We start from the raw sequence: 115,343 nt of genomic DNA, 5'->3' as shown, positions 1-115,343 counted from the left end.
ATTGGCGATTATACGATACCCATTACACCGAGCGTTATATGGGGAATCCTGAAACCAATAAACAAGGTTATGATGCCAGCAGTATTTTGCCATACGTCAATAATTATCAGTCAGGTCTGTTGATGTACCACGGTATGGCGGATGATAACGTGTTGTTTGAAAACAGCACGCGAGTATACAAAGCATTGCAAGATGAAGGTAAATTATTCCAGATGATGGATTACCCTGGGTCTAAGCATTCAATGCGCGGCGAGAAAGTGCGTAATCACTTATATAAATCGTTAGCTGCTTTTTTAGATCAGCAATTGAAATAACGTCTATAACCTGAGTTTGGGATAATAAACGCCTTTTAAACAGTCTGTTGCCCTGCTAATTGCGTTGAATCGACTTACAATAGGCTCGCTATTGACGCGTCAATTTGCCTTGTTAGCATAACAAATGACAAGCTTGAAAGTGAGGCGGGGTAACATGTTGATTTTAAATAGCATAAGTTCATCACTTATCCCGAGCTCAGGTTATATAGTTAAAAGCAGGCATAAAAAAACCAGGTGATTAACCTGGTTTTTTATTGAGTAGCCTTAAAGTATTAACCTTCTAAGTCACCACAAAAACGGTAGCCTTCACCGTGAATAGTCGCGATGATTTCAGGCGTATCAGCTAAGCTTTCAAAATGCTTACGGATACGACGGATAGTTACGTCAACAGTACGGTCATGCGGCTTTAACTCACGGCCAGTCATTTTTAATAATAAATCAGCACGAGTTAAAATTTTACCTGGGTTTTCAACAAAGTGAAGCATCGCACGGAATTCACTGCGTGGAAGCTTATAAGACTCACCTTGTGGGTTCACTAAAGAACGGCTGTTAATTTCTAAGCTCCAGCCATTAAAACGGTAATATTCAACCGAGCCTTTTTCTTCGCTTTCAGCAACAGCACTGTTCACGCGAGTTAATAAGTTGCGAGCACGAATAGTTAATTCGCGTGGATTGAAAGGCTTAGTGATGTAGTCATCCGCGCCGATTTCAAGACCAAGAATTTTATCAACTTCGTTATCGCGACCGGTTAAGAAAATAAGTCCGATGTTATTAATTTCGCGTAATTCGCGAGCAAGTAATAAACCATTTTTACCCGGCAAGTTAATGTCCATAACCACTAGGTTAATCTTATTGTCTTGCATGGCTTTGTGCATTTCAGCGCCGTCATTGGCTTCGGTAACGACATATCCTTCAGCTTCAAAAATACTGCGTAATGTATTACGGGTTACTGCTTCGTCTTCAACAATCAGAATGTGCGGGTTTTGCATGATATTTACCTAATTTTATAAAATTCGATTCTAGCGCTAGGCTAGTAAGTTGTAATCGCGCATTAATTAACGCTGATACTCCAGTATTTTTATGGTGTTTATCTATGTCTGCCCTGAATAAAACACTCTTATAAACTCGTAAGATGTAACGTTATGTAAGGTTACTGAGTTGTCTTGCGTATATTAACGCTCATTACGCAATGCAATATGCTGCTGCATAATGAGTAAAATTTTTGCCAAAAGGCTTACTACTATGAATACGTTTTATCGAGATAGTTCCATATGTTGCAAACTTATTTATACGTATTACTGTTTAGCCCTTTGCTTTATCAAATGTAGAACATAAAACGTTGAGGTGTAAACTAAGTACACAAAATTGCGATTTATTACCAATAATTGCGTTTTAAACGCCTGCGCTCGATACATTTAGCCAAGCGATGTTATTGGTTTCACAGTAGTGCTTTAACAGCAGGTAACGTTATTGTACTCGTTTTAGGCATTTGTTAACAAATTAAATGTTAAAAAATTAATATAACCGTCAAGCATATGAAAGATTGTTATATTCAAGTTTATAATAATTAAGGGAAAATAAATATTGTACTTGTGACTGACATAACAAACCTTTAAGAATTTATAAGGTTTTGCTAAACTAATTTTGGTTTCACTGACGAATTAATATTATGGAAAATGTTATAGATACACTGTGGCCTAACTATCAAACCACTCATTTTTTGTTCACTCAACGTCTTTCACATGATTTCCCGTTTGCTATTATTACTGCCCACAATCCCAGTGGTTCATTACTCTCTCCAAGCCAAAATCGTTTACTTGATCGTCAGCTCCAATTCAAAATTCAACAATACAATAGCCCCTACCGAGCATTAATTGGTGCTGCACCTGATTTGTCGCACATGGAAAAAAGCTGGGCTATTTTTATTGATAAAGAACAGGCGCTTGAGTTAGGTAGAGAGTTTAATCAGCATGCCATTTACTATGTCAGTCAAGGGATCTTATCACTTATTGCCTGCATCGATCCGCAGATGCCTGAAGTGGATATGGGAGCCTTTAATCAGCGTTTACGTTTAGTTAATGAATTACCTGATATTGGTGCACACCTTTAATGACTTAGTTATTAAGTTCATGAAATTATGGTTTATTTTTTTTGAACCTTTATTTGAGACAATAAAGTTATATTGTCTCTTTATTTTGTCATTTAAAGCGTTCTAAGCCATAAAGATGGATATTTTGCATCATTATGAACAATTTAAAATGATGCTTTTGAGATGGTTGATATGAGTATCGTTGATAGTCATATGCTGCTCAAAGATGAATTAAATTAAAATAGCGTATTTTTACAACGATTGTTGATTGACTTGTTAGTAGGTTTGTTGCTATTTTCCAAGTCCCTCCTTAGGGAGGCACAGAAGAGGAGCGTTAACTAGGTAGTAAGTTTGAGGATGCCAATCTGACGACAACTTATGATGGAGATTAGCGCCGAGGTATCAAATTGTGTGGCACACATTGATATCGGTCGTTTAGGCTGAATCCTAACGATTGTCACCTGTTTTTTGGTGGAGAGCTTCTGGTGATGATTGCTGTTTCCCTTCTTTAAGGGTGCGTTATCTTAGCACCAGGCTCTTCGAACGTAGTGTGTTCGGAGTGTATACCATGTTAGTAAATCATATCTTGTTTTGTCGTCTTCCGTTAACCGCGGAGGCATTCGTATGAGCCCTGTTTCTCATGACATTCGTCCCGAGTTAGTCGTCGCCAAATTTGGCGGTACCTCTGTTGCTGATTATGCATCAATGAGCCGTTGTGCTGACATTGTGTTAGCCAACCCTGCTACCCGTCTAGTCGTTGTCAGCGCGTCAAGTGGCGTGACCAATTTGCTTGTCGAGCTAACTCAAGCGAATGTGAATGATGAGCGCCGTTTAGCATTGTTAAAGCAAATTGCGCAAATTCAATATGCCATTCTAGATGAATTAGGTCGCCCACAGGATGTGGCCGCGAGCATCGATAAAATTTTGAGCCGAATGTCGGTATTAAGTGAATCGTTAGAGCTTGATCGCAGTAAAGCGATTATGGATGAGTTGCTATCAACCGGTGAGCAATGTTCATCTATTTTATTTTCTGCGGTTATTCGTGAGAAAGGCACAGCATCCGATCATTTTGATGTGCGCCAAGTGCTTCGTACCGATAGTCATTTTGGTCGTGCAGAGCCTCATATTGAAGCCATCGCATCATTGTCTGGTGACTTGTTAAAGCCGTTGCTGGCAAATTATGTAATTGTGACTCAAGGTTTTATTGGTGCAGATCAAGATGGGCGCACAACGACTTTAGGCCGTGGTGGTAGTGATTATTCTGCAGCGTTATTAGCCGAAGCGCTTTGCGCAACCGCTGTTGAAATTTGGACAGATGTTGCAGGGATTTATACTACAGATCCAAGATTGGCACCTAATGCGCGTCCAATTGCTGAAATCAGTTTTAACGAAGCAGCAGAAATGGCAACCTTTGGCGCTAAAGTGTTGCATCCTGCGACTATTTTACCCGCGGTAAGACAAAAGATTCAGGTGTTTGTTGGGTCGAGTAAAGCGCCTGAAATGGGTGGAACATGGATCCGTCATCAAGTTGAAGACACCCCCGTTTTTCGCGCAGTGGCATTACGTCGCGACCAAACATTATTAAACCTACATAGTTTGCAAATGCTACATGCACAGGGTTTTTTGGCTGAAACTTTTGCAACACTTGCACGCCATAAAATCTCGGTAGATTTAATTACAACCTCAGAAGTTAACGTATCTTTAACCTTAGATAAAACCGGTTCAGACTCCAGCGGCCAAGGTTTATTGAGCGAGCCATTATTGCAAGAGCTATCACAACATTGTCGTGTTCGTGTTGAGGATAATTTAGCGCTTATCGCCATTATAGGTAATCGCATCGCATCTACAGCAGGTATTTGTAGTCGGGTTTTTAAAGTGCTTGAAAACCACAACGTGCGGATGATTTGCCAGGGTGCCAGCCCACATAATTTATGTGTATTAGTATCTGAGTCTGAAGCGGCGCAAGTGGTTAATGCTTTGCATCAAAATCTGTTTGAGTCGTAATTGATGAGCCAGGTAAAACAGTCGAATATTCAAGTTGGAGAGCTTGCCACAGGGCAAGCTCTCACCATACCACTTTATGATTTTATAGGCTCTAACGCGTCTGCGCCTAGCGTGTACATTCAGGCCAATGTACACGGCGCAGAAGTGCAAGGTAACGCAGTGATTTATCAACTGATGACCTTACTTGAAGGCTATGACGTACTAGGAAACATCAAGCTGGCACCTCTGGCTAATCCGTTGGGCATTAATCAAAAAAGTGGTGAGTTTACTTTAGGTCGATTTGATCCTATCACTGGGGTGAATTGGAATCGTGAATACTTTGACCATAAAGTGGATTTAACCGCTTGGTATGCAAAGCACCAACACTTAAGTAATGCCGCGTTATTTGATGCTTATCGAGAGATGTTGGTTGAGTCGTGCCAAGCAAGGTTGACGCTGCCTTTTGGGATTACCACTGGCCACAGGCTTGCGGTAAGCTTGCAGTCTATGGCGCATCAGGCGGATATTGTGTTGGATTTACATACTGGGCCTAAGTCTTGCAAACATTTATATTGTCCTGAATATGATATTGACGCAGCAAGGTTTTTCTCTATTCCCTACACTTTGGTTATTCCCAATAGTTTTGGTGGTGCGATGGATGAAGCTGCATTTTGTCCATGGTGGCAGTTAACTGATTTTGCGGCTCAACAAGGACGTGACTTTGAGGTACCCGTCTCTGCGTTTACGTTAGAACTGGCTAGCCAAGAGCGTATTGATTTAGCTGATGCACTGGATGACGCCAATGGTATTTTGGCGTATTTAAGTCATCGTGGCGTGGTCCGTGAAAAAGTAGAGCCTGCTAATATGGCGCGCTTTGGTTGTTACTTAAAAGACTACAAGAAGTTTCACGCACCTAAAGCGGGGCTAATTGAATATTGTGCCGCTGTGGGACAACCGCTTATTGCCGGTGAGCCGTTAGTGAATATTTTACGCATGGATTTATATGGTACAGATGATGCACATCAAGTGATTAGTTTGCCTATGGATTGCGTACCTATTTTGCATTTTGCTTCAGCATCTGTTCATCAAGGCACTGAGCTGTATAAAGTGATGACTAATGTGTTTACTTTATAATTATGGATTCACCCATAAAAACGCCTGCTTTTGCAGGCGTTTTTTTATGTGTGACTGAATGCAGATGACTTCTACTAGTTAAATATCACTAGGAAAATATCAAAAACTAACTGCCAAGGATTTGCAGCGGAATAGATAGCATGTCATCACCAGAACTTGCAAAGTACCAAATAATACCCACTAAACTTGCTACCGTTAACAGATACCACACGGTTGAAAATATTTGCCCATAACGGTCGAGGGGTAATAAGTGGCTTTGATGTCTGCCACGCCACTCAAATACAATTTCAACACTACCGATTAACAGTAAAAAGCCTAATAGAGCAAGGCCTAGGCTATAACTGATAAATACCCCCGCAGCGGCACCTAAAATACACGCTATTAGGCCGACCATGCTGTTCATCGAAAAGCTGATACTCTTTAGAATATGGCCGCCATCGAGTGGCAAAATCGGCAATAAATTAAATAAGTTAAGTAGGGCGTTAAAGCTTGCAAGCCCAGCAAAAAATACATTACCGGTAATCCAGTACAGACCTAAACTAATGATGGATAATATCAGTCCAAATGTCGGCCCCATAATAGAGATATACACATCTTGCCAGCGAGTGTTAATTCGTTCGTCGCTGAGGGCAAGCCCTCCGACAAAAGGAATCAGATAAATGCCTTTTGTTTTCATGCCAAAGTGTTTCATTGCACGAATATGGCCGTATTCGTGAAACACTAAACAACCGATAAGTGCTAATGCAAACTCTAGTGAGAACAGCCAAGAGTATGCCGCCACACTGGCACCCGCAAACAACACTTTAATCACTTTAGCGCTTTTAAGGAGTTTAAATCCTAAAGAGGCTAAGCCGACGATACTGATTTTTTGCGTTTTAGCGACAGGGACTTCTGGCGTTTGTTTTTCAATGTCAGTGACACTGCGTTTGCCTTGAGTGATTTGTTCTTCATCAACCAGCAAGCAATAGTCAAGCTGGAACGGTTGCCAGTTGACGTCTATCTCTAGGCGCACAGGAATCGCTTTAGTGTGAGTGGCAATATTATCATTGAGACTGCCATTTTGTTCATCAGCCGGGTTTGCGGGTTGAGCAAATTGTTGGGTAAGTTCAAACGAGTGAATGTGAAAAGCTTGATCGCTCGCGTTAGCTGACTTTTGTGATACCAGTTGATTGTCCCAATATAACTGCTGCCAACCTGCAATAGACCCTTCTAGGCGCAAACGTTTACCAAGACATTCAATATTAAGTAATTCCATTAAGGATTCTCAGAGCTTATAGACGGTGAGTATGCGGGCATTTTGCCAGAGCGTTGTTTGATGCTCAATGGGCAAGGGGATTTTATTGTCTAATAAAGCTGTTCTAATTGAGCAACAGTAGCAATGCCTTGCTCAATTGTGGTGAAAACGATTTTTGAGCTGCAACAATGTCCCTGAAATTGACCAAATTGACGCACTAAAGGCAACATTTGCAATATATTTATGGGTTGAGGTTGCTTAACAAGGTTTGGCAGTTGTGCCACATTTGTGTCGATTGACGTGTGTTCAGCGAGTGGCTTTTCGATAAGATAAACGTGGCCGCTGCTGTCTATTAATGCGTCTTGTAAACAAACGGTATATTGGTTGGCGCAAATAAAACTTAGCCAATCTTGATGATTAGCTAAGTACATGAGCTCATCATCTTGATCGAACTTTAAAATAGCTGGCCAATGTATTTGCTGCATAAGTTGTCGGTCTCATTAATGAGTGTTGTTCAGGTTAGCGGTTACTGTAATCGAACGACACTTCTTGATTAACGTTTTTGACTACACATGGACCATGTTCGCGATGAGTACGATTAAATGCAGTGCCTATATGGATTTCGACGTTAGTAAAAATGTGCTTTTCCGCTTTAATAAAGTAATTGTCAAAATAGCCCTCAACTTCGCTTTGGTGTTGAGTGAACTCCACTTCTTCTTTAATACGTTCCGCAGCCATTTGATTTTTTTGGTCGAGCATCATCTTAACCTGCTCAATCATACCAGCATCATTTTGCCATTCAGTTTTTGGTGGTAATTTACGTAAGCGAGCTTCGAGTTCTAAACCTGCGACAACCATGCCTTTGATACTATCGTCTAAGTCTTTAAGTTGCTGCTTTAATTCCCCTTGATGCATCGCGCAGAATAGTTCTGTTTTAGTCCCTGCCGTCGCGCCAAAAGCAATGGCTCTAATGCCTTTTGCCGCTGTGGCGGTGCCACCAACTATATCGCCGCGTCTTGACTGAGCATCGCTTACCGTAATGCTATCGCCAGAAGTGGTATGGCTATGAAGTAATTGTTTGGTAATTAAAATACTCCCTTGAGCTTCAAGGCGGGAATATTGCACAAATTGAGCACAAATTTGTCCTTGTGCTTTGATGCTAGTACTGAGTTCCTGGTCTTTAATTAAACGACCAATGACGCCTTTACTAATAATCACATCACCATGTGCTTCAATACTGGCAGAATCAACAAAACCCATGACAGTCACATCGCCACTGGCTTTGACTTCCATTCCTTCGTGCACGTCACCGGTAATAAGGATACTGCCTTTAAAATTAACGTGCCCAAAACGTACGTCAACATCTTTAATTTGCAACATGTCGTCTACTTGCATGCCTTTGCGGTTTTCAACAGGTTGTCCTGACAAGGTTGCAATCAGCTTATTAGGATCTTTAGGGTGTAAACTAGTGCCTGTACCTGGCTCCATCGGTTTATCTTTGCCGGGGACTTGTTGCAGTATATCTCCGTGAACATTAAAACCGGGTGTACCAAGCGTTGCTGGAACTTTTACCATTAATAGGTCATTGGGTTTTACGGTAATTAACGCCCCTAAATTGCGCATATCAACTGAGCCGTCTTCACGCTCTTGGGGTTGTAATAAGCGCTCGCGCGCTAACGCGACCTTTCTGGTGATGACTGCATTTTCACCATTTATTGCCGCTTTTCCACAAGCAATGACTCCCTCACAACTTTCACCTGGTGGTAAAATTGATAAGCGTTGCATTAATGCCATGATTTTTGGCTTGCTCAAACCCATTTTAATTTTTTTACTTTTCAGCATATTAAGGATATCTGGGAGCGCCATATCCTTACCGCCCCATGCCGAGGTGATCTTCATGCTGGCCTGCATTTTATCGTCGCTAACGGTTATGTTGACAGAGCCGTCTTTACGTTCGGCGATTGCAAAAAATAACTCATGATCGCCAGGCTTTTGACCACATAATGCGTTGACTTCAGTCATGGCTTTATTAATTGCAGATTCAATGGGAAATAACATGGCAAAGCTGGGCTGGGTTAGTAAAGTGTGAATATCTTCTGCCGACACTGGCCCATGAGTATTGGGAACTACGCGGAGTTCTGCTTTTGATTTGTCTGCGCTTAGCGCTATTACTGAGGGCTCTAACATAACATCCTTTGTTTTTATTTTTATTTGGTATTAAAACGAAGGCAATAGAATAGCAGTGAAAATGTTCTAAAAATGTGCGTCATTTTGCCTTTGAATCAATTTAGCTGATATTGAAGTCCATTTCCAGCAGTAACCCCGCATTAACGCTGATGAAAATACAGCTTATACTTATTATTTTCAGCTAATACATTCACATTTCCAAAATAGGTAGCAATTGTATCTGAATATGGCAAGTGCCGATTAGCAACTATTTGCCAAATGCCTTTAGGCGCTAAGCTGCTGGCGCTATGTTTAACAAATTGAGTGGCGATGTCGGTCGTACTGGTTAACCCATCATGAAATGGTGGGTTAGATATGATGCCATTAAACTGGCCATTGATTTGATTAAACCCATCAGATGGGTATATATTTGCCTGCATATTGTTTGCTGCAAGAGTGAGCCGGCAAGACTCGAGCGCCATTGCATTTATATCAATACATTCAATAGATAACTGCGGGTTTGCTTTAAGTAATGCCGCGCTTATTACCCCAGCACCACAGCCAAAGTCTAACACTCTACCTTGTAGATTCTCGGGCAAATGTGACAGTAATAATTCTGTGCCTTGATCAAGTCGTTTCTCACTAAATACGCCAACTAGATTACAAATTTGCAGTTGCCCTTGCGGCGTGTCGAGAGCGTATTGGCTAAACCAATCATTCAATAATAATGGCGGTGCAACTCTTGTTAAATAACACGTATAGAGTAAACAGTGGCGTGCATTATCTTGCTTTATTGGCGTTGAAAAATAGTCAGGGGTTAATTTAGCGATAGACTTAATTCCCCCTTTGTTTTCGCCCACAATCACCAGTAAACCGTCTATTACTAAATGCTGGGCAGCTAGTTGCAGCAAGTAACCCATCAATGGCTTGGCTTTAGGGAAGTAGATAATCACACTGTCGTACTTTTCTGTTAGCAAGTCATCGGGAAGTTGGTGGCCAAAGTAACACTGCAGAGTATTATTGGCGTAAGGACGCAGTGTTTGATGGTGATTAAAATCGAATGCTAATGCGGTGACATTGCTCGCAGACTCTAGGCATTGGCTCGCAAAAGTATCTGCTTCATAATTAAGTATTAATACTTTATGTTGCTGAAATAGTTCACTGTTGCGAATTAATGCTTGAGACGGATTTGTTAGCACTTGAATTACTCATGGTAGAGATTAAATGATTAACAGCCTTTTACTGATATCGTAAAAGGCTGTTTCGAACGGTTATGGTTTAGTTACTGACTCGGGTAATAAACTAAACACTTTATTGGCTATGTCTATGTTGTCTTGATGACCACCAAAAAGTCTTGCTCCTGGGCCTGCTGAAAACACTTGTACGTCAACGGCTGTATGCCCGCCGCTTGTCCAGCCTGTGTTTGAGCGCACATCGATTAATTTACGTAATGCAATTGTGAGTGGTTCGTTGCCTTGCATGCGTGCATTTTCTAGTGCGGTATATTCCGCGTCCGAAGGGGTAAAACCAATCAAGCTGGCAATAACCTCTTGCCATTGTTCATCAGCGATCGCTCGAGTGGCGATGTCATCTGGGCTGGCATTAACGTTATGCAGTACTACTGGGTTCCATTCGTATTTATCATTAGCCCCAACAGATAACCCACCGGTATTATGGTCGGCTGTAATCACCACTAATGTATCTTTACTTTCACGAACAAACTGCTCAACAACTTCGATGGCAGCTGCAAACTCGTCCATTTCACCCATTGCGGTTGCAATGTCGTTACTGTGGCCAGCCCAATCGATTAAGCTTCCTTCAACTAATAACACAAACCCCTGCTGGTTTTGCGACAATAAATCGATAGCTTTTTGGGTCATTTTACTGAGTTTATGGCCCTGCTTGTCATTAATAGCCCAAGGTAATTGCACATCAGCAAATAATCCTAATACCTTTGGTGTTGTAATCGTTTCAAGTTGTGAAAACTCAGTTATGTGCTGGTAACCTTTGTCTGTAAATTGCGTCAATAATGAAGGCGGGAAGTATTGTTGACCTCCGCCTAAAATGACATCGGCATCCGTGTTTATATATGCCTGCGCTATGTCTATGTAGTTATTTCTGCTCTCATTGTGCGCTAAAAATGCAGCCGGTGTTGCATGGTTAACTTGAGAGGTAACCGCAACGCCAGTGGCTAAGCCAAGGGCTTTGGCTTTTTCCATTAATGTGGGTAATGGACGTTTTTCAACATCGACGCTGATTGCACCATTGTAGCTTTTAAAGCCTGTCGATAATGCGGTTGCCGAGGCTGCGGAGTCGGTAACGTAACCACTGACAGATGCTGGGTAGGTGCTCGACATGCCCACGAGTAGGCGATCAAAAACAGTCTGTTCGATCTCTTCTGTTTCTGGGTTATCGTTATAATAACGGTAAGCTGTGGTGTAAGCAGGGCCCATACCATCACCAATCATGATGATAATGTTTTTGGGTCTAGCGGGTCCTGCTGTGGGTACGTTGCTATTTGCTGATCCCGAAACTGCTGCAGGACTTATCATTTCATCATTAGCCATTACGCTTGGCGCACAAAGGTATGGTATCAACAATAAGCAGCTAATTGAGCGTTTACACGTCGCTAAAAAATCCATGATTAGTCCTAATGTGTTAAGAGTTTATACGCGCTTCAATAGCATCCATTAACATGCCAGTAATATCGACATCAAATGCTGCTTCAATTTCTTTTATGCACGTTGGGCTGGTCACGTTAATTTCTGTGAGTTTGTCGCCAATAACGTCTAAACCAACAAAAATCAGGCCGCGTTTTTTGAGTTCAGGGCCGATTGCGCGGGCAATTTTCCAGTCACTTTCAGATAATGGTTGTGCAACCCCACTGCCACCTGCAGCCAAATTACCGCGAGTTTCGCCTTTCATCGGGATACGGGCTAAAGCGAAGGGTACAGGCTCACCATCTACCACTAAAATGCGTTTGTCACCTTGGGTGATTTCTGGAATAAATGCCTGAGCCATAGCGTATTGCTGACCATAACTGGTTAAGGTTTCAATAATCACCCCAACGTTTGGATCGTCTTTTTTCACGCGGAAAATAGACGTGCCGCCCATACCGTCTAATGGCTTAAGAATAATGTCCTGTTTGAGTTGATGAAATGCACGGATCCTTTTAGCATCGCGGGTGACAATGGTTTCTGGGGTAAATTCTGAAAACCATGCAGTGAACAGTTTTTCGTTTGCATCGCGTAAACTCTGTGGCTTGTTAACGATTAATACGCCTTCTTCTTCTGCGCGCTCTAGCATATAAGTGGCATAAATAAATTCGGTATCAAACGGCGGATCTTTACGCATCAACACAACATCAAGGTCAGCTAATGGCGTGTCTACAGCTTCACCTAAAGTAAACCAGTCATTTGCGTCTTGCTTAACCGATAATGGACGCATATTTGCCATGGCTTTGCCGTTAACCATAGCTAAATCGTGCATTTCCATATAAAACAATTGATAACCACGTGACTGTGCGGCTAACAACATCGCAAAACTTGAGTCTTTTTTGATGTTAATGTCGCTGATTGGGTCCATTACAATGCCGAGCTTAATCATGGATATTTCCTTACTATATGGGGAGATAATATCAACTGAGTATTAGCCAATATCGCCAAATTTAACTTGTAGTGCGGTAATTGCTGTTAGCGATGCCGTTTCGGTGCGAAGCACTCTTGGGCCAAGCAAAATATCAGTAAAATGATGGGTTTCTGTCATTGCGATTTCTTCATCTGACAAACCACCCTCAGGGCCAATTAACAGTCTAACTTTGTGATTATCAGCATTTAATTGCAAGCCATTTATACCGTGAGACGCTCTAGGATGTAAATTGAGTTTTACCGCACTGGTTTGTTCTTCACACCATTGAGCTAATGTCATTGCCGGACGGACAAGAGGCACTACACTTCTGCCAGACTGTTCACAGGCACTGATGACAATCTTTTGCCACTGTTGCAGCTTTTTCTCTAAACGTTCACCGTTGAGTTTGACGCCACAGCGATCTGAAAATAGAGGCGTAATTGTTGTCACGCCAAGCTCTACCGACTTTTGCACGGTGAATTCCATGCGATCGCCACGAGAAATAACTTGGCCTAAATGTAAGTCTAACGGTGATTCACTATTATTTGCCGTATTACTTAAGACCGTAACAGTAATTGATTTCTTACTAACATCGGTAATTTCAGCTAAATAGTCATTACCGTCGCCATTAAATAAACTGATGTTATCACCATTCCCCATACGCAATACGCGACCAATATGGGCGACACCGTCGTCATCTAATTGAACGGTTTGCCCTTGCTGTAGATTGTCTATGGGCTGGTAAATGCGTGGAACTCTCATCAGTGGCAACCTTATATAATTAGTAGCTCAAATAATAGTTAGATATTAAATTAACGGATCAAGCCGTTATTTTGGCATTGTTTGAATACAAAATCATTATGATTACCTTGGCGAGCAGCGATTAAGCTATCACGTAGGCATTCTGTTGCCGTAACTGGCTGCATTTTGTCCCATGCATTAAACAGTTTTTTCTGACTACTACTGATTTGCAAGCCATATGTTTGTTGCATATAAAGATAAGTGCGTGCAATTGAGCCGCGTGCTCGTGCAGGCGGTTGCACTTTACGACCTTTAAAGTCGACAATCATTGCACATTGACCATATTGATCAGGTTTTCCATTCCAATCACTGAAACGATAATTACTGCGGTCGCCGTTTACCTCGCCGATGGCCGGCACTAGATTATGTAAATCGGCTTCCATTTTTTTAAATTGGTCATTGTTCTTACCACAATTTTTACGACCGCCATCTTGCCAGCATTGTAGTTGGTGGCCAAATTCCCATGCAGGAACAACATGCTCCCATTCAATTCTATTTGCGCGGATAATCTGCTTACGAACTTGATAGCCGCAACTTGGGTGATCTGCTTGCCAAAGTTTACCGCTAATAGTGATATCGCAGCCGCAATAGAAGGTACTGAGCGGCAGTTGCTGATAGATTTTTTTTGCAATTGTTTTAGCTTGTCTAAAGCTACTAGGGTGCTCAGCAGCATTGATATTTGTTGAAAAAATGCCGCATAAAAGCGACACCCCGAAAAACCAAGAGTGATAATAAGATAAGCGCAAAATAAACCCTAAAAAGTAAACTGAAAATACAATGTTCGCGGAGTTAATCCGTCATTTTGCGCAGATGGTAAGGCATAGGATGCGATGACGCAATTGATAATATTTTATGGGGTTATGAGACTGAGTTGTGTCAGATACGTTGAAGTGTTTGCTTGCAGCGACGACAGCGATATTGTGTCTGTCCACGTTGCACTCTGTTATGGCGTCTTATTGATAACGTGGTGTTGCCACAACCGCAAAAATAGTCGAACTGTTGTCCACTGACAGATTGGACATTCAGTTGGTGGGTGGTTTTTGGCGGTACTTTAAAGGTGGCCGTCATTATGCTTTGCCATTCTTTACCATGGGGTTTTACGCGGCCAAAAAGTTGATAGCACAATAAATGGCTTATTTCGTGTGGCACGACTTCACTCAAAAAAACGTGTGGGTTTTCTGTCAATAGTACTGGGTTAAAGCGTAATCGGTTTGTTTGTAAGTGGGCGGTGCCCGCGCTTTTTCCTCGCAAAGAAAACTGTACTACAGGGCGAGGGAATACTCGTTTAAAATAGTTTTCTGCAAGCTGATAATCGCTTTCAACTTTGGCTAATATTTGCAGCTGTAAAGCAGACTTTGCATGGCTTGCACTAAAGTCTGCTGTGCGCTGGTTTGAGGCGGAGCTGACGCTTGCTTTATCCAGAGTGGTTCGAGCTCGTAATGCAAGATTAAATATATTTTTAAGCATGTTCTCATTTCAAAGCTTGAGCCGTTTTGTTGCTCAAGCTATCACGCATTCGCTATTAACGGTTACTGTTATAAAGACGTTGCAGCAGCAGTTATCATTGCTTTGATTTGCTCAACAATCTCGTCTTCAATTTGGGCATCATAGCCCTTTACTCGTGGAGTATGAATGTGACCCACAGGCAAGTTCAAGTTAAATTGATCGCGCAATAAAATACTGCGATATGATATTTCATTCGATAAATATCCGCCACCAGAACCTTCTACTGAAATTTCATTTTGTAATTCTGCTAAGGATGCCGCTGAAAATTGACCTCGAGATATAGTTCTAATTTGGTGGTTATCGTTAACTGACCAACGGCCTTTAACTGCTTGCATCAATTCAACAGGTAATGAAAACTGCACAAATTCAGGCCCATTTAATTTACCATCATTTGACGTGCCGCCATTAAATAGTGGTGCTTTAGGATTGCGATGGCTAGCGCCTGTTAATACGTTTAGATTATCTGGAGCATCAGCACTTCGGTTACGGCCTGGAAAACGCTCAATGTCAAAGTTGTCGCGGCCCATACTAATGGTAAATAACATATCTAAACTATTTTTACGGTAAAACGGGGTCAGTAAGGATTCGATAATACCGTTATCAAAATCGCTGAACCTAACGGGTATCATGACCGTTTCAATTTGTGCCATTTTGCCATTAACGTTAAAACGATAACCGTCTAAGGCCAGTGCCGCTAATCCCGATGGGTTACTTTGGCCAATATTGCGGTCTAAAAAAAATGGATCGAATCCAGTAACCAAAATATTAATGTGAGTATTAGGATCGAATTCAATATCACTAAATCCACGCGATGACTTCTCAACCGCGTTGACTAAAATTTCGCGTTGCCAATCAACGATGTTAAACCCAGCCTTATCTTGCTTAAGCGTGTTGCGCATACCTAAGCGGCTCCAGTACAAAGATCGGTCGTCATTATGGCCTGATTGTACATCACGCACAGCTTGTTGCCATAAACGATGACCCTGTTGGGCGGCCATTTCTGTGACTGATAGTTCGTCGGTAGCTTGCTGTAATTTGACCTCAAGTGTCTCGTTAATGGCCTGGTAGCGGTTTACCACTTGCGGCAGCGTTTGACCCGCTTTAGATACCCGCATCTCTTCAATGTTTTTTGGCAGTTGGCCTGCAATGGCGGTATTAGACAAAGTGAGTAATGCCAACGAACTTAATACATATAAGGGGTTGCACTTAATCATTACGATTCCTTAAGGACTCTACATGGCCTTATTTGGGGATAATTAACTATTACAGAGGCTAAATAACAGTTGTAGCATAGTAATGGTGTTGATTTAACAACAATGAAGTTATTAACGTGAATAGTGAGAGTATTTCATTATCTTGTTATCAGTTACGGTCAAAAAATCGTTATTGTTGAGCATTGTTCTTATCTGCATTGTTAATTATTAACATACCCACTGCACTGTCAACGAAATATTATCCCATCATAGAATGCAACGATTCTTGGCTGGTATAACGTTTAGTGAAAAAGTCTAAAAAGGCACTAATGTTACTGGCGAGTTGTCGCCGACTTGAATACACCCCGTACACTTTAAACGACTCCATTGGCCATTCTTGTAAAATAGGTACCAGGCTGCCAGAGGCTAACTCTTGCTTACAACTGGTGTTCGATAACATCGCAATGCCATAATCATCGAGTGCTAATCGCTTTACCATACTGGCACTGTTTACCCGCACTTTACGTTTAAACGTGGCCATCATTTTTCGATTGCCTTTGCCAAGTGGCCAAATGGGGGCAGATAATGTCGTGCCAAGGAGTATGCCATTATGTTGAGCAAGCTCTTGCGGCGTTGCCGGGCTGTTATGTTTTTTAATGTAGCCTGGACTGGCAACAAGAATAGGTTGGCGTTCAAATAATAATCTGGCTACTAAATCGGATGACTGTAATGGACCATATTTAATTGCAATGTCGTAACCTTCACCCACTAAGCCGACATCGTTATCGGTAAACTGAATATCGAGTTCAATGTTGGGATAAAGTCGCATAAAGCTCGAGCATAAATGACCAATCACATCTTGTGAAAATGACACAGGAATAGCGATGCGTAATGATCCTGAAATATCCGTATGGGTATTCTCAATAATCGCTTTGGCCGCTTCAATCTCGTGACTAATCGAATCACAATGCTGAAAAAAAAGTGCACCAACTTGAGTTAGGCTTAAATTTCGGGTGTCGCGTTGCAACAAACGCACACCAAGTTGCTCTTCTAATTGGGCCACTTTACGACTTATTGTTGATTTAGGTTGTCCGATGTCTCGTGCTGCTTGGGAGAACCCTTTGGCTCTTACTACCGCTGCAAACAGCATCATACCGTTCAAATCGGGCATTTTAGTCTCACTGTCTCATTTATGGAACAAAGCGTCCAAGGTAGTTTATATGGTAATTTACCTACTAACAAAGTTATATTTACGAGCTATAAAAAATTTCAGAGGCTATATAAGCAGAGGATCTAAGGATGACCAGCAAAAAGCAGCCCGCTAACAAGACTCAAGCACTATCGGCTGACCCACTTTTTTTACAAGCTGAACACTTGGCTAAAGACTTTTCATTATTTCCTGCTCATAACAAGCAGAGTTTATCTGAGGAAGTGAAAGGACTATTAAATGAAGACGCAATTCAAGCTAATTTAAAAAGCTTAGCGTCTTTAGATGTTGACGGTTACGTGACGAAAGTAATCCAACCAACACTTGATAAAAACCGCCCTGGGGCGAAACGAATGATCGCAGACTTAAAAGGCAAAATCATTGCCGAAAGTCACGCGGGTCCGTTTTACCGTGCAGAAGTGGAACTTAACTTTGGTACTCGTACTCGCCGAATTGGTTTTATCGCTCAAGAGCGGACAACTGCCAATGGCGCGTGGATGCCTGAACATCACCTAGCAGCGTGTAAAGCGATTCGTCATTTTGCTCAGTTATCGATGCCTATTGTGTACTTAATTGATACACCGGGTGCTGATGCTGGTGAAATAGCTAACAGCCAAAACCAGGCGCATTCTATTTCTAAAGCGATTGCAGAAAGTGCCAATGTTGATGTTCCAACTGTCGGTATTGTGATTGGTGCGGGTTATTCTGGTGGTGCGATTCCATTAGCCGCGGCTAACATTTTATTGTCGGTTCGCGATGGTATTTTCAATACTATTCAGCCGCAAGGTTTACAAAGCATTGCACGTAAATACAACTTGTCTTGGCAAGAGTGTGCCAAGTCTGTAGGTGTGTCTCCAGAAGAGTTATATAGCTCAGGTTGTATTGACGGTATTGTTGATTTCTCTCCGTCTGATAAAGACGAACGTCAGCATAACTTACGCCGTGCCATTATTAGCTCAATTGAAGCCGTTGAACGTGCTGCAATAAACTTTGTGCGCGACTCTAGTGATTTAAAAGAGCATTACGATCGTAGTTTACAGCGTTTCTTAACGCCGTCTAAAAATCTACTGACGTTAGAGAATAATACTGGTTTGTCGGTCGCCAGTGACCCGACCATGTATCACAACATTTTTGGTAGTGCATATCGTTACTTGCGTTATTTGACGCTGCGTAGCCGTATTCAATCCATTTCTCAAGAGCAGTATGGTCGTTTATCTAAAGTGAGCGTGCCTGAAGGTGACTTGTTAGCACGTATTAAGCAAGAGCAAGAGCGTGTATTCCAGGCATGGTTAACTAATCCTGACAAACTGGTTTACGACGAAGAGCTTAATAAACTTTGGTCTACTTTTAGTACCAAGCGTGGTGAGATTTCAACTGAACGTAACATGATTACACGTTTTATTTTGGGTGAACCAAAAGAGAACTACAAAAAAGCACGTAAAGCATTGTTATTTAACATTGGTTGGTCTTTATATCACCGCTGGAAGAGCAATGCAGCCAATAACTTCAATGGGTTAATTAAGCATTTAGAGTCGTTACCAAAGTCGACTACTCAAGCCCCATGGCCTGAGCTGAATCAACTGACGGTACTGGATATCGTGGTGAATGATGAGTTGCGTGAAGACTTTATTTGGCAGTGTCATAACGTACTTATTTTTAACGCGTTATATGACAACGTTGTAGGCAGTTTAGCATCGATTTCGAAAGAAGCGATGATGTCGAAAAGTTTGTCACGCGAATCTGTAGATAAGCTGTTACACAAGTCTATCGACAATGCACTATCAACTAACGACAAAGCTAACGATAAAAACAAGTTCTATAAGTGGCTTAAATACTTTATGGATCAATCTAACCGTGCTGAATTACTTACACGGGTAGAGCAGTGGAAGAGCGTTGGTTTTCCACAGTTAAACGATTCATTATTCGTTATTTTGACTTACTTTTTTGAACGCTTATTACCTGAGTATTTCGACAGCGAAGAAGATCACGACAAATATACCGGCACAATTAACCCTGTGCGTATTGGTCGCCGTAAGGATTTCTGGAACCGCTTAACCATGGGTTACCAAGACTTACTGATTCAAAAAGTGCTTCGTGAAGAGAAAAAGCAAGGCAAGATGGGCTGGGAAAACGTCATCAAACAGTTCTTTACTAAGTTTGATGAAGTTGATGCAGACAAAATGTCAGCTAACTTGCTTAACTTCCCTGGTTTCCGTTTATCGATTGAAGACGCTATTGATAAAAAGATCCGTCCTTGTGGTCTAATTACCGGTTTAGCTGACTTTAATAACAACGGCACTAAATTACGTGTTGGTGTTGCTGTATCAAATACTGCATTCCAAGCCGGTGCATTTGATATGGCCAGTGCTGAGAAGTTCAGCGCATTATTAATTGAATGTGCGAAGCGCAAGTTACCAGTAATTTGTTTTATCAGTTCAGGTGGTATGCAAACTAAAGAAGGTGCTGCGGCGCTATTCTCTATGGCTGTGGTAAACGACCGTATTACTCGCTTTATTCGTGATAATGAATTGCCAGTATTAATGTTTGGTTTTGGCGACTGTACTGGTGGTGCGCAGGCGAGTTTTGTGACTCACCCGTTAGTGCAAACCTACTACTTGTCTGGTACCAACATGCCGTTTGCGGGTCAAATGGTTGTTCCGGCTTATTTACCGTCGACAGCAACGCTATCTAACTACTTATCTAAAGTACCGGGTGCGATGACTGGATTGGTACATAATCCGTTCTGTGAAACATTAGATGCGCAGTTATCGGGTATTGATCCATTAATGCCATTGCCAACCGCTAAAATTGAAGACGTGATCAGCAAAGCCTTATCTTCACTTGTGCCAGAAGTGGCTGAAGTAGAAGAAGAGATTGTGCAAGACGATCCGCGTGCTTTGATGAAGCCAATCGCTAAAGTCTTAGTGCATGCGCGTGGTTGTACGGCGGTGAAACTTATCCGCAAAGCACACGACAACAATATTAATGTTGTGTTAGTTGCGTCGGACCCTGACATGACTTCTGTGCCAGCAGATATGCTGAAAGAAAATGATAAACTGGTTTGTATTGGTGGTAATACATCAGACGAAAGTTACCTTAATGCTTATTCAGTATTGAAAGTCGCTGAATATGAAGATGTAGACGCATTACATCCAGGTATTGGTTTCTTATCAGAAAGCCCGCAGTTTGCTGCTTTATGTGTGAATAACGGCGTAAACTTTGTTGGTCCTAGCGTGCATTCAATGACGACTATGGGTAACAAGTCTAACGCGATCCATACATCACAGGCGCACAATGTGCCGGTAGTGCCTGGTAGTCACGGTATTTTGACCAATGCAGAGCAAGCGGTAAACGTTGCGTCTGAAATCGGTTATCCTGTGCTGCTTAAAGCGGTACAAGGTGGTGGCGGTAAAGGTATTCAGGTCGTTAAGCGCTCTGAAGACATGATTGGTTTATTCCAAAAAACCGCAACAGAAGCTGCTGCAGCATTTGGTAATGGCGACCTGTATTTAGAGAAATATGTCACCTCATTACGCCACATTGAAGTACAGTTACTGCGTGACAAGTTTGGCAATACCAAAGTGTTGGGTATTCGTGATTGTTCAGTACAGCGTAACAACCAGAAAGTGATTGAAGAATCTGGCTCTACAATGTTACCTGAAGAGCTTAAGCAACGTGTGATGGAATACACTCGTGCCTTAGGTGATGCCACCGATTACATGGGCGCGGGTACTGTTGAGTTTATTTACAACCTTGATGCAAATGAAGTGTACTTCATGGAAATGAACACACGTCTGCAGGTTGAGCATCCAGTAACCGAAGCGACCTCTGGTATCGATATTGTGAGTGCGCAGTTCGATATCGCCGCCGGTCGTTCAATTGAGAAGCTAGAGCCTGTTGAGCAAGGTTATGCAATGGAAGTGCGTGTCACAGCAGAAAAAGCGGCGTTAGATAGCCATGGTATTCTGCAGTTGATCCCTAATCCAGGTAAAATCACTGAGTGCGTTATACCACAACGTGACGATGTCGAAATTATCTCTATTGCTGAAGCTGGTAAAGAGGTGTCGCCATATTACGACAGCTTAATTGCCCAAATTATCATTCGTGGTAAAGATCGTGCCGATGTCGTAGCTAAAATGTACGCCTACTTAGACAGTGTCGTGATTAAAGGCATTGCGACTAACATACCGTTGTTAAAGCTGATCCTTAAAGATCCTACTTTCAATGAAGGTGTGTATGACACGAACTACTTGCCACGTTTAATGGCTGAATTAGACATTCCTGCATTAATTGCTGAAATGGAAGCAGCAGCTGAAGCGATGCCCGTTGATACTGAATCTTTACGTGTTGGCGAAAGTAACGAGCTTAAAGTTTTGGCACAAGGTGCAGGTATTTTCTATACCTCTCCAGCGCCAGGTGAAGCAGACTTCGTTAAAGAAGGCGATATTGTCACTGTAGAGCAAAATTTAGCGCTAATGGAAGCAATGAAGATGTTCTCTCAGGTGACGTTAGCTGGCTTTAATCGTCAAACAGGTGTGCTATATCCTGAAGATCAAAAATACCGTATTGAGCGTATCCTCAATAGCAATGGTCAACAAGTCTCGCAAGGTGACTTACTGTTTGTGATATCGCCCGTAGAGGCATAAATCAAACGTTTGAACGTTGAATAATATACCCGCCAGTTGGCGGGTATTTTTTTGTCATACTTTTGGTTGTTTATACTACACTCTACTCAATATAAACTGATTTTTGAAATGTCATTGGGTATTCGCAGTGTTTAATCATAAGGGTAAGGTATTAGTTTGCGCGTGGTTAGCAAGCGCAGTAATGTTAGTTTCTCTTGGCTTTACATCAGCTGCTTTTGCGTTTGCAGAAGCGGATAATTCGACTCCCTCTAAAGATGACTATGTGGTTCGTTATTGTGTTGACCCTGATTGGTTACCCTACGAGGCAATTATTGATGGCCGTCATACCGGAATATCATCAGATTACCTTAAATTATTGACTGGCTATACCGAGCTCAGTTTTGTGTTAGTGCCTACATCATCGTGGCGACAGAGCTTGGAGTTGCTTCAACAGGGAAAGTGCGAGCTCACCCCCATGTTGAATAAAACGCCTAAACGCGACCAATACCTGCTATTTAGTGACATCTTTTTTAAATCCCCTAATGTACTTGTTTCACTCAAAACCCAACCATTTCTACAAGGCTTTGAACATATAGGTCAGCGAACGCTTGCTATCCCTAAAGACTATCGTTTAGTTGAATACATTCAGCAGTTTTATCCTCATATCGATACGGTGTTAACAGGTAGTGAGCGTGAAGGTTTAGAGAAAGTGGCTCAAGGAGAAGTAGACGTATTTGTTGGTTCAATGTTTTCAGTGAATGCGTATATACAACAACAAGGTCTGACGTCATTAAAAATTGCTGGTTGGGGTGGTCCTGAAGACGAGTTGCGTTTAGGGGTCATTCATTCCAAGCAAGCTTTACTGGCAAAGCTTAACTCGGGTTTGGCAAAAGTAACACATGCGGATCATATTTCGATTTATAAAAAATGGCATAACATTACAGTGATAGAGGATATTGACTACAGCTTGGTCTTTCAGGTGCTCGGGGCATTAGGACTGTTTATTCTATTTCTATTGTATCGAACGATTAGCATGACTAAGTACAATCTTCATCTCACTGCAAACAATAAAGAGCTGCAAAAGCTGCAGCATGAATTAGAAAGAAAAAACAGCGATCTAGACTTTTTAGCTCAACATGATCCATTAACTAAATTGTATAACCGCCATTATTTCAACCAAACCTTTTTGAACGATGAGCGAGCATATCGTAATAATTGTGTGAGTCTTGTGATAATCGATATTGATTTTTTTAAAGCGATTAATGACATGCATGGCCATGCAATGGGCGACAAGGTATTGGTACAGGTTGCCCAGGTGCTGCAAGCATCGGTGCGCGATGGCGATGTTGTTGCACGGTGGGGAGGCGAAGAGTTTGTGATTGTATGCAAGCAAATAGATTTACATGGCGCAGCTGAACTTTGTCAGCGGATAGCCAGAGAATTAAGTGAATTTTCGTTTCATCAAAAAATCAAAGTGACTTGTAGTTTTGGCGTGGCGCAATTAAATGAACATGAGGCCATTCAGGCTTGTTTTGAGCGCGCTGATATGGCCTTGTTTAAAGCTAAACAATCTGGGCGTAATCAATATTGCTGCGCTTGATATCATATGGTTTATCTTACTGTCGATAATAAGTGTATTCGTTTCCGCATTGGCAGTATTAAATGGCAAATAAAATCACTATGTCTTTAATGTTTATTGTGTTGTCGCAATTTCACTTTGCATTTTGAACATGTGTAGTTTGATTAGGCATATAAATGAGCTGAATGTTGATTTAAACCGCTAAATTTTTGTTGTATCAGTAAATGGTGAATTAGCAGCTTTTGGTGTCGTTTAGTGTTCTTGAACGTTCATAATCGAGGAAACATTTACATTATGTGGGCTTATCTGAGTCGTTTTTCATTTGAAATGGTTTGTTTTGGGTTTTTGGGGGTAAAATCTTAATAGATTAAAAAATAATCTATTATTTTTTAATCTATTGTTTTATAGAAAATAACTTGTGTTTTTTTGGTTTTTTTTACCTAAAAACAAATAAATATTGCACCAGCCATTTGCGCCCAGCAAGGTTCCAATTTACAATATGCGCCTTAATAACCTGATGTGCGGTGTGTCGGTTCTTTTTCGCATGCTCCGTCTACTTCTTAAACTAATCATTAAAGTTGAATCATGACCGAATTATCCAAATACAGAAACATTGGTATCTTCGCTCACGTTGACGCGGGTAAAACCACGACCACCGAGCGTATCCTTAAGCTAACCGGTAAGATCCATAAGATCGGTGAAGTACATGATGGTGAATCAACCACAGACTTCATGGAACAGGAAGCTGAGCGCGGTATTACCATTCAGTCAGCAGCAGTAAGCTGTTTCTGGAAAGATCACCGTTTCAACGTTATCGACACCCCAGGCCACGTTGACTTCACAGTTGAAGTTTACCGTTCTCTTAAAGTGCTTGATGGCGGTATCGGTGTATTCTGTGGTTCAGGCGGCGTTGAGCCACAATCTGAAACCAACTGGCGTTATGCTAACGATTCAGAAGTTTCGCGTATCATCTTCGTAAACAAGTTAGACCGTATGGGTGCTGACTTCTTACGTGTTGTTAAGCAAACTAAAGACGTTTTAGCGGCTAACCCATTGGTTATGGTTCTACCAATCGGTATCGAAGACGAGTTCTGTGGTGTTGTTGACCTACTAACTCGTAAAGCGCACATTTGGGATGACTCTGGTTTACCAGAAAACTTCGAAATTAAAGACGTACCAGCTGATATGGTTGACTTGGTTGAAGAATACCGTGAAATGCTAATCGAAACTGCTCTTGAGCAAGACGATGACCTATTAGAAGCTTACATGGAAGGCGTTGAGCCATCTATTGAAGACGTTAAGCGTTGTATCCGTGCGGGTACTCGTACAATGGCAGTGTTCCCAACATACTGTGGTTCTGCGTTTAAAAACAAAGGTATGCAGTTATTGCTTGATGCCGTTGTTGATTACTTACCAGATCCAGTTGAAGTTGATCCACAGCCGTTAACTGATGAAGAAGGTAACGAGACTGGCGAATTCGCAATCGTTGACGTAGATGCTCCGTTTAAAGCATTAGCGTTCAAGATCATGGATGACCGTTTTGGTGCATTAACGTTCGTACGTATTTACTCTGGCCGTTTGAAGAAGGGTGACACCATCCTTAACTCCTTCACTGGTAAAACTGAACGTATCGGCCGTATGGTTGAGATGCAAGCAAACGATCGTAACGAATTAGAATCAGCACAAGCTGGTGATATTATCGCTATCGTTGGTATGAAGAACGTGCAAACTGGTCACACTCTATGTGATCCTAAGCACCCATGTACTCTAGAAGCCATGGTGTTCCCAGAGCCAGTTATCTCTATCGCAGTAGCGCCAAAAGATAAAGGCGGTTCTGAGAAAATGGGTATCGCTATCGGTAAAATGATTGCAGAAGATCCATCTTTCCGTGTAGAAACTGACGAAGATTCAGGCGAAACCATCCTTAAAGGTATGGGTGAGCTTCACTTAGACATTAAAGTAGACATCCTTAAGCGTACTTACGGTGTTGAATTAATCGTTGGTGAGCCACAAGTTGCTTACCGTGAAACTATCACAGCAGAAGTTGAAGATAGCTACACGCATAAGAAACAGTCTGGTGGTTCTGGTCAGTTCGGTAAGATCGACTACAAAATCCGTCCAGGTGAAGCTAACACTGGCTTCGTGTTCAAATCATCAGTTGTTGGTGGTAACGTACCTAAAGAATTCTGGCCTGCGGTTCAGAAAGGTTTTGGTAGCATGATGAACACCGGTACTATCGCTGGCTTCCCAGTGTTAGACGTTGAATTCGAACTAACCGATGGTGCTTTCCACGCAGTTGACTCGTCAGCTATCGCGTTCGAAATCGCTGCTAAAGGTGCGTTCCGTCAATCTATCGCTAAAGCTAAACCACAACTTCTTGAGCCTATCATGAACGTTGATGTGTTCAGCCCAGATGACAACGTTGGTGACGTAATTGGTGACCTTAACCGTCGTCGCGGTATGATCAAAGATCAAAACGCTGGTGTTACTGGTGTTCGTATTAAAGCTGACGTTCCGTTATCAGAAATGTTCGGTTACATCGGTTCACTACGTACTATGACATCTGGTCGTGGCCAATTCTCTATGGAATTCGCTCACTACTCACCATGTCCTAACAGCGTATCTGAAAAAGTAGTTGCTCAAGTTAAAGAGCGTAAGGCTGCTGAAGCTAAGAAGTAATTCTTAACTTCTCGCTGATAAAAACCGTTGCTTAGGCAGCGGTTTTTTTATGTCTGCGATTTAGGTTTTTACAACAAAGGATTTTCAGGGTTAGCCGTATTCGGCGTACTCAGTGATAGTAACGCTTGTGCTGGTGGCGTAAGAGGAAGGTTTTGACGCCATATTAAGGCCAGATCCCAGGTCATTGCAGGTTGCATTGGCGTAAACACTAATTTACTGGCTGTTAAGCGCTGACAAATTGGTTCGGGCAATATAGCAACTCCCATATTGGCTTCAACCATTGCGGCGATAAAATCCCATTGACCACTCCTAAAAGCGATATTAAGTTGCACACCTGCTTTGCGACTGAGGCGATTAATTAATTTGGCTAACGAAAAGTCTTCGTTGTATAAAATAAATGGGTATGACTCAAAGTCGTGCCACTTAATTTCTGCTTTATCTGCTAATGGATGTCCTTGTGGAAGACAGGCAAGCAAAGGGTACTTCGTAAGTAGTTGGCTCGATAACTCAGTTTTGTGGGTTGTAGGAAGCGCAGTGAAGGCGATATCAAGGCTATTGTTGATTAGGGCTTGCTCACAACCAAAACCACCATATTCGTACATCTGTAATTCTATACCAGGGTATTGTTGGCGATAACGGGTTAGTAATCCAATAATTAGACTGCTCATCATAGGACAGACCCCTAGACGCAGTTGTCCAGATTTCAGACCACGTAAATTACTCATATCCTCTTGCAAGCGATGCCAGTGGCCCAATATCTCTTGTGCACTTTGAGCAAACAGACGCCCTGCTGGGGTTAATTCTACTTTTTGGTTATTACGAATTAGTAATTGCTCATCGAGGCTGTCTTCTAAGCGTTGAACCACTTTGCTCAATGTAGGTTGAGTCATAAAGCATTGTTGTGCTGCTCTAGTGAAGTTTTCGGTTTCTACTATTGTAAGAAAACAGCGTAAGGTCTTGATTGGTATGTTCATGCTTAAATGGAATCTAGGCTAAGGTAATTATTCATTTTACTGATAAACCGTAAACGATTACTTTGAACTCGTTAACAAAAAGGAGTAACGGTCATGAAATCAATTTCAAGTTTATGGGTTGGCGCATTGTGGCAAGCTGCGATGCCTGTACAGAGTGAAGTGAAATCTTCAAATGCATCACAAACTGCAGCAGAGCCTAATTCACAAGCCACAGAACAAGCACAGCAAACCATCAACCCAGCATAAGCTGGGTTTTTTATAGGTCTCAAATCTGGATAATTTATAGACAAAAAAAGCCGCTTGTAATGCAAGCGGCTTAAGTCATCATCGGGGGAATAATGGACTAGTTAAAGGTGTTTTCGACCAGTTGCTGCTTGTTTTCAGCTTGTGGTACATGGCACTGATCGCAAAAATAGTACATCCCTTTCACAGTGCCTTTGTCGTCCAATACGTGCGATGTGTCAACTGGAGTCGCCTTCATACGTTTAGCTTTATCCCAACTGTGGCAGCTTAAACAACCATTCTTATCTGCATTAATTGAGTACGTTGCTTTATGCGGAATAATCGGCGGTTGATGTACAAAAGTACGCTCAATCGACTTACCTCGATTTGGATAAACGGGCATGTCATCTGCGGGTCGCACATCGGTAACTTGTGACTCACCGGCGAGTGATGACAATTTTACTGGCTCAGGATTGGCATGTGCTTGTTGGCCTGAATAAGCGCTAATCGCTAGCATTATTGCTGCTAAAGTGATTAATTTTTTCATAACTGGCTCTCCACCTTAAGAGGAATTCTGTTCGAATATTTTGAATTAAATCGGTTTTCATATTGGAATACGCGCGGTGCACAAACATCAATACAACGGCCACACAAAGTACAGTCACTATCGAGTATAAGTGGTTGGATGCTGCCTTTTTTCAGGACAGGTTTTAAAACCTGGCGCTCAGGGCAGACAGTAAAACAATCCATACAGTTATTGCATGCCTCGGCACGCACTGCAGCAATTTTTACTGGACTCACTTTACCGATTAGTGAAAATAACGCCCCAGTAGGACATAAGTGGCTACACCAAGCCCGCTCAACCACAAAGGTGTCGAGTAAAAAGATCACGACCAATATCCACAATCCACTGCTTGTGCCAAACAATAGTGCACGGTAGATAATTGGTACTGGGTTCAACCATTCCCACACGGCAAAGCCTGTGAAAATTGGTAATATCAACACAAGTGTTAGCATGTAATAACGCAGGTTTTGCGGTATTTCACTGGTGCGAGGCAATGATAGTGTTCGCCTAACCCAACTTGCCAAATCTGTGATGATATTCACTGGACATACCCAACTGCAAAATACTCTTCCGCCTAATAGGGCGTATACGCCAACAACAATGATAGCGCCAAGTAATAGGCTTAATTCAGGCCAATGGCCACTCATAAGCACTTGCAATGTGACTAAGGGGTCACTTAATGGGACTGTGTCCAGAAATAAACTGCTTGAGAGATTACCTTTAAAAAGCCATAAGCCAAAAAAAGGGCCAACGGCAAATAAGCTCAATATGCTTAATTGCGATAATCTGCGAAGAATAAGAAAACGATGCGATCGCCACCATCCTAATTCTTCAACAGCGTCGCTAGCAAAACGTGTAGCTAATTTAGAGGTTGAACTATGTTTACTGCTCATAGTGATAACCCCTTATTTAACATCTCAAGTGTGGTTTCTTCGGTGTGTTGGTAAGTGTCATGAGCTGCCGATTTACCCATTGCGATATGGCTTGGTAATACTTTTATCACTGCTTGTTCTGTCACGCATGCATGTTCACATTTACCACATCCCGTGCATACATCAGGGTTAATTGTGGGTAAAAACATGGCATGGTGGCCGCTTTTTTCATTACGTTGCAGTTCTAATGTGATGGCTTTGTCTATTAGCGGGCAGACCCGGTAACAAACATCACAGCGTAAACCTCTATAGTTAAGACAGTTTTTCTCATCTATCAGTACCGCTATGCCCATTTTTGCGTTGTCGATATTTTCCAGTTTGTGATCAAGTGAGCCACTTGGGCAGGCTTTAACACAAGGAATGTCATCACACATTTCGCAGGCAATGTTGCGCGCAGTAAAAAATGGTGTGCCAGTTGCTGCGCCCTCAAACCAACGTGCCAGTTTAAGGGTGTCGTAGGGGCAAGCCTCTACACACAAGCCGCAGCGTACACATGCTGAGAGAAAATCGTCTTCTGCCAATGCTCCTGGTGGGCGAATAGCAAATGGGTCAAGTTGTCGTGATTGGGTCGCAACCGTGGTTAAACCCAAACCGACCATGCCCATTACACAACTGGCTTTTGCTGTTGTGGCAAGAAATTGTCTGCGGTTAACACCGTTGACGCTTGCTAATTTGCTATTGGTTTTGCTCATAACATCGCTTTCCGTTTATGCACTAGAGTATTGATTAAGCTTTCATGACTTTTACAGGACACTTCTTGAAATCTGTCTCTTTGGACAGAGGGTCAGTTGCATCGAGTAATAGCTTGTTAACTAATTGGCGCGCATCGAAGAACGGCATAAAGACGACGCCTCTAGGTGGCTTATTACGGCCTTTGGTTTCAACACGTGTTTTAACTTCGCCGCGTGGTGAGGCAACCACAACTTCGTCACCGCGTTGTAAGCCACGTACTTTCGCGTCTTCTGGGTGCATAAAGATTTGAGCATCAGAATAAGCGCGTTGCAGTTCAGGTACGCGTGCGGTCATTGAGCCAGTATGCCAATGCTCAAGTACTCGACCCGTTGACATCCATAGGTCATATTCTTTGTTTGGCTCTTCTGCTGCGGGTTCGTAAGGTAGAGCAAAAATAACTGCTCTGCCGTCTGGTTTACCATAGAAGTTGAAGCCTTCGCCTGCTTTAACATACGGATCGCTACCTTCAACAAAGCGACGTAATGTTTCTTTACCATTAATGACTGGCCAGCGCTTACCACGGTTTTCATGGTAGTTGTCAAAGGCGTCTAAATCGTGGGCATGGCCGCGACCAAATTGGGCGTATTCTTCGAAGATCCCTTTTTGTAGATAGAAGCCAAAGTGCTCACTTTCATTGTTGTATGCACCTTTGCATTGCTCTTTCGGATATTTGTTGATTTCACCGTTAGCAAACAATATGTCGAATAAGGTTTTATCAGCAACATCTGGTTGCTTGGCAATTAACTCAGCTGGCCATACTTCTGACACTTTAAAGCGTTTTGAGAATTCAACTAACTGCCATAAATCTGAAGTCGCGCCTTCTGGTGGCTTAACTTGTTGATGCCAAAAATGGGTGCGGCGTTCAGCATTACCATATGCGCCTTCTTTTTCTACCCACATCGCCGTAGGTAAAATTAAATCAGCAGCCATTGCGGTAACGGTTGGGTATGGATCTGACACGACAATAAAGTTTTCTGGATTGCGGAATCCCGGGTAAATCTCATCGTTGATATTAGGGCCGGCTTGCATGTTGTTGGTACACATAGTCCAGTAACAATTCAATTTGCCATCTTTCAACATCCGACTTTGCAATACTGCGTGATACCCTGGTTTCGCTGGAATAGTGCCAGCTGGTACTTTCCACAGTTTCTCTGTAATTTCACGGTGCTTGTCGTTATTAACCACCATATCTGCGGGTAAACGGTGAGAGAATGTACCTACTTCACGCGCGGTGCCACAAGCTGATGGTTGGCCAGTAAGCGAGAATGGACTGTTACCTGGTGTGGCAATTTTACCGGTTAATAAGTGGATGTTGTACAGCATGTTATTTGCCCATACACCACGAGTATGTTGGTTGATACCCATGGTCCACAAACTCATTACTTTTTGTTTCGGGTCGGCGTAGGCTTTGGCCATAGTGATAAGGTTTTCAACCGGAACACCACTCATTTCTGATGCGTATTCAACGGTATAAGTACTTACGAACTTGGCATATTCTTCAAAACTAATCGGTTTAGCACCACCATCACCCGGGTTTTTCGCATTCTTTTCTAATGGGTGTTCAGGGCGTAAACCATAACCAATATCGGTGACACCAAGTGCAAAGTTAGTGTGTTTACTAACAAAGTCTTTATTCACTGCATTGTTTTGAATAATGTAATTGGCAATAAAGTTTAAAATCACAAGGTCAGTTTGTGGTTTAAAAATCATTGCGTTATCAGCTAAATCGAAGCTGCGGTTTTCGTAGGTAGATAGCACATGTACTTTTGCGTCTTTGTGGCTTAAGCGGCGGTCAGTTAAACGTGCCCATAAAATAGGGTGCATTTCTGCCATGTTGGCGCCCCAAAGCACAAAGTTGTCACCGGCTTCAATGTCGTCATAACAGCCCATTGGCTCATCGATTCCGAAGGTACGCATAAAGCCACCTACCGCAGATGCCATACAGTGACGCGCATTAGGGTCGATGTTGTTAGTCAAGAAGCCTGCTTTGTGAAGTTTAGATGCAGCGTAACCTTCCCAAATTGTCCACTGGCCAGAGCCGAACATCCCAACAGAGGTTGGGCCTTTTTTGGCAATACTGGCTTTCCATTTTTCAGCCATGGTGTCGAATGCGACATCCCAACTAACAGGTGTGAATTCGCCTTCTTTATCATATTTGCCATCTTTCATTCGGAGCAATGGCGAGGTAAGACGGTCTTTACCGTACATGATTTTTGATAAAAAATAGCCTTTAATACAATTTAGGCCTTTATTGACTGGGCTTTCTGGATCGCCTTTAGTGGCAATCACTTTGCCATTTTTAGTACCAACCAATACGCTACAGCCGACACCACAGAAACGACATGGGGCTTTATCCCATGTAATGTCAGTTTTGCCCTCTGCGGCATGAACCATATTAATTGGAATAGCGATACCCACAGCCGACGCTGCTGCGGCAGCGGCGTTGGCTTTTAAAAACTCGCGACGGCTTATGCTCATGGTGTTCCTCACTCTTAGAATGTTGTTCTTGGTGCGTGATAGTCATTGGAGGTGACGTGATGAAGATAAGTCTAGACCTTACTATTAGCATGGGTATACCTCCGAATGGGTATAGTGGTTAATAGTTGTTCAAGGTCACATTTTTTCGCGTGATGTAAATCTCATTTTAACAATTAGGCTGATCCTGTTTTAGCTATTGCTTGTAAAGCTTGCGCTGTATGAGATCTAGGTTTTAGCCTTGATTGAAATGTAGGTTATGGTGTCTGTGCGGTTTTTGCGGACTATTAGGCATACTTGAGTAGTAAGTGCAGAGCTCTTTATAGGTAGGTTTATTGGTGATACAGGGCATTAACGATACCCTGTTAGCTCCATATATCCTTGGCCTTTATGGCTCCCTTGGATATTGATCGGGCCTTCCCAATAAGAGGTTGATACCTGCATGTCGCTATTAGGATTGACTGCTTGAGTGATAACATCTATTGCTTCACTGTTAATCTTAATACGCCAAGCAATAGGGTGATTCCCCAGGGCAGTTTGTTGCCATTGTGTCGGCTGCATATCAATATCATTTGGATTATCGCGACTATTGATATTGCGTCCACTACCGTCTGCATACATGCGTCTAGCACTATAGAAATGGTCTTGTTCTGTTTCGCCGCGCAATCTAAATACCATTAAAGTTGAGTTGTCATTTAACCTAAGTGAAAACCAGTCCCACCCTTGTTGAGCTTTAGTGAGAAATTGCGAGCTCCATTCACGATCTAACCAAGCTTTACCGCTGACTTTTTCAGTGACACCGTGACGAGTAATTTCACCGGTTACGTCTATAAAAGGTTGGCTGTAATAATAAGAGGCGACAGCTTGATCGGCACTTTTACTACTATAGCCATTATCACCTTGTAATTGTAATGGTTGCTGGCTATTGAGCTGAAGTTGATAGTTAAAGGTATCATTTTTTACCGTTAGCTGAGCAGGGAATAACTCATCAGATTGGCTTAACCATTGCCAATTTTTAAGATGCACTTCAAAAGGCGACGAGTTAACATTAGCTAATTTGGGGTGTCCCCGAGACCATTTTTCGGCAATAAGGTGCTCATCTTGAGAGGTTATCGCAGCATGAGCCATATAGAGTTGATTTGTGTTCCACTCGCTACTATTTACTGCTTTTTGCGCTGATGGTGGTGTCATACCAATACGAAATTGAGTCCATTGCACTCCAACAGCTTCACCTTTTGCTGTGATTAAATTAGCGGTTAAATACCACCATTCAATTTTAAAATCTTCATGTGCAGAATGGTCCTGTGGAAACTGTAATGTTTGACCCTGAATGACTTCTTTATAACCCACCGATGATTGTGCAGACATAGTACTGATGGTGGTGGCTTTGTGTTTTGTGTCTTGCTCTGGAGCGCAAGCGGATAACAATAGCGACAGGCCTATCGTGCCCAAACCAATTGCGGCCAAGCTGAAGCTACGTACTTTGTTATCAGTCAGAGAGATCATAGTGCTTCCTGTTGCAAGCTTGAAATCAATGGTTTTCGGGTTTGCCAATATAAAGGCAAGCTCACTGCCAATAAGCAGCTCACTACCGCAATGGCGACGACTTGCACATAGGCGGCCCAATCCCAAATCATCGCGATACTCCAACCAAAAGCTTGTAAAGTTACTTTATGGATCAGTAGATAACCCAGCAATGCGCCCGTTGGCAAGGCAACTAAACAGGTTAACAATACGATAAATAGCATTTGCACTATGACCATCATCCGCAATTGGCTGCGGCTAACGCCTAGTGCATACAAGCGTGCTAGTGGCGCTTGCCTAGCTTGGGTGAGCATTACGCAGGCACTGAATAAACCAATAGCGGCAACCAGTAACGTTAAACTATTGAGCACAACAGTTATCGAGAAGGTTTTATTAAATATGGTAATCGCTTCAGTTTTAATTCGCTGCTGGCTGTACATATATGCAGATGACAAGTTAAGTTGCTGGCTAATGTTATTTTGTAATGTAGTGAGTTCACCTTGGTAGGTAACCGCTAAGCTGATTGGTTTAGCTGGTAAAGGTGATTGTTGCCATAATGGCTGACTAATAAGGACCTCGCCTTTAGGGTTTCCATAATCGTAATAAATCGCACCAATTGTTAATGTATGTTGTTGTAACTGCGAGAGTTGAATCTTATCACCAATGTTGAGATGATATTTTATCGATAATGGCTCACTGATCATGATGCTATGACCTGCAGTAAATGCGGGCCAAAAATCATCTGCGGTTGACTTAAATACTGTGGTATCAGTTAGCGATATATGATCGCGACTCACTAAATGAATTGGGATGAGTGTTTGCGGTGTTTCAGCGCGATTAAGGTTACTGTCAACGGTCCATTGCTCATATACCGCATCGACTTTGGGGTCGTTAGCTAATAGCAAAATTAATGCATCGATTTGATTCGGATTAGGCCGAATATATAAATCAGCATGCAGGCGTGCATCTAGCCATTTTTTTAAGGTGATTTCAAAACTGCCAACCAAGGTATTCATGGCGATATTGGCACACAATGCCAACAAGATAGCCATCATGGCAAGGGCAAGTGGTGCGATAATCTCTTTGGTTTCGGCAATCACATATTGCCATAACCCTTTGGGCATGGCTGGTGTGAGTAAATTAACGACCCAATGTAGGCATTGCGGCAGTAGCAATGGAATTGCCACCACTAAAAGGCCTAATAACACTAGACTATGACGATATTGTTCAGTAAAAGCGAAAGCTACTGTACACAGCAATAACAATAGCACTGCGATGATAAACTGGCGTCGGTGGATAATATTGAATTGTTTATTTTGGGGCTGTTTTTGCGATCCTTGTGCAAGGGGCGTATTTATCAAGCTGAGGAGCATTGGGATACAGGCTGCAAACGCAGCAGATAATGTCAGAATGAGCGCTTGAGCAAACCATTGCCATTGCCAATTACCGGGTAATAATTTTGCGCCGTATAGCTGCTCTAATGTAAGCGCAACCATAGGTTGAAGCCATTGTGATAGCTGCAAACCTATAATAAAGCCTAATACGCAGCCAATAAAAACCAAAATAATAATCTCAATGCTTAGGGCTAGCATCACGCTACGGCGATCGAGTCCTTGTTGCATAATTTGCACTAACAATTTTTGACGTTTCATTAAGCTGTAACGCACGCCGTTATAAGCAATAAATAAGCCGACAACAAATGCTAGCATGCTCATGGCATCAAGGTTTAAATGAAAACTTGCAGTTAAGGCATTAAGTGACTCACCTTCGCTGGTTTTTGTTGAAAAATGCAGTGTACTGCTGTCGAATCCTGCTCGAGTTAGTGTTTGATTGAGGCGGGCAATAAGCTGGTTATCGGTTTCAGTTTTATCGGTACTAAATACTGCAATATAACTTAGCTTACCTTGCATGTTTAGCAACGGTTGCGCGAGTGAAATATCGGCGAGTAGGGCGGAGCCTAATCCCCATTGATCATCAATAGTAATGATATCTAAAGGAGTATTATTTAACGTAATGCTTTGCGACTGATTAGTCACCTTGTTGATACGATCGCGCTGGCTGGCGGACATTAACACTTTAGGTTGGCCCGACAATAATTCGCCAAGGGGAATATTAACTGAGGCCACCGATGAATTTGATTGCTCATCTTGGGCGATACCACTGCTTATAGCGGCAATAATATCGCTGCTATTGATACGCCATAATCTGCCTTGTTCATCTGTCGCAATACCTTCAATACTTGCTATCGTGTCAAAACCAGCATTGGTTAAAGCAAAATAAATTGTTTCATCGATACTGTCTTCGGTGAGATGGCTAATGGATAAACGGGCCTGTTTGCTAAGCAGTTCAGACACATTGCCATAACTTTGCTTGGCATTCTCATTGGTGGCATATACCCCAATCAGTAACGTCACAGCCAACATAATACCGAGTAAAATCGCGCTGGCTTGTAATGGCGCATGGCGATAATGGCTAGCAAACAAGCGTAGGCACAGTATTAAGCGGTTTGTGGCTGTCGACTGGGTTGTCATGGACTTACCCCTGCAGCTTATTATCGATAGGGTTGACTACAATTTGCTGGTTTTCAACGTGCCAGCGATGCTGCATAAACTGTGCGCACTCCTCGCTGTGGGTTACCATTAAAATACAGCAATTGGCTTGTTGTGCGAGATCGGTGAGTAATTGCATCACCTGCATACCGGCATGTTGATCTAGGTTTCCAGTGGGCTCGTCGGCTAAAATTAGTTGCGGTTTATGGGCTAAAGCGCGAGCAATGGCGACTCTTTGTTGTTGTCCGCCGGAAAGATTTTCTACACTTCGGTCTAGCAATGGTGTGAGCCCTAGCTGATGGCATAACTCATCACACCATGAGCTCCAACTTAATTGATTTAATGCTAATGAAAATTGAATGTTGTCGCGAACATTAAGGGGTGTAAGTAAGTTAAATTGCTGAAATATCACTCCAAGAGATTGACGTCGGTATTGGCTCCATTGCTTGTCTTGCCATTGGTTTACCGAGCACATACTGTTGTTTTGACTAATGAGCATGTCGCCGCTATCGATAGTTTCAAAGCCACCAATAATGTTCAATAACGTGCTTTTACCACTGCCACTAGGGCCTGTGAGGGCAATAGTTTGCCCCTGTTCAAGTGTTAAGCTGACCTGCTGCAACACACAATGGAATGACTCACCATCGCGAAATCCTTTGCTGATGTTGTCTAAGGTGACAATGCTGGTCATAGTCGCTCCATAACGATTGAGTTAAATCAAACTGACACATTAACACAACCATAAAAACAGCTTGTTAACGTATTCATATTAGCAACAATATACGCCATATATTGCGTAAATGTTCAAAAATAAAAAAGCGAACCTAAGGTTCGCTTTAATAATTAACTCTATGATTTAATTAAGCATCGGCTAATGAATAAGGTAATTCAATAATCGTCAATTGTGAGCTTTCATCGTCAGCGATACGCAGTTGCGCACTATTTTCGGTATCGTTGGGTAATACGGCAGTGAGAAGCACTTTATCGCCTTGTTGAACACACTCAATAATATTACCCCCACGGCGGAAACCATCCTCTAAGGCGATTTCTAATTGGGTTTCTGTCGTAATGGTCTGGCTGGTGGTGCCTGACAAAATATACAGAGCGCGTTTGTTGCCACCGCGATATTTCATTCTGGCGATGGTTTCTTGGCCCATGTAACAGCCTTTATTAAAGCTAATGCCATCGATGGCTTGTAGGTTACACATTTGGGCAACGTACTGGCCTGAATGACTGGCATCAATATTTGGGTAACCGGCTTTGATTTCTAATGCTTGCCACGCGCTGGCATCAACTAAAGTTTGCTGTGACGCATTGATTAACGCTGTCGCTTTTTCGTCAGTAATAATCACAATGAAACGTTCGCCATCACGCAGAACTGCGCCGCCGTCAACCAAGGTTAACGCTGCTGTGATATCGCCAAACTGCTGAGTAATAAACGCCTGTGCTTCGCTGCCTGCAACGCCAATCTTTTGGTATTGGCTGCTGACATCGGTGAGTTCTGCTTTACTGAATACCGCATACTTTTTTAGTTGCGGTAAATCAAGTTCAAGGGTCGATGTTGGCATGAGCATAAACAAACTGTCTGCAATGGCAAAGGTACGGAAGCTAGCGAGCATTTTGCCTTTAGGATCGCAGTGAGCACCCCATTTCCATTTGTCAGCGGTTAGTGAGGTTATGTCGGTTGTCACTTGGCCATGAATAAAGCTACGGCCCTGTTCGCCAGTTACCTCGATTAATCCCATGTGAGACAAACTTGATAACATTAATGCTGGAGAGGTGGTAATGAAGTCCCAATCTGGTTGGCTTGCTGAAATGGTCATAACGATCCCTAACGAAAGAATAAGACGATATGTTTTGAAGTGTAACGGATTAATACCATACTCAACAGAGGGCTAAGGCTTAAAGCCAATAAAAAAAGCTACCTTATGGACAAGGTAGCTTTTTGAACAACATAATTAACCCCAGTTAATTTGTCGTCAGGTTAAAACAATACTCGAGCACGAATCGTGCCTTCAATTGATTTCAGTTCAACTAATGCTTCTTCTGCTTGATCAGAATCGACTTCCATTACCACGTAACCGATTTCAGCTGTGGTTTGTAAGTATTGGGCAGCAATGTTGATGCCTTTTTCAGAAAACGCTTGGTTGATTTTAATCAACACACCTGGACGGTTCTGGTGAATATGCAATAAGCGCGAGGTACCACGGTGCTGTGCAAGTGATACTTCAGGGAAGTTAACCGCAGATAGGGTAGAACCGTTATCTGAGTATTTAACTAATTTACCCGCCACTTCAATACCAATGTTTTCCTGGGCTTCAGCTGTACTACCACCAATATGCGGTGTAAGTAATACATTGTCTAAGCCACGTAATGGCGACACAAATTCATCGTCATTTGATTTTGGCTCAACAGGGAATACATCAATTGCCGCCCCCGCTAAATGTTCTGAAGTTAATGCTTGAGCAAGATCGTCAATTTCAACGACGGTTCCGCGTGAAGCATTAATAAAGAAACTGCCCTGGCGCATTTTGGCAAACTCAGCTTTAGCAAACATATTCTTAGTTTGAGGCGTTTCTGGTACGTGTAAGCTCACAACATCAGCTTGGGCGAGTAATTCGTCCATTGAATGAATTTGCGACGCGTTACCTAGTGGTAATTTATCTTCGATATCAAAGAAAATCACTCTCATACCTAAGGTTTCAGCCAAAATACCCAGTTGAGTACCAATATGACCATAACCAATTACACCTAAGGTTTTTCCGCGCACTTCAACACTGCCGTTAGCGCTCTTTAACCAACCACCACGGTGTGAAAGCGCATTACGTTGTGGAATGCCACGCATTAGCATAATAATTTCGCCAATGACTAATTCGGCTACGCTTCGCGTATTGGAAAACGGTGCGTTGAAAACCGGAATACCCAGTTGTTCAGCTGTAGATAAGTCGACTTGGTTAGTGCCAATACAAAAACAGCCAATAGCGACTAGCTTTTCTGCATGGTGTAACACTTCAGCTGTGAGTTGAGTGCGCGAACGTAATCCAACAAAATGAGCATCTTTAATGGAGGCGAGTAACGCCTCTTCGCCTAATGAGGCTTTGTGATATTCAATATTGGTATAACCTGCACGTTCCAGTACATCAACCGCAGTTTGGTGGACGCCCTCCAACAGCAGGATTTTAATTTTATCCTTGTCAAGCGAGTGTTTCGCCATGATATGGGTACCCTCTCATCATTAAATGGTGCTTATGCTAATTCATAGACTATTAGTGTTAATGCATATACTTATAGTTGTGATATAAATGCGGACTTCCGACGCAATGCCAAAGTAGCACTTTTTTTAGAGCTTGTGGAGGGCTAGATGGCTAAAGTAATATTTTAAATTTAGAACAATATCGCAGATGAGGAATTTAGGATGAAAATGCGCGTAATATGGATAGCGATTTACCTGTTGGTATTGTTGTGGTCAGTGAGTGATCCCAAAGATATGTTTACATGGTGGCTAGAAGCCATCCCGGCTTTAATTGCCTTACCCATTCTATTTTTTAGTCGTAAACGTTTTCCGCTAACGTCTTTAGCTTATGGACTCATTTTGGTTCATTGTTGCGTGTTACTGGTTGGCGCAAGATTTACTTACGCAGAAGTACCTTGGTTTGACTGGCTAGCGCAGGTTATGGGAAGTGAGCGAAACAACTACGATAAAGTGGGTCACTTCGCCCAAGGTTTTATTCCGGTTATTTTAGCTCGTGAGATATTTATTCGTAATCAGGTAATGCAAATTGGCGCATGGTGTCAGTTTTTAGCGGTCTGTTTTGTATTAGCATTTTCGGCTTTTTATGAACTTATTGAGTGGTGGGTCGCAGCAGCCACAGGCGAAAATGCCGAAGCATTTTTGGGTACCCAAGGTTATGTGTGGGACACGCAGTCGGATATGTTTTTAGCTTTAATCGGTGGCATTGTAGCGTTGTTAGTTTTGACACCACTGCACAATAAACAAATTAAGCACATTATGACGCAAAGCCAACCCGTCACTTGATTTAATTTATCGAAAGTTAGTTGCAGTTATTGCAACATAACGGCTGCTAATTTGAGCCTTTAGTAGTGTAAAAGGATAACGATTGTCAGTCTAATGGCCTATTAATACTTTAGATTGACATAATAGTCCTCTGTACTAGCAAAAATTGGCTATTATTAACTTATATCACAAGAGCTTTTACAATTGAGCTTCAGTTGGTAATGTTAATCTAACTAAGCTTATGGGGGCCCATAAGCTGCTTAACTATTGTGATGAACACTTTAGGGTTATTACTCTAAAGTATTAAGTGTAATACAGATTGTTTGCTTTCCTAAAGCTTAATGCTAGTCAACGTGTTTCTTTTACGTATAGAATGTCGCTTAGGATGTGCTCAAGTATTCATGAGCAAAATTAGCTTTTCAGGGAGAAGAGTGATGAGTTCTAATATCGATGAGTTGGTGTTTTTACATCAAATCGCCGCACCATGCCATTTAGCTATTCTAGCTGAATCAATCGGCTTGAAAACCCGTATTGTCAAGCATGCGGCCGAGCTTGAACTTGATAAAAATGCCAATAACTTTTATCTCATTTCACAAAAAGGTGCAGCACTAGACGCAAAAGGTATTCCTTTACTAGTATCGCGTTTAGTTAATCATGTTCCTGTTGCATTATATCAAGTCGAACGCGGGTCATTAGACCAAGAGTCTGCATTATTACTGGGTGTGCGCGGGTTATTGTATAGCGACCAGCGTATGGACTTGATGTTAACTGGCCTAAGAAAAATGGTGTCTGATGAATTGTGGTACGACAGACCACTGATTAGTAAAATATTTAGACGCCTTGTAAAGCAGCTCGACACCAATACAGAATTGCCAGAAGAAACCGAAGCCATGATGCAGCGACTCACTAATCGTGAGCGAACGATTATTCAATTGGTTTCTAGTGGTGCGCGTAATAAAGAAATCGCTCAGCGGTTATGTATAAGCGAGCATACGGTAAAGGCACATGTGTCATCTATTTTTAGAAAGACAGAGTCTCGTAACCGTGTCGAATTACTTCGATGGGCCCAAACCTATCAAAGCCATTGTGAATTAGTGAGCTAAATGAATTGTAACATTGACTGACATTAAGGAGCTTCGGCTCCTTTTTTGTATTTTGTTTGTTTTTCTTTGAATTATTTATACGTAAGTGTCAGAGTAAAAAAACAAAAGTAAAATGAACAAGTCGACTTTGAAAGTCGAATAAATTGATAACAATAAAAATGGACTGTAATTATGAGTATTTGGTTTAGCAACGTTACCCTTGAGGATTGTGCTCGTTTAGATGCTGGGATGCAGGGAAAAGGCACATTAATGCAAACATTAGGCATTAAAATTACTGAAATTGGTGATGATTATATGGTGGCGACGATGCCAGCAAATCCATCTGTGCATAATCCGTTGGGGATCGTACATGGTGGCGCAAATGTAGCGTTAGCTGAGACTGTTGCCAGTTATGCAGCAAACTTTGTGGTCGACTTTACGCGTTATTATTGTGTCGGCCAGGAGATTAACGCTAACCATTTAAAGGCGTCACGCAATGGCGAACTAACAGCCACAGCTAAACCTGTGCATTTAGGCAAACGCAGTTCGGTTTGGGAAATCTTAATTCGTAATAGTGCGGGTGAGCTATGTTGTATTTCACGCATGACAGCTGCCGTAGTTGAGAGATAAACGACATAAGACGTTAATAACGTCATTATACTTTAGCAAAATCAACTGTAGATCAAAGTTTTAGTCTGATAGGTTTTATAGTATTGCTACAAGGTGTTTTACTTGATTAGCTATCACGAATGTAGCGCTTTCAATGAATTTAATGGCCTACCAATGTGATAATCACCTCTTTTATAAGGATAATTCATGGACAGTATTAATATCTGGGAATGGGTCGGTTACTTAGCTTCTGTTGTGGTCGCCATTTCATTGATGATGTCTGACATTAAAAAGCTACGCTGGTGGAATTTGATTGGTGCAGCTTTATTTGTCGCTTATGGTTTAGCGATTGACGCTATCCCCGTGGCACTAGTCAATTTTTTTATTGTACTCATTGATGTTTACTACCTCGTTAAGTTATATCGTGAACCGGCCTCAACCAATCAGTAAACAATAACGACATATTCGTTTGATAAAGCCAAAATGCAGATTTTGGCTTTTTTATTGCCCGCAATATACACATCATGACTTCTTAATCGTTTTTTTCAATGTCAACATTGCTATCTATGCTTTTAAATCGATTGAGGCTATCTATTTTAATCGTTTTAACTAATTGCTACGGGGTTATATTATCACTCCATCGATTGATGAGTTGAGTAAGGAAAATCATCATGGCAACAGTTTACGACATAATTGAGCAGTGGCTAACAGACCACGCATAGGAGCAAAACATGAATCAAGCTAACTATTTAACAAGTCAAAATGGTGCTCCAGTAGCAGACGATCAAAACTCTTTGTCGGCTGGTGAGCGTGGGCCGCTACTTTTACAAGATTGGCATTTAATTGAAAAGCTTGCCCACTTTAACCGCGAACGTATTCCTGAGCGTGTTGTGCATGCAAAAGGGACCGGTGTATACGGCACATTTACTTTAACCAAAGATTTAAGCGAATATACTATTGCCGACCATTTTAACGGTGTCGGTAAGCAGACTGAAACATTTGTCCGTTTCTCGACAGTAGGCGGTGAAATGGGGTCGGCTGATGCTGAGCGCGATCCACGCGGATTTGGATTACGTTTTTATACCGCACGTGGTAATCACGATATTGTTGGCAATAACACCCCAACGTTTTTTATTCGTGATGGTATTAAGTTTCCTGATTTTATCCATACTCAAAAACGCCACCCACAAACCAATTTAAAAGATCCACAAGCCATGTGGGACTTTTGGGCGTTAAATCCAGAGTCGATGCACCAAGTGACTATTTTGATGTCAGACCGTGGTATCCCGGCTAACTATCGTCAAATGCACGGTTATGGTTCGCATACATTTTCGTTCTGGAATGCCAAAGGCGAACGTTTTTGGGTTAAGTTTCACTTTAAGTCGCAACAAGGTGTGGTGAACTTAACGGGTGAGCAAGCGGATATCTTAAAAGGGATTGATCCTGATTCATCACAGCGCGACATGATGGTGGCCATTAACGATGCTAACTTCCCACGTTGGACCGTCAACGTACAAATTATGCCAGAGGCCGATGCAAACACCTATGCCATCAACCCGTTTGATTTAACTAAAGTGTGGCCGCACAGCGACTATCCACTCATTGAAGTGGGTGTACTTGAGCTAAATCGTTTACCGCAAAACTATTTTGCTGAAGTAGAGCAGGTGGCATTAGCACCAAGTAACTTAGTGCCAGGAGTAGGGGCATCGCCAGACAAAATGTTGCAGGCGAGATTATTTTCGTATGCTGATGCTCAACGATACCGCATTGGTACTAACTACAATCAGTTGCCGGTTAATTGCCCACATGCAGCCAAAGCAAATCATCATCAACGTGCTGGTGCTATGGCGGGGACACAGTGCCCTTATCAAGGGAGTCAAACTGGTGGTGACGCGAGTGTGAATTATGGGCCTAATACTCAAGCGCCATTAAATGAAGTGGTTGATTTTGCCGAACCACCATTACGTTTAGACGGGGAAGCTGCACGATATAGTCGTTATAACCAAGACGACTTTACCCAAGCAGGTAACTTATATCGACTATTCAGTGAAGAAGAGAAAGTGCGTTTAGTTGACACTATTGCAGGTTCATTACGTCAAACAACGTTAGCGGTTCAACAAACCATGGTTGACCATTTCACCCAAGCAGATGCGGATTATGGATTACGAGTTAAACAGGCTTTAAGTTAACATCAGTCTACGGTAGTAGATTTTATATAATACTAATAAAAACAGGAAGGCGTGCCTTCCTGTTTTTTATCATGATTTAGCGTGACATTTTATTTTTGTAACTTCATTAATTTATCAACTAATGCCAATTGTAATTGTCCGTATTGCGGCTGTCGCCACAAGAGTGAAAGTTGTTCAATCGGTCTTGTATCCATAGTGCTTTTATCTTGTGATAACGACTTTATGAGATGAGTAAATAATGTATGTAGCGGGTGACTTTCCTCTACATATAATGACATTGTGCGCTTGAGAAACTCAATACATTCAATTAACTGTATCCATAATAAAGCTTGTTGTTCTTTTGAGGTAACCGCTAAACGTTGTTCAATTAATTGCCATCGTTCCAATCCCATTGCAAGGGCTTGAACTGAGTGGGTATTACTGTCGTTTGAGGCTAGTTGAATATCGTCTAAAGGCGTTGTCTCGACGGGTTTGGATTTTCCGGCTAGTTGATAACCGCGCTGCGCCTTACTGGCTTTACCTAGACGAAGAGGCACGGATTGGGCAACAGCAATGGCGAGTGGTAACAACGCTGAAGCATGCCCAGAGAGTAATTCAAACTCCAGTTCGCAAATTGGTTCAATTTTGCCATTTGCAATAATTTCACCAATATCTAAAGCAACTTCAACGATACTGCCATCAACATTAATGTGCCATGTTTGACGGTTGAAGTTTGTTTCAAAGATACATTCAAGTGCAGAATTGATAGCGGCTATATTTTGTTCGTCTGGCCAAATTTTATGCGGGAAAAGTGATAGGTCCGGCACTTTTTGAATAATTCTGACATTATATTCTGGACGTGAATGGATGCCTCCTACAACACTACCTGCTGTTTTTATGGTCTGTTCGAGTTGATCATCAAAGCCTCTTACACGTAACCCCATATCCCAACGACGCAGTTGTAAATCTGTTGTATCAAAATATCCATTAGACAGTTTTTTTGACCCTTGGGGAGATGAATGAGGTAGTTCATTCAATATTTTTTTTAATAAATCATGATCTTGTTGTTGAATGAAGAGTTTCAACTCTATTTCAGTGTCCATTTACTTTTAGCCTTAACTGTAATCAAATGTTCATTAATGCGTCATAATATGTTCATAATGTCATATTGTTGTAATAAAAATATCTTAGGATAGCCTTGCTCGCATCATATATAATGAGCAACGATAACTGAGAAGCTGTGTGTTACAAAATTAAAAAACACAGTTTCATTATGCGGACGCTTGGGTTAACATGCGCCCGCTTTTTCCAAACTGGAATTAATTAAATAGGTAAACGGCAATGCCAGTAAACTCTATTTTAGGTGTGTTTGCAAAATCACCTCTTAAGCCTTTAGAACTGCATATTGACAAAGTAAACGAGTGTGCATTACTTCTTGTTCCGTTCTTTGACGCAACTATTTCAGGCGACTGGGATGAAGCGATAAAGATCCGCAAACAGATTAGTTTGTTGGAAAAAGATGCTGATTCACTTAAGCGCGAGATCCGCCTCACATTACCCGGTGGATTGTTCATGCCAGTTGAGCGAACTGACTTGCTTGAGTTATTAACTCAACAAGACAAGATTGCAAACACGGCAAAAGATATCTCTGGTCGTATTATCGGCCGTCAATTAGTCCTTCCTCAGCCTGTCCAAGCTGCTTTCGGTGCCTATCTTAAACGTTGTTTAGATGCCGTGTCTTTAGCTAAGCAAGCTATTAACGAGCTCGACGATTTACTCGAAACCGGTTTCCGTGGTCGTGAAGTTGAGTTGGTTGCCAAAATGATCAATGAACTCGATATTATCGAAGAAGATTCTGATGATTTACAAATTCAAGTGCGTCGTCAGTTGTACGCATTAGAAGATGGTTTGAATCCTATTGATGTGATGTTCATGTATAAAATTATCGAATGGGTTGGAGGTTTAGCAGATATTGCTGAGCGTGTCGGTTCCCGCCTAGAGCTAATGTTAGCTCGTAATTAATCACAAGGTTATCAAGGAAACAACATGGTTGATGTATTAGTCACCAATGGCCCAATGCTTATTATGCTTGCGGCAACATTTGGATTTTTGATGGCATGGGGTATCGGCGCAAACGACGTAGCCAATGCCATGGGAACCTCAGTAGGTTCTAACGCCATTACTATTAAACAAGCCATCATTATTGCAATGATCTTTGAATTCGCCGGTGCTTTTTTAGCTGGTGGAGAAGTCACCAGCACTATCCGTAAGGGGATTATTGACGCGAGTTTCTTCACTGAAACGCCTGAGTTATTAGTCTACGGTATGATAGGTTCATTACTTGCTGCTGGCATCTGGTTAGTTGTTGCTTCTGCACTAGGCTGGCCTGTATCAACAACACATTCTATTATTGGTGCGATTGTTGGTTTTGCTGCAGTCGGTGTGAACATTGACTCTGTTTCATGGGGAGCAGTCGGTGGAATCGTTGGTTCATGGGTGGTGACTCCTGCAATTTCAGGTTTTATTGCGTTTATTATTTTCCAAAGCGTACAAAAGCTGATTTTCAATACAGATGACCCATTAAGCAGCGCTAAACGTTATGTGCCTTTTTACATGGCGATTGCTGGCTTTGTAATGTCACTAGTGACAATTACCAAAGGCTTAAAACACGTTGGTTTGCATTTCTCTACCACTGAAGCATATATGTTAGCGATAGTGGTTGCCGTAATTGTTGGTCTTATTGGTAAAGTCGCTATTGGCCGCTTAAAAATGAGCGAAAAAGCGGATTTAAAAACCCAATATGGCAACGTAGAGAAAGTATTCGCTATTTTAATGGTCGTTACCGCCTGTTGTATGGCATTCGCTCACGGTTCAAACGATGTTGCAAATGCGATTGGCCCATTAGCTGCGGTAGTGTCTATCGTTGAAAGTGGTGGCGTGATTGGCTCTAAAGCTGTCTTAAACTGGTGGATTTTACCATTAGGGGCTGTGGGTATTGTATTAGGTTTGGCTATTTTTGGTCAGCGCGTAATGCAAACTATCGGTAAAAACATTACTCACTTAACGCCTAGTCGTGGTTTTGCCGCTGAATTAGCAGCAGCATCAACTGTGGTACTTGCTTCTGGCACTGGTTTACCTATCTCTACTACTCAAACCTTAGTGGGCGCAGTATTAGGTGTGGGAATGGCTCGTGGTATTGCGGCGATTAACATCGGTGTAGTGCGTAATATTGTTGTGTCTTGGGTTGTAACCTTGCCTGCAGGCGCTGCATTATCGATAGTGTTCTTTTACATTATCAAAGGTATCTTTAGTTAATTTAACTATCGAACCGCGCACATTTGTAAAAATATGAATGTTTAAATGCATTTAAGAAGGAAGTCATATGACTTCCTTCTTGCATTCAGGGCATTTAATAAATAGCATGACAACAAGTTTACAACGTTTGGATAATTACTCGTGTTAAGACTGCTTTCAATCTTTATTTTAGTGCTTGCGCCAAGTGGTGTTTTTGCTGCGCCAGCTGAACCTGATTATATCTCTGATGATGTGTTCACCTACCTCCATGGTGGACCAGGAAAGGAGTTTCGAATTATTGGTAGCGTAGAAGCAGGGCAACCAATTACATTACTGGATAATACCGAAGGCGACTTTACCCAAATTATCGATCATAAAGGTCGTGAAGGTTGGGTATTAACTAGTTTAGTCACCGACAAGCCTAGCTATCGCGTACGTTTTCCTGATATGGAAGCGCAATTAAGACAGGCGAACGAACAACTGAATAAAGAGTCGTTGAGCACAGATAATACCGAAGAATATTTGAACCTAGCGAATGAGAAAGTCGCGGAGTTGACCACCTCATTAGCATTGGCAATTAAACAGCGTGATGAAGCCCAATCTAAAATTTCACAAGCGGCTGATGATCAACGCTATGAATTATGGCAACAAGGCGGATTGATTGGTGGTTTAGGCGCATTAATTGGTATTATTTTGGTTTACTTACCTCGTCCACAACGTCGTCAGAAAAACCGCTGGATGTAAATTCAAATAACGGTGATTAAACCGTTAGCGATGAAATATTCGACTTTAAAGGCCAACAATTAAAACGTTGGCCTTTTTATTTTGTCTTTTTTGATGAAATTAATTCATCTATTCCTATTTTAGCACTTACTGTTAAAAGCATTATTAATCATGCGATTATATTTTTTAATGTCTGCAGGTAAGGTTGTTCGACCTTAAATTTTTTATTAATTCAATAGTGCTAATCAAACATTCAACATCAAGGTTCTAACTATAGTGTCCAAGTTCACATTTTGAATGTATAATCGCCAAAAATCAGATCGTACATTGTATACAAAATAAAATATTCGTGAATACAGTGTCCATTCAACAACCATAATAACCATCCTTAACCTGACCTGATGGAAGCGAATACTATGTTCAAAGCGAGTGAAGTACTAGACGGCCGCTACGACAATGCCACCCTTGATGAGCTGTTTACTGCAGTGACTAACAATTACATTGTCGATGAAGAACAATATCTGTCTGAATTAATTAAACTTGTACCTTCGTCTGAGCAAGACATTGAGCAAGTTACTCGTCGTGCCCATGAGCTTGTGAGCAAAGTGCGTCAGTTTGAGAAAAAAGGTCTTATGGTCGGTATTGATGCATTTTTGCAACAATACAGCCTAGAGACTCAAGAAGGCATTATCTTAATGTGCTTAGCTGAAGCGTTATTACGTATTCCTGACGCTGCCACTGCTGATGCCTTAATCCAAGATAAATTGTCGGGTGCGAAGTGGGATGAGCATTTAAATAAGAGTGACTCATTACTGGTTAATGCTTCTACATGGGGCTTAATGTTAACGGGTCGGATTGTAAAATTAGACCGTAACATTGATGGCTCGCCGAGTAACCTGCTTAAACGTCTAGTGAATCGCGTCGGTGAACCGATGATCCGCCAGGCGATGCTGGCAGCAATGAAGATCATGGGCAAGCAGTTTGTATTAGGTCAAGACGTTAAAGAAGCACTTAAAAATAGTGAAGCTAAACGTAAGTTAGGGTACACCCACAGCTATGACATGCTAGGTGAAGCGGCACTGACGGCAAGTGATGCACAAAAGTATTTTAACGATTACAGCAACGCTATTCGTGACTTAGGTGCGCAGCAATATGATGTCTCTGACTCGCCAAGACCCACCATCTCAATCAAATTATCAGCATTGCACCCTCGTTATGAAGTGGCTAACGAAGACCGTGTATTAAGCGAATTATACGACACGGTCATTACGCTAATCGTGCAAGCTCGTGAACTTAATATTGGTATTTCAATTGATGCTGAAGAAGTCGATCGTCTCGAGTTGTCACTCAAATTATTTAAGCAGTTATATCAATCAGAAGCTGCCAAAGGTTGGGGCTTATTAGGCATAGTGGTCCAAGCATATTCTAAGCGTTGTTTACCGGTGCTGTGTTGGTTAACTCGCTTAGCAAAAGATCAAGGCGATGAAATTCCACTGCGTTTAGTAAAAGGGGCATATTGGGACAGTGAGCTTAAATGGGCACAACAAGCGGGCGAGTCAGGCTACCCATTATATACCCGTAAAGCTGGCACCGATGTATCGTATTTAGCATGCGCTCGATATTTATTATCTGATACTACTCGTGGTGCTATTTATCCTCAGTTTGCGACTCACAATGCACAAACAGTTGCCAGCATTGATGCTATGGCAGGCGATCGTATATATGAATTTCAACGCTTGCACGGTATGGGCCAAGAGCTCTACGACACAATGTTGGCTGAAAGCGGTGCTAAAGCGGTACGTATTTATGCGCCAATTGGTGCTCATAAAGATTTGTTGCCGTATCTTGTGCGTCGTCTGCTTGAAAACGGTGCCAACACCTCATTTGTTCACAAATTAGTTGACCCAAATACACCAATCGACAGCCTGGTTGTTCACCCATTGGTGACATTATTGGGCTATAAGTCGTTAGCTAACCATAAAATTGTTCAACCAGCTGATATTTTCGGTGCAGAACGTAAGAACTCTAAAGGATTAAACATGAACATTATTTCTGAATCAGAGCCATTTTTTGCTGCACTGGATAAATACAGCGATACTCAATGGACTGCAGGCCCATTAGTAAACGGTAAAACGTTAACAGGTGAAGTTCAAACCGTTGTTAGTCCATATGATACTTCGCTAACCGTTGGTTCAGTGGCTTTTGCTGATGCCAATGCTATTGAGCAAGCCATTGCAGGTGCTGATGCCGCTTTTGCTGGCTGGGCACGTACACCAGTTGAAACGCGTGCTAACGCATTACAAAAGTTAGCTGACTTATTAGAAGAAAACCGCGAAGAATTGATTGCACTGTGTACCCGCGAAGCAGGTAAGAGCATTCAAGATGGTATCGATGAAGTACGTGAAGCCGTAGATTTTTGCCGTTATTATGCCGTGCAAGCTAAGAAGATGATGGCTAAGCCAGAATTGCTTCCTGGCCCAACAGGCGAGTTAAACGAGCTATTTTTACAAGGTCGCGGCATTTTTGTATGTATCAGCCCATGGAACTTCCCATTAGCGATTTTCTTAGGCCAAGTCTCTGCCGCGCTAGCCGCGGGTAATACCGTTATTGCTAAACCTGCGGAACAAACATGTTTAGTGGGTTTCCGTGCGGTTCAGTTAGCTCACCAAGCAGGCATTCCAACAGATGTATTGCAGTTCCTACCGGGTACTGGTGCTGTGGTTGGTTCGGCTATTACTGCAGATGAACGTATTGGTGGGGTATGTTTTACCGGCTCTACGGGTACAGCTAAGTTAATTAACCGTACCTTGGCAAACCGTGATGGTGCAATTATCCCATTAATTGCTGAAACAGGCGGCCAAAATGCCATGGTGGTTGACTCAACCTCACAACCTGAGCAAGTGGTAAATGACGTGGTTTCGTCATCATTTACCAGTGCAGGTCAGCGTTGCTCTGCGTTACGAGTATTATTTTTACAAGAAGATATTGCTGAGCGCGTCATTGAGGTGATGAAAGGCGCCATGGAGCAATTAGTGATTGGCAACCCAAGTTCAGTGAAAACTGATGTGGGTCCAGTGATTGATGCCACAGCTAAAGCAAATTTAAATGCGCATATTGATCACATTAGCCAAGTGGGTAAGTTGATCAATAAACTTGATTTACCCGCTGGGACTGAAAACGGCCACTTTGTTGCACCTACTGCAGTAGAAATAAACTCTATTAAGTTACTTGAAAAAGAACATTTTGGACCAATTTTGCATGTTATTCGTTACAAGGCCGCAGATCTTGCTAAAGTGATTGATGAAATCAACAGTACAGGTTTTGGTTTAACCTTAGGGATCCACAGCCGTAATGAAGGTCATGCGTTGTCTTTAGCAGACAAAGTTAATGTAGGTAACGTATACATTAACCGTAACCAAATTGGAGCCGTGGTCGGCGTGCAACCATTTGGTGGCCAAGGTTTGTCAGGCACAGGCCCTAAAGCGGGTGGCCCACACTACTTAACTCGCTTTGTGACAGAAAAGACTCGCACTAATAATATTACCGCTATTGGTGGAAACGCGACTTTATTGTCTTTAGGTGATGCTGAAGAGTAAGTATTACTACATTTTACAGTAATCGCGAGTAAAAGATTTTGCCTTATTAGCCCACTAAAAGTGGGCTTTTTTAATGTTATCCATGCTGAATTAATGTTGAGTCGGCACGTTATTTCGTTTCAAACCGCGGTTAACATTAGTACACATTTTGCCAAAGCGGCTGATATCACCTAATGAAGGTATGACTCCTTGGGCCATTGCTGCTTCCCAATAATTGATTTCAGCGTCGACTAAATCTAATAGTTTTTTAGGGCAACCTACGCAAGTATTGTTTGGCCCACAGCTAAAAACATCAGCCTGATCTAACGGGAAGGTGATTTTGACTTGAGTGATGAGTCGTTTCATCGCTGTCATTCTGTCTGGTTTACGTTCCATAACTAACCTTATTTTGTGTTAGTGAACACTTGTCAGGTTAGCAAATCCGCATTAGGTTAGTCGTAACATAAATCAATAATTAGATAGAAAAATAGCACTAAATCGATAAATTGATTATGTTTATGTAAAATGTTTGTAGCAGTTATCAGGTTTTAGAGTAAATTTAACTACGGAAGCAAAGAAGTCTAGACGTCTAGATTGACATGACTGTAAAGTTCTCTTATTCTTGGCTCAACTTGTTAAGATGCGACTGCAGTATTTAGCATTATTTTATCCATGCTAAATAATCACCGATGACAGAGATTGTGTCGTACTCGCTTTTCTCATCCGACAACCCCTAATCGTTAAGATAAAGAGAGACTACTTTGACCAAACCAACTCCATCACCAACGACAGCACTCAATAGTCCTGCTTCGTTTGTGGCCTTACTGCCCTTATTTGTATTTTTGGGTTTATTTATTGGCGCTGGCTTATATTTTCAAAGCCAAGGTGTTGATTATGCGTTTTATCAATTACCAAGTGTGATTGCGATTTTGCCAGCCATTGTATTGGCGGTATTGTTATCTAAGCAGCATATTAACCAAGCTATTGAAACGTTTATCGAAGGTATCGGACATAGCAATATTATTGCTATGTGTTTGATCTATTTACTTGCCGGAGCATTTGCTGCGGTTGCCAAAGCCACTGGCGGTGTTGATGCAACTGTCGCGCTAGGGTTATCTTTTATTCCGTCTAATTTATTATTGCCAGGTTTCTTTGTTATTGCTGCATTTATCGCAACCTCTATGGGGACATCAATGGGCACCATTGCTGCCGTTGCTCCCGTTGCATTAGGGGTGGCTGATCAGGCTCAGATTGACTATGCACTGATGGCTGGCGCAGTGATGTCGGGCGCGTTATTTGGTGACAACTTGTCTATTATTTCAGATACCACTATTGCCGCTACCCGTACTCAAGGCTGTGAGATGAAAGATAAATTTCGTGAGAACCTAGTCTTTTCTATCCCAGCATCAATCATCACTTTGGTGTTATTTGCACTGGCTGGTCAAGGCCAGGCAGATATTGCGACGCAAGATATCGATATGTTAAAAGTTATCCCATACTTAACTATTTTGGTCCTTGCTGTGGCAGGGCTTAACGTATTTGTCGTGTTGTCTTTAGGCATTGTACTTGCTGGTGCAACTGGGGTGTTTACTTCGGAATATACCGTTATCCAAATGGGCAATGATATTTACACTGGATTTACCAACATGCAGGAGATTTTTATTCTGTCTATGTTGGTTGGTGGTTTAGCAGCGTTAATGCAACAACAAGGTGGATTAACTTTTGTCAGTCAGCTCGTTGAAAAGTTAATTAGTCGATTTTCTAAAGCGAATGGTGAAGCGTCAACCCGTGCAGCAGAGCTAGGCATGGCCGCTATTGTTGCCGCGACGAATACTTGCGTAGCCAACAATACTGTGTCGATTGTCGTTACAGGTGATATTGCCAAAGAGTTGGCCGAGAAACACGGTGTTAGCCCAAAACGCGCCGCCAGTATTCTCGATATCTTTGCTTGTATCATCCAAGGATTAATTCCTCATGGCGCACAAGCATTGTTAATTGCATCAGTCTTTACCATTAGTCCACTAACAGCAGTATCCAATGCTTGGTATTGCATGGTATTAGCCGTGACGGCTGTTGCTATTGTGATTTTGCGTAAGCGGGCTTAATAAGCAAAAGAACACCATTGTTATGCTTGCTACCCATATGCCCAGCCTTAAACCGCTGGGCATGTTGTTATTTGCTTTAAATTTAGCCGCTAACAGGTTAACATTTGCATCCCTTTTTTTAGCATAAAGACTCACTGGTGATATCTAAAACTCGAAATTATGATTTACACCTAGTGATCGTGTTTATGTCTTTGGCCACAGCGATGATCTGTTCATTCGGTGTTGGCAGTGCATTGCTGGCCGAAGCGGGTAGTATCAGTCTCGATATGTTATTAATCCGCCCCGACACATTAGGCGACTATATGAACTCGCCACTAGCCGTAGTATTTAACTTGTCTTTACTGGCCGGTGGTTCATGCTTCTTGTTAGCCATGGTGGCCGTGTTTAATACCTATCAAGATGGGCTGAGTCGTTACTTGGCCATGGTGGGTTGCGTAGTTGGCGTTAGTATTATTTTGATGGGGGTGTTTCCGGTAAACTTTTTAGACACTCACCGCAAAGTGTCGACCCTGTATTTAATCAGTTCAATTGTGCTGCATTTCGTGTGTATTTTGGATTATTTCAAACCCGGTAGTACCATGAATAAACGCATGCTATCACTCACGATTATCGCCTTAATCTGTGGCACCATATTGATAATGTTACTTGATTGGAATCAATTGGATTTCCCCCCTTGTTCAAATTATTTACCACAGTTTTGCGTGGTGTCTTTAGCGATGTGGTCGCTGACTCAAGCAAATATTTTATGGTGTGTTTGTCTTAGTTTCAGCATGATGAAAACCATAAAATTACAGCAACAAGTGGCGTATAAGTGGTTAGAGAATTATTAGTTTTTAAGGTAGCTCAAAGACATGTCTTTGATTCGCATTAGTCATTATTTGGCCTTGTGTGGTGTCGCGTCACGCCGCCAAGCGTCGCGGTTAATTGACTGTGGAAGAGTGACGATTAACCAACAAATAGCCACCCATACCGAGCTTATTGATAGCCTGCAAAGCCCCGATATTTGTGTTGATGGTGTTGCTGTTTTAGCCCCGCAAGAGAAGCAATATTGGTTGTACCATAAACCTGTTGGCATTGATTGTCGGTTATTGATAAACGACCCAAGCAGTTTGATCCATTTGCTGCCACAAACCCCAAGATTATATCCTGCAGGTCGTTTGGACAAAGACTCTCGTGGCCTGTTGTTACTCACTAATGACGGTGAGTTAACCCAAGCGCTTATGCATCCCGATTTTTACCACACAAAAACCTATATTGTGCAGGTTAATAAACCGCTAACGCCAGCGTTTTTAACAAAAATGGCGCAAGGTGTGAGCTATAAAGATGTGCAAACTCGCCCATGCAGCATACGCTCATTGAGTGATTTTGTTGGGGAGGACACGTTTGAAATCGTTTTAACCCAAGGATTAAATCGCCAAATTCGCCGCATGTGCCAAGCGCTAGGCTATAGAGTGATTGATTTACTCAGGACAAAATTAATGGATGTGGAGTTGGCTGATCTGCCAGAAAAAACAATGCGGCCAGTGTCGGCCGCAGAGTTATTAAGCTTAACGCAACTCAGTGAGTCAACGTTAGTGAATTAAAACAGATGTTATTTAGCAATATCCATTTCAGCTAATAGGTTGTCAGCATTGTCTAAATACTTCATCACCCATAGCATGTAGCGGCTATCAACTTGAATAGAACGATTGCTTTGAGCATCGTAGCCCCAATCGCCAATAATGCTTTCGTATACGCCATCAAACAATAAACCGACGAGTTCAGCACGACCATTTAACGTTGGTGAACCAGAGTTACCGCCGGTGGTGTCTAGCGTCGATAAAAAGTTAACGGGTACAGAGTCAATCGCTTTAACGTAGTAATCACCGTATTGCTTTTGCTTAATCAGTTCAAGCTGTTTAGCTGGTGCATCAAATGGGTCAACCCCAGTATCTTTGGCTAAAAGTCCTTCTAAGCGGGTAAATGGTTCGGCCATTAAACCATCTTGTGGTGAGTAACCTTTAACATTACCGACAGTGACCCGTAAGCTTGAGTTTGCATCAGCATAAACTGGTTTACCTAGCTCACGGTTATAAGCAATGATGGCATCCATGTACTGTGGACGCACTTTCATGAGTTCGCCTTCTAATTGCTTTTTGGCTTTTTCTAATGCCATGTCAGAGTCATAGGTTTGTACTGCAAATTGAATAAAAGGATCGTTTGAAGCTTTAAAGTCAGCAACCGATTTATTCATCCACGCTAAACGAGTGTCTTGATCGTCTAACTTGGTTTTAGCGTACATTTTGTCGAGGGTTTTCGCTAAGGCTTTAGCATCAAACTTATTGGTAATCCCAAAGGCTTTATCTAATGATGCAATGCGTTGCTCACCAGGCAATGCGGCATAGCGAGTCAGTAAATCCGCTAATAAGGCTTTATCAACATTGGCAGCATAACGACGGTCAATTCGCTCCATGCTTGAAGTAAAGTTGGTCATGTCGCGGTCTTGATAACCGGGCTCACGCGCCATATCCGCTAAGGTTTTTTCATTTGCTAAACGATATAAGCTGCGTGCTGTGGTTACCATAGTCGTGTAACCGATATAACCCAGTAAAATGTCACGCTCTTGGTTTTGCTGGCTTTTTGCGACCAGTTGTTCCAAATTTGATAACGTTTCGCCGTATTGTTGTTGACGTTTTTTATCTTTACCAATCCAATTCGCTAGATCGCTTTCTACTTTTTCTCGTTCAGCCAACATGGTTGATTTGCCATAAAACTCAATCATCGAGGTAAAGTTTTTAGCATAGTTGGCAAGACCAGCGATTAAGCTTTCGTATTTTATCCGCTCATCGCTACCCTCAGGGGCCGTTTCTTTAATGATATCAATCATTCGTTCTTGCAAGACTTTTCCTTCAGGATAAGCCCAGCCAAATTGATTGCTGACTTCATCTGCTGTGCGGTAACGATTGGTGCGACCTGGGTAACCTGCAACCATCACAAAGTCACCATCGCTCACGCCTTTGGCTGATACTTTTAAAAAGCTTTTTGGCTCATAAGGGACGTTGTCTTTACTGAAATCTGCTGGCTTACCATCTTTTGACACATAAGCACGGTAAAACGAGAAATCGCCGGTGTGGCGTGGCCACATCCAGTTGTCGATATCGCCGCCGTATTTACCCACGCTTGCTGCTGGGTTATAGGCTAGGCGCACATCGCGAATTTCGAGTTGTTTAACGAGGTAATACTCTAAACCACCGTGGAAGCTATAAACCTGGCAACGATAACCGTCTTGTTGCTCACACTCAGCCACTAAGGTTTTTTGTTGAAGCTCAATGCCTTTGTAAAATTCATTACCCATTTTATCCATTTGGCCCGCGATCACTTTATCGGTCACATTAGTGACTTCTTCAGTCACAAAAATGCGCGAGCCAGGCGTGGCTGGTAACTCTTCTGCATATGTTTTAGCTAAAAAACCGTCTTTAAGCAGGTTTTTTTCTGGAGTTGAGTTGTACTGAATTGAACCATAAGCGCAGTGATGGTTAGTCACTACTAGGCCTTTTGGCGATACAAATGATGCGGTACAACCGCCTAAGCTGATTACTGCGTTCATTGGGAACTCAGTTAATTTTGAAATTGAATCAGCGCTTATCTCTAAGCCTTTTGCTTTAAGTTCGTCAGCCATTGCAGGCAATTGATGTGGCTGCCACATTCCTTCATCTGCTGCTGCGCCAAAACTGGCGGCGATAGCGGCGGTCAATAACCATGTTCTCATTATAATTATTCCATTCTAGGTAATTTATCTGTTGCCCAAAAAACAAAAAAGTCAGGCTAGGCCTGACTTTAACAAAAGATTCACTGTCATGATAGCGTCTGAAAAACTCGCTTACAAATCATTAATACTCTTGCTTAGGCGAGTGCAACCATGAGTTGGGCAAACACAATAAGCACGCCTGCTAAACCCGCTAATAACAGTGCAAATGTACCGCCAGACACTTGATAGCCGCCCAGGAGTTGTGCACGCTGTTTTAACGCCATAGCAATGGGTAAAAAGATGATCATAACCACTAGCGGTATTGCTGCAAACCCGAGGACTTGGAAAAAGCCGTCAGGGTAATACAGTGCACAAAGCAGCGGCGGAACAAAGGTGATAAGCCAGGTTTTAGCTCGCCCCGCAATGTCATCTCTTGCCCGTGTTAGCTCAGCAACATAATCAAATAAGCTCATAGTCACCCCTAAGAATGAGGTAATCAAAGCAAGGTTGGCAAACAAGTCAATGGCTTGGCTAATCACGCTCGACTCAACCAGCCCTTGTAATGCAGCCACAAGTTTAGGCAGTGAACCACCAAAACTATGCACTGCTTCGCCACCTAATGACCCAAGTGTGACCAGTAACCATAAAATGTAGCAAACTAATGGGATGGTAGAGCCAATCAATAACACTTTTCTGAGTGATATGGCATCACCATCAAGGTAGCGTACGATAGTGGCAATACAAACATGGAAACCAAAAGAGGTAAATACTACAGGGATAGCAGCTAACCAAAGTTGTTGCAGTGCATCGCCCGAGGCTACTGTTGTCGAGTAGTTATTTAGGGCGCTTATTAGGCTAACATCGGGTAGTAAAAAGCTCACAACGACGACCAATAACAACACCATTGCCGTAAATAATATGCGCGATATTTTATCAATCCACTTTACGCCAATGGCGATAAGTCCGCCAAAAAATACCGTGAATAAAATCACTGCAACTTGATTACTCATGTTAATGCCAATGGGTTCTAACCGCGTTTCAAGTAACGATGAACCACCCATTAAATAGACCATGGTAAGCGCGAATAATAAGCTCAGAAAAGAGCCGCCTTGAATTAATTGCCCGACTTTACCCAGTGTTTTACCTGTGATCGCGTGGACGTTATCGCCAACACCGCTGCGCAAATTGATTTCTAGCATGAGTAAAGAGGTATAGGCTGAAATAGCCCAGATGACGATTAATAGAATTAACGCAGGGATAATGCCTAATGCAGCGGTTGCTAATGGTAAGGCGAGCATTCCACCACCAATGGCGGTTCCGGCAACGATAGAAATAGAACCTAAGGTTTTTAAATTCACAGCAAACGTCCTGTCTAATTATTATTTTATTTGTGTCGGACATTAGCAGAATGGTGACAGAGCAGGCAAGGATCTTCGGCAGTTAAAGGCCAACAGCTGTGTTTATAAACAATTACATAACATTGAGCTAAACTATTTTACACGCTAATATTGCAATAGTGTAGCATTACGGCGTTACTGTGTGGCGGTCATGTTTTAAGTCACGCTTACAATGTAAAAAACAGTCGATTGAATAAATCAATTTAGTCGTTATAATGCGTCTAGTTTTAGGGGAGTAGCTAATCTTGTCATGCTGTTAAGGATGCAAGATGTCTGTATCAACATAATTGGCCTCATGCCATGGTACAGACAGTAACATGCAGTTAATCACTGATGTTTACCCAGCGAGACCTAAGCACAATCACTGTATTAAGGGGTATGCAGTGGCTTGTGCTTAGTTGTCATTTACCCCAAGGATTATCACATTGGACGCGTTGTTCACTTCAACTTTCTCTGTTGCTATTGCTGAAATCGGCGATAAAACTCAATTATTGGCTTTGTTATTAGCCATCCGTTTTAGCAATAAAACAGCCATTATCAGTGCTATTTTACTCGCTACACTAATTAATCACTTTTTAGCTGCTTGGTTTGGTCAATGGGCGATCGGTTGGCTTGATCCTAAATGGTCACAATATATTGTGGCCGCGAGCTTTTTTGCCATTGCATTATGGGTATTAATTCCAGATAAAATGGACGATGATGATCATCGCTTTTATAAACTAGGAGCATTCGGTGCCACGTTTATTTTGTTTTTTATTGCCGAAATAGGTGATAAAACACAAATTGCGACCGTTGTGCTGGCAGCCAAATATCAATCATTGACATGGGTGGTTATCGGTACCACGTTGGGCATGCTTATCGCGAATGTGCCTGTGGTTTTAGCTGGGCACTTTAGTGCAAACAAGTTACCAATGACACTTATTCATCGAGGTTGTGCAGTGTTGTTTGCACTGCTTGGTGTAGCCACGCTCATGTGGTAAACAGAGGTATGATGATAAAAAGTCCAATACTCGATAATAAAACCGCCCGAGGATTGCCTTGGGTGGTGGCAATTGCATTTTTTATGCAGTCATTGGACGGCACCATCCTCAATACCGCCTTACCAGCAATGGCCAGCGACTTAAACGAAGATCCGCTGCGTATGCAAGGCGTTATTATTGCCTACATGCTTACGGTGGCATTATTGATCCCTGCATCAGGCTGGATAGCCGATCGCTTTGGCACCAAAAAAATCTTTTTCAGTGCGATTGTATTGTTTAGTTTTGGCTCGTTACTTTGCGCATTATCAAACTCATTGGACATGCTCATTGGTGCTAGGGTTGTACAGGGACTCGGCGGTGCATTGATGCTACCTGTCGGGCGCTTGGTTGTGCTAAGGGCTTACCCTCGCTCTGAGCTCGTACGGATTATGGGCTTTATCACTATACCTGGGCTACTCGGTCCATTAATTGGCCCAACAATGGGCGGCTGGATGGTGCAATACTTAACCTGGCATTGGATATTTCTAATTAATCTGCCGGTGGGACTCGTGGGATGTTATGCAGCATTTAAGTACATTCCCGATTTACGTGGCAAACAAAAATCGCGTTTTGACAGTGTAGGATTTCTATTATTTGGTGCTGCAATGCTGTTTATCACCATTGCCATGGAAGGATTGGGAGAGCTGCATTTACCCTATTTGCGAGTCATGTTGCTGTTATTTGCTGGCATGGCATGCTTGGTCGCTTATTGGTTGCGGGCAAGCCATGTCGCCAATCCATTGTTTTCACCATCTCTGTTTAATACCAGAACATTTGCTATTGGTCTTTTTGGTAATTTATTTGCAAGACTGGGTAGCGGTGCTTTGCCTTTTTTAGTGCCATTGCTATTGCAAGTCGCTTTGGGTTATTCACCCTCCCAAGCAGGAATGAGCATGTTACCTTTGGCCGCAGCTGCTATTTTAGCTAAGTCATTAGCGAGGCCGATTATCGAACGCTTAGGTTATCGGCTTGTGCTAACCGCAAACACACTGGCATTAGGTATTATGTTGGCCAGTATCGGTTTAGTCAGCGAGCAAACACCTTATGGGTTGTTGCTCGTTTTGTTGGCGGCTTTAGGTGCGATTAACTCTTTGCAATTCACTGCAATGAATGCCGTAACACTGATTGATTTAAATGATGAAAATGCCAGCAGTGGCAATAGTTTATTATCTGTCGTTGGCCAGTTATCGCTAAGCTTAGGCGTTGCATGTGCTGGCGCTTTGCTCGGAGGTTTTAGTGGCGATATGGCTGGCGATACACAAACGACTGTATTGAGTGCATTTCAGCTCACGTTTGTGAGTGTTGGGGTCATGACCATGCTCGCAGCGGCAATTTTTTCTTTGTTGTCAGAAGACGATGGACGCATGCGTGCGTAAGATTAACAACATTTGTTATAAACACAGACAAAGCATTGTTGAATTTAGTTTTTTAATTAAAAAATTTGTGCAGTTAAACACACTTCTCACCTTTAAGTTGGTTAAAATATAAACATAAGTCTCGTTTTTTTATATCACTAAGGAGTGGGAGATGAGTATTAAAAAACATGGCCTATCGATTGGCATTAATCGTATCGAGAATGTTTTTTTTGTGACGTTAAAAGCAGTTGGTACTTTAACTCATGAAGATTATCTGGTGATTACGCCAATGCTTGAAGGTGCATTAAGCCAAGTTGAACAACCTAAAATTAGCTTATTACTCGATGCAACCGAACTTGAAGGTTGGGATTTACGTGCCGCTTGGGATGATTTACAACTGGGGTTAAAGCATCAGTCTGAATTTGAACGCGTGGCCATATGGGGTAATAAAGGCTGGCAAGAATGGGCGACTAAAATGGGCAGTTGGTTTATCTCAGGTGAGATGAGGTATTTTGAAGATCAAAATGACGCATTAAAATGGTTGCGTTATTAATTTTCACTGGTTGTAAAAATGAAAAACCTAGCATTAATTGCTAGGTTTTTTTTGACATTATGTCTCTATGCCGTGGTATTAATATTATGACCGCTATTACCTACAGGTTGCGGTGCTGGCGCGGCGGCTTCAATCAACTGCAGTGCCATTTGACCTTCTGCTTTTTGCTGATCTTTCGCCATTACAGCGACTTTTAAACTGTTACCAGAATCAATTGTAGTTGGCATTGATGATGGTGCATTCACACTGATAGGCATGCTTTGTCCTCAGTTTTGACTTGGTTTAACTCTATCGGCATAACAGCCTATAGCTTGAGCTATAAGTCATTTTATTTGTCGTGAACAGTTGATACATTGCGCGCAATTAATGTGTGATATAATTGAATTTTGATGAGATTACGTGTTGGATCTGTACGGATACAGTTTCGATTATTATTTGTGAGCTGAGTAAAGCCTATGTCTATTAAAAATGCCCCCGAGCAAGCGGTTAATCCTTTAGCACTTGAAAACCAAGTGTGTTTTTCATTATACAGTGCCACGAATGCCATGATCCGCGCGTACAGACCATTATTAGATGGATTGTCGCTAACCTATCCACAATATTTGGTGATGATGGTGTTGTGGAAAGAGCCAGGGATTAGTGTGAAAACCTTGGGGGAAAAGCTGCACCTTGATTCTGGTACATTAACGCCGCTACTAAAACGCCTGGAGGCTAAAGAGTTAGTCAGTCGTGGTCGCAGTGAATTAGACGAGCGAGTGCGTGTTTTACATGTCACAGAAGCTGGGCTGCTATTACACCAACAAGCGTTAACTGTTCCAGAACAAATGCGTTGTAAAGTGGGTGGAACGCTAGAAGATTTAGCCCAACTTAAACAATTGTGCGATCAGGCATTTGCTATGCTGAATTCGGGTGAGGCAACAAGCTGTGAAATGTGATTATTTTCAGCGCGGTGATTGTTTATCATGCCGTAATATTTCGCAGCCGATGGCAGAGCAAATTGACACTAAGCAAAAAAAACTTGTTGAATTATTTAGTGAGCTAACGGTCGCAAAATGGCTGCCACCGGTATTAAGTGCGGAGTCTGGTTTTCGTAACAAGGCTAAAATGGTGGCACTAGGTGCCGCGCATCAACCCATTTTAGGTTTGGTTAACCCACAAGGCGAGGCTGTTAGTTTATGTGATTGCAGCTTATATCCTCATGATATGCAAATTCTCCTGCACAGGTTACAGCGTTTTGTACAACAAGCAGGGTTACCGCCATATCGCGTCGACAAAGCCAAAGGTGAACTGAAGTACATATTGCTGACTCGTAGCCAAAAGCTGGGCCAGTTTATGTTGCGTTTTGTTTTGCGCAGTGAGCAAGCCATTGCTCGGATTGAACGTGAATTAGGGCAACTATTACACGAGTTTCCTGCTATTGCGTTAGTGTCCGTTAATATTCAACCAGTGCACATGGCGATATTAGAAGGCGAACAAGAAATATTTTTAACTAAGGCGACTCGCTTAGAAGAGCAGTTCAATCATGTGCCGCTATTTATTCGCCCTAAAAGTTTTTTCCAAACAAACCCAGCCGTTGCTGAACAATTATATCAAACCGCCCGCGAGTGGGTTGCAGAGTTTAACCCAAGTTACATTTGGGATTTGTTTTGTGGTGTTGGTGGTTTTGGCCTGCATTGTGCCGACAAACATATTCGTTTAACGGGTATTGAGATTGAAGCAGAAGCAATTGAATGCGCCAAAATGTCCGCTGAACAATTGGGGTTAACAAATGTGGATTTCAGTGCGCTAGATTCCACACAATTTGCTCAAGGGCAAGCAGTCCAAGATAAGCCAGATTTAATTATTGTAAATCCTCCAAGACGCGGTTTAGGCAAAGCCTTGTGTTGCTCACTAAGCCTTTTTGCCCCAAAAGCCATTGTGTATTCAAGCTGTAATCCCAATTCTCTCGTGACTGATTTAGCCAATATTGAGGGCTACCGTATTACTAAAGTGCAGCTGTTTGATATGTTTCCACATACAGATCATTTTGAAGTATTAGTTATGTTAGAAAAGCAGGTGAGTTAAAAGTAGGGTGGTCATGAAAGTGTCATTTTTATGTCATAAAATGATGGCTTAACATAAAAAGGAACTGGGCGATGTGGCAAATTTTTAGTCGTTTTTTAGCGTTAGGCTTAATCAGCTTTGGTGGCCCCGCGGCGCATATTGGTTACTTTAGAAAAACATTTGTTGATGATCTGCAATGGCTCGACGGTAAACAATACGCTAGTTTTGTCGCCTTAAGTCAATTTATGCCCGGCCCAGGCTCTAGCCAAGTTGGCTTTGCTATTGGTTATCACAAAGGAGGCTTATTTGGCGGCCTAGCGGCATTTCTTGGGTTTACCTTGCCATCGTTTTTGTTGCTGTTTTTGTTTGCGGTAACCAGTGCTCAATGGTTAGAAATAACGGCAGTACAAGGAGTGATCCACGGCTTAAAGCTGCTTGCTGTTGTGGTGGTGGCGGATGCAACGTTGTCAATGTTTAGTCAATTTTGTCAGCGTAAAACAGCTAAAGTCTTAATGGCTGCTACAGCGGTTGCCATTATCTTAATGCCATCAATGTTAATGCAAATAGTGGTATTGATTGTGGCTGCTATTGCAGGAGGAATATTCCTCACTCGAGGTGAGAATATTATTCCAGAAAACCCACCTATCTCGCTCGATTACCGCTGGCTTGCATTGTTTATATTGTGTTTAAGTAGTTCACTGTATTTTATAGGTAACAACGACAGTTTAGGGCAAATTTTTGCCCAGTTTTTCCAAGTGGGAAGTTTAGTTTTTGGTGGTGGTCACGTAGTGCTCCCTTTATTAGAGGCTAGCGTAGGCGAATACATTACACCGGATAGATTTTTAACTGGTTATGCACTTGCACAAGCGATCCCGGGCCCGATGTTTACTCTCGCCACCTTTTTAGGGGCAGACTTATGGTTAGAATCACCTATTTTAGGAGCTGTTGTAGCAACGTTAGCGATATTTTTACCGGGCTTTTTACTCATGCTAGTAGGTTTAAAAAGTTGGCATGCTATTAGTCAACGTCCCAATATCGCAGGTGCATTAGCAGGCGTAAATGCTGCCGTTGTAGGCTTATTATTAGCGGCACTTTATCAACCTGTTTTTACCAGTGCAGTGATCATGCCCTCAGACATGGCCATGGTTATTATTGGGTTTTGTGTGCTTAAAGTCTTTAAACCTAGCATTGTTTGGTTAGTTGCGGGGTTTGCATCTGTTGGGGTAATACTCACATTGATATAGTGTCACATTTAATCAGTACATTTTTGCGACATATTTCACTTTATGGACGTGTAAAGTTTGGCTACATGGTGTAAACATCTATACTGAATAGATTATTACAACAAAAGGCTGTCAATTATGCTGAAATCCTCCTTACGCAATAAACTTTTAGGATTGTCGTTAATTCCTTTGTCATTAATTTTGGCTGTGTTATTGGGCCTATTTTATGTGAATGAAGGTACGTCTTTAGAAAGCGATATTATCCAATTTCGTGGAGAGTTAATTTCAGAAAGAAAATCCCAACTCGCTGAGGCAACTGAAATTGCTAAAGGCGTCGTAGAGTATCAATTAGCCTTAGGTAGTAATGGTAACGTTAATCAAGCATTGCGCGATTTACGTTTTGGCAGCGCGGGTTATTTCTTTATGTACGATGATACCGGCAAAAATATTTTTCATGCGACCATGCCTGAACTTGAAGGGCAAAACAAAATAGATATGGCCGATCCTAATGGGACTAAAATTATTGTCGGTCTATTAAACTCTGCAAAGTCTGGCGATGGTATTTTTTCATACTTTTATAAGAAACCGGGCACAGAGCAATTAATCGAAAAACTGGGTTATGCTGTCATGGTGCCAAATACCAACTGGATGTTAGGTACTGGGGCCTACATTGATGATATCGAGCAAGCCATTGACAAGTTTCACGACGAAAAAGCAGAGCGCATGAATACTAAGGCGGTGATGTTTTTAATGATGGCATTAGGGTTAACGGGAGTAACCGCATTTTTAGTCATTGTGATGGCGCACAAACTTGTGGTTCCTATCCAAAATATGGCTAATTCACTTAATGATATTGCTAAAGGTGAAGGCGACTTAACTAAGCGGTTAGATGTCAGCAGTGAAGACGAAATTGGTCAATTAGGCAGTGCATTTAATTTGTTTGTCGATAAGCTGCAAAATATTATTAGTGATGTGGCTGGTGCTACAGAGCGAGTTAAGCATGGTGCGCAAAGCATTAGTGGCCAAACGGTTTCAATGACCGAGCAGCTCTATAGTCATAATAATGAAATCGATCAAATTGTGACTGCTATTACTGAAATGTCGGCAACGGCCAATGATGTTGCCCACAATACTAGTATGGTTGCAGACGCCACGCATACCGCATCAGACAATGTGACCAAGGCTCAAGATTGTGTTGATACGTCATTAACTGAAGTGTCAAACTTAATGAAACAAATCGACAATGCAGCGGCCGATGTTAAATCGTTGAGTGAACAGTCTCAAAAAATTAATTCAGTGCTAAGTGTGATTGGTGGCATCGCTGAACAAACAAATTTATTAGCGTTAAATGCGGCAATTGAAGCTGCACGAGCAGGTGAGCAAGGCCGCGGTTTTGCTGTTGTTGCAGATGAAGTAAGAAATCTAGCTAGCCGAACTCAAAGTAGTACAGTAGAAATTAACGACATGTTATCGCAATTGCATAAGTTAGTGACAAAAGCTGTGCAAACTATGCAAGAGAGCCAAACAAGTTGTTTAAGTTCGGTAGAGTCATCGCGAGCTATTTCTGAAAGTTTAGGCGCAGTCACTTCTTCTGTGACCAGTATTAATGACATGAGTACCCAAATTGCTACCGCTGCAACAGAGCAAAGTTCTGTGACAGAAGAAATACATCGTAATGTTAACTCAGTTCAAGAAATCGTTAACTCACTGTTGGCTGCTAGTCAGGATGCATCTGGTTTAAGTAAAGATGTGGCCAACGAAGGCCAAACCCTTGCGAAGTTAGTTGGGCAGTTTAAGGTGTAACTTGCTGCTCTGTGTAACGAATAACGCGACCGAAAATGAATCCTAAGTGGGTTCATTTTTTTATGGATAAACGCTTACAGAGTGAACGGCTGGTGTCCTGAAATTTATTCGCCATTAGTTTGTTAATAATCGACCTTTCGGTCTAGGTTTAGCGCGTGTCATGGGGTAAAATGCGCCGTTGCACCTTTTGTTAACTGCTAATTTAAGTTGAATATTCATGTTTGAAGTTAATCCGGTAAAATTCAAAATCAAAGAGCTCGCTGAACGTACTGAGCTACTTCGGGGGTATCTTTGACTACGCTGCTAAAAGTGAGCGTTTAGAAGAAGTCAGTCGCGAACTGGAAAGTTCAGAAGTGTGGAACGTACCTGAACGTGCTCAAGCACTGGGTAAAGAGCGCGCTGCATTAGAGGCGGTTGTTAAAACCATTAATGATATGGACGCAGGTCTTGAAGACATCGAAGGGTTGCTTGAGTTAGCAATCGAAGAAGATGATGAAGAGACGTTTAACGATGCGGCAGCTGAACTTAAAATTTTAGACACCCGTTTGGCTGATTTAGAATTCCGTCGGATGTTTTCTGGTAAAAGTGACGCATCGAATTGTTACTTGGACATTCAATCTGGCTCGGGTGGTACTGAGGCGCAAGATTGGGCCAACATGGTATTACGCATGTATTTGCGTTGGGGCGAAGCTCACGGCTACAGCCCAGAATTAATGGAAGTCAGCGACGGTGATGTTGCGGGTATTAAAGGCGCAACCATTAAATTTAACGGCGAATATGCTTTTGGTTGGATGCGTACAGAAACGGGCGTACATCGCTTAGTACGTAAGTCTCCATTTGACTCATCAGGCAAGCGTCACACGTCTTTCTGCTCGGTGTTCGTTTATCCAGAAATTGACGATGACATTGAAATCGAGATCAATCCATCTGATTTACGTATTGATACTTACCGTGCCTCTGGCGCGGGTGGTCAGCACGTTAACAAAACAGATTCAGCGGTACGTATCACTCACTTGCCAACGAATACCGTTGTGCAATGTCAAAACGATCGTTCGCAACATAAAAACCGTGACTCAGCCTACAAGCAATTAAAAGCTAAGTTGTACGAGTTAGAAATGCATAAGCAAAATGCCGACAAGCAAGCTGCTGAAGACGCTAAATCAGATATCGGCTGGGGCAGTCAAATCCGTTCATACGTATTAGACGATGCGCGAATTAAAGATTTACGTACAGGGGTTGAGAACCGCAATACTCAATCTGTGTTGGATGGTGATTTAGATAAGTTTATTGAAGCCAGCCTAAAATCAGGACTTTAGTTTAATCAAATTAACTTTTTTCGCCATGTATCAAAATGTGGTGAGTAAACGCGAGAATATAACATGACCGAACACGTACAAGATGAAAACAAACTGATTGCAGAGCGTCGCGCTAAACTAGAACACATCCGTACTAGCTGCCCTGCAAATGCTCATCCTAATACATGGCAACGTAGCCATAAAGCGGCTGAATTGCAGGCGCAATATGGTGAGCAAACAAAAGAAGCCCTAGAAGAGTTAGGCTTTCAAACCAGCATTGCCGGTCGTATTATGGCTAAGCGTGGTCCATTTTTAGTGATTCAAGACGTGTCTGGTCGTATTCAAGCCTATGCTGGCAAGCCAGTGCAGGGCGACTTAAAAGAGCGTTATCAAGGTTTAGACATCGGTGACATCATCGGTGTTAAAGGTCAGCTGCATTTATCTGGCAAAGGCGACTTATACGTCAACATGGAAGAGTATCAATTGCTGACTAAAGCATTGCGTCCATTGCCTGAAAAATTCCATGGTTTAACTGACCAAGAAACGCGTTATCGTCAACGTTATGTTGATTTGATCGTTAACGAAGATTCGCGTAATGCCTTTATTATGCGCTCTAAAGTGGTTGCTGCAATCCGTAACTTTATGGTTAAAAAAGAGTTCATGGAAGTTGAAACGCCAATGATGCACGTTATTCCTGGTGGTGCGTCTGCACGTCCATTTGTCACGCATCACAACGCTTTAGACATGGCCATGTACTTACGTATTGCACCAGAACTTTATCTCAAGCGTCTAGTGGTCGGTGGTTTTGAGCGTGTATTCGAAATTAACCGTAACTTCCGTAACGAAGGCTTATCACCACGTCATAATCCAGAATTCACCATGATGGAATTCTATATGGCGTATGCTGATTACAAAGACTTAATGGACTTAACCGAAGAAATGCTCAGTTCAATCGCCATTGATTTACTTGGCAGTGCGCAAATGCCATACGGCGAGCACACGGTTGACTTTGGCGGTCCTTATGCGCGTTTAAGCATGTTAGAAGCCATTCAAAAGTACAATCCAGACAACGCTACCATTCAAGCAATGACCTACGAGCAAGTTAAAGACGTTGAATTTATGCGTGATTTAGCGAAGAGCTTAGGCATCAAGCTAGAAAAATTCTGGACTTGTGGCCAGTTACTAGAAGAAATTTTTGGTGAAACAGCAGAGCCTAAGTTAATGCAACCTACGTTCATTACCGGTTACCCTGCAGACATTTCACCACTTGCACGTCGTAACGACAATAATGATTTTATTACTGACCGTTTTGAGTTCTTTATCGGTGGTCGTGAAGTGGCTAACGGCTTTAGCGAGCTTAACGATGCAGAAGATCAAGACAACCGCTTTAAAGCGCAAGTTGATGCGAAAGATGCTGGCGATGACGAAGCCATGTTCTACGATGCAGATTATATTACTGCACTTGAGCACGGCTTACCGCCAACAGCAGGTCAGGGTATTGGTATCGACCGTTTAGTGATGTTATTCACTAACACCCATACTATTCGTGACGTGATTTTATTCCCAGCGATGCGCCCACAAGCCTAATCGCCCATGTTGGCTTGAGCCAATATTGAGGAATAATAAAAAACCAGCCTGCGGGCTGGTTTTTTGTTGCTGTTTTTTGTTTTAGTGAGTCGGTCTAACTCTTAAGTTAAAAACGGGCGTTAACCATTTGGAAGGTTTTATAACCACCAGTGAGATTACGTACTTTAAAACCATGCTGAGAAAGCATGCAATAAGCAACATGCCCGCGTAAACCCACCTGACATAAGACAAGTAGCTCTTTGTCTTTAGGCAGTTCGTTGAGTCTGTCACGCAGCTGCGGCAGTGGAATATTCATAGCGCCATCAATTGCGCCTGCTGTGGTTAGCTCACCCGGATTGCGCACATCTACAACAACTTGTCCTGCGTTTACAGCGCTTATATCGTGCGAGTGACAAATCTGTTCATCACCTAACAATACATTAGCGGCCACCATACCTGCTTGGTTAACCACATCGCGCGCCGAGCCAAATGGCGGTGCATAAGTAAGCTCAAGGTCGGCTAAATCATATACCGTCATGCCAGCCCGTTGCGCTACGGCCAATACATCAATTCGTTTATCTACGCCATCTAGCCCCGCAGCTTGAGCCCCTAAAATAGCGCCATTATCTGGGCTAAATAATAGCTTTAACGTAATAGGGTGCGCGCCAGGGTAATAGCTGGCGTGGCTGGCAGTGTGCACATAAATTTTCTCAAATGGGATTTGCTGTTTGAGTAACGTTTTTTCGTTTAAACCAGTAGACGCAATGGCCATATCAAAAAGTTTACAAATCGCAGTGCCTTGAGTTGCACGATATTTTATATTAGCGCCTAACATGTTATCTGCCGCTAAACGCCCTTGTCGGTTGGCTGGCCCTGCGAGTGGGATTAACGTTGGGTTACCCGTGACAAAATCAGCGGTTTCAATTGCATCACCCACGGCATAAATATCAGCGTCTGAGGTGCGCATTTCATCATCAACTCGAATGCCACCGAGCTTGCCTAACTCAAGGCCGCATGCTGATGCTAGGCTAGTTTCTGGTTTGACACCAATGGCCAAAATCACTAAATCTGTGGCTAATGTGCTGTTATCGCTTAGGGCTAATTGCAAGTGAAAGTGTGGTGATACAGGTTTGTCGTAGTCATCGGTGTTGTCTGCTTCAGCCAGTGGGATCGGGCATTCAGTTACGGCGGCAAGCCCAGTTTTTAAGCGTAAATCAACACCATTATCGATCAGTTTTTGGTGCAGCATGTTTGCCATTTCAAGATCAACAGGTCCCATCACTTGGTCCGCAAGTTCAAGCAAACTCACTTCTAAGCCTAAATGACGTAACGCTTCGACCATTTCTAGACCAATAAATCCACCTCCCACAACAGTGGCATGTTTGGGTTTATGCAGCATTAAGGTGGCGAGGACTTTATCCATATCGGGAATATTACGTAGGCTATGAACAAAGTGGCTATCAATACCTGGCAGTGGTGGTTTAATCGGCGAGGCGCCAGGGCTTAGCAATAATTTATCATAAGATTCGATATAGGTTTCATGCGTAACCAGATTTCGAATACTGAGTTGTTTTGCTTGACGATCGATCGCGATCACTTCATTTAATACTCGCACCTCAACATTAAAACGTGATTTAAAGCTTTCGGGCGTTTGCAGTAATAGTGCGTCTCTTGATTCTATCTCGCCGCTAATATGGTAAGGCAAACCACAGTTAGCAAACGACACAAACTCGCCCCTTTCTAACATAATTATTTCAGCGGTTTCAGAGACTCTTCTTGCTCTTGCCGCTGCAGATGCTCCACCGGCAACACCACCAATGATGACAATTTTAGTCATGTTTATCTCCAATAAGGTTAAGTCATTAAGCCTATTAATCGAGGTGTAATAGGCTTACGGAATAGGTTTTAGGTAATCGATTCGTTTTGATGTGCTTTTTGACATTCAAAGCACTGGCCATACATATTGAGGCTATGGTGGTGAATGCTCATGCCATGATGCTCGGCAGCTAAGCTTAAACGCAATTCAATCAGCGGATCGACAAAATCAATAACCTTGCCGCAGGTCAGGCAAATTAAATGATCATGGCGTGGCTTATTGCTAAGTTCGTAAACTGTTTTTTCTGATTCAAGTAAGCGACGAGTCACAAGGCCTGCTTGCTCAAAGTCAGACATCATCCGGTAAACACTGGTGAGTCCGATGCTCTCACCTTGTGCATTAATACCTTGAAAAATGCTTTCAACGGTTAAGTGTTGCTCATCAACCTGATTGATAAATTCGAGTAGTTTACATCTTTGACTGGTTACTTTTAGGCCAGAGTCTTTTAATACTGTTTGCATTAGCCTTACCTATTTACGCCTAACCGTGTTGACTGTACTGCCGATTTAGCTGATGTTTTTTGTCATTAATGCTTTACCATTAATTAAACTATCAACCACCTTGTGCCTTGCTGCTTTCACTAAATTGGCCAGTGTTTGACGAGATACGCCCATTGATTTAGCCGCTTCTTGTTGTTGCATACCGAGCAGATCAACTAAGCGTAATGCTTCCATCTCATCCTCAGCCAGAGGTACCTGTTCCAACTGTGTCATTGGAATACCATTAGGTTTAAAGCAAATGTTGGCGCGTTGTCCGCATATGGTTCTGGGTATTTTAGGTCTTGCCATTTGACACCTCATTTTTAGCATATGCTATATATACTGAATGTAGTTCACACATGCAAGCTCTATTCTTTATTGAGTTTGAGATACAAACAGATCTTTGATCTAGCCCATAAAGCTGACAACTCTACGATACTGATTTTATCACTGTGCTAAATCAAGCTAGCATTGGAGTGTTAGTGACTGTTTAGTGATGATATTGATTCATATGGATACTATCCGAGAGATTATTTTATAATCCGTGATACGCCAAACATTGCAAACAACTATGAAGCGCCAATTACCAATCAGCCACACTAACAAATCAAATAACGCGGTAATGATTTTTATTATATCTGGTGGTGATAAACTTATAAGCTCCACGTCTCAAGTGCGCCATCTGAGCTTAAGGTCAATAGCTTACCATTGGGTTTCATTACCATTGAAAATACCGTAGTGCCAGCGTTATAGGCGGTGATATCCCAATGAGAAAGCTCTTTTCCAGATGATACATCCCAATAGATAACACTTTGTTTTGACGTTGCGGTAATTAAGTTTTTGCCGTGATTGACGAATAAAGCCTGCCGAAAATAGCGATAGCGTTCAAGGTAATCTAGATGACTTACTGACTGCATTGTTTGGGTATCGATAATGACATTGTTATCGAGTGCATCGGCAATAAATAAGCGCCGATTAGCGTCATCAAAACTCACGCTGGTGATTTGTTGAGGACGTGAGAAACTGCTGATCAACTCACCGCTATAAGCAGCCCAAATGTGTACATCACCATCAAGCCCAGTCGATAATACCTGCTGTTCAAAGCCCGATAGTTCAACATGATTAACTGCGGCGCTGTGTTGTTTAAACAATGACATTGTCATGCTACTTCGTTGTATCACTGTAATTGAACCATCATTCATTCCTACCAAAATAGTGCTGCCTGTTTGGCTTAGAAAAAGGCTCGAAATACTGGCGTCGGGATTAAATCCCTGAGCGGGCCAACGGATATCTAATTTGCCTGTCTCAAGGTTAAAAACGGATATTTTTTGTTTGCCAGCAGTCGCAAGGAATTGTTTGTTACCTGATAACGCCAGCAGATAATTGGTTTCATCAAAGTCATCGTCAGACCATTGATGTAATAGTTGGCTTGTTGCCACATCCCAAATTGATAATGTACGGCTTCTGCCTAATGTAATAGCCATACTGGCATCGTTAGACAATACGCCATCAATTAGCGTTTCTTGAACAAGTTGTTGAATATTATCGGAGGTTTTCATCACCTCAGCTTGATTGCAGCCAGAGACAATCATCATTATCGTGATGACGGTAATAAAGTGCACATTGATTAGTAATCTAGAACCGGCATTAGCTAACAATTTAATTCCCCTATAAGAAAGATGCTTTCAACATAATAACATAGAGGGTTACCGCTGGTTTTAATGGTTTGTAGTGACATGAATAGCGCGACTTTTTATTAAAAATGGCATGATTTTTTGATATAGAAAAGTCTGCGTTCAAATTATGCATCTATTAAGAAAAACCGAATTCAGGCACAATAGCGGCAATTTTGGTAGTAGCACTAGGAACCCACATGACGCAAATAACCCTAACAACGCCAGACGATTGGCACCTTCATTTTCGTGATGGTGACATGCTGCGTGAAACCGTACCCGCAACAGCAAGGTTGTTTAAACGTGCGATTGTGATGCCAAACCTAGTGCCACCGGTTACCAATGCCGACATGATTGTGGCCTACCGTGAACGCATTCTAGCAGCGCGCCCACAGGGTAGTGACTTTGAGCCGCTAATGACGCTGTTTTTAACCAACAACACTAGCGCCCAAGATATTATCGACGCTAAGGCCGCCGGTGTGGTTGCCGCTAAGTTGTATCCTGCTGGTGCCACGACAAATTCGGATGCTGCAGTAAAAGCATTAGATGCGTTATTTCCCATATTTGAAGTGATGGCTCAGCAAGGCATGTTGTTGTTAGTGCACGGTGAAGTGACAGAGTCGCACATTGATATTTTTGATCGTGAAAAGCTGTTTATTGACCGCTATTTGTCTCGCATTGTTGAAGCTATTCCTCAACTTAAAGTGGTGTTTGAGCACATTACTACTAAAGAAGCTGCCGAGTTTGTAGCAGGGGCTTCAGCCAACGTGGCCGCCACCATTACTCCGCAACATTTACTGCTAAACCGTAACGATTTATTAGTTGGTGGTGTTCGTCCACATAACTTTTGTTTGCCTGTGTTAAAGCGCAATATTCATCAGCAAGCTTTGCAAGCAGCAGTAGCGACTGGTTCAAGTAAGTTCTTTTTAGGTACCGATTCAGCCCCACATGAAAAACACCGTAAAGAGTCTGCATGCGGTTGTGCAGGCTGTTACAGTGCGTGGAGTGCATTAGAGTTATATGCGCAGGTGTTTGATAACCTAGGTGCACTCGATAAGTTAGAAGGCTTTGCCAGTTTCCATGGTGCTGATTTTTATGGTTTGCCACGTAACACAGGTACTGTCACGTTAGTAAAACAAGAGTGGACAGTGCCAGAAGAAATTATTTTGCCAAACGGTAATCCAATCGTGCCATTTTTTGCTGGCCAAACAGTGAATTGGAAAGTAAAAACTGCCTAGTTATTGCATAGGTAAATAAGCAAAAATGCCGGGGCATTAATGGTTACTCATTAATGCCCCGGCATTGTCTATTATAGGCTCACCGGGTTTAGCGTAGCAGGCAAAATTCATATGCTAATAGACTAAATGCTTTCTTGTTTTTCGAGTAGAGCTTCAAATTCAGCTTGAGGTAAAGGCTTACTAAATAAATAGCCCTGACCATAGTCGCATTTCAGTGCATTGAGTAATTGATATTGTTCTTCAGTTTCGATGCCTTCAGCAACGACATTTAAGTTTAATCCATGGCCCATTGCGATTGCCGCGCCCACCAACTCTAAATCACCAGGGTCAACGGTAATGTCATTAATGAAGCTTTTGTCTACTTTCAATGTGTCAAAAGGATAGCTGCGTAAATAACTTAAGGATGAATAGCCAGTACCAAAATCATCCATAGAAATACTAATACCAATGTCGTTGATGGCAGATAAATTATGATTAATAACTAGGTCACCACTCAGTAAAACCCCTTCGGTGATTTCTAGTTCTACGCTACTGGGTTTAATGTCATATTGGCCTAATAAGGCTTTAAGTAAATCGACAAATTTGTTTTCTCTAAATTGTTTCGGTGACACATTAATGGCAATTTTAAACTGGCGATTAAAGTAAGTTTGCCAGTGATAAGCAGCGGCAAAAGCGGTTTCTAACACAAACTTACCAATAGATAGAATTAGCCCAGTTTGCTCTGCGATAGGGATAAACTCATCGGGTGTAACATGACCAAGCTCTGGGTTATACCATCTTAATAGTGCTTCAGCACCAATGATTTTACGATTGCGAATATCAACAAACGGTTGAAAATAGACCGTAAGCTCACTATTTTTCAGTGCATTACGTAATTGCTCTTCTACTTTGAGTCTGCGGTGCATGTCGTTATTCATTTGGTCGGTGAAAAACGTATAGGTATTTCTACCTTGTTCTTTTGAGTGGTACATGGCCGAGTCAGCCTGCCTAAGCAGTTCTTTTGCGTCTAAGCTATCATTAGGATATAGCGCAATACCTATGCTGATCGTTGAGACTAACTCTCTACTTTCAAGCTGGAAAGGCTGGTAAAACTGTTGGAGTAATTTATTGGCAGCAGTTTCAACATCTTCTTGGTCGTCTATATCGTTAAATAAAATAATAAATTCATCACCACCAAGACGCCCAACTACATCATCGCTTCGGATTGTATTTTGTAAGCGTGCTGCAGCCTGGATTAACAGCTCGTCGCCCACAGAATGTCCCAAGGTATCATTCACTTTTTTAAAATCATCTAAATCTAAAAACAGTACTGCCAATTTATTGTTGCAGCGTTTAGCATCTTTAATCATTTGTGCTAAACGCTCAAGAGACAACAAGCGATTCGGTAAGCCGGTTAAGCTGTCGTAATGTGCTTGATGGAGGATTTTTTCTTCTTGTTGTTTGTATTGCGTTACATCTTGTTTTAACGCTAAATAATGCTTTGTTACTCCAGAATTATCGAAAATAGGTGCGATGTGGGCGTGCTCCCAAAATATGTCGCCATTTTTCTTTCTATTTTGCAGTTCCCCTTGCCAGGCTTTACCGGCAGCAATAGCTTGCCATAATTCGGTATAAAGAGATTTAGGTGTTAAGCCTGACTTGAGAATATTGGTCGATTGGCCAATGACTTCTGCCGCGCTGTAACCTGTGGTGTTTTCAAATGCACTGTTCACATACTCAATTTTACTGTCTGTATCGGTTAATACCATCGAGATAGGGCTTTGCTCAATAGCTTGTGACAGGGTAAGGGCTTGTTCTTCTGCTTTTTTCTGCGCACTTAAATCAATATCGATACAGTACATCTCCATTTCGTTATCGGTATTTTTTATCAGGGTGTGAGATGAATAAACTGGCACACTACTGCCATCAGCGCGCTGAAGTAATAATTCTTCAGCAGGAATAGGGATCCCCTTTTCTACCCATGCATTTACATTGTCGATAACATGTTGGCGATACGGCGCCGGAATAATTAAGTCTTCTAGTTTATTCCCCATGGCTTGTTCTCGGGTGTAGCCATAAAGGTTTTCACTGGCTTTATTCCAAAAAATCACGGACCGATTTTTGTCGTATCCTTGCACTGAAAGAGCGGGGACTCGTTCAAAAATATGTCTAAATTTAGATTCGCTCAGCAGTAGTTTCTTTTCAGCCTCAATACGTTCCGAAATATCTTTAACAAAGCAAAAAAACATGCCGTTATCACCATTCCAATAGCTGACAGTCACTTCTACATGATAAAGGTGACCTTGTTGATGCCTATGTAATGAGGTGTAGTTAAAACGTTTTTTGTGTTTAGCCCTATCAAGATTGCGAGGTGAAAATTGGCGTTTTTCATCGGTCTCAATTTGATTAACGGACATGCTAATTAATGCGCTGGTACTGTAACCTGTCATATTGGCAAAGCTTTGATTAACTTCAATAATATTCCCATCGAGTGACGCCATTACAAAGCCATCTTGGGCGGTACTAATAATGTTGTGGTAAGTCGACTCGCTGCGCTGCAATCGCTCTTCTATATTCCGCTTTTCTGCAACGTCATGACTCACTCCGACAATGCCTAAGATATCGCCATCAACATTAGTAAATGGGGTTTTTTGAGTGCGATAAATGTGTTCAACACCATTAGCTACTACCTTGTCTTCGTAAATTACGGTCGCTCTTTGCACCAATGCGTGAGTATCATCGTCAATAAACTTTCTGGCTTGTTGCGTGCTAAATAAGTCATGGTCGGTGCGACCCTTGATTTCATTTAATGTTAAGGACATTTGGTTAACAAAGGCTTTATTGCAGCCCAAATATTTACCGTCAGTCGATTTATAAAAAATCAGGTCGGGTATGCCATCAATAATATTTTGCAGTAGGTTTTTTTCAGTTTCGAGTAACTGTTGATGACGCAATAATTCTTGAGCGAGCTTTTGGCTATCCATTCGATGCTTAAGTAATAGCCCCAATAGAAATGACATTGCAGTAAATACCGAAAGCAAGGTTGGGCTGATGGTCGAAACAATGTTGTACCTATCATCTATGGGCATTAAAAGTAGGCAACCAATCACCACGAACTCAACGATTAAGCTCATTGTGAGAATATTTTTCCAGTTAAGTTTACTAGTGGATATTGATAACCAATAGTGCCAACCTAGACCGAGCAAGGCGCTGCACACAATAATTAAACTGCCTACGTAAACGCCATCACCACCGAGATAAAGCCTAAAAGACAAGGCAAAGGCCGTTGCAATTAACGTGGGGATAAAACCAAAAAATAAGCCACTTAAGCTAAGTAAAATCCATCGAGCATCAAAAAATACCCCTGGGCGCAGTTCCCAAGGATTACTCATGACACTAATGGCAATGATGCCAATAAAAATACCGCTTAATATTGACTTGTAGCGGGTCGGAGCTATTTTTTGCAATCTAACTGCATCGAAGATAACAACGAGTGCTAGCAGTAAGACCGCGTTATTCAATAAACTAAAAAAACTATCCATTTGTACCCCGCAAGTAAAAGGGAGTGTCATCCATTACGCTTTACATCGCCAATACTTGGGCGGTCAAACAGGGTTATCGTTATCGTATCAATATGTTGCCCTTTATCATCATATTGGCGACATCGCTGTTTGCACACTTAACACTATTTAATCTGAGCTCAGGTTATTTATTTAGTTTAGTCGTAAATTGATTTTTAACATGAAATCAGCCATGAAATTTATCGATATTAAAGCAGTATTCTTTGCCGCTAATCTACACGCTAGCACGCAACATTATAGATGGCTAAACAATGGTGGATATTGTTTTGATTAATGTGAAACAACGCATAGCTATTTTATTTTGGTATTATTTTTTAAGGCGGTTTAAATAATTAATACAGTGAGATAAGCGCAGTACTGGCAATTAACAAGCAACAGCAGTGATAAAAATCTGTAAGAAAATGGCTAACGCTGGGGTCTTTTAAATCAATACAACTTGCTTGGTAGCCAAGCAACACTTTAAAAGGATAACCCCATGAGATTATTATCAACCCAGGCGAGCGCAGTTAAGTCTATCGTCACCCCAGTTATTATCAGCCTTAGTTTGTTATTTGGGTTTCAGGTACAGGCATCAAGTTTAACCGTGCCAGACTCGTTCATTGTCGAAACCGTTAATGGCGAAAATGTTAGTATTGAAAGCACTATCGGCCTTAAGCGCGGCCAACAGTTAGTAGAGATAAATTACCGTGATTTGTTTCAAGACAATGCGGATGATTCTGGTTATTGGGTTCGCTCAAAGCCACTTTATCTCACGTTAAATGTGGCTAAAAACCAACGCTATGAAATCATCACTCCGACAATTTACAGCGCCGAAGATGCCCGTGAGTTTTTAGATAACCCACAAGTTAAATTAACCGTTAATGGTCAGCATCATGATAACGTTGAGTTACTCTCTCAAGCGCAATTGCTCACTCAACTTATGCTTAAGTAGCGTGTATGGTTAACTTCGCAATATGTTTATTTGGCTTTCTCATAGCCATTACTCCAACTCAAAGCCACAAGCATAAAAATAGAAAGGTAGCCTAGGCTACCTTTTTGTTTTTACATCATAAACGTAAATGGTTTAACCAAATACAGTCTGTTGTGAATGGTTACTTACTGTCTGAGCGAATCACCAGTTCAACCCGGCGATTTTGTTTTTGGCCCGCTTCATCAAGGTTATTGGCAATAGGTGAGTACTCGCCAACCCCTTTGGCTTCAACTTGTTGTGCAGCAATAGAGAACTGTTTTATCAAGCGGGTTTTAATTGCTGTAGCACGTTTTTCTGACAAGGTTTGGTTATAAGCTTGCGAACCTTGGTCGTCTGAATGCCCTACCACATAAAAAAGCTGTTTAGGGTGCGTTTGAAGGTATTGAGCGACGACTTCAACAATCGGATAAGCTTCTGGCAGTAATTCATCGCTATCATATTTAAACAATAAACCGTCTAGCGCCACATGGCCGGTTTTGGCTATTTCATCGGTTAAGCCCTGCAAATCAATACCCACACGGTTATTGTTTAACGTGGTTTCTTCAATGATTCGGATTTCAGCTGACAATTGCCCTGAAAACCCAATAACATACACCATGACATAAACATTTCCCTCGGGCCGATCTAACTTATACAAACGATAAAACTGGCTGTCGTCCATACCATTGGACATGAGTAATTTTAAGGCGTCATACATTTCCGTTTTTTTGCCACATTCTTTACCTGTACAAGCATAAACTTCATTAAAACCAAGTTTAGATAACGCGTTTTGGTAGTTAGCATTTATCTCGTATTCGGAATAAGTGCGAGGTAACACGTAGCCAATATCGGTGATTTTACCGTCTAGCATCTTAGTCTCAAATTTCTTGCCGTTTTTATCTATTAATACCGCAACTTGTCCAAAACTATGGCTGGTATATTCATTAATATAAGCACCAGGTATACGAGTTAACATTGGGTGGTCAGCCGAGTTTTTAGTATCTTTATCGCTATTGTCTTTTACCGCTATTTCACTCACAGCTTGTGATAAATAACCTTGATTAGTGGTGACCAAATCTAAGGGTTCATCGATGACTTCAATAATATCGAGTTCTAAATTAGTGTAACGAGCCCAACTAGCCGCATATATCGATACGTAAACTTGTTTTTTAGGTGAAGTGATTTTTGCTGTTAACACTGATGGAGATGTTCGTGAATTTGTTTCTAGCGGGTTAATAAATTGCTGTAACTTATCTTCATCACCACAACTTGCTTGTTCACATTCAAAAATAATCTCAGCATTTAGCGCGTTAAGCTGGCTTTTATAGTTATTGATTAAATGAGCCGGCGTATAAGACGGCGGTAGCTCATAGTTGGTTCTAGTCAGTTTACCTTTCACTTCTTTTGACAGAATGTTTTTGCCATCAATTGCCGTGATCAATTGCACAAGCGTGAAGTGTCTAAGTTCACTTTTTGTGTCTTTTACCTCTTTAGGCTCAGAAAACAATTCTTGTGATGTTGCCGAATAGGCGTTCATTGCAGGCATCATTGCCATAATAACGGCCAATGACATTAGCGCGGGTTTTAACATATCAACTCCCTGTTGTGTGGTATCCAATATTTTGTGAAATAACATTAAGTGGTCATAAGATATTCAAACATCAATAAGGTGTAAATGAATTCGTAATATGATGGTTGTTTTATTATCACTTTTGATGTTTTTGTTATCCCAGATACATCCCTGTGAATGTTTTCAATAGTGAATACTATTTTATTAGGAAAAAGGTAGTGGGTTTATTAGTGAACATTCTGTGGATGGTGATAACATTTGAGTACATTAATAAGGATATTGCTCACTAGTAAGTATATGGCAAAAAAAATAGCGTTAGATGATAGATCTTGGTTTTATAACCTTTACATAAAAGGGATGCGTAACTTTAACGCGCAAAGTGACGTGGGTTTATATGTCGTTAATATAGGTTACCCTCTGTCTTTAGGTGTTTCATTGTTACTGCTTATTTTGATGGTCGGTTTAGCTGTTTTACCTCTTAATTACCCTAATACTGAGCTTGCTCGTGCATTAGTATTAATCAACATTGGATTATTGCCTGTCTACTTAATAGGACGTTATTGGCTGGTTAGGCGACGTTACGGTATTACCGGGACATTACGTTGCTATGTTAGCCAGCAGCGTATTGCCATTCCTGCGAATGCAATAATTAATAAGCCTGTGGGGCAGTTGGAGTTACAACGCGATGACATTGAGCGCATCACGGTAAAATATAAATCACAAATGCATCGTTTACATGTGCGCAATCATATTACCGCGTGTGATATTAAGCTAAAAAGCGGTGAAGTCATTACCCTTAATGCGATGTATTTCCCGCTTAAACACATTGTTTACATGCTGTGTTTTTTCGACTACCCATTAACAACGCTGCACGGCAATTGGTCATGGGCTTTTTTGCCTAATATTATAGCCGTAACATTCCCTGTTTTAGTCAATGCCGTTGTCACAGGCATGCTAGTGAAACACTATTTTTTGTAGTGTATATTCAATTGATTATATACATGATTGATTGTGAGTTTTTAAGCGCTAGTAAAGCAAAAACGTAAATTAAAAGGATGTTTTCATGTACAAATTAATCGCTATTATTTTATTACTATTTATCTCGACAGCGTCAATGGGAGCGACTGAAGATGAGCAAGCTCAATGGATGGAAGCCGCAAAGAAAATTAACTTATCAGAACCGCATTCCTTGTGTAAAAAATCAGTTAATGTCGTAATCAATCAAGATGTAAAGTTATTCAGAACAATATTTGCTGAGATACCAGCAACAGATGAACAAGTAAAAATGCATTTAGCCGACTTACATGATAAATATTATAACAAGTCATATTTGGGTATCGATAATTACCGAATTGATGAAGGACGCGAGTTTGCGTTTAAAGATGCTAAAAACGCTAACAATAATTTAGTTCGTCAATCTGCGCAGATGCGTGGACATGATCTTGAGGTATGGGTGGGATATCGTTTTGATACTGTTTCACCGAAAACCAACAAACCTCGTCAAGCGAGTGGATACTGTAAACTAGCCTATTTAGAAAACCAGTGGAAGGTTGTTACGTTATTGTAGGCCATTATATGGTACCTGCTTATCCTTTTTGTTCATTAACGGCATGTTAATGACGTAATAGAATTATATGGTTAAAAATAGTCGATAGCGAGGCTCTTGATGCATTTAGTTGGCACTGACAATAATCTTAAAAAGTGTAAATTCGATTAAGGAATAGGATGTTTAACAAGTTAACAGGGACGTTATTGATTACCGCGTCATCATTTTCAGTCGTGTCAGCCGTTGAAAAAATAAAGTGGATTTTTATATGCTTTAATCTGATTTATGTGGTGTTGGCGGTAAGTGTCTTTTCTTTTTCGGCTGAATCTGTCGGGCGTTTAATGCTCAGTATATTGTCGATGTTGGTAGCGTTTAGTTATCAATGTCGATGGTGCTTTGATGCCTCACGCAAGGTGTTAACACGGTTCCATGGTTTCAAGTTAGGGAGGAAATCCATTTATTCCCTTCAACAACAAAATGTTGATTACTCAGTAATAAAAAATATTGAGTTAAAAGAAGTGCATAATACTTATAAAGTGATTTTGCATGTTAAAGAGAGTCAACAAACTCAATTTGCTGAACCGATATCGATATCGTTAAAAGTGAAGCAACATAAGTTGCCCGCATTGGTGCAACAATGTCGAAAAGAGTTAATGTCGCAGGGGATTAATGTTGTCGGTCAATTTGATAGCGTTAGTCGTAAAGATTGGCCAACCTTTAGTTCAGTTCCGCTCGACCAAGATACCGTAAAAGCCTTTATTGGGATTAAGCTATTTAACGACCCGATAAAATTACAATACCCCGTCACACTGTTTATGCTGCCTTTACCTCGGCAATACTTTCATCAAGTCTGGGCTTCAAGTTATATTAGTTTTATGGCTGCCCTGTTTATCCTTTATTCCAGCCAAAATATCGTAGCTGCCACCGTGGTTGCACTACTTGGGGTTGTGGTATCTGCTGTAAGGCGAAAGCTCATTTACGATAAGCATTATACACAGGGGATATCGACTCCTAATGAGATTGTTATCAGCGAAAATTCACTTGTTATTCCAAGAGTGTATTTTGAGGACAAGCAAGTTAGACAGATAGAAAAGTCTGCGATTAAATCAATTAATATTGAGTGGAATTGGTATAAAGCTGGCGATGGTGACGGTACCTGGAGGCAATACAGGCGACCTTTTGTATTTAAAGTAAACATTGATGTGAGTCACGGTGAAAGCACTACGTTAGCAGGGCAAACATTTGATAGTAATAAATTTGTTATTGCACTGTCTCAACTCGGCTACAGTGCAACGTTGACGCAAATCCCAAAAATAGCAGCGGTATGGCGTTTTTACATACTCATACCGATGGCTATAGCGCTACTAGGTATGACAGGCTTTGGCTTGTACTCGCTGTATATTCGTTATTTGATTTAACAGCAAAAGCAACGTCATTAACGTTGTCAGAACAGGACAGAGTTAGTGTTATAAACGTGAAATCTCAGGGAAATGGTATAGACAAATATCGAAATATGAATTTTATATCCTAGTGCTTCACTACAATGATGACTCTGGCTTTAAACCCAATATCTATTTTTCAGGCGAAGATTGCATTGAATTTTGGTAAAATACCAATAAATAACGCATTGAAAATTATTGCAATTAACGTTGGGTTCTTAAAAGACGGAAAGTATCACATCAGTGTTAATGACATTGATTTTGATGGTAAAGATAGTTTTATCTACAATGCCACAACCTTTATTGATAGAGATGGATATGCGCTCAGTGATGATCTGGAATCTGCAATGGGTATTAATAACTTAACCCACGATACTGATAAAGATAACATTTGGGATGCGCGAGAGTATTACCTTGGTTATTTCGACTCATTTAATGTTGATTATGACGATGATGGTTTACCCGGCTGGCTAGATAAGGATCAATAAAATCAATTGGTTTCTATATTTATGAATTAATATTTCGTATTGTTGTTAAGGATAACGAATGCAGTATTCTCAATTATCTAAACAGTCTAAATTTATCAATCCGCTAGGGTTGCCAGAGCAATTACGTATTGCCACTAAAGGGCATTATTTTGTTAATGCCTAAAAAATATTAAAGGGATTTATGAGTTATAAAATTTGTAAGCAGAATGATGATTGCATTGTGCTGCAAGATACTGGTGGCATTATCGACTTCGTTTTTGGTATTGGTATGGCCGCCATGGGGGCAGGTATTATTTATTTAGGTTGGTTTGGCTACCAAGATACGGGCGAGATATTCATGCCACTCATTATAGCCCTTGTCGGCAGTTGTTTATTCTTCCCTATGTTTAAGCGTAACCGATTAACTATTGATGCGACCCGTAAAGAGGTGGTGAAAACAAAGTCCTGGTTCGGTATAACCAAAGAAAAAGAGACAGTGACGAATAACAATCTTTCATTACTCGAAATGTCTGGTTTCATTACCGGTGAATTTAACGCTTTTTTTGATCGTCAAGAAATAGTTAGGCATCATTATGCGCTTAAGTTTTATAGCTTCCCTGAATGGCATATCACTATCAGAAATGTTTCAACCATGATCAATGTCGTGATGTTTTTTGAAAAACACTTTGATACCGATTTGGCATTAGTTGTTCAGCATAAAAGGCACAAATTTAGTACCAAAGGGTTATTAAAAGACCATAAGCCGACTGCACTTCCAACAGGTGATTTAGTACATGAATCAGGCTTTCAGCAACTAACTATCGGCGGCATGCCTTTTACATCATTAAGATTTTGGCTGTTTGCGATGAGTACCATAGGCATATCATTTTTTATTTCGATATTTATATTATTCTTTTCTGAATCCGTTTTTACGCCTTATGTATCCTTGCCAGTTCAATATGCTTTATCAGCGTTACTGATTGGTTTTTTTTCTTGGGTATTTTTTTACCGCGCCGCGGGGACAAAACTCAGAATTTATAATGATACTTTGATTGTTAAACATGGTGTGTTTAACGAAAAAACCTATAAACGTTCAGATATCATTGGCGTAGTAAACATTACCAGAAATACGTATTTAGTGACTCGATTAGGTGCCGAATGGTTAGCTTTTAGATTACCAACACAACACAGCTATGCCATTCACAGTTGGTTAATACCATATCTGAAACACTAAACACTAAACACTAAACACTAAACACTAAACACTAAACACTGGATTTATTATAAGCACTTATTTAAAACTCAACTAACAGGATGTTATTGATGAACATTTTTAAAAAAGCCAGCTTGCTGATGGCCATGACTACTGCCATTACCACAATGAGCTTTGCAACATTGGCGAGCAACCAAGGCGCTATTGATGCATTTGAGGCTAAAACTAAACCGATTGCCCAAGATGCAAAAGTGATATCAGAAAAACAATTAGTGTTGATGGATGAGTTTAATCAGCTCGTGGCGTCGGGTAATGCTGCTGCAGTATTTCAAAGCGGTAAGGTGACAGAGTTACAAGCTCTAGGCGAGCAGACGCTGGTGCAAGCTAAGCTGTTTGTCAAAGAGTATGAGCAGTTTTTAGCGCAGTTACCTGAAACCTCGACCTGTTATACACCTGAAAATGTCACTGAATATAATCAGCTTATTAATGAGGTCGCAACTAAAAATCAATCTTTATCTGAGTTAACTAACACGGTCGCGCCGGGTGATGAAATGGCTGCTACGATGGCAGTATTAAACTTACAAATGCATGCAGGGCAGGTGGGTAGTTTGGTGCAAATGTTCCAACTGGTGAAGATGTGCTATGTCACCGAAGCGATGGGATACACCAAGCAAGATGTTGAGCGTATGCAAGCGCAAGAAGAGCTGTAAAGTCTATGTGAGTGATCATTTATTAACGCGCAATTGTAATGCCGCATCAAAAATAAACCCCATTCGCTTTTGCTTATGGGGTTTATTGTTATCTGTGACAACGCCTTAAATTAGACGACACAACTAGAGTTAAAATACCAGTGGATTAACCTGATCATATAAGTGTTGGTATAACGTTTGAGTAAACCCTGTGTTGTTATCAAAGGTGACTGACACATTGTTAGAAGCAGACGTTTGCATTTTTTCATTGAGTTCAACTTTCATAAGCTGTTGGTCAACAAATAAGAAGTAGTCTGGATAGACATATTCCTGTGCGGTGCCTTCGACGATTTCAGCGACTTTAATTAATAACTGATCACTTGGACTTGTGCTTTTTGTCATTTGATAACGTTGTTCAATGTTGCCATCGCTATCAAGCAAAGCAATGGTTTGATCTTCTTCATCAATGATGATGTCGAGCGGGAAATAAAAACCAAATAAAGCTTCGGCTACCATTGTTGTCGAAAGTGTTTCTTCAGTGACAAAGCTTGATAGCGCGTATGTTTCATAATCTTCAACTACTCGGCACATTACATCTTCGGCTTGAGTGATGGTTAGACTGTATAGTGTATCTGGCCAGGTTAATGCGTCTAATTTTAGCATTTCTGGTGATGTATTTAACACTGACAGCCAAAAGTCGCTGGTGTTGGCGTTATTGATTTTATTGATGTCGATAGTAATAGGGACATTCGTTCCTGCATAAACCGTGTTGTAGGTATTACCTGTAATGCTAGGTTCGGTTACAGGGCCATTGTCCTCTGTATACCAGCGTTTGTCTGTTGTGTGCCAACATTCGGTAAGCTCGTCATCGTCTTCATCTATTGGTGCTTCAAATGCTAGGGCTTGACCGGCCAGAGCGGAGATCCAGGTTAACACTTTTGTGTTGTCGGCATTTTGCATAGAAAATGCACTCAGATCAGAAGATAAAGTAAGCGATAAGGTGTTAGTGAAACCTTTATCATTAATGATATTACCTAGCACAACATCCCAATCGTTTTGTGACAAAATACGCGAATCGATAGGTAATTCTGTAAATCCTAATGCGATGGCTGAATCGCTAAAGAGTATATTAATGACTAAGGTAAAGGCGTCATCTGAAAAGAACTCTTCGATAGACAGACCGCTATCACTTAATATTTGCCAAAGCTCTGCATAAGTCGCAGCAAGAATTTTTTCTGCTGCGATTATGTTTGGAATTTGAGTCGTGATGACTTGTTGTAAATAGGCAATGACATAGTCTATGCGGGTAAAACTCGCGGTGGCTGACATTTCAGCAGAAACTGAGTACAGGGTATTTGCATCTAATTGATACAAAATAGCTAATAGCGTGTCTAACTCGGTTGATAGTTGACTAATGTCACTGTCAGACAGGTTTTGATTCATCATTTCTATAATGCGAGACTGTTTAATATGAGTTAGGTTGTTAATCGCGCCATTGTATTGTGGGCTTGCGATTAATGTCCCTTGTCCTGCATCATTAACGATAGCTTTTGGTGCTGCTCGGTTAGTCGGGTTTTTAACCTTAAGTGCTAAAGAGCGGGCCTGGATTGCTTGTGTTGCTGTTGCTGCTTGCCAGTTAGCCACTAAGTAATAGTCTGGCGTTTCAACTTCGCTCTTCCAGTCTATTTGATAGTTACCATCAGCATCGGTAATTGCAAATGGTTCATCGCTATCACAGCTTAAGTTTTTATTTAAATCTGCACATACTGTAGCGCCAGATAATGCGCCCTGGTATACCGCTAAACCACTTATTTGCTGGTCGAATTCTGATACAGGAGGCGTTGTTGGTGTGGTTGGTATGCCTGCATCTGGTTGGCTTACATCTGTGGCTGAGTCATCGTCTGATGAGCCACAACCGATTAAGAGTGCGCTAGAAATTAAAATAGCTAATAAACTTTTATGGTGCATTAATGTGTCCTTACATTAGTGAGGTACTACGCTTTTCTCCAAAGGGTCGTGCAGTACCGTAATACATAGCAATACATCTGCTAACCCACCGTTGCTGGTGGGTTATGTTTATTGCAGAAACATTTCTGGCTTGGTGTTGTTAAAGAGGTAATTAACCTGCTGCGAACGCAAATAACTGGCCGCGATTTTTAATTTTGGTTTTTTTATAAATATTTTGTACGTGCATTTTGACAGTATTAACGGAAATGTTGAGCTCTTTTGCCATTTCTTCGTTAGTGAGTCCATGCAGTATAAGGGACAGAATTTGTTGTTCTTTTTTAGTTGTTACGGCAAGAATTTTAGCGCGGTTACCAGAAGAGGGAACCCGTTTTTTTTGTAAAATATACTTAGATACGGCTTTATCACTAAAGCTAATGTCGCCATCTTGTACTTTATTGATGCTTTGTATTTGATCGACTAGGCTTTCGTCGATGCTCATCGCCGCATGAAATCCAGAAGAGATCAAAATCACTTCGAGCTCAACATTTAGCGTTGGGCAATAGGCAATATGCAAATTACTTTTAAATAGCTCTGCAGATAAATAGCTTATTTCTTGTAGCGGGTGCTCAAGGTAATGAATCAATATCGCGGTGCTATTTTCAATGCTAGCTAGTGTTGACAACTCAGCAGATGCACAGCTAGAACTGCATGAAATAAGGTTGCATTCAATAAGATTGGCAAGGTGTTGAAAAGGCTCTTGCAGATGCAGAGGGAAATCTAAAATAAGCAGGTGTTTAGTGAGCATGTTACTTTCCTTGTTTCAAAATACTGCATCCCTTAGCGGTATTTTTTTAACGTTGCGGTTGCCTGTTATGCATAACGTGGCATCGCTTGGTTATCCTGATTGCGTACTGTTTTATTCAATTTTGCTTTTTGATGCTCCCTCTTATCCTACATAGGCTTTTTACATTATCTGCATGTAAACTTGTGCAGTCTATGGGCTAAGTAAGATAAATTAAAAAAACGGAGCTGTATATTGTGCTCATACTATAACTTATCAAATACAACGTAAGTACATGTTTACACGCTGTATTTGGGGTCGATTTCTTGCTGTTTAAATGAGCAGGTCGATATACTACAACATTATAATCCTGTTGCATACGGTAAAATGGATGTTTTTTATTCAACACCCATTCTTTACGATATACCCTTTGTGTTGTGCGAGTGCTAACGTTTTGGTTTACGTGAATGGCTGGGTTTTCCCTTGTTGGTTGCAGTTTTTTTAGGCTTGCTGCCTCGACCTTGCATAAAATGTTCTGGGCCTTCGATGGTATCGCGCATACTCTTTAGTGGTTTTTTCTTGGCTTTTTGAGGGGCTTTTTTCACTTCAGATGATGAATGCTCAATCAACTTCATTAAGGTGCTGAGCTCTTGCTCGTCTAAATCACGCCATTCACCAATCGGTAATCCTTTAAGCGACACATTCATAATGGATTGACGTTCAAGTTTGGTGACTTCAAAGTTGAAGTATTCACACATACGGCGAATTTGGCGGTTAAGGCCTTGGACTAATACAATTTTAAATGCATAAGGCGACACTTGCTCAACCTTGCACTTTTTGGTCACTACGCCCAATATCGGTACGCCAGTGGACATACCTTTAATAAAGTCATCGGTGATAGGTTTGTTGACGGTAACCACGTATTCTTTGTCGTGATTATTACCAGCACGCAAAATTTTATTAACTAAATCACCATTGTTAGTTAAAAATATCAGTCCTTGCGAATCTTTGTCTAAACGACCAATCGGGAAAATGCGTTCGCTATGGTTAACAAAATCGACGATGTTATCGCGCTCTGAACTTTCGGTCGTGCTCACAATACCGACAGGCTTGTTTAGCGCGATGAACACTAAATCTGCTTCGTCACGTGGCTCAATGTCTTGGCCATTCACTTTCACTTTGTCACCAAACTCAACAGTATCGCCAATTTTGGCGCGTTTACCGTTAATAAATACATTACCTTGTTCAATGAAGCGATCGGCTTCTCTGCGTGAGCATATTCCGCTCTCGCTGATGTATTTATTTAAACGGGTTGCAGATTCACTCATAGCGGTTCCTTTATCAACATAAACGCGCTGCAATGGCAGGCTCGATCGGCGCAGATAATATCATAAAATTTTTGATTATTCTGTAAGGTGAAGTCGTTAAAACTTGATGTGTTTATCATCTTAGTTGCGTTATAAATCAAAGCCCATTTGTGCAGTTGCATCATGATGTTGAGATAATAGGTTGATGTTTGCTAATGGCGTCGCTGAGCCATGAAGCTGCTGTTGCAGTAACTGATATAAATTGACGGCTAATTGCGGTGCATCTTGATTGTCTGGGGTGTGAATAAACACATAAGGTTGCTTGCCTTGGGCTATCCATATCGGCAGTTGTTTAAGCCAGTTTTGAAAGAAGTTTATATTCGCTTCTGCCTGTGGATGACCAATAAAACGCACTACAGGATGTTGAGCCGTGGCGATGGCATGCACTGGTACTTTGGGCTTTTTTTGATGGGCATCAATCACCGCAGCCGTTGTGGGCGGCGCAGCAAATACTGGGCGAGTATCCATAATAATTCGATTGCATTGGTTATCGATTAACAAACGATTTAGGTCGCGCTCGGCATCACCTTTGGCAAAAAAAGCTTGATGGCGAACTTCGACACCATAAGTTAATCCATGAGGCACTTGTGTTAAAAATTGAGCCAAAACCGGTAAGTGTAGCGGACCAAAACTGGCGGGTAATTGAATTTTCCACATACCTGTTACGTCGAGTAATGGTGCCATGACTGAGAAAAACTGTTGTAACGCGGAGCCAGCATTGTGCAGCTTTAATTCGTGTGTAATATGCTTGGGCAGCTTAAAGGTAAAGCGAAAATCCTGGCTGACAGCTGCGCGCCATATTTTTGCTTGTGTAGCTGATGGTGTGGCATAAAACGTAGTGTTGCCTTCTACGGTATTGAAAATCTCAGCGTAGCGGGCTAAGCGCTGGCTTGAGTCGTTATTGCCATACACAGTTTGCAGCCAATGATTTTGCGACCACATTGCTAACCCCAGTCGTATGAATGGGGGATGCGGTTGTTGACCTGATGTAAGGGGGTGCGTATTCAAAATGTTCCTTAGAATAAAAACTGTTTTTGCCTTGCTTATGACAAAAAACGCTTTAAAGGCTTAAAAAACGATATTTAGTTATTTTGTCTATATCTAATCAGTTTGCCCATCTGATAAAATTAGCCTCATTGGCTATGCTATCTGGTTATCATATCAGCCAGAAAACAAAATATGCATTATCTTGGTGTTAAGCGTTAGTTGGAGTGTTTGTGTCTAGTTCTGATCCTGAAAGTCAGTTTGATAATTACCGCCCTAAAGCGTCTACGGCAAAGCCGGTTAAAGTCCGTAAAAGTAAAACCGGTTGGTTACTGATTATCTTTATTTTAGCAACAGCCTATCTGGTTGAGTTTGAAGTAAGAACGTCTTATTACCAATCGTATTTTTTACACCAATACGCCACTAAGTTGACCTATCAGTTACGTGATTATCGTAGCGACGCAGTTATTTACCCTAAATATGGCCCATTTGATGACCGACATGGTTATAGCCAGCTGCCGCAAAAAATTGAGCGCTTAATTGAGCGTAATTACCAAATTACCCAACAGGTGGCGTTTTCGCCGATGTTGATGGATTACACCGAAAAAGGGTTTTTCCCGCCATATCACGAAAAAGCACAATCAGGTTTGTTGATTAAAGACTGCCGCGACATGACAGTGTTTGATTTCTCATACCCTAAACGTGTCTATCAAGACCAAGACAATATTCCGCAGCAAGTCATTAGTACTCTGCTGTTTATTGAAAACCGTGAAATGCTCAGCCCTGAAGCTAATTACAACCCTGTGGTCGATTGGCCTCGTTTTGTGTTAGCCGCTGCCAGCCAAATTGCAGAAATTGCTGGTATCGACATGTCTAAAGCGGGCGGCAGTACATTAGCCACTCAAATTGAAAAGTTTAGGCATTCTAACCATGGTTTGACGTTAAGTATCAAAGACAAGTTACTGCAAATTGGTTCGGCCATTGTGCGGGTGTATCAGCAAGGCGAAAGTACCATTAATGCTCGCCAACGTATTGTACAAGATTACCTTAATACTGTGCCGTTATCATCGGCCCCGGGTTTTGGCGAGGTGCATGGTATCGGTGATGGTTTATGGGCATGGTTTAAAACCGATTTTACTCAAGCAAATCAGCTATTGCTTAGCCGCCATACTCAACAAAACTCAGCACAGCGCGGTAAGGTCTTTAGAGAAATTGTGGCATTAATGATTGCCCAGCGTCGTCCATCATATTACTTATTACAAGGCCATGATGATTTAGAGTCATTGGTTGACAGCTATTTGCGTTTATTAGGCCGCGATGGCCTCATTGAAACCCAGTTAATGGTGTCGGCGTTAGAGCAGACTCTCACCTTTAACACCACTAAGTTGGCAACCACTAACCCCGCCAATAATAAAGGTGTTAACGCAGTCCGCATCCGTACCGCGGGCATGTTAGACCTTAACCTATTTGACTTAGATCGTTACGATTTAACGATTAACAGTACTTATCATGGTGATTTACAACAAAAAGTGAGTGATTACTTACGCAGCTTGGCACAAGTCAGCTCAGCTGAACGCGTTGGCTTATTGGGAGAACGTTTATTGTCTGCGCAGCAGCTTGATAAAGTGCTTTACAGCTTTACCTTGTATGAGAGCACTGACAGCGCTAACCGCGTGCGTATTCAAACCGACAGTATTGATCAGCCTTTTGATATTAACGAAGGCAGTAAACTCGAGCTAGGCTCTACCGCAAAACTGCGCGTATTAGCGACCTATCTGGACATTATTGCTGAGCTGCAACAGCGTTTTTCTGCCATGACAGTAGCAGATTTACGCCAGGTCGATGTTGAGCGAAAAGATCATATTACCCGCTGGGTAGTGGATTATTTGATTACTACTCGTGATCGTAATTTAACCCGTATGCTTGACGCAGCCCTGCAACGAGAATATTCGGCTTCACCAGAAGAGCGATTCTTCACAGGTGGTGGTTTACATGTGTTTAATAACTTTAACAAGAAAGAAAACAGTCGCGTACCTACCTTATATCAAGCGCTGCAAGAGTCTATTAACTTACCGTTTGTTCGCTTAATGCGCGACATTGTCAGCTACAGCAGTAGTTACAATAGCGAAGGCAGTGTGTCGCAATTATTGCGTAATGACAAAGACCCACGTCGAGAGGAATACCTTAAAGCCTTTGCTAAGCGTGAAGGGAGCTCGTTTGTAAAACGTTTTTATCGTAAATACCGCCAGCTTGCCCCAGAGCAACGTTTAGACGTGTTGTTTGATGGTATTGCACAACAAGAACACAAGTTAACGGCGGCGTATCGTTATTTAAAACCATATGACGGTGCCCGCGAACTCAAGACTTTTTTAAGCGCGCGTTTACCGACCAAAAGCTTTACCGATAAACAAATTAATTTGCTCTATAACAAGTATGGCGAAGAAAAATTTACCTTAGCTGACCAAGGTTATATTGCTCGAGTGCACCCGTTAGAATTATGGGTATTACGTTATTTAAATGATTACCCAGAAACGGGCTTAACTCAGGTATTAGAAGACGCACAGCCACAGTTGCAAGAAGTGTATCGTTGGTTATTTAGAACTCGCCATCAAAATGCTCGCGATGTGCGCATTCAGGTAATGCTAGAGGTTGAAGCGTTTTTAAGTATTCACCAACGTTGGGTGCGAATGGGCTATCCGTTTGAGTATATGGTGCCGTCGCTAGGCTCTGCGTTAGGCAGCTCGGGCGATAGGCCTGCAGCGCTAGCTGATTTAATGGGGATTATTCAAAATGACGGTTATCGTTTTCCAACAGTGCGTATTGATGAGCTACAATTTGCGAAAGACACCCCATATGAAGTGACGCTCGCTAACAATAAGCAAATGGTCACTCGAGTGATGCATCAAGAAGTGGCTAGAGCGCTTAAGCGCGCACTTGCTAATGTGGTGCAAAACGGCACCGCCAGACGACTTAATGGCAGCTTATTAGATGTAAATGGTCAGGCGATTATTATGGGCGGTAAAACCGGTACTGGTGACAACCGTATCGCAACCGAAATCCGTAATGGGCGTAAGGTGTCATCAACTGCAATTAACCGCACTGCAACGTTTGTCTTTTATTTAGGAGACCGCCACTTTGGTACGTTAACGGCATTTGTGCCGGGTGAAAAAGCAGATGATTTTAGTTTTACCTCAGCACTGCCATTACAAGTATTAAAAGGCATGATGCCGATTCTGTCGCCAATGATTAATCAAACAGAGCAGTGTCAAGCAGGTCTGTGATTGAGACCATAAATTGAGTCTCTCGATTAAATGGTTGGCCAAAGCTGTAGATTGACATAGTCAGTAAAAAAGCCCATAGGTTACTCTATGGGCTTTACTTATTCTGGCTCAGGCTAGTAAATTATTGATATAGGCTGAGCATCACCACCACATGACATACAGCAACGACACTGGTGAGTATTGTGCGCAGAGTAATATAGCTGGTAGTCGCAGATAATTGTTTGGCCTTAAATTCGATATACAGCAAATACACGTAACCACTGACTAATAAGATTAATGCCGACAATTCAAACGGCGTTAATAATGCAATCCAACAACCTAGCGCAATAACATTACTGATAATCAATAATTTAGCGATACTGTCATCGAGATTCAGTACTACAGCTTTGCCCCACAAAGCCCCCGCCATAAAACTTAAAATAATTGCACTGTAACTAATAAAACCTAGTAAGGTATGCTCAGGCGATAAGACACTATGGTTAAACGCCAACAGACTCAGTGTGATAAACGGAATTAAGCCTGCAAAACCTAACCATTGCCAAGTGCTGATATTTTTCATGGTATCTCCTTTGCTATAAATAACGCTGTTAACTCCAATATAAATGATCTTAGTTGTACAACCTATAGGTGAATGAAGCCCAATGAATATTTATCTTAAAGACGTTAGCGAACAAGATTTAAGCTTATTATTTGAGTTTCAAAATGATCCTATCGCCAACAATATGGCAGATTTTCCTGCACGTGAACGAGAGGCGTTTTATCAGCATTGGCAGCAGAATATTTTTGCTAATGATCAAGGGATCGCAATCGGTATTTGGCATAACAACTTGTTGGTTGGCCATTTGGTATCGTGGGTCAATCTTGAACTGGCGACACCCGATGAGCCTGAAGTGCGTTTAATTGGTTATTGGATTGGGCGTAAATATTGGGGGCAGGGAATTGCGACTCAGGCCTTAAAACTTTTTTTACAACAATACATAACCAGCCCGGTTTACGCCTACATTGATGCACAAAACCAAGGATCATTAAAGGTAGCCCAGGCCAATGGGTTTGTGGATGTTACGCCGCAATACCCATCGCTGTTTACTAAAGATAATTTATTAATATTTAAGCGAGATAGCCTTAAAAGTTAATGGCCGCCACCGCCACATCCGCCACAGCAACTGCCGCCATTGCCATCTTTTTTCTGTGGTGTTTCTGTTTTAGGAGCGGTATCAGTTTGCTCTGTTTTAGGTGCAACATAGCTAACAGGTTCAGTTTGTTTGGCAGGCTTAAAAATACCGCTAATTGAAAAACTCATGATGCTACCTCGTGGTGTGATCTCGTGGTTTAAATTAAAACACATATTTTTTATGCACGTTTAAATTGTATAAGCACCATCTTTATAGTCAAGTACTATCTGTTGCATTTTGTTTAGCGTGTATCGAGATGTGTTGAACGTCACAATTAGCGCCAGCAGAATGTCATAACTAGTCTTTGTTTTGACGCGAATGAGCATGATAAACTGTGCATCCACCTGTTTGGAGTTGTTATGTCTTTTGCTCAATTATCGCTACACCCTACGTTAATGGCCCGTTTAGCTGAGCTTAATTATCAGCAAGCCACTCCTATTCAATTAAACGCTATTCCGGTGATATTAAGCGGTAAAGATGTGATGGCAGGAGCTCAAACGGGAACCGGTAAAACTGCGGCATTTGCACTACCCATTTTACAGTCAATTTTGAGTCAGCAAGTGCTTAGTCCCAATCAAATAACTAAGGTAATTCGCGCACTTGTATTAGTGCCTACACGCGAGTTAGCGCAACAAGTTCACCATAGTATTGAGCAATATGCCCACGGCAGCGAAATTACCAGCGTAATGGTTTACGGCGGCGTGAGTATTGGTGCGCAAATTCGCCAGCTCAACAATGGCACCGACATTTTGGTAGCAACCCCAGGGCGATTATTAGATTTACTGCGTAAGCGAGCGTTGTCTTTGTCGTACTTAACACATCTCGTGTTTGATGAAGCAGATCGTATGCTTGATATGGGTTTTAAAGATGAGATTATCGAAGTACTAAAGCAAGTACCTAAAACACGGCAGACCCTATTGTTTTCAGCCACCTTAGATGACCGTATTTTTAGCTTTAGTAAACGTTTGTTGCAGTCGCCTAAAGTAATAGAAGTCGCTAAACGTAACACTACAGCTGCCAATATTGTTGAACGTGTTTATAACCTCGACAGCAACCGAAAATGTGCGGCATTGTGCCATTTAATCAAGGTTGAGAAATGGCAGCAAAGCTTGATTTTTAGCCGTACCAAACAAGGTGCTGATGCCTTAGTGAAACAAATGAAACTCGCAGGCGTTAGCGCAGAAGCGTTTCATGCAGATTTATCGCAAGCAGTGCGTGAGCAAGTGTTAAATCAATTTAAGACTGGCGAACTAACGGCATTAGTGGCTACCGACGTTGCAGCCAGAGGGTTAGATATTAACGAGCTTAATTATGTGGTTAATATGGAATTACCGTTTCAGGTTGAAGATTATGTCCACCGGATTGGCCGCACTGGCCGTGCGGGCAATCAGGGCCAAGCGGTTACGTTACTCAGTGTCGACGATGAACCGTTATTGGTTAAGTTAGAAACCTATTTAGACCGCCGACTTCCACAGCAATGGTTGACAGGTTTTGAGCCTGACTTAGAGCAAATGATTGTCACCACACGTAAAACCACCAAGAGTGCTCTAAAACAGCAAGCCCGCAAAAAAGCATTAGGTCAACGCCCATCACGCAATAAAAAATAAACGTCTTTGCGCGACGATCTTATAAACGTAGCGCATTAGCCGCTTATTATTTCTGTCTTTAAATTGCCATATTATCGTCATACTTTTTGAACCTTGTTGTCACATTTGTTGCTTATCTTAACTGTCGAATAATCATACCTACATTTGAATAGTTATTTTGTGAGCATACTTAAGGACAATATATGAGCAAGGCGACGTTTAACCCAACTCGTTTTAATAACAGTAATAACACTCCTTTTAATGAAGTGATGGACAAACACCTGTCACGTCGTAACTTTGTTAAGCGTGGTTTAGGGCTGAGTGCAATGACCGCATTTGGTGGTTTTGGCTTAAGTGCTTGTGGTTCTGATAACAACGACAGCAGCACGCCTGCAACCCCAACGACACCTACAACGCCTACAGCTCCAACACAAAGCTCTGCAGTATTAGGCTTTGAGTCGATTCCGGGCTCGTTAACCGACGCAGTGGCCGTTCCTGCTGGCTATTCTGCTTATGTTTTAGCACCTTGGGGTACGCCGCTAAATTCAAAAGCCGCAGCATGGAAAGATGACGGTAGTAATACAGCAGATGATCAAGCTAACTCTGTGGGTATGCATCATGATGGCATGCATTTCTTCCCACTTAATGATGCCGGTGATGACGGCTTATTGTGCATTAACCACGAATATATTGACGAAGATGCCTTACACCCAACAGGTCCAACTTATGACACAGACGGTAAACGCAGTGTTATTGACGAGGTGCGCAAAGAAATCAACGCGCATGGCGTTTCAGTAGTGCGTATCAAGCTTGTGTCTGGCATGTGGCAAGTGGTTGAAAACGACAGCTACAACCGCCGCTTTACCGGTGCAAGTGTGATGGATATTGCCGGTCCACTAGCCTATAGCTCATACCTTGAAACACGCTACTCGCCAGACGGCAGTCAGGCGCGCGGCACGTTAAACAACTGCGGTAATGGTTACACGCCTTGGGGCACGTATTTAACTTGTGAAGAAAACTGGCCAGAATACTTTGTTAATAAAGGCGAGAAAACAGAATCACAATCACGGATTGGTATTCCAAGCACTGATACGCGTTATGGTTGGAACCATTTAGCGGGTAATGACGATGAACGTTTAGACGAGTTTGCTCGTTTTGATATGACACCAACAGGTTCAAGTGCAGCAAACGATTATCGTAACGAGTCAAACGGCCATGGTTATATTGTTGAAATCGACCCATACAACCCTAACTCGCGTGCGGTTAAACGTACTGCGTTAGGTCGTTTCCGTCACGAAGGTTGTGTATTTGGTAAACTGGAAGAAGGCAAGCCGCTGACTTTTTATTCTGGTCACGATTCTCGTTTTGAATACCTTTATAAGTTTGTGTCTGATGCAGTATGGGACGCCGCAGATGCTAACAGCAGTAACCGCTTAAGCATGGGCGACAAATACATGAATGCTGGCACATTGTATGTGGCAAAATTCAGCGAAGATGGAGTAGGCGAGTGGTTACCGTTAACTCTTGACGGCATGACAACTGACGGCGGCACGCTAGCAGATAGCTTTAGCTCATTAGAAGAGATTATTTTAAATACCGCTGGTGCAGCTGATTTAGTGGGCGCAACCCCAATGGACCGTCCAGAATGGGCAGCGGTTGACCCATTTACGGGCAGTGTTTACCTCACACTCACCAACAATAGTCGACGCACTGAGAGCACTAACCCTGCTAACCCACGTTTAAATAATAACTTTGGTCATATTATCCGTTGGGATGAAGGTGAAGCTGCAACTGATTTTAGCTGGGATATCTTTGTTTTTGGTTCACCAGATGATGGTGATGCAGAGACTAACTTATCTGGCTTAACTGACCTTAACCAGTTTGCCAGCCCAGACGGATTAGCTTTTGATACCCGTGGTATTTTGTGGGTGCAAACCGATAATGGCGCCTCTGAAGTGGGTGAAGAAACCAACGACCAAATGCTTGCTATTGTGCCATCGACTATGCTTGATGCCGATGGAAATCAACAAGTGGTTAGCGCCGACAATCAAACACAACTTAAACGTTTCTTTGTTGGGCCAAACGGTTGCGAAGTCACAGGGTTTGCTATTACCCCTGATTACACAACGGTATTTGCTAATATTCAGCATCCAGGTAACTGGCCATATTCTGATAAAGCAGATGAAGAAACGCCAGCTGGCATAACAGTGCGTCCACGTGCTGCGACAGTGATGATCCGTAAAGATGACGGCGGTGCAGTGGGTGTTTAGTAGGCTGTAGGTGACTCAGAGCCAACTGCAAGATAACTCATGAGTTACCTTAAGCTGTAACCACTTTTCATGCTGATTAAAACCCTGATAGACTCGTGCTATCAGGGTTTTATTATTTATCAGCGTATTATTAAAAACAGGAGCGTTATGCTAAAAGGCATCCACCATGTGGCCATCATTTGTGGCGATTATCCCCGCTCAAAAGCGTTTTATACTCAGGTATTAGGCCTTAAGATTATTGCCGAAAATTATCGCCAAGCGCGCGATTCCTACAAACTGGATTTAGCCTTACCCGACGGCAGTCAAATTGAACTGTTTTCATTTAACGCTGCCCCGTCAAGGCCGAGCTTTCCCGAAGCACAAGGATTACGCCATTTAGCGTTCAAAGTCGACGATATCAAGCAGGTAGTACAACATTTACAACAGCATGGTGTAGAGGTTGAGCCTATTCGAGTCGATGAGTATACCAACAAGCAATACACCTTTTTTAGTGATCCTGATGGCTTGCCATTAGAGTTATATCAAACAGCTTAATAAGCCTTTTTTATCCGCAGTTAACGCTCAACCTCTCTAATCTTGCACTGCCTATATGGGTAGTGACATGCGCTTTGTTGTGTCAACGCCATCTTTAACTTGTTAGTGGTTGTCATCTATTGCAGCACAAATACCAGAAATTAATTACAATCTTTACATAAATGATAATGATTTGTATTTGCGATCTTTGTTGTGTTTATGTAGAGTACGTCACATAAAAGCACTTTCATAAACTCTAATTAATAATAGGATGATGTTAGACATGAAATCGAACAGTTACAGTAAGTTGTCGTTAGGTGCACAGGCCGTTGCCGCAGCTCTAGTATTTGGTAGCCCTGCGCTTTATGCCGCAGATACCAATAATGAAACTTGCGATAAGGACATTTTAGCCAACTGTAAGCCAGCAGAAACAGACGAATCTATTGAGCGTATTCGTGTACATGGTGTACAAAATTCAGTTTACATGTTTAACAGTTCGGCCGACAAACGCCGTTTGGCTGAGTTAGTCGATACGCCACAGGTCATCACGGTATTAACCCAGGATCAAATCCAAGAGTCAGGTAACACCGACCTTAAAGACATTCTATCAGCCCAAGCCGGTGTGACCTTAGGCACAGGTGAAAACGGTAACGCATTTGGTGACCGTTACATTATTCGTGGTCACGAAGCCCGCAGCGACGTGTTTGTTGATGGCTTGCGTGACCCAGGTATGACAACCCGTGAGAGCTTTGCCACTGAGCGCGTTGAAATTACTAAAGGCCCAAGCTCAACATTTGCTGGCCGTGGTTCATCGGGCGGTGCCATTAACAGCGTAACCAAAAAAGCCTCTGTTGCCTATGACTTTGGCCGAGTAGATGTTGGGGTAGGCAGTGACGACCACAGCCGCGTAACCATTGACTACAACTTACCATTATCAGAAAAAGTCGCTGTGCGCCTAAACGGTTTAACTGCACAAGAAGATATGCCTGGCCGCGAGGGCATTAGTCGCGACCGTAATGGTGTGCAATTATCGGGTGTGTATGAAACCACAGATGCCTTATCGTTTATTGCCGATGTGTATCATATTAAAGCAGAAGATGTGCCCGATTTAGGCAGTTATTTTGACCAAACAACTCGTAAGCCACTCGAAGATATTCCGGTATATGCACAAGAAGGCGACTTTTTAGACTCAGAAGTGACCACCTTTACTCTGCGCACAGAATACGAGCTTAATAGCGACATTACCCTGTACAACGCCACGCGAGTTGGCCATACCGAAAACGGCTATATTACAACGGGGATGGGCGGTACAACCCGTGCCGATACCGATGCCACAGCACCAGGCGCAAGTACGTTAACATTAAGTACTCACCAGGGTAATCAAGATGTGGATTATGTTAGCACTCAGTTCAACTTATTCTGGAATACTAAAATCTTTGGCTTTAATAACAAGCTAGTGTTTGGTTTGGAATACACAGACGAAAATGTCGATAACGGTGTGTACACTATTACCAATAACAACCCGACAAACTGTACTACCGATGGTCGTCGCGGTGTGTCTGAGTCTTATTGTATTATTGATGGTGATGGTAATACGGTTGATAACATCAGCCAGCTTATGGGGCGTAGTTATATTGATGGCGGCTCAGATGCAGTGTACGACATTGAAACCGTGTCGGCGTATATGATGGATAACGTTGAGCTAACCGAGCAACTGTCAATGTTTTACGGTTTAAGGCTCGACAGCTTTGACTACAGCAACGACACAACCAGTACGCTTTATGAATATTCAGACACCATGTATAACTACAACTTCGGTTTGGTTTACGATTTGTCTGAAGACGCTAACATTTATGCTAACTACAGCACGGCTACCAACATCAATGGTGGCGAGTCTGACTTAGGGGCAAACTGTGGTTATGGCGGTATTTGTGGTACTGAAGAGCAAGCTACAGAAGCCGACGCTGAAATCGTTGAAAATATCGAACTTGGCACCAAGTGGATGTTGTTTGATGACAAAATGATGTTCTCAGCATCGATTTTCCAAATCACTAAAAGTGATGTAATGGAAAGCGTTGGTGACAGCTACTCAACCTTAGGCACGCTCAACACAGGTGAAAACCGCGTAAAAGGGATTGAGTTTGGTATGGTGGGTAACATTACTGAACAGCTAAGCATCCAATTTTCTGCCGCTAAAATGGATTCAGAAATATTAGATTCTTACGACCCAGCAAACATTGGCTTAGCGTTAAGTAACTTTGCAGATGAAAGCGCGTATTTACAATTACGTTATCAAATATCTGATTCATTTGTATTTGGTGGTAGCTACACTTACCAAAGCGAAATGTACGGCGGTCAGCCAGATACTGCGGCAGGTTATGACACGACTAATGAGCGTTACAGCATCGTAGTGCCTAACTATCAAGTAGTTGATTTATTTGCTAGCTACAATGCTACCGAAGCATTAACGTTCCGTATTAATGTGGGTAATGTGTTAAATGAAGAGTACTGGACTGCAGCATACCGTTCAGGTTCATTTATGTACCTAGGAGATGCGCGTAATTCAAGACTGTCGATGACATACGAATTTTAATCCGCTGTTCACAATAAACGGTTAACCATTGATGAGTTAACCACTAACTCCAACGCTTAACCTCTCGTTAAGCGTTGGTTTTTTGGTTTTAGAAAACAGGAAATAAGCATGGTTGTTATAGAAAAAGTGCTCAGTAAAGAGCAAGTCAGCGCTTATCGTCAGCAGCTTGCGCAATGTCCCTGGGGCGACGGTCGTCAAACTGCAATGGGCATGGCTGCGTCTGTTAAACAGAATCATCAAGCCGATGCGCAAGACGCCAATGTGCAGCAACTGGCCAACCAGTTATTAGCACGTATTGGCGACACGCCTAAAATCGTTTCAGCGGCATTACCGCATAAAATTTTCCCACCGTGTTTTAATCGCTACAGCGAAACCGAAGAATATGGCTATCATGTTGATGCAGCTATTATGCGTATTCCACATACCAGCGAGGTGATCCGCAGCGATGTGTCTATGACGGTATTTTTAAGCGAGCCCGAAGAATACGATGGTGGTGAGTTGGTTATCTCTACCGAATTTGGTCAGCAGCAAATTAAACTGCCAGCAGGATATGCAGTGGTGTATCCATCAAGCAGCTTGCATAAAGTGACAGCCGTAACCAAAGGCCAGCGTGTTGCTGTCATTACCTGGATGCAGAGTATGGTTGCAGATTCAAACCTACGCCAAACCTTATATCAGCTCGATCAAAGCATCCAAAAATTGATTAACGCCAACAAGACCGATCGCGCCGAGTTAGACAATTTACACAATGTTTATCACAACTTAATTAGGCAATTTACTCAGTTGTAACACTAAAAAAACGAAAGGACGTATATTCATGTGAATATACGTCCTTTTATGACGTGTTATCAGTAGGTTGTTTATAGAAAAACATGACTTTAATCAGTATCAACTAGCTCACTGTCATCTGGCCGGTGTAAAGAATAAAGTTACGCAATAAAATCACTCCTAGTAGGCTCAAGCATGCCGTACCTGCCACATATGAAAACTTACGTTTTGATGTGGCTGTCATAAACAAGTTCATAGCAAGGGGAGCAGATAGACCTAATCCCATAATGCCGAACCAGAATATAAATCCCCAAAATCCCACTCCGATAGCATTGAATGCCGCGACCTTGCTTTGGCCACCACTAAATACTAAACCCAGGAAGAAGGTGAACATCAGGAGTATCTCGCCTAAAATCAGAGGGATTTCTATTTTATGAATAAAACGGACTTCTGCACCATTGGGGTTGCCTTTGAGTAACACACCGCCTAATAGCGATGCCGCAGCGCCCGAAGACAAGCCAGAAGCTAAAAACAGTAAAGGTAATACGCCAGTATTCCACATCGGGAAGTGAGGCTGAGCCGATAATAAAAATCCGGTATAAGCACCTAAGGACACCGAAAAAATCACTAATAAACCGGTTATACCAGCCTCATAACGAGCTATCACACTGGTGAGTTTGCCAACAATCGGTAAACGTTTTTTGCATAAATCATCAATGGGTTGTTTAAATGTGATTACAATCCAAGCATACATAAATACTTGATAGAGCATTAAGATAATCACCCCCATCGACATTACTGACATAGGGTTGTAAAACACCAGAATCTTCCAAAAGTGCAACGGCTTGGTTAAATCTAATACTAAAACGCCTAAGCCAGCTAACACCGAAATTGCTGCAACCACACAGGCTGCTTGGACAAATCCAGATTGATATGCTTTCCCTTTCAGGCAACCATGTTTTAGCATAACAGCAAAAAACATAGCACCTGCGGATACCCCGGCTAAAAATAAGTATATGGCAATGGGCCAGTGCCAGACCAAAGTGTCAAAATGAAAAGCACTCATAATATAATCTCCCCTTGTCTCGCCTTAATACGAAATATTTTAGGTCGGGTACCCAAACTTTGTTTGTAGCGCTCAGTCGGATTAGCTTTTAATCGCGCGACGAGTTCAGATTCGGGATCTTTAAGATTACCAAACACTAACGCTTTTGTTGGGCATGCTTCTACACAGGCAGGTTGTTTACCCTCTTTGAGATTCGTTTCACGGCAGAAATCACATTTGTCGGCGGTTTTTGTCACAGGGTTAATAAAACGCACTTCATAAGGACAGGCAGCAATACAATATAGGCAACCCACGCATCTATCCGCATTGACTGCAACAATACCGGTTTCTTTATCGATAAAGGCGGCCCCTGTTGGGCAAACTGTAACACAAGGGGCGTTTTCGCAATGCTCGCAAGAATGGCGACTAAAATGATAATACTGGTTTGGGTATTCACCGAAAGGGCCAGTTTTTTCGATGCTTAACCGCGTTACACCTTCAGGTACATGGTTGACCTCACGGCAGGCTTCAACACAAGCATTACAGCCAATACATTTGCTTTCATCATGTAACAAAGCGTACTTTATGTTGTTTATCTCGGGCTCCATTTCGGCATTATTGCCACTGAGTGGATATACCGATACGCCCGCAACCAATGCGCAGGTATTTTTAAGGAAATGCCTTCTTGAATTTTCCATGATTCATTACCTCTGCACACTATGGCAACGTTGGCATTCAATGCTGCGTTGTTTGGCTGTTAACGTCATCATAGGGTCGGTTTGTGGGTGCAATTGATGACATGAACTGCAATTGACTTTTTGGGCGTGCACATTATGAGTCCACTCGCTTTTGCCAAGATTTGTTGCACGATGGCAAGTTAGGCACACTGCATTTTGCGCGATTAATGGGATTTCATTATCAGCAGAAAAAACCATTAAGTTATTAGGTTTTTTAGGGTGATTACCTTTTTCACCATGACATGAACTGCAGCTTAAATTTAGCCCGTCTTGGGCGTGGTGACCTTGCATTTTGCCGTTGCGTTTATGGCATTTCATGCACGAGTCATTGTTAATTTGCTCAGTAGAGTCAGCGCAATGTGCTGCCTGACTAATAAGAGTGAGCGACAATACGCCTACGCTTAACATCAGTAGCCAGTTATTTCGGGACATAATTAGTCCTCTCTACAATGATGGGATGGTGAAAATGTCGGGTGATATCATTAAGTGGTCACCCGACGGGCCTTCATGCGGGTAACATGCCTTTTAACGTTTGCACGTCGTAAGGTTTTCCTCGAGCCATTTCAACTAACTTAATGTTGAACTTTTCGAACAAACTTTTTGCACTAGCATCATCTTGTTGACTGAAGTCAGAAATAATCAACTTCACTTCAGATGAGTCATGATCAATCACGACGTAGTCGAGTTTTGTGTGATGTTCAGCAGCGCTATAGGCATCCATTTCAAACACATTATCGATGGGAACATTGCAGCAAACGTCGTACTTTCCTCCTACTACAGCTTGTAGTGATTTCATGAAATCAACATTTTGAGTGTCAAAAAGTGCTTTTTTTAGCGTGATTGGGTGTTCGGCGTGATCTGTTTTGAAGAACTTAATACAGGTCATAACAAACATGACAAGTATAAAAGGGACCGCAATAAACAGTACGGAGTACACGAACGCATAACTTAAAAAGACTGAAGTAAACATATATACCTCCAAAACGCATTCTTAATATTATTGTTTTTTCAAACCATCTTATGTCTCAGATGTACTGTTAATAGTATGCCTGTGTTGGGGTATAAACTTGATCTTAATCAATTAATTCAGGCTAGTTTTACGCTTTTGATGAGAGTTAAGAATTAGGTCTAATTACTTTTTTTATGTTTTGTTTTTTAAATATTACGTATTCAAGTAAAGCGGTATTTAATAAGTGTATTTTAATATTTTCTGTTTTTAAAAATCTATTTTGTTTAATGTGTGATTACAAAATTTGTAATCAGGTGGTATTTGGCGGTTAATGACATTGTTGAATAGTTAAATTTATGATCTGGATTAATTAAAGTGTGAATATTTGAAATAAAGTTATGAAATACTCAGCGAGTCGATAAAATCAAAGGTTGCATATTGAGAGGGAGTCAGTGACATGAAACCTATCGACTTAGATAAACTGGATTTATTAACGCTCACTATATTAGTGAGTCTTTATGAGCATAAGTCTGCTACGCATGTATCCAAAATATTAAATATACCCGCCTCTAAAATCAGTCGTTGCTTACATACAGCGAGATTAATTTTTGGTGATGACCTTTTTATTCGGCGAAAGTATGGTTTAGTACCCAATGACTATGCTGGCAAAGTGTACCCAATAGCGAAAGAGATTGTTGATTGTGCAAAACACTTTAATCGGGTCAACAGTGCTGAGCAATTACATCATCGTTATTTTGAGTTAGTGTTTCCCGGGATGATTGCATATGCTTACCCGAGAGCCATAATGCAAGCAATAAAAGACCACAACAAGAATATCCACATCAATGTAAGCAGTTGGAGTAATCATTCTTTAGAAAGTCTCACAAACGACCCTCACGGTATTGTTATGTGTTGCTGTAAAAGCCCTGATGAAGTCAGCTTTTTTGATCACAATTTACGCGTAGAAGTGTTGGCCACGTTGAATCGACAATACTTGCTATGTTGTAAAAATCACCCCATTTTAAAACAAGAAATTAGTTTAGAAACCATCGCGAAGTATCCATTTATCAACACTTTTATTGGTGTTCAAGCACCGATACTTAATCCGTTTCAAGAGTATTGCAAAGCAAAAGGTTTACCCGTAAATACAGAAATGACCATTACCAGCGTATCTTCATTATTTGAATATTTGTCAGACTGCCAATCTTTAGCTATTACACCTTATAAAGCGGTATACGACATGCTCGATGAGGATTCAGGAATACATGCATGCCAATTATCTGAAGTTGAGTGTGATCGGATTTTTCAAGTTGTTGAACCATTGAAGTTAGTGATGGTGACGTACCCAACATCTGAAAATGACGATTCTGTATGGTTAAAGAAAAAAATTCGCGAATTAACCTTAGAGCTTATTTAGGATTAGCGTGTCGTAATATTGAATATGATGAATGTCGGTTAACTATGAACATTTAGATAAAATGATACACGCCAGCAATACTATACCTAAACATACTCATGTTTATTTTACCGTATGGGTGGTTAGTTGGGTTAGCCTATAGCTAAAGCCGTATTTTTAAAATATTTTTATAAGACAAGTAAATTAATGATTTTAGCAATATTGAAATTAGATTTATATAAAATGCACTTTATAGCTTGAGCCTGACATTAATGTAAAATCGTAAAGCAACAATATCGTATTATGCGATTAAAATATCTGTGGGCGAATTTAGCTAAACAAGCTAAGCGCAAATTTATTGATTTAATAAATGAAACATCGATAGCGCTTTACTGCATTATTCAGGTTAAGCTAATCTTCTTGCGAATTTAGCGCATAAGGAGATGATGTGAGTACAACCAAATCTATCACGATACCCATCAATAAAAGCCAATCATTTTTTGCGGGTGCGCTTGCTGTTATGCCGTTAACGATTGCCGTGATCCCCTGGGGGATTTTAGCAGGCTCGTTCGCATTAGAAATTGGCTTAACTGCCGTAGAAAGCCAAGCTATGTCGGCGATTATTTTCGCAGGCAGTGCGCAATTGGTGGCCCTTGGAATGATAAAAGCCGGTATTGGTATCGGCAGTATTTTAATTACCACCCTACTCATAACCTCAAGGCATTTACTGTATGCCATCGCCATGCGCAGTCAAATAAGCCCATTACCCCTAAAATGGCGTTTAGGGCTGGGTTTTTTACTGACCGACGAATTATTTGCCATAGCTAACCAGGCCCATGGCAACGATACGCCTGCTCAGCACCACTTTGATCGCTGGTACGCGCTGGGAGGTGGCCTAACATTTTATGTGGGTTGGAATATTGCCACCTTGCTCGGTATTGTGGCAGGGCAGTCTATTGATAACTTGGGCGAGCTTGGGCTCGATTTTGCTATTGCCGCCACATTTATAGCCATAGTCGTGCCAACGGTAAAAAAACCGTCAATTTTAGTGTGCGTATTAGTGTCACTCACGTTAGCAGTTGTGTGCGCTGTGTTTGCCATTCAAGCAGGACTGTTGATAGCGGCAATATCTGGCATGGCAGCTGGTATGGCGTACGCCAAACTCACAAATGAAGGCGGTAATAAAATAGCGAGTGAACACAAGGATGATACTTTATGATTTGGTTGATTATTCTGTCTATGGCTGCGGTTGTGTTTGTGAGTAGACACTTATTATTAGAGCCTAAAATTCCGATTCGGTTAAGTAAAAACACCTTAACCTTTTTAAGCTACTCAGCTCCTGCCGTATTAACCGCCATATTGGCGCCTATTGTATTTGTACCACATGGTGAGTTAGCCATTAGCCTGTACAACCCTTATTTGACTTGCGCGCTCGTGGCTACATTACTGGCTTATATCACTCGTAATACGTTACTTACAACAGTGTTAAGTATGGGGCTATTTTTCTTTTTGTAGTCACGATAATTCTCAATAATTGTTAACTGACAATCGGCGGTGCAATAGATTAGAATAACCGCCATATAATGGATCAGTAGAGTGACAACATGCACGTACACATTTTAGGGATTTGTGGCACTTTTATGGGCGGTTTAGCCCTACTTTCCCGCGCAATGGGCTATAAAGTGACCGGCAGTGATGCCAATGTTTATCCACCTATGAGCACTCAGCTCGAGCAACAAGGCATTGAGCTTATACAAGGTTTTGATCCTGAACAGCTGGGTAAAGAAGGCGAAAACCAACCCGATTTAGTGGTGATTGGTAACGCTATGAGCCGTGGTAATCCTTGTGTAGAAGCAGTACTAAACCGTGGCATGAAATACACATCAGGGCCGCAATTCTTATCTGAACATATTTTGCCAAACCGATGGGTATTAGCCGTGGCAGGTACCCATGGCAAAACCTCGACTTCAAGCATGTTAGCCTGGGTATTGGAATATTGCGGTTATGAACCGGGTTTTTTAATTGGTGGTGTACCGCAAAACTTTGGCGTATCGGCCCGTTTAGGTCACTCGCCCTTTTTTGTGGTTGAAGCCGACGAATACGACAGCGCCTTTTTTGATAAACGTTCCAAATTTGTGCATTACCATCCGCGTACTTTGGTGATCAATAATTTAGAATTTGATCATGCCGATATTTTTGCCGATCTGGCTGCTATTCAACGTCAATTTAATCATGTTATTCGTACTGTTCCGGGTGAGGGGAAAGTGATTTGGCCAGCGCAGGTTGAAGCTGTACAGCAAGTGATTGATATGGGCTGCTGGAGCGAGCAAGAAGTATATTCAACTCAAACCAACGTGTTACCAAATGAAGGTGAACCAAGTGTATGGCAGTCGCGTACTATTGCCGACGATGGTCATGAATTTGAAGTGTTATTCAACGGTAAGTCTCAGGGTATTGTGAGTTGGGCTTTAATTGGTCAGCACAACATTGAAAACGCGATAATGGCCATTGCTGCAGCTCGTCATGTGGGCGTAACGCCTAATCATGCTATTGAGGCATTAGCTAAATTTAGCCCCCCAAAGCGTCGTTTAGAATTATTAGATACGGTCAATGATGTTGCTGTGTATGACGACTTTGCTCATCATCCCACCGCCATTGCCACGACCTTGCAAGGTTTGCGAGCCAAGGTGGGTGTAGATGCCAATGCAACAGGTAAGATTATTGTGGTGTTAGAGCCGCGCTCAAACACCATGAAAAGTGGTGTACATAAAGACACCTTAGCCAATTCTATGGCGTTAGCAGACGTGGCGTATTTGTACCAAGCAGACAATATTGGTTGGGACATAGCCGCCAGTATGGCTAATGCACCAATCCCTGCGACTGTATACCACAATATCGACGACATTGTTAACGCCGTTGCCAACACGGCAACTCAAGGTGATACCGTGGTGATTATGAGTAATGGTGGCTTTAACGGTATCCATCAAAAAATCATTAAGGCATTAGCATAAAGGCTAATGCAATAGAGGATACAACATGGCCTATACCAAAAAAGCCAAAGCCATTAGTTTAGCTTGGACCGGTGCATCTGGTGCGCCTTATGGTATTAAATTGCTTGAATGTTTGCTTGCTGCCGATTACCAAGTGTTTTTAATGATATCTAGCGCGGCAAGAGTGGTACTCGCTACCGAGCATGGTTTACAGCTTAGTGCCAACCCAGACAAAGCCAAAGCGCAGCTAGAAGAGCAGTTACAAAGTACCGATAAACCGCTTACAGGCGAATTGGTTGTACTTGGCAAAGATGAATGGTTCTCGCCGCCAGCATCTGGCAGTGCAGCACCTAAACAAATGGTGATTTGCCCGTGTTCAACTGGCACTTTAGCGGCAGTTGCGACCGGAATGAGCAATAATTTGCTCGAAAGAGCAGCAGACGTAGTATTAAAAGAGCGGGGGCAATTGATTCTTGTTCCGCGAGAAACTCCTTTTAGCACCATACACTTAGAGCATATGTTAAGCCTAACACGTAACGGTGCGACCATCATGCCAGCGGCACCAGGCTTTTATCATAATCCCAAATCGATAGAAGATCTGGTAAACTTCATGGTTTCCCGAATCCTTGATCATTTGGGGATTGAACACGACTTAACGAGTCGCTGGGGATACGGACTCACCCAGCCAAACGACATCGACAATTGAGATATTTATGAAGCACACAATTGAAATGATGATTTCTGAACAAGAAATCAATAAAACCCTCGACCAGTTAGCCGAACGCATCAATGCACATTATGCAAACAGTGAACGCTTATTAATGGTTGGCTTGTTAAAAGGTTCTGTCGTGTTTATGGCCGATCTGTGTCGTCGTATTAAAGGCCATGTAGAAATCGATTTTATGTCAGTGTCTAGCTATGGTAATAGCATGAACAGCTCGCGTGATGTAAAAGTGCTTAAAGATGTGCAGTCTGACATTGCAGGCCGTGACGTATTAATTGTTGAAGACCTTATCGACTCAGGTAATACCTTAAACAAAGTACGCGAAATGCTGTTACTGCGAGACCCAAAAAGCTTGGCATTATGTACGTTATTAGATAAACCAGAGCGCCGCGAAGTCGACGTTTATGTCGATTTTATTGGCATTACGATCCCCGACGAATTTATTGTGGGTTACGGTATCGATTATGCGGAGCAATACCGCAACTTACCTTACATCGCCAAAGTCGTGCCGCTAGATTAAGCCAACATCATTTTATAAACTCCCACCGATGTGGGAGTTTTTTTTCACAGATAAGTTGAGGATTTCAATATGGCCGATAACGCCAATGCATTGGTGATCGATAACCTTAAAAAAACCTATAAAGGCGGTGTTCAAGCTGTTAAGTCGATTAGTTTGACGGTAAAGCAAGGTGACTTTTTTGCTTTGCTTGGTCCTAATGGCGCCGGTAAATCTACCACAATTGGTATTATCAGCTCATTGGTGCAAAAAACCTCCGGCACAGTGTCAGTTTTTGGTTTTGATATCGACAAACAACTTGAACAAGCCAAACTGTGTATAGGGTTAGTACCGCAAGAATTTAACTTCAACCAGTTTGAAACTGTGCAGCAAATTGTGGTTAACCAAGCCGGCTATTACGGAGTTCCTAAAGATGTGGCATTACAACGTGCCGAAAAATATTTAACTCAACTGGATTTATGGCAAAAGCGTCATGCTCAAGCCCGCGAACTATCGGGCGGTATGAAACGTCGCTTAATGATTGCCCGCGCATTAATGCACGAACCTAAATTGCTAATTTTAGATGAACCAACAGCAGGCGTAGACATTGAACTGCGCCGTTCAATGTGGGAGTTTTTAAAGCAAATCAATCAACAAGGTGTGACCATTATTTTAACCACACACTACCTTGAAGAAGCTGAAATGCTTTGCCGCACGATTGGTATTATTGACACCGGTTTGCTGGTGGAATGCACCACCATGAAAGCCTTGCTCAGCAAGCTAGATGTTGAAACCTTTATTTTCGATTTACGACACGATCTCGACGTAGCCCCACAGTTAAATAACATGCATTGCCGCTTAATTGATGCACACACCCTAGAAGTCGATGTGGCCAAATCGAACAACATTAATGAATTATTTACCCAGTTAACCACCGCTAATATCGAAGTGTTGTCGATGCGTAATAAAGCTAACCGTTTAGAAGAACTGTTTGTAGAACTGGTCGAAAAAGCCAAGGAGTCAAAATAATGAATCGCCTGTATTTTGTGGCTTTTAAAAGCATTTTAACCAAAGAGATAAATCGTTTTACCCGAATTTGGGTGCAAACGTTAGTGCCGCCAGCTATCACCATGACTTTGTATTTCCTTATTTTTGGTAACCTAGTGGGCAGCCGGATCGGTGAAATGGGCGGTGTGAGCTACATGGAATTTATCGCCCCAGGCCTAATTATGATGTCGGTTATCACCAACTCATACTCAAACGTGGCATCGTCGTTTTACAGCGCCAAGTTTCAACGTAACATTGAAGAAATCATGGTCGCGCCAGTACCACATTACGTGTTAATTGCAGGTTATGTTGGTGGTGGCGTTGCGCGTGGGCTATGTGTAGGCTTAATTGTGACTGTCGTGGCAATGTTGTTTGTTAATATCACCTTACATCATGTTGGCCTTGTCATATTAACCGTATTTTTAACTTCGGTACTCTTTTCACTGGGCGGGTTAATCAATGCGGTATTTGCTAAAAGCTTTGACGATATTAGTATTATCCCTACATTTATTCTAACGCCACTGACCTATTTGGGCGGTGTGTTCTATTCTTTATCACTATTGCCAGAGTTTTGGCAAGGCGTGTCGGGCTTAAATCCTGTGGTGTATATGATTAACGTATTCCGTTATGGCTTCTTAGGCTTTGCCGACATTAGTGTGCCATTATCAATCGCCATTATGGTGGGCTTTTGTGTTGGCCTATGGACGCTGGCGTATTATCTTATATCTCGTGGGATTGGGTTGCGTAGTTAGGTCTCTAGTAGCCTAGCCTTGCAATAGATAAACCGCTCACAAACCGGTTGTCACAATTTACGTGTAAAAGGGCTCAAAAGAGTCCTTTTTTGTGGGCGTTATTTAACAAGGATTGACTCAAAAGAGTCCTTTTTTGTGGGCGTTATTTAACAAGGATTGACTCAATAGGTTTTATCTCGGACTAAGTAATTATTATTGCTAACTGTAATCCATTGGGCTTTGTACGCCTGTTTGGTGCAAACCTGCAACATGGGTATAAATCTGGGTTGTTTTTACATCATTATGGCCGAGTAATTCCTGCACGGTTCTTATATCATGACCACGTCTCAGTAAGTTTGTTGCAAAGGAATGCCTAAAAGTATGAGCGGTAATGCGTTTAGTGATAGTCGTTTTCTGAACTGCTTTTTTTAATGCCTTTCTAAATGTTGTTGGGTCAATATGATGTCTGCATCTATAGTCATTAACAGGATGTGACACACAGTGAATCGAAGGAAAAAGATATTGCCAATGTAATTGTTTGGCGCTTGTTCCAAACTTTTTGAGTAAGCTAGGAGGCAAAGAAGCCATCCCTAATCCCTGAGATAAGTCGTGAGCATGAGTCTCACGCACATGGTGCATCTGCTGTTGTATGGGGTCTATAGTCATTTTAGGTAAAATACAAACCCTATCTTTTTTACCTTTACCTCTAAATACAAAAAGTGTGCGATTTTCAAAGTCAATATCCTTAAGTCTAATACTTAACGCTTCAGTTAATCTTAACCCTGCGCCATATAATAAACAGCCAATCAGTTGGTATTTACCATGTAAGTTATCAATGACCTGTTTAGCCTCTATATCATTTAATACCTGCGGAATACGACTTGGAGGTTTAGCATATGGGAACTGTAAATTATCAGTATCGATAACTAATACATGTTTAAACGCAAAAACAAGGGCACACAATGCTTGTTGTTGCGTACTGCTTGATACGTGTTTATTGTTTGCCAAAAATGATAAAAATTGTTCAATATGACTAGGGGAAATTTGCTTTGCCGTCGAAAAACGAAAATGGCGAATAAAATATCGATTCCAATACAAATAAGATTTTTCAGTTTGATAGCTGTAATGTCTTACTCTAATTTGCTGTCTAATCGCTTCTAAATATCCAGTTTCTGCCATCATTTCCCCCTTTATGTTACCTGTACTGTGTTTATATACAGTTATAATGGGTTTTGACGTGTTTTCAAGCTAAATCGGCTAATAAGTAAACTAAAGTCGTACGAAAAATAGTTTGTTTATTTCGTAGTGCATTGAAATAAATGTGCTTTTAATCTTTGACGAATATTAAGTCCACTTTTAACGTGCAAGCTCGCTTTTATTTGTCTGTGGAGTTAAATAAAACTGCTTTACAACAATAAGATAGTAAATGTAGGATGTTAATAATCAATAAGTTAAAGGGCCGACTTTAATTTTCATTTGCCCTTCAATAAGCTGTTGAACTAAGCCGCTGCGCGGAGCCCAAAAGTCCGTCATTTGCACCACACTTACCTCAGTGGATTTCCCACTATCAAGGAGGTAAGTCATGTTAGTACACACCCAATTATT

The 115,343-nt window shown here is 41.8% G+C and carries 96 protein-coding genes and 2 riboswitches (1 of these 98 running past the window's edge); of the genes, 52 read left to right on the top strand and 44 right to left on the bottom strand.

Annotated elements, in window-relative coordinates:
- A protein-coding gene (locus IEY40_RS14075; protein ID WP_188957249.1) for a S9 family peptidase crosses the window boundary here: on the top strand, positions 1–314 show its 3' portion. 1,981 nt of this gene lie to the left of the window's left edge; 314 of the gene's 2,295 nt are visible here — the last part of the coding sequence; its start codon lies beyond the left edge, outside the window; its stop codon occupies positions 312–314.
- Positions 315–586: 272 nt separating this feature from the next.
- On the opposite strand, the gene arcA is transcribed toward IEY40_RS14075, so the two are convergent.
- Positions 587–1,303, bottom strand: a complete 717-nt coding sequence (gene arcA, locus IEY40_RS14070) for a two-component system response regulator ArcA (RefSeq protein ID WP_188957247.1) — start codon at positions 1,301–1,303, stop codon at positions 587–589.
- A 680-nt stretch (positions 1,304–1,983) separates the two neighbouring features.
- Here arcA and IEY40_RS14065 point away from each other — a divergent pair.
- The 3 genes from IEY40_RS14065 to IEY40_RS14055 all read left to right on the top strand — a co-directional run bounded on the left by IEY40_RS14065 (position 1,984) and on the right by IEY40_RS14055 (position 5,520).
- Positions 1,984–2,424 carry a DUF3293 domain-containing protein gene (locus IEY40_RS14065; RefSeq protein WP_188957245.1) on the top strand — a complete coding sequence of 147 codons (441 nt, stop codon included), beginning with the start codon at positions 1,984–1,986 and terminating at the stop codon, positions 2,422–2,424.
- Positions 2,425–2,719: 295 nt separating this feature from the next.
- Positions 2,720–2,893, top strand: a riboswitch (Lysine riboswitch).
- Between the two features lie 134 nt (positions 2,894–3,027).
- Positions 3,028–4,407, top strand: coding sequence for a lysine-sensitive aspartokinase 3 (gene lysC / locus IEY40_RS14060; RefSeq protein ID WP_188957243.1), 1,380 nt, complete (start codon positions 3,028–3,030; stop codon positions 4,405–4,407).
- A gap of 3 nt (positions 4,408–4,410) precedes the next feature.
- Complete coding sequence (locus IEY40_RS14055; RefSeq protein WP_188957241.1) at positions 4,411–5,520, top strand: succinylglutamate desuccinylase/aspartoacylase family protein; 1,110 nt, start codon at positions 4,411–4,413, stop codon at positions 5,518–5,520.
- 106 nt (positions 5,521–5,626) lie between these two features.
- Here IEY40_RS14055 and IEY40_RS14050 read toward each other — a convergent pair whose 3' ends face one another.
- The 11 genes from IEY40_RS14050 to IEY40_RS14000 all read right to left on the bottom strand — a co-directional run bounded on the left by IEY40_RS14050 (position 5,627) and on the right by IEY40_RS14000 (position 17,218).
- Entirely contained in the window at positions 5,627–6,775 is a 1,149-nt protein-coding gene (locus tag IEY40_RS14050; RefSeq protein ID WP_188957239.1) for a site-2 protease family protein, read from the bottom strand.
- An 89-nt stretch (positions 6,776–6,864) separates the two neighbouring features.
- Positions 6,865–7,239, bottom strand: coding sequence for a DUF4144 family protein (locus IEY40_RS14045; protein ID WP_188957238.1), 375 nt, complete (start codon positions 7,237–7,239; stop codon positions 6,865–6,867).
- 34 nt (positions 7,240–7,273) lie between these two features.
- Positions 7,274–8,941: a flagellar assembly protein A gene (locus tag IEY40_RS14040; RefSeq protein WP_188957237.1), complete on the bottom strand. Its 1,668-nt coding sequence runs from the start codon at positions 8,939–8,941 to the stop codon at positions 7,274–7,276.
- Between the two features lie 140 nt (positions 8,942–9,081).
- Positions 9,082–10,119, bottom strand: coding sequence for a methyltransferase (locus IEY40_RS14035; RefSeq protein ID WP_188957236.1), 1,038 nt, complete (start codon positions 10,117–10,119; stop codon positions 9,082–9,084).
- A 72-nt stretch (positions 10,120–10,191) separates the two neighbouring features.
- Entirely contained in the window at positions 10,192–11,472 is a 1,281-nt protein-coding gene (locus IEY40_RS14030) for an alkaline phosphatase (protein ID WP_229777120.1), read from the bottom strand.
- 106 nt (positions 11,473–11,578) lie between these two features.
- The gene (gshB, locus tag IEY40_RS14025) at positions 11,579–12,526 is read right to left on the bottom strand and encodes a glutathione synthase (RefSeq protein WP_188957234.1); all 948 of its coding nucleotides are present in this window, start codon (positions 12,524–12,526) and stop codon (positions 11,579–11,581) included.
- Between the two features lie 42 nt (positions 12,527–12,568).
- Complete coding sequence (gene rsmE, locus IEY40_RS14020; RefSeq protein ID WP_188957232.1) at positions 12,569–13,309, bottom strand: 16S rRNA (uracil(1498)-N(3))-methyltransferase; 741 nt, start codon at positions 13,307–13,309, stop codon at positions 12,569–12,571.
- Positions 13,310–13,359: 50 nt separating this feature from the next.
- Positions 13,360–14,058 (bottom strand): endonuclease, encoded by a 699-nt coding sequence (locus IEY40_RS14015; protein WP_188957230.1) that lies wholly within the window; start codon positions 14,056–14,058, stop codon positions 13,360–13,362.
- Between the two features lie 166 nt (positions 14,059–14,224).
- Positions 14,225–14,815 carry a SprT family zinc-dependent metalloprotease gene (locus IEY40_RS14010; protein WP_188957228.1) on the bottom strand — a complete coding sequence of 197 codons (591 nt, stop codon included), beginning with the start codon at positions 14,813–14,815 and terminating at the stop codon, positions 14,225–14,227.
- A gap of 68 nt (positions 14,816–14,883) precedes the next feature.
- The gene (locus tag IEY40_RS14005) at positions 14,884–16,068 is read right to left on the bottom strand and encodes a PA0049 C-terminal domain-containing protein (protein WP_188957226.1); all 1,185 of its coding nucleotides are present in this window, start codon (positions 16,066–16,068) and stop codon (positions 14,884–14,886) included.
- 238 nt (positions 16,069–16,306) lie between these two features.
- Positions 16,307–17,218 (bottom strand): LysR family transcriptional regulator, encoded by a 912-nt coding sequence (locus IEY40_RS14000; protein WP_188957225.1) that lies wholly within the window; start codon positions 17,216–17,218, stop codon positions 16,307–16,309.
- A 128-nt stretch (positions 17,219–17,346) separates the two neighbouring features.
- Here IEY40_RS14000 and IEY40_RS13995 point away from each other — a divergent pair, with 128 nt between their 5' ends.
- From IEY40_RS13995 to fusA, 3 genes are all read left to right on the top strand, one after another.
- Positions 17,347–21,900, top strand: coding sequence for an ATP-binding protein (locus tag IEY40_RS13995; protein ID WP_188957223.1), 4,554 nt, complete (start codon positions 17,347–17,349; stop codon positions 21,898–21,900).
- Positions 21,901–22,081: 181 nt separating this feature from the next.
- A complete protein-coding gene (locus IEY40_RS13990) occupies positions 22,082–23,479 on the top strand; it encodes a diguanylate cyclase (RefSeq protein ID WP_188957221.1) in 1,398 nt (465 codons plus the stop codon).
- 564 nt (positions 23,480–24,043) lie between these two features.
- A complete protein-coding gene (gene fusA / locus IEY40_RS13985; RefSeq protein WP_188957219.1) occupies positions 24,044–26,137 on the top strand; it encodes an elongation factor G in 2,094 nt (697 codons plus the stop codon).
- Positions 26,138–26,205: 68 nt separating this feature from the next.
- Here fusA and IEY40_RS13980 read toward each other — a convergent pair whose 3' ends face one another.
- A complete protein-coding gene (locus tag IEY40_RS13980; protein WP_188957217.1) occupies positions 26,206–27,111 on the bottom strand; it encodes a LysR family transcriptional regulator in 906 nt (301 codons plus the stop codon).
- 93 nt (positions 27,112–27,204) lie between these two features.
- Here IEY40_RS13980 and IEY40_RS13975 point away from each other — a divergent pair, with 93 nt between their 5' ends.
- Positions 27,205–27,357 (top strand): hypothetical protein, encoded by a 153-nt coding sequence (locus IEY40_RS13975; RefSeq protein WP_188957215.1) that lies wholly within the window; start codon positions 27,205–27,207, stop codon positions 27,355–27,357.
- 97 nt (positions 27,358–27,454) lie between these two features.
- Here IEY40_RS13975 and IEY40_RS13970 read toward each other — a convergent pair whose 3' ends face one another.
- The 9 genes from IEY40_RS13970 to serA form a co-directional block, all read right to left on the bottom strand.
- Positions 27,455–27,880: a nitrate reductase cytochrome c-type subunit gene (locus IEY40_RS13970; RefSeq protein ID WP_188957213.1), complete on the bottom strand. Its 426-nt coding sequence runs from the start codon at positions 27,878–27,880 to the stop codon at positions 27,455–27,457.
- Positions 27,877–28,791, bottom strand: coding sequence for a quinol dehydrogenase ferredoxin subunit NapH (gene napH / locus IEY40_RS13965; protein ID WP_188957211.1), 915 nt, complete (start codon positions 28,789–28,791; stop codon positions 27,877–27,879). The genes IEY40_RS13970 and napH overlap by 4 nt, the downstream gene beginning before the upstream one ends.
- Entirely contained in the window at positions 28,788–29,522 is a 735-nt protein-coding gene (napG, locus tag IEY40_RS13960) for a ferredoxin-type protein NapG (protein ID WP_188957209.1), read from the bottom strand. The genes napH and napG overlap by 4 nt, the downstream gene beginning before the upstream one ends.
- A 34-nt stretch (positions 29,523–29,556) precedes the next feature.
- The gene (gene napA / locus IEY40_RS13955; protein WP_188957207.1) at positions 29,557–32,040 is read right to left on the bottom strand and encodes a nitrate reductase catalytic subunit NapA; all 2,484 of its coding nucleotides are present in this window, start codon (positions 32,038–32,040) and stop codon (positions 29,557–29,559) included.
- Between the two features lie 348 nt (positions 32,041–32,388).
- Entirely contained in the window at positions 32,389–33,543 is a 1,155-nt protein-coding gene (locus IEY40_RS13950) for a lipocalin-like domain-containing protein (protein WP_229777114.1), read from the bottom strand.
- Positions 33,540–36,092: an ABC transporter permease gene (locus IEY40_RS13945; protein ID WP_188957205.1), complete on the bottom strand. Its 2,553-nt coding sequence runs from the start codon at positions 36,090–36,092 to the stop codon at positions 33,540–33,542. Before IEY40_RS13945 ends, IEY40_RS13950 begins: the two co-directional genes overlap by 4 nt.
- A gap of 4 nt (positions 36,093–36,096) precedes the next feature.
- Positions 36,097–36,801: an ABC transporter ATP-binding protein gene (locus IEY40_RS13940; RefSeq protein ID WP_188957203.1), complete on the bottom strand. Its 705-nt coding sequence runs from the start codon at positions 36,799–36,801 to the stop codon at positions 36,097–36,099.
- A gap of 169 nt (positions 36,802–36,970) precedes the next feature.
- Complete coding sequence (ygfZ, locus tag IEY40_RS13935; RefSeq protein ID WP_188957201.1) at positions 36,971–37,933, bottom strand: tRNA-modifying protein YgfZ; 963 nt, start codon at positions 37,931–37,933, stop codon at positions 36,971–36,973.
- Positions 37,934–38,094: 161 nt separating this feature from the next.
- Positions 38,095–39,324: a phosphoglycerate dehydrogenase gene (gene serA / locus IEY40_RS13930; protein WP_188957199.1), complete on the bottom strand. Its 1,230-nt coding sequence runs from the start codon at positions 39,322–39,324 to the stop codon at positions 38,095–38,097.
- Positions 39,325–39,525: 201 nt separating this feature from the next.
- Between serA and IEY40_RS13925 the strand changes: the two genes are divergently transcribed.
- From IEY40_RS13925 to katB, 5 genes are all read left to right on the top strand, one after another.
- Positions 39,526–40,146 (top strand): DUF2238 domain-containing protein, encoded by a 621-nt coding sequence (locus tag IEY40_RS13925; RefSeq protein ID WP_188957197.1) that lies wholly within the window; start codon positions 39,526–39,528, stop codon positions 40,144–40,146.
- A gap of 413 nt (positions 40,147–40,559) precedes the next feature.
- A complete protein-coding gene (locus IEY40_RS13920) occupies positions 40,560–41,228 on the top strand; it encodes a helix-turn-helix transcriptional regulator (protein WP_188957195.1) in 669 nt (222 codons plus the stop codon).
- Between the two features lie 171 nt (positions 41,229–41,399).
- On the top strand, positions 41,400–41,837 hold the full coding sequence (locus tag IEY40_RS13915; protein WP_188957193.1) for a PaaI family thioesterase: 438 nt from the start codon (positions 41,400–41,402) through the stop codon (positions 41,835–41,837).
- Positions 41,838–42,023: 186 nt separating this feature from the next.
- Complete coding sequence (locus IEY40_RS13910; protein ID WP_188957191.1) at positions 42,024–42,266, top strand: YgjV family protein; 243 nt, start codon at positions 42,024–42,026, stop codon at positions 42,264–42,266.
- Between the two features lie 281 nt (positions 42,267–42,547).
- Entirely contained in the window at positions 42,548–44,005 is a 1,458-nt protein-coding gene (gene katB, locus IEY40_RS13905) for a catalase KatB (protein ID WP_188957189.1), read from the top strand.
- An 89-nt stretch (positions 44,006–44,094) separates the two neighbouring features.
- On the opposite strand, the gene IEY40_RS13900 is transcribed toward katB, so the two are convergent.
- Positions 44,095–45,087: a CYTH domain-containing protein gene (locus IEY40_RS13900; protein WP_188957188.1), complete on the bottom strand. Its 993-nt coding sequence runs from the start codon at positions 45,085–45,087 to the stop codon at positions 44,095–44,097.
- 238 nt (positions 45,088–45,325) lie between these two features.
- Here IEY40_RS13900 and IEY40_RS13895 point away from each other — a divergent pair, with 238 nt between their 5' ends.
- The 4 genes from IEY40_RS13895 to putA all read left to right on the top strand — a co-directional run bounded on the left by IEY40_RS13895 (position 45,326) and on the right by putA (position 51,597).
- Positions 45,326–46,006 (top strand): TIGR00153 family protein, encoded by a 681-nt coding sequence (locus tag IEY40_RS13895; protein WP_188957186.1) that lies wholly within the window; start codon positions 45,326–45,328, stop codon positions 46,004–46,006.
- A 24-nt stretch (positions 46,007–46,030) separates the two neighbouring features.
- A complete protein-coding gene (locus IEY40_RS13890) occupies positions 46,031–47,299 on the top strand; it encodes an inorganic phosphate transporter (protein ID WP_188957184.1) in 1,269 nt (422 codons plus the stop codon).
- Positions 47,300–47,440: 141 nt separating this feature from the next.
- Entirely contained in the window at positions 47,441–48,022 is a 582-nt protein-coding gene (locus IEY40_RS13885) for a TIGR04211 family SH3 domain-containing protein (protein ID WP_188957182.1), read from the top strand.
- 380 nt (positions 48,023–48,402) lie between these two features.
- The gene (putA, locus tag IEY40_RS13880) at positions 48,403–51,597 is read left to right on the top strand and encodes a bifunctional proline dehydrogenase/L-glutamate gamma-semialdehyde dehydrogenase PutA (RefSeq protein WP_188957181.1); all 3,195 of its coding nucleotides are present in this window, start codon (positions 48,403–48,405) and stop codon (positions 51,595–51,597) included.
- A 90-nt stretch (positions 51,598–51,687) separates the two neighbouring features.
- Here the strand turns inward: putA and IEY40_RS13875 are convergent, their stop codons facing one another.
- Positions 51,688–51,972, bottom strand: coding sequence for a hypothetical protein (locus IEY40_RS13875; protein WP_188957179.1), 285 nt, complete (start codon positions 51,970–51,972; stop codon positions 51,688–51,690).
- Positions 51,973–52,337: 365 nt separating this feature from the next.
- On the opposite strand from IEY40_RS13875, the gene IEY40_RS13870 reads away from it, so the two are divergent.
- From IEY40_RS13870 to IEY40_RS13860, 3 genes are all read left to right on the top strand, one after another.
- On the top strand, positions 52,338–53,681 hold the full coding sequence (locus IEY40_RS13870) for a Na+/H+ antiporter NhaC family protein (RefSeq protein ID WP_188957177.1): 1,344 nt from the start codon (positions 52,338–52,340) through the stop codon (positions 53,679–53,681).
- Positions 53,682–53,818: 137 nt separating this feature from the next.
- Positions 53,819–54,511, top strand: coding sequence for a DUF998 domain-containing protein (locus tag IEY40_RS13865; RefSeq protein WP_188957175.1), 693 nt, complete (start codon positions 53,819–53,821; stop codon positions 54,509–54,511).
- 30 nt (positions 54,512–54,541) lie between these two features.
- Positions 54,542–55,264 (top strand): pseudouridine synthase, encoded by a 723-nt coding sequence (locus tag IEY40_RS13860; RefSeq protein ID WP_188957408.1) that lies wholly within the window; start codon positions 54,542–54,544, stop codon positions 55,262–55,264.
- 8 nt (positions 55,265–55,272) lie between these two features.
- Here IEY40_RS13860 and IEY40_RS13855 read toward each other — a convergent pair whose 3' ends face one another.
- The gene (locus IEY40_RS13855; protein ID WP_188957173.1) at positions 55,273–57,429 is read right to left on the bottom strand and encodes a S46 family peptidase; all 2,157 of its coding nucleotides are present in this window, start codon (positions 57,427–57,429) and stop codon (positions 55,273–55,275) included.
- 134 nt (positions 57,430–57,563) lie between these two features.
- The gene (locus tag IEY40_RS13850; protein WP_188957171.1) at positions 57,564–58,766 is read right to left on the bottom strand and encodes an aromatic amino acid transport family protein; all 1,203 of its coding nucleotides are present in this window, start codon (positions 58,764–58,766) and stop codon (positions 57,564–57,566) included.
- A gap of 257 nt (positions 58,767–59,023) precedes the next feature.
- Positions 59,024–59,134: riboswitch (yybP-ykoY riboswitch) on the top strand.
- A 96-nt stretch (positions 59,135–59,230) separates the two neighbouring features.
- Here IEY40_RS13850 and IEY40_RS13845 point away from each other — a divergent pair.
- From IEY40_RS13845 to IEY40_RS13835, 3 genes are all read left to right on the top strand, one after another.
- Complete coding sequence (locus IEY40_RS13845) at positions 59,231–59,785, top strand: TMEM165/GDT1 family protein (protein WP_188957169.1); 555 nt, start codon at positions 59,231–59,233, stop codon at positions 59,783–59,785.
- Positions 59,786–59,793: 8 nt separating this feature from the next.
- On the top strand, positions 59,794–61,200 hold the full coding sequence (gene mdtD, locus IEY40_RS13840; protein WP_188957168.1) for a multidrug transporter subunit MdtD: 1,407 nt from the start codon (positions 59,794–59,796) through the stop codon (positions 61,198–61,200).
- 151 nt (positions 61,201–61,351) lie between these two features.
- Complete coding sequence (locus tag IEY40_RS13835) at positions 61,352–61,732, top strand: SpoIIAA family protein (protein ID WP_188957166.1); 381 nt, start codon at positions 61,352–61,354, stop codon at positions 61,730–61,732.
- Positions 61,733–61,797: 65 nt separating this feature from the next.
- Here IEY40_RS13835 and IEY40_RS13830 read toward each other — a convergent pair whose 3' ends face one another.
- Positions 61,798–61,989 carry a cytoplasmic protein gene (locus IEY40_RS13830; protein WP_188957164.1) on the bottom strand — a complete coding sequence of 64 codons (192 nt, stop codon included), beginning with the start codon at positions 61,987–61,989 and terminating at the stop codon, positions 61,798–61,800.
- Positions 61,990–62,187: 198 nt separating this feature from the next.
- Between IEY40_RS13830 and ohrR the strand changes: the two genes are divergently transcribed.
- From ohrR to lysS, 6 genes are all read left to right on the top strand, one after another.
- A complete protein-coding gene (gene ohrR / locus IEY40_RS13825) occupies positions 62,188–62,667 on the top strand; it encodes a transcriptional regulator OhrR (RefSeq protein ID WP_188957162.1) in 480 nt (159 codons plus the stop codon).
- A gap of 49 nt (positions 62,668–62,716) precedes the next feature.
- Positions 62,717–63,796 (top strand): 23S rRNA (uracil(747)-C(5))-methyltransferase RlmC, encoded by a 1,080-nt coding sequence (rlmC, locus tag IEY40_RS13820; RefSeq protein ID WP_229777118.1) that lies wholly within the window; start codon positions 62,717–62,719, stop codon positions 63,794–63,796.
- Between the two features lie 71 nt (positions 63,797–63,867).
- A complete protein-coding gene (chrA, locus tag IEY40_RS13815) occupies positions 63,868–65,019 on the top strand; it encodes a chromate efflux transporter (protein ID WP_188957158.1) in 1,152 nt (383 codons plus the stop codon).
- A gap of 117 nt (positions 65,020–65,136) precedes the next feature.
- Positions 65,137–66,801 carry a methyl-accepting chemotaxis protein gene (locus IEY40_RS13810; RefSeq protein WP_188957156.1) on the top strand — a complete coding sequence of 555 codons (1,665 nt, stop codon included), beginning with the start codon at positions 65,137–65,139 and terminating at the stop codon, positions 66,799–66,801.
- A gap of 217 nt (positions 66,802–67,018) precedes the next feature.
- A protein-coding gene (gene prfB / locus IEY40_RS13805) for a peptide chain release factor 2 (RefSeq protein WP_188957154.1) occupies positions 67,019–68,117 on the top strand; the annotation gives its coding sequence in 2 pieces (ribosomal slippage) (positions 67,019–67,093 and positions 67,095–68,117; 1,098 coding nt in all).
- Positions 68,118–68,180: 63 nt separating this feature from the next.
- Positions 68,181–69,683, top strand: a complete 1,503-nt coding sequence (gene lysS / locus IEY40_RS13800; protein WP_188957152.1) for a lysine--tRNA ligase — start codon at positions 68,181–68,183, stop codon at positions 69,681–69,683.
- A 106-nt stretch (positions 69,684–69,789) separates the two neighbouring features.
- Here lysS and IEY40_RS13795 read toward each other — a convergent pair whose 3' ends face one another.
- The 4 genes from IEY40_RS13795 to IEY40_RS13780 all read right to left on the bottom strand — a co-directional run bounded on the left by IEY40_RS13795 (position 69,790) and on the right by IEY40_RS13780 (position 73,675).
- Positions 69,790–71,499, bottom strand: a complete 1,710-nt coding sequence (locus IEY40_RS13795) for an FAD-dependent oxidoreductase (protein WP_188957150.1) — start codon at positions 71,497–71,499, stop codon at positions 69,790–69,792.
- A 68-nt stretch (positions 71,500–71,567) separates the two neighbouring features.
- Positions 71,568–71,999: a transcriptional repressor gene (locus tag IEY40_RS13790; protein ID WP_188957148.1), complete on the bottom strand. Its 432-nt coding sequence runs from the start codon at positions 71,997–71,999 to the stop codon at positions 71,568–71,570.
- Between the two features lie 45 nt (positions 72,000–72,044).
- Positions 72,045–72,326: a DUF134 domain-containing protein gene (locus IEY40_RS13785; protein ID WP_188957146.1), complete on the bottom strand. Its 282-nt coding sequence runs from the start codon at positions 72,324–72,326 to the stop codon at positions 72,045–72,047.
- Positions 72,327–72,670: 344 nt separating this feature from the next.
- The gene (locus IEY40_RS13780) at positions 72,671–73,675 is read right to left on the bottom strand and encodes a WD40 repeat domain-containing protein (RefSeq protein ID WP_229777113.1); all 1,005 of its coding nucleotides are present in this window, start codon (positions 73,673–73,675) and stop codon (positions 72,671–72,673) included.
- Between the two features lie 215 nt (positions 73,676–73,890).
- Here IEY40_RS13780 and pyrC point away from each other — a divergent pair, with 215 nt between their 5' ends.
- Positions 73,891–74,928 (top strand): dihydroorotase, encoded by a 1,038-nt coding sequence (pyrC, locus tag IEY40_RS13775; RefSeq protein ID WP_188957144.1) that lies wholly within the window; start codon positions 73,891–73,893, stop codon positions 74,926–74,928.
- Positions 74,929–75,050: 122 nt separating this feature from the next.
- Here the strand turns inward: pyrC and IEY40_RS13770 are convergent, their stop codons facing one another.
- Positions 75,051–78,449, bottom strand: a complete 3,399-nt coding sequence (locus IEY40_RS13770; protein WP_188957142.1) for an EAL domain-containing protein — start codon at positions 78,447–78,449, stop codon at positions 75,051–75,053.
- 514 nt (positions 78,450–78,963) lie between these two features.
- On the opposite strand from IEY40_RS13770, the gene IEY40_RS13765 reads away from it, so the two are divergent.
- Positions 78,964–79,419, top strand: a complete 456-nt coding sequence (locus IEY40_RS13765) for a DUF2057 family protein (protein WP_188957140.1) — start codon at positions 78,964–78,966, stop codon at positions 79,417–79,419.
- Between the two features lie 160 nt (positions 79,420–79,579).
- On the opposite strand, the gene IEY40_RS13760 is transcribed toward IEY40_RS13765, so the two are convergent.
- Positions 79,580–81,028, bottom strand: a complete 1,449-nt coding sequence (locus IEY40_RS13760; protein ID WP_188957138.1) for an OmpA family protein — start codon at positions 81,026–81,028, stop codon at positions 79,580–79,582.
- A 276-nt stretch (positions 81,029–81,304) separates the two neighbouring features.
- On the opposite strand from IEY40_RS13760, the gene IEY40_RS13755 reads away from it, so the two are divergent.
- From IEY40_RS13755 to IEY40_RS13730, 6 genes are all read left to right on the top strand, one after another.
- Positions 81,305–81,985 (top strand): hypothetical protein, encoded by a 681-nt coding sequence (locus IEY40_RS13755; protein WP_188957136.1) that lies wholly within the window; start codon positions 81,305–81,307, stop codon positions 81,983–81,985.
- 85 nt (positions 81,986–82,070) lie between these two features.
- Complete coding sequence (locus tag IEY40_RS13750) at positions 82,071–82,574, top strand: hypothetical protein (protein ID WP_188957134.1); 504 nt, start codon at positions 82,071–82,073, stop codon at positions 82,572–82,574.
- 158 nt (positions 82,575–82,732) lie between these two features.
- Positions 82,733–83,971 carry a hypothetical protein gene (locus IEY40_RS13745; protein WP_188957133.1) on the top strand — a complete coding sequence of 413 codons (1,239 nt, stop codon included), beginning with the start codon at positions 82,733–82,735 and terminating at the stop codon, positions 83,969–83,971.
- A gap of 125 nt (positions 83,972–84,096) precedes the next feature.
- Complete coding sequence (locus IEY40_RS13740; protein WP_188957131.1) at positions 84,097–84,480, top strand: hypothetical protein; 384 nt, start codon at positions 84,097–84,099, stop codon at positions 84,478–84,480.
- 181 nt (positions 84,481–84,661) lie between these two features.
- The gene (locus IEY40_RS13735; RefSeq protein WP_188957129.1) at positions 84,662–85,693 is read left to right on the top strand and encodes a hypothetical protein; all 1,032 of its coding nucleotides are present in this window, start codon (positions 84,662–84,664) and stop codon (positions 85,691–85,693) included.
- Between the two features lie 89 nt (positions 85,694–85,782).
- The gene (locus IEY40_RS13730) at positions 85,783–86,382 is read left to right on the top strand and encodes a hypothetical protein (RefSeq protein ID WP_188957127.1); all 600 of its coding nucleotides are present in this window, start codon (positions 85,783–85,785) and stop codon (positions 86,380–86,382) included.
- Positions 86,383–86,511: 129 nt separating this feature from the next.
- Here the strand turns inward: IEY40_RS13730 and IEY40_RS13725 are convergent, their stop codons facing one another.
- From IEY40_RS13725 to IEY40_RS13710, 4 genes are all read right to left on the bottom strand, one after another.
- Complete coding sequence (locus IEY40_RS13725) at positions 86,512–88,329, bottom strand: hypothetical protein (protein ID WP_188957126.1); 1,818 nt, start codon at positions 88,327–88,329, stop codon at positions 86,512–86,514.
- A 151-nt stretch (positions 88,330–88,480) separates the two neighbouring features.
- On the bottom strand, positions 88,481–89,113 hold the full coding sequence (locus IEY40_RS13720) for a response regulator transcription factor (protein ID WP_188957124.1): 633 nt from the start codon (positions 89,111–89,113) through the stop codon (positions 88,481–88,483).
- A 422-nt stretch (positions 89,114–89,535) separates the two neighbouring features.
- Complete coding sequence (gene rluF, locus IEY40_RS13715) at positions 89,536–90,417, bottom strand: 23S rRNA pseudouridine(2604) synthase RluF (protein ID WP_188957122.1); 882 nt, start codon at positions 90,415–90,417, stop codon at positions 89,536–89,538.
- Between the two features lie 129 nt (positions 90,418–90,546).
- Complete coding sequence (locus IEY40_RS13710) at positions 90,547–91,416, bottom strand: DUF72 domain-containing protein (protein ID WP_487250658.1); 870 nt, start codon at positions 91,414–91,416, stop codon at positions 90,547–90,549.
- Positions 91,417–91,673: 257 nt separating this feature from the next.
- Here IEY40_RS13710 and IEY40_RS13705 point away from each other — a divergent pair, with 257 nt between their 5' ends.
- Positions 91,674–94,721 carry a transglycosylase domain-containing protein gene (locus IEY40_RS13705; RefSeq protein WP_188957119.1) on the top strand — a complete coding sequence of 1,016 codons (3,048 nt, stop codon included), beginning with the start codon at positions 91,674–91,676 and terminating at the stop codon, positions 94,719–94,721.
- A 121-nt stretch (positions 94,722–94,842) separates the two neighbouring features.
- On the opposite strand, the gene IEY40_RS13700 is transcribed toward IEY40_RS13705, so the two are convergent.
- On the bottom strand, positions 94,843–95,280 hold the full coding sequence (locus IEY40_RS13700) for a DUF3429 domain-containing protein (RefSeq protein WP_188957117.1): 438 nt from the start codon (positions 95,278–95,280) through the stop codon (positions 94,843–94,845).
- 82 nt (positions 95,281–95,362) lie between these two features.
- Between IEY40_RS13700 and IEY40_RS13695 the strand changes: the two genes are divergently transcribed.
- Positions 95,363–95,854, top strand: coding sequence for a GNAT family N-acetyltransferase (locus IEY40_RS13695; protein ID WP_188957116.1), 492 nt, complete (start codon positions 95,363–95,365; stop codon positions 95,852–95,854).
- On the opposite strand, the gene IEY40_RS13690 is transcribed toward IEY40_RS13695, so the two are convergent.
- Positions 95,851–96,021: a hypothetical protein gene (locus IEY40_RS13690; RefSeq protein WP_188957115.1), complete on the bottom strand. Its 171-nt coding sequence runs from the start codon at positions 96,019–96,021 to the stop codon at positions 95,851–95,853. The genes IEY40_RS13695 and IEY40_RS13690 overlap by 4 nt on opposite strands.
- Positions 96,022–96,252: 231 nt before the next feature.
- Here IEY40_RS13690 and IEY40_RS13685 point away from each other — a divergent pair, with 231 nt between their 5' ends.
- The 5 genes from IEY40_RS13685 to IEY40_RS13665 all read left to right on the top strand — a co-directional run bounded on the left by IEY40_RS13685 (position 96,253) and on the right by IEY40_RS13665 (position 103,644).
- Positions 96,253–97,500: a DEAD/DEAH box helicase gene (locus tag IEY40_RS13685; RefSeq protein ID WP_188957114.1), complete on the top strand. Its 1,248-nt coding sequence runs from the start codon at positions 96,253–96,255 to the stop codon at positions 97,498–97,500.
- 182 nt (positions 97,501–97,682) lie between these two features.
- Positions 97,683–99,749, top strand: coding sequence for a PhoX family protein (locus IEY40_RS13680; protein WP_188957113.1), 2,067 nt, complete (start codon positions 97,683–97,685; stop codon positions 99,747–99,749).
- Positions 99,750–99,896: 147 nt separating this feature from the next.
- Positions 99,897–100,283, top strand: a complete 387-nt coding sequence (gene gloA2, locus IEY40_RS13675; RefSeq protein WP_188957111.1) for an SMU1112c/YaeR family gloxylase I-like metalloprotein — start codon at positions 99,897–99,899, stop codon at positions 100,281–100,283.
- Between the two features lie 262 nt (positions 100,284–100,545).
- Positions 100,546–102,855 carry a TonB-dependent receptor gene (locus tag IEY40_RS13670; RefSeq protein WP_188957109.1) on the top strand — a complete coding sequence of 770 codons (2,310 nt, stop codon included), beginning with the start codon at positions 100,546–100,548 and terminating at the stop codon, positions 102,853–102,855.
- Positions 102,856–102,963: 108 nt separating this feature from the next.
- On the top strand, positions 102,964–103,644 hold the full coding sequence (locus IEY40_RS13665) for a Fe2+-dependent dioxygenase (RefSeq protein WP_188957107.1): 681 nt from the start codon (positions 102,964–102,966) through the stop codon (positions 103,642–103,644).
- Between the two features lie 103 nt (positions 103,645–103,747).
- On the opposite strand, the gene nrfD is transcribed toward IEY40_RS13665, so the two are convergent.
- The 4 genes from nrfD to IEY40_RS13645 all read right to left on the bottom strand — a co-directional run bounded on the left by nrfD (position 103,748) and on the right by IEY40_RS13645 (position 106,375).
- Positions 103,748–104,689 carry an NrfD/PsrC family molybdoenzyme membrane anchor subunit gene (gene nrfD / locus IEY40_RS13660; RefSeq protein WP_188957105.1) on the bottom strand — a complete coding sequence of 314 codons (942 nt, stop codon included), beginning with the start codon at positions 104,687–104,689 and terminating at the stop codon, positions 103,748–103,750.
- Positions 104,686–105,366 carry a 4Fe-4S dicluster domain-containing protein gene (locus IEY40_RS13655; RefSeq protein ID WP_188957103.1) on the bottom strand — a complete coding sequence of 227 codons (681 nt, stop codon included), beginning with the start codon at positions 105,364–105,366 and terminating at the stop codon, positions 104,686–104,688. The genes nrfD and IEY40_RS13655 overlap by 4 nt, the downstream gene beginning before the upstream one ends.
- Before the next feature lie 6 nt (positions 105,367–105,372).
- On the bottom strand, positions 105,373–105,837 hold the full coding sequence (locus IEY40_RS13650) for a multiheme c-type cytochrome (protein ID WP_188957101.1): 465 nt from the start codon (positions 105,835–105,837) through the stop codon (positions 105,373–105,375).
- Between the two features lie 73 nt (positions 105,838–105,910).
- Positions 105,911–106,375, bottom strand: a complete 465-nt coding sequence (locus tag IEY40_RS13645) for a DUF2726 domain-containing protein (protein WP_188957099.1) — start codon at positions 106,373–106,375, stop codon at positions 105,911–105,913.
- A gap of 436 nt (positions 106,376–106,811) precedes the next feature.
- Here IEY40_RS13645 and IEY40_RS13640 point away from each other — a divergent pair, with 436 nt between their 5' ends.
- From IEY40_RS13640 to IEY40_RS13605, 8 genes are all read left to right on the top strand, one after another.
- Positions 106,812–107,771, top strand: coding sequence for a LysR family transcriptional regulator (locus IEY40_RS13640; RefSeq protein ID WP_188957097.1), 960 nt, complete (start codon positions 106,812–106,814; stop codon positions 107,769–107,771).
- A gap of 427 nt (positions 107,772–108,198) precedes the next feature.
- A complete protein-coding gene (locus IEY40_RS13635; protein WP_188957096.1) occupies positions 108,199–108,969 on the top strand; it encodes an AzlC family ABC transporter permease in 771 nt (256 codons plus the stop codon).
- Positions 108,966–109,265, top strand: coding sequence for an AzlD domain-containing protein (locus IEY40_RS13630; RefSeq protein WP_188957094.1), 300 nt, complete (start codon positions 108,966–108,968; stop codon positions 109,263–109,265). The genes IEY40_RS13635 and IEY40_RS13630 overlap by 4 nt, the downstream gene beginning before the upstream one ends.
- Before the next feature lie 89 nt (positions 109,266–109,354).
- The gene (gene mpl / locus IEY40_RS13625; protein ID WP_188957092.1) at positions 109,355–110,761 is read left to right on the top strand and encodes a UDP-N-acetylmuramate:L-alanyl-gamma-D-glutamyl-meso-diaminopimelate ligase; all 1,407 of its coding nucleotides are present in this window, start codon (positions 109,355–109,357) and stop codon (positions 110,759–110,761) included.
- 25 nt (positions 110,762–110,786) lie between these two features.
- On the top strand, positions 110,787–111,446 hold the full coding sequence (locus tag IEY40_RS13620) for a flavin prenyltransferase UbiX (protein WP_188957090.1): 660 nt from the start codon (positions 110,787–110,789) through the stop codon (positions 111,444–111,446).
- 7 nt (positions 111,447–111,453) lie between these two features.
- Positions 111,454–111,984 carry a hypoxanthine phosphoribosyltransferase gene (hpt, locus tag IEY40_RS13615; protein WP_188957088.1) on the top strand — a complete coding sequence of 177 codons (531 nt, stop codon included), beginning with the start codon at positions 111,454–111,456 and terminating at the stop codon, positions 111,982–111,984.
- Between the two features lie 69 nt (positions 111,985–112,053).
- Positions 112,054–112,989 carry an ABC transporter ATP-binding protein gene (locus IEY40_RS13610; RefSeq protein ID WP_188957086.1) on the top strand — a complete coding sequence of 312 codons (936 nt, stop codon included), beginning with the start codon at positions 112,054–112,056 and terminating at the stop codon, positions 112,987–112,989.
- Positions 112,989–113,759: an ABC transporter permease gene (locus IEY40_RS13605; RefSeq protein ID WP_188957084.1), complete on the top strand. Its 771-nt coding sequence runs from the start codon at positions 112,989–112,991 to the stop codon at positions 113,757–113,759. Before IEY40_RS13610 ends, IEY40_RS13605 begins: the two co-directional genes overlap by 1 nt.
- Before the next feature lie 198 nt (positions 113,760–113,957).
- On the opposite strand, the gene IEY40_RS13600 is transcribed toward IEY40_RS13605, so the two are convergent.
- Complete coding sequence (locus tag IEY40_RS13600; RefSeq protein WP_283108017.1) at positions 113,958–114,920, bottom strand: integron integrase; 963 nt, start codon at positions 114,918–114,920, stop codon at positions 113,958–113,960.
- Positions 114,921–115,343: the final 423 nt, after the last annotated feature.

Source organism: Shewanella ulleungensis (genome assembly GCF_014648315.1).
GTDB lineage: Bacteria > Pseudomonadota > Gammaproteobacteria > Enterobacterales > Shewanellaceae > Shewanella > Shewanella ulleungensis.
This window is presented reverse-complemented; position numbering and strand designations above follow the sequence as displayed.

Bases quoted from the DNA above. Each gene is read 5' to 3' on its own strand.
- arcA (WP_188957247.1), bottom strand. From the start codon at position 1,303: ATGCAAAACCCGCACATTCTGATTGTTGAAGACGAAGCAGTAACCCGT.
- IEY40_RS14065 (WP_188957245.1), top strand. From the start codon at position 1,984: ATGGAAAATGTTATAGATACACTGTGGCCTAACTATCAAACCACTCAT.
- lysC (WP_188957243.1), top strand. From the start codon at position 3,028: ATGAGCCCTGTTTCTCATGACATTCGTCCCGAGTTAGTCGTCGCCAAA.
- IEY40_RS14055 (WP_188957241.1), top strand. From the start codon at position 4,411: ATGAGCCAGGTAAAACAGTCGAATATTCAAGTTGGAGAGCTTGCCACA.
- IEY40_RS14050 (WP_188957239.1), bottom strand. From the start codon at position 6,775: ATGGAATTACTTAATATTGAATGTCTTGGTAAACGTTTGCGCCTAGAA.
- IEY40_RS14045 (WP_188957238.1), bottom strand. From the start codon at position 7,239: ATGCAGCAAATACATTGGCCAGCTATTTTAAAGTTCGATCAAGATGAT.
- IEY40_RS14040 (WP_188957237.1), bottom strand. From the start codon at position 8,941: ATGTTAGAGCCCTCAGTAATAGCGCTAAGCGCAGACAAATCAAAAGCA.
- IEY40_RS14030 (WP_229777120.1), bottom strand. From the start codon at position 11,472: ATGATAAGTCCTGCAGCAGTTTCGGGATCAGCAAATAGCAACGTACCC.
- gshB (WP_188957234.1), bottom strand. From the start codon at position 12,526: ATGATTAAGCTCGGCATTGTAATGGACCCAATCAGCGACATTAACATC.
- rsmE (WP_188957232.1), bottom strand. From the start codon at position 13,309: ATGAGAGTTCCACGCATTTACCAGCCCATAGACAATCTACAGCAAGGG.
- IEY40_RS14010 (WP_188957228.1), bottom strand. From the start codon at position 14,815: ATGCTTAAAAATATATTTAATCTTGCATTACGAGCTCGAACCACTCTG.
- IEY40_RS14005 (WP_188957226.1), bottom strand. From the start codon at position 16,068: ATGATTAAGTGCAACCCCTTATATGTATTAAGTTCGTTGGCATTACTC.
- IEY40_RS14000 (WP_188957225.1), bottom strand. From the start codon at position 17,218: ATGCCCGATTTGAACGGTATGATGCTGTTTGCAGCGGTAGTAAGAGCC.
- IEY40_RS13995 (WP_188957223.1), top strand. From the start codon at position 17,347: ATGACCAGCAAAAAGCAGCCCGCTAACAAGACTCAAGCACTATCGGCT.
- IEY40_RS13990 (WP_188957221.1), top strand. From the start codon at position 22,082: ATGTTAGTTTCTCTTGGCTTTACATCAGCTGCTTTTGCGTTTGCAGAA.
- fusA (WP_188957219.1), top strand. From the start codon at position 24,044: ATGACCGAATTATCCAAATACAGAAACATTGGTATCTTCGCTCACGTT.
- IEY40_RS13980 (WP_188957217.1), bottom strand. From the start codon at position 27,111: ATGAACATACCAATCAAGACCTTACGCTGTTTTCTTACAATAGTAGAA.
- IEY40_RS13975 (WP_188957215.1), top strand. From the start codon at position 27,205: ATGAAATCAATTTCAAGTTTATGGGTTGGCGCATTGTGGCAAGCTGCG.
- IEY40_RS13970 (WP_188957213.1), bottom strand. From the start codon at position 27,880: ATGAAAAAATTAATCACTTTAGCAGCAATAATGCTAGCGATTAGCGCT.
- napH (WP_188957211.1), bottom strand. From the start codon at position 28,791: ATGAGCAGTAAACATAGTTCAACCTCTAAATTAGCTACACGTTTTGCT.
- napG (WP_188957209.1), bottom strand. From the start codon at position 29,522: ATGAGCAAAACCAATAGCAAATTAGCAAGCGTCAACGGTGTTAACCGC.
- napA (WP_188957207.1), bottom strand. From the start codon at position 32,040: ATGAGCATAAGCCGTCGCGAGTTTTTAAAAGCCAACGCCGCTGCCGCA.
- IEY40_RS13950 (WP_229777114.1), bottom strand. From the start codon at position 33,543: ATGATCTCTCTGACTGATAACAAAGTACGTAGCTTCAGCTTGGCCGCA.
- IEY40_RS13945 (WP_188957205.1), bottom strand. From the start codon at position 36,092: ATGACAACCCAGTCGACAGCCACAAACCGCTTAATACTGTGCCTACGC.
- IEY40_RS13940 (WP_188957203.1), bottom strand. From the start codon at position 36,801: ATGACCAGCATTGTCACCTTAGACAACATCAGCAAAGGATTTCGCGAT.
- ygfZ (WP_188957201.1), bottom strand. From the start codon at position 37,933: ATGACCATTTCAGCAAGCCAACCAGATTGGGACTTCATTACCACCTCT.
- serA (WP_188957199.1), bottom strand. From the start codon at position 39,324: ATGGCGAAACACTCGCTTGACAAGGATAAAATTAAAATCCTGCTGTTG.
- IEY40_RS13925 (WP_188957197.1), top strand. From the start codon at position 39,526: ATGAAAATGCGCGTAATATGGATAGCGATTTACCTGTTGGTATTGTTG.
- IEY40_RS13920 (WP_188957195.1), top strand. From the start codon at position 40,560: ATGAGTTCTAATATCGATGAGTTGGTGTTTTTACATCAAATCGCCGCA.
- IEY40_RS13915 (WP_188957193.1), top strand. From the start codon at position 41,400: ATGAGTATTTGGTTTAGCAACGTTACCCTTGAGGATTGTGCTCGTTTA.
- IEY40_RS13910 (WP_188957191.1), top strand. From the start codon at position 42,024: ATGGACAGTATTAATATCTGGGAATGGGTCGGTTACTTAGCTTCTGTT.
- katB (WP_188957189.1), top strand. From the start codon at position 42,548: ATGAATCAAGCTAACTATTTAACAAGTCAAAATGGTGCTCCAGTAGCA.
- IEY40_RS13900 (WP_188957188.1), bottom strand. From the start codon at position 45,087: ATGGACACTGAAATAGAGTTGAAACTCTTCATTCAACAACAAGATCAT.
- IEY40_RS13895 (WP_188957186.1), top strand. From the start codon at position 45,326: ATGCCAGTAAACTCTATTTTAGGTGTGTTTGCAAAATCACCTCTTAAG.
- IEY40_RS13890 (WP_188957184.1), top strand. From the start codon at position 46,031: ATGGTTGATGTATTAGTCACCAATGGCCCAATGCTTATTATGCTTGCG.
- putA (WP_188957181.1), top strand. From the start codon at position 48,403: ATGGAAGCGAATACTATGTTCAAAGCGAGTGAAGTACTAGACGGCCGC.
- IEY40_RS13875 (WP_188957179.1), bottom strand. From the start codon at position 51,972: ATGGAACGTAAACCAGACAGAATGACAGCGATGAAACGACTCATCACT.
- IEY40_RS13855 (WP_188957173.1), bottom strand. From the start codon at position 57,429: ATGAGAACATGGTTATTGACCGCCGCTATCGCCGCCAGTTTTGGCGCA.
- mdtD (WP_188957168.1), top strand. From the start codon at position 59,794: ATGATGATAAAAAGTCCAATACTCGATAATAAAACCGCCCGAGGATTG.
- IEY40_RS13835 (WP_188957166.1), top strand. From the start codon at position 61,352: ATGAGTATTAAAAAACATGGCCTATCGATTGGCATTAATCGTATCGAG.
- IEY40_RS13830 (WP_188957164.1), bottom strand. From the start codon at position 61,989: ATGCCTATCAGTGTGAATGCACCATCATCAATGCCAACTACAATTGAT.
- ohrR (WP_188957162.1), top strand. From the start codon at position 62,188: ATGTCTATTAAAAATGCCCCCGAGCAAGCGGTTAATCCTTTAGCACTT.
- rlmC (WP_229777118.1), top strand. From the start codon at position 62,717: ATGGCAGAGCAAATTGACACTAAGCAAAAAAAACTTGTTGAATTATTT.
- chrA (WP_188957158.1), top strand. From the start codon at position 63,868: ATGTGGCAAATTTTTAGTCGTTTTTTAGCGTTAGGCTTAATCAGCTTT.
- IEY40_RS13810 (WP_188957156.1), top strand. From the start codon at position 65,137: ATGCTGAAATCCTCCTTACGCAATAAACTTTTAGGATTGTCGTTAATT.
- lysS (WP_188957152.1), top strand. From the start codon at position 68,181: ATGACCGAACACGTACAAGATGAAAACAAACTGATTGCAGAGCGTCGC.
- IEY40_RS13795 (WP_188957150.1), bottom strand. From the start codon at position 71,499: ATGACTAAAATTGTCATCATTGGTGGTGTTGCCGGTGGAGCATCTGCA.
- IEY40_RS13790 (WP_188957148.1), bottom strand. From the start codon at position 71,999: ATGCAAACAGTATTAAAAGACTCTGGCCTAAAAGTAACCAGTCAAAGA.
- IEY40_RS13785 (WP_188957146.1), bottom strand. From the start codon at position 72,326: ATGGCAAGACCTAAAATACCCAGAACCATATGCGGACAACGCGCCAAC.
- pyrC (WP_188957144.1), top strand. From the start codon at position 73,891: ATGACGCAAATAACCCTAACAACGCCAGACGATTGGCACCTTCATTTT.
- IEY40_RS13770 (WP_188957142.1), bottom strand. From the start codon at position 78,449: ATGGATAGTTTTTTTAGTTTATTGAATAACGCGGTCTTACTGCTAGCA.
- IEY40_RS13765 (WP_188957140.1), top strand. From the start codon at position 78,964: ATGAGATTATTATCAACCCAGGCGAGCGCAGTTAAGTCTATCGTCACC.
- IEY40_RS13760 (WP_188957138.1), bottom strand. From the start codon at position 81,028: ATGTTAAAACCCGCGCTAATGTCATTGGCCGTTATTATGGCAATGATG.
- IEY40_RS13755 (WP_188957136.1), top strand. From the start codon at position 81,305: ATGGCAAAAAAAATAGCGTTAGATGATAGATCTTGGTTTTATAACCTT.
- IEY40_RS13750 (WP_188957134.1), top strand. From the start codon at position 82,071: ATGTACAAATTAATCGCTATTATTTTATTACTATTTATCTCGACAGCG.
- IEY40_RS13745 (WP_188957133.1), top strand. From the start codon at position 82,733: ATGTTTAACAAGTTAACAGGGACGTTATTGATTACCGCGTCATCATTT.
- IEY40_RS13740 (WP_188957131.1), top strand. From the start codon at position 84,097: ATGATGACTCTGGCTTTAAACCCAATATCTATTTTTCAGGCGAAGATT.
- IEY40_RS13735 (WP_188957129.1), top strand. From the start codon at position 84,662: ATGAGTTATAAAATTTGTAAGCAGAATGATGATTGCATTGTGCTGCAA.
- IEY40_RS13730 (WP_188957127.1), top strand. From the start codon at position 85,783: ATGAACATTTTTAAAAAAGCCAGCTTGCTGATGGCCATGACTACTGCC.
- IEY40_RS13725 (WP_188957126.1), bottom strand. From the start codon at position 88,329: ATGCACCATAAAAGTTTATTAGCTATTTTAATTTCTAGCGCACTCTTA.
- IEY40_RS13720 (WP_188957124.1), bottom strand. From the start codon at position 89,113: ATGCTCACTAAACACCTGCTTATTTTAGATTTCCCTCTGCATCTGCAA.
- rluF (WP_188957122.1), bottom strand. From the start codon at position 90,417: ATGAGTGAATCTGCAACCCGTTTAAATAAATACATCAGCGAGAGCGGA.
- IEY40_RS13700 (WP_188957117.1), bottom strand. From the start codon at position 95,280: ATGAAAAATATCAGCACTTGGCAATGGTTAGGTTTTGCAGGCTTAATT.
- IEY40_RS13695 (WP_188957116.1), top strand. From the start codon at position 95,363: ATGAATATTTATCTTAAAGACGTTAGCGAACAAGATTTAAGCTTATTA.
- IEY40_RS13690 (WP_188957115.1), bottom strand. From the start codon at position 96,021: ATGAGTTTTTCAATTAGCGGTATTTTTAAGCCTGCCAAACAAACTGAA.
- IEY40_RS13685 (WP_188957114.1), top strand. From the start codon at position 96,253: ATGTCTTTTGCTCAATTATCGCTACACCCTACGTTAATGGCCCGTTTA.
- IEY40_RS13680 (WP_188957113.1), top strand. From the start codon at position 97,683: ATGAGCAAGGCGACGTTTAACCCAACTCGTTTTAATAACAGTAATAAC.
- gloA2 (WP_188957111.1), top strand. From the start codon at position 99,897: ATGCTAAAAGGCATCCACCATGTGGCCATCATTTGTGGCGATTATCCC.
- IEY40_RS13670 (WP_188957109.1), top strand. From the start codon at position 100,546: ATGAAATCGAACAGTTACAGTAAGTTGTCGTTAGGTGCACAGGCCGTT.
- IEY40_RS13665 (WP_188957107.1), top strand. From the start codon at position 102,964: ATGGTTGTTATAGAAAAAGTGCTCAGTAAAGAGCAAGTCAGCGCTTAT.
- nrfD (WP_188957105.1), bottom strand. From the start codon at position 104,689: ATGAGTGCTTTTCATTTTGACACTTTGGTCTGGCACTGGCCCATTGCC.
- IEY40_RS13655 (WP_188957103.1), bottom strand. From the start codon at position 105,366: ATGGAAAATTCAAGAAGGCATTTCCTTAAAAATACCTGCGCATTGGTT.
- IEY40_RS13650 (WP_188957101.1), bottom strand. From the start codon at position 105,837: ATGTCCCGAAATAACTGGCTACTGATGTTAAGCGTAGGCGTATTGTCG.
- IEY40_RS13645 (WP_188957099.1), bottom strand. From the start codon at position 106,375: ATGTTTACTTCAGTCTTTTTAAGTTATGCGTTCGTGTACTCCGTACTG.
- IEY40_RS13640 (WP_188957097.1), top strand. From the start codon at position 106,812: ATGAAACCTATCGACTTAGATAAACTGGATTTATTAACGCTCACTATA.
- IEY40_RS13630 (WP_188957094.1), top strand. From the start codon at position 108,966: ATGATTTGGTTGATTATTCTGTCTATGGCTGCGGTTGTGTTTGTGAGT.
- mpl (WP_188957092.1), top strand. From the start codon at position 109,355: ATGCACGTACACATTTTAGGGATTTGTGGCACTTTTATGGGCGGTTTA.
- IEY40_RS13620 (WP_188957090.1), top strand. From the start codon at position 110,787: ATGGCCTATACCAAAAAAGCCAAAGCCATTAGTTTAGCTTGGACCGGT.
- hpt (WP_188957088.1), top strand. From the start codon at position 111,454: ATGAAGCACACAATTGAAATGATGATTTCTGAACAAGAAATCAATAAA.
- IEY40_RS13610 (WP_188957086.1), top strand. From the start codon at position 112,054: ATGGCCGATAACGCCAATGCATTGGTGATCGATAACCTTAAAAAAACC.
- IEY40_RS13605 (WP_188957084.1), top strand. From the start codon at position 112,989: ATGAATCGCCTGTATTTTGTGGCTTTTAAAAGCATTTTAACCAAAGAG.
- IEY40_RS13600 (WP_283108017.1), bottom strand. From the start codon at position 114,920: ATGATGGCAGAAACTGGATATTTAGAAGCGATTAGACAGCAAATTAGA.